At 57.9% G+C, this 113,605-nt stretch carries 110 protein-coding genes and 1 other RNA gene (1 of these 111 cut by a window edge); 71 read left to right on the top strand and 40 right to left on the bottom strand.

Going from position 1 to position 113,605, the window contains the following annotated elements:
• Together leuS and ACR0DH_RS16375 are read right to left on the bottom strand one after the other, a co-directional pair.
• Window positions 1–1,956, bottom strand: the 5' portion of a protein-coding gene (leuS, locus tag ACR0DH_RS16380; protein WP_480550858.1) for a leucine--tRNA ligase. The gene continues 597 nt to the left of window position 1, outside the view; only the first 1,956 of its 2,553 coding nucleotides appear in the window; the start codon lies at window positions 1,954–1,956; the stop codon falls past the left edge of the window.
• A gap of 72 nt (window positions 1,957–2,028) precedes the next feature.
• Window positions 2,029–2,517 (bottom strand): DUF3576 domain-containing protein, encoded by a 489-nt coding sequence (locus tag ACR0DH_RS16375; RefSeq protein WP_170533418.1) that lies wholly within the window; start codon window positions 2,515–2,517, stop codon window positions 2,029–2,031.
• 282 nt (window positions 2,518–2,799) lie between these two features.
• Here ACR0DH_RS16375 and ACR0DH_RS16370 point away from each other — a divergent pair, with 282 nt between their 5' ends.
• Window positions 2,800–3,768 (top strand): porin, encoded by a 969-nt coding sequence (locus ACR0DH_RS16370; RefSeq protein ID WP_480550697.1) that lies wholly within the window; start codon window positions 2,800–2,802, stop codon window positions 3,766–3,768.
• Between the two features lie 105 nt (window positions 3,769–3,873).
• Window positions 3,874–4,533, top strand: coding sequence for a YggS family pyridoxal phosphate-dependent enzyme (locus ACR0DH_RS16365; protein ID WP_480543115.1), 660 nt, complete (start codon window positions 3,874–3,876; stop codon window positions 4,531–4,533).
• Here ACR0DH_RS16365 and ACR0DH_RS16360 read toward each other — a convergent pair.
• Together ACR0DH_RS16360 and ribA are read right to left on the bottom strand one after the other, a co-directional pair.
• Window positions 4,517–5,017 (bottom strand): L,D-transpeptidase family protein, encoded by a 501-nt coding sequence (locus ACR0DH_RS16360; RefSeq protein WP_480550699.1) that lies wholly within the window; start codon window positions 5,015–5,017, stop codon window positions 4,517–4,519. The genes ACR0DH_RS16365 and ACR0DH_RS16360 overlap by 17 nt on opposite strands.
• Complete coding sequence (ribA, locus tag ACR0DH_RS16355; protein WP_480550701.1) at window positions 5,014–6,108, bottom strand: GTP cyclohydrolase II; 1,095 nt, start codon at window positions 6,106–6,108, stop codon at window positions 5,014–5,016. Before ribA ends, ACR0DH_RS16360 begins: the two co-directional genes overlap by 4 nt.
• Window positions 6,109–6,268: 160 nt before the next feature.
• Between ribA and ACR0DH_RS16350 the strand changes: the two genes are divergently transcribed.
• The 6 genes from ACR0DH_RS16350 to ACR0DH_RS16325 all read left to right on the top strand — a co-directional run bounded on the left by ACR0DH_RS16350 (window position 6,269) and on the right by ACR0DH_RS16325 (window position 10,569).
• A complete protein-coding gene (locus ACR0DH_RS16350; RefSeq protein WP_170533404.1) occupies window positions 6,269–6,955 on the top strand; it encodes a response regulator transcription factor in 687 nt (228 codons plus the stop codon).
• A 234-nt stretch (window positions 6,956–7,189) separates the two neighbouring features.
• A complete protein-coding gene (locus ACR0DH_RS16345) occupies window positions 7,190–7,804 on the top strand; it encodes a hypothetical protein (protein WP_480550703.1) in 615 nt (204 codons plus the stop codon).
• Window positions 7,805–7,935: 131 nt separating this feature from the next.
• Entirely contained in the window at window positions 7,936–8,724 is a 789-nt protein-coding gene (locus ACR0DH_RS16340) for an exodeoxyribonuclease III (protein WP_480550705.1), read from the top strand.
• A gap of 76 nt (window positions 8,725–8,800) precedes the next feature.
• Window positions 8,801–9,718, top strand: coding sequence for a thioredoxin (gene trxA / locus ACR0DH_RS16335; RefSeq protein ID WP_480550707.1), 918 nt, complete (start codon window positions 8,801–8,803; stop codon window positions 9,716–9,718).
• Between the two features lie 27 nt (window positions 9,719–9,745).
• A complete protein-coding gene (locus tag ACR0DH_RS16330) occupies window positions 9,746–10,387 on the top strand; it encodes an LON peptidase substrate-binding domain-containing protein (protein ID WP_480550709.1) in 642 nt (213 codons plus the stop codon).
• Window positions 10,384–10,569, top strand: a complete 186-nt coding sequence (locus tag ACR0DH_RS16325; RefSeq protein WP_170533390.1) for a Trm112 family protein — start codon at window positions 10,384–10,386, stop codon at window positions 10,567–10,569. The genes ACR0DH_RS16330 and ACR0DH_RS16325 overlap by 4 nt, the downstream gene beginning before the upstream one ends.
• On the opposite strand, the gene ACR0DH_RS16320 is transcribed toward ACR0DH_RS16325, so the two are convergent.
• On the bottom strand, window positions 10,566–11,828 hold the full coding sequence (locus tag ACR0DH_RS16320) for an FAD-dependent monooxygenase (protein WP_480550711.1): 1,263 nt from the start codon (window positions 11,826–11,828) through the stop codon (window positions 10,566–10,568). The two genes, ACR0DH_RS16325 and ACR0DH_RS16320, sit on opposite strands and share 4 nt — an antisense overlap.
• 51 nt (window positions 11,829–11,879) lie before the next feature.
• On the opposite strand from ACR0DH_RS16320, the gene ACR0DH_RS16315 reads away from it, so the two are divergent.
• The 4 genes from ACR0DH_RS16315 to ACR0DH_RS16300 all read left to right on the top strand — a co-directional run bounded on the left by ACR0DH_RS16315 (window position 11,880) and on the right by ACR0DH_RS16300 (window position 18,016).
• On the top strand, window positions 11,880–13,208 hold the full coding sequence (locus ACR0DH_RS16315) for an amidase (protein ID WP_480550713.1): 1,329 nt from the start codon (window positions 11,880–11,882) through the stop codon (window positions 13,206–13,208).
• 108 nt (window positions 13,209–13,316) lie between these two features.
• Entirely contained in the window at window positions 13,317–14,498 is a 1,182-nt protein-coding gene (locus tag ACR0DH_RS16310) for an aminotransferase class I/II-fold pyridoxal phosphate-dependent enzyme (protein ID WP_480550715.1), read from the top strand.
• A gap of 14 nt (window positions 14,499–14,512) precedes the next feature.
• Window positions 14,513–17,404, top strand: coding sequence for a DNA translocase FtsK (locus ACR0DH_RS16305; RefSeq protein WP_480550717.1), 2,892 nt, complete (start codon window positions 14,513–14,515; stop codon window positions 17,402–17,404).
• Window positions 17,405–17,443: 39 nt separating this feature from the next.
• Window positions 17,444–18,016 carry a LolA family protein gene (locus ACR0DH_RS16300; RefSeq protein WP_480550719.1) on the top strand — a complete coding sequence of 191 codons (573 nt, stop codon included), beginning with the start codon at window positions 17,444–17,446 and terminating at the stop codon, window positions 18,014–18,016.
• 37 nt (window positions 18,017–18,053) lie between these two features.
• On the opposite strand, the gene ACR0DH_RS16295 is transcribed toward ACR0DH_RS16300, so the two are convergent.
• Window positions 18,054–18,635 (bottom strand): transglycosylase SLT domain-containing protein, encoded by a 582-nt coding sequence (locus ACR0DH_RS16295; RefSeq protein WP_480550721.1) that lies wholly within the window; start codon window positions 18,633–18,635, stop codon window positions 18,054–18,056.
• Between the two features lie 61 nt (window positions 18,636–18,696).
• Window positions 18,697–19,578 (bottom strand): AEC family transporter, encoded by an 882-nt coding sequence (locus tag ACR0DH_RS16290; protein WP_480550723.1) that lies wholly within the window; start codon window positions 19,576–19,578, stop codon window positions 18,697–18,699.
• A gap of 80 nt (window positions 19,579–19,658) precedes the next feature.
• On the opposite strand from ACR0DH_RS16290, the gene hspQ reads away from it, so the two are divergent.
• The gene (hspQ, locus tag ACR0DH_RS16285; RefSeq protein WP_170533369.1) at window positions 19,659–19,985 is read left to right on the top strand and encodes a heat shock protein HspQ; all 327 of its coding nucleotides are present in this window, start codon (window positions 19,659–19,661) and stop codon (window positions 19,983–19,985) included.
• Between the two features lie 34 nt (window positions 19,986–20,019).
• On the opposite strand, the gene ACR0DH_RS16280 is transcribed toward hspQ, so the two are convergent.
• The 3 genes from ACR0DH_RS16280 to ACR0DH_RS16270 all read right to left on the bottom strand — a co-directional run bounded on the left by ACR0DH_RS16280 (window position 20,020) and on the right by ACR0DH_RS16270 (window position 22,622).
• Window positions 20,020–21,597 carry a gamma-glutamyltransferase family protein gene (locus ACR0DH_RS16280; RefSeq protein WP_480550725.1) on the bottom strand — a complete coding sequence of 526 codons (1,578 nt, stop codon included), beginning with the start codon at window positions 21,595–21,597 and terminating at the stop codon, window positions 20,020–20,022.
• 217 nt (window positions 21,598–21,814) lie between these two features.
• Window positions 21,815–22,264: an ATP-binding protein gene (locus tag ACR0DH_RS16275; RefSeq protein WP_480550727.1), complete on the bottom strand. Its 450-nt coding sequence runs from the start codon at window positions 22,262–22,264 to the stop codon at window positions 21,815–21,817.
• A gap of 19 nt (window positions 22,265–22,283) precedes the next feature.
• Window positions 22,284–22,622, bottom strand: coding sequence for an STAS domain-containing protein (locus tag ACR0DH_RS16270; protein WP_170533359.1), 339 nt, complete (start codon window positions 22,620–22,622; stop codon window positions 22,284–22,286).
• A 103-nt stretch (window positions 22,623–22,725) separates the two neighbouring features.
• Here ACR0DH_RS16270 and ACR0DH_RS16265 point away from each other — a divergent pair, with 103 nt between their 5' ends.
• The 12 genes from ACR0DH_RS16265 (at window position 22,726) to rarD (ending at window position 35,770) form a co-directional block, all read left to right on the top strand.
• A complete protein-coding gene (locus ACR0DH_RS16265; protein ID WP_480550729.1) occupies window positions 22,726–23,898 on the top strand; it encodes an acetyl-CoA C-acyltransferase in 1,173 nt (390 codons plus the stop codon).
• A gap of 71 nt (window positions 23,899–23,969) precedes the next feature.
• On the top strand, window positions 23,970–24,422 hold the full coding sequence (locus ACR0DH_RS16260) for a GAF domain-containing protein (RefSeq protein ID WP_480550731.1): 453 nt from the start codon (window positions 23,970–23,972) through the stop codon (window positions 24,420–24,422).
• 125 nt (window positions 24,423–24,547) lie between these two features.
• Window positions 24,548–25,117, top strand: coding sequence for a helix-turn-helix domain-containing protein (locus ACR0DH_RS16255; protein WP_480550733.1), 570 nt, complete (start codon window positions 24,548–24,550; stop codon window positions 25,115–25,117).
• Window positions 25,117–25,740, top strand: a complete 624-nt coding sequence (locus ACR0DH_RS16250) for a LysE family translocator (protein WP_480550734.1) — start codon at window positions 25,117–25,119, stop codon at window positions 25,738–25,740. The genes ACR0DH_RS16255 and ACR0DH_RS16250 overlap by 1 nt, the downstream gene beginning before the upstream one ends.
• A 4-nt stretch (window positions 25,741–25,744) precedes the next feature.
• The gene (locus ACR0DH_RS16245) at window positions 25,745–26,125 is read left to right on the top strand and encodes a GFA family protein (RefSeq protein ID WP_480550736.1); all 381 of its coding nucleotides are present in this window, start codon (window positions 25,745–25,747) and stop codon (window positions 26,123–26,125) included.
• Between the two features lie 15 nt (window positions 26,126–26,140).
• On the top strand, window positions 26,141–28,588 hold the full coding sequence (locus ACR0DH_RS16240; protein WP_480550738.1) for a GcvT family protein: 2,448 nt from the start codon (window positions 26,141–26,143) through the stop codon (window positions 28,586–28,588).
• Between the two features lie 20 nt (window positions 28,589–28,608).
• Window positions 28,609–29,085 carry a cupin domain-containing protein gene (locus ACR0DH_RS16235; protein ID WP_480550740.1) on the top strand — a complete coding sequence of 159 codons (477 nt, stop codon included), beginning with the start codon at window positions 28,609–28,611 and terminating at the stop codon, window positions 29,083–29,085.
• A gap of 12 nt (window positions 29,086–29,097) precedes the next feature.
• Window positions 29,098–30,150: an alcohol dehydrogenase family protein gene (locus ACR0DH_RS16230; RefSeq protein ID WP_480550742.1), complete on the top strand. Its 1,053-nt coding sequence runs from the start codon at window positions 29,098–29,100 to the stop codon at window positions 30,148–30,150.
• Between the two features lie 12 nt (window positions 30,151–30,162).
• Complete coding sequence (locus ACR0DH_RS16225) at window positions 30,163–31,056, top strand: homocysteine S-methyltransferase family protein (RefSeq protein WP_480550744.1); 894 nt, start codon at window positions 30,163–30,165, stop codon at window positions 31,054–31,056.
• A gap of 17 nt (window positions 31,057–31,073) precedes the next feature.
• Window positions 31,074–32,057 (top strand): GlxA family transcriptional regulator, encoded by a 984-nt coding sequence (locus tag ACR0DH_RS16220; RefSeq protein ID WP_480550746.1) that lies wholly within the window; start codon window positions 31,074–31,076, stop codon window positions 32,055–32,057.
• 89 nt (window positions 32,058–32,146) lie between these two features.
• Window positions 32,147–34,600: a GcvT family protein gene (locus ACR0DH_RS16215; protein WP_480550748.1), complete on the top strand. Its 2,454-nt coding sequence runs from the start codon at window positions 32,147–32,149 to the stop codon at window positions 34,598–34,600.
• 264 nt (window positions 34,601–34,864) lie between these two features.
• The gene (rarD, locus tag ACR0DH_RS16210) at window positions 34,865–35,770 is read left to right on the top strand and encodes an EamA family transporter RarD (RefSeq protein ID WP_480550750.1); all 906 of its coding nucleotides are present in this window, start codon (window positions 34,865–34,867) and stop codon (window positions 35,768–35,770) included.
• Here rarD and ACR0DH_RS16205 read toward each other — a convergent pair.
• Window positions 35,761–36,471, bottom strand: a complete 711-nt coding sequence (locus ACR0DH_RS16205) for an SGNH/GDSL hydrolase family protein (RefSeq protein ID WP_480550752.1) — start codon at window positions 36,469–36,471, stop codon at window positions 35,761–35,763. The two genes, rarD and ACR0DH_RS16205, sit on opposite strands and share 10 nt — an antisense overlap.
• A 2-nt stretch (window positions 36,472–36,473) precedes the next feature.
• On the bottom strand, window positions 36,474–36,884 hold the full coding sequence (locus ACR0DH_RS16200; protein WP_480550754.1) for a nuclear transport factor 2 family protein: 411 nt from the start codon (window positions 36,882–36,884) through the stop codon (window positions 36,474–36,476).
• 97 nt (window positions 36,885–36,981) lie between these two features.
• Here ACR0DH_RS16200 and ACR0DH_RS16195 point away from each other — a divergent pair, with 97 nt between their 5' ends.
• Window positions 36,982–37,629 (top strand): RluA family pseudouridine synthase, encoded by a 648-nt coding sequence (locus tag ACR0DH_RS16195; RefSeq protein WP_480550756.1) that lies wholly within the window; start codon window positions 36,982–36,984, stop codon window positions 37,627–37,629.
• 2 nt (window positions 37,630–37,631) lie between these two features.
• Here ACR0DH_RS16195 and ACR0DH_RS16190 read toward each other — a convergent pair whose 3' ends face one another.
• Complete coding sequence (locus tag ACR0DH_RS16190; RefSeq protein WP_480550758.1) at window positions 37,632–37,823, bottom strand: hypothetical protein; 192 nt, start codon at window positions 37,821–37,823, stop codon at window positions 37,632–37,634.
• 104 nt (window positions 37,824–37,927) lie between these two features.
• Between ACR0DH_RS16190 and ACR0DH_RS16185 the strand changes: the two genes are divergently transcribed.
• The 3 genes from ACR0DH_RS16185 to ACR0DH_RS16175 all read left to right on the top strand — a co-directional run bounded on the left by ACR0DH_RS16185 (window position 37,928) and on the right by ACR0DH_RS16175 (window position 40,052).
• Window positions 37,928–38,623, top strand: coding sequence for a helix-turn-helix transcriptional regulator (locus ACR0DH_RS16185; protein WP_480550760.1), 696 nt, complete (start codon window positions 37,928–37,930; stop codon window positions 38,621–38,623).
• A 130-nt stretch (window positions 38,624–38,753) separates the two neighbouring features.
• Window positions 38,754–39,425: a YiaD family glycine zipper/OmpA-like lipoprotein gene (locus tag ACR0DH_RS16180; protein WP_480550762.1), complete on the top strand. Its 672-nt coding sequence runs from the start codon at window positions 38,754–38,756 to the stop codon at window positions 39,423–39,425.
• 87 nt (window positions 39,426–39,512) lie between these two features.
• Window positions 39,513–40,052, top strand: coding sequence for an NADPH-dependent FMN reductase (locus ACR0DH_RS16175; protein WP_480550764.1), 540 nt, complete (start codon window positions 39,513–39,515; stop codon window positions 40,050–40,052).
• Window positions 40,053–40,059: 7 nt separating this feature from the next.
• On the opposite strand, the gene ACR0DH_RS16170 is transcribed toward ACR0DH_RS16175, so the two are convergent.
• On the bottom strand, window positions 40,060–41,094 hold the full coding sequence (locus ACR0DH_RS16170; protein WP_480550766.1) for an NAD(P)/FAD-dependent oxidoreductase: 1,035 nt from the start codon (window positions 41,092–41,094) through the stop codon (window positions 40,060–40,062).
• Between the two features lie 55 nt (window positions 41,095–41,149).
• Here ACR0DH_RS16170 and mnmC2 point away from each other — a divergent pair, with 55 nt between their 5' ends.
• Together mnmC2 and ACR0DH_RS16160 are read left to right on the top strand one after the other, a co-directional pair.
• Window positions 41,150–41,815 (top strand): tRNA (5-methylaminomethyl-2-thiouridine)(34)-methyltransferase MnmC2, encoded by a 666-nt coding sequence (gene mnmC2, locus ACR0DH_RS16165; RefSeq protein WP_480550768.1) that lies wholly within the window; start codon window positions 41,150–41,152, stop codon window positions 41,813–41,815.
• Window positions 41,812–42,681, top strand: a complete 870-nt coding sequence (locus ACR0DH_RS16160; RefSeq protein WP_480550770.1) for a DMT family transporter — start codon at window positions 41,812–41,814, stop codon at window positions 42,679–42,681. Before mnmC2 ends, ACR0DH_RS16160 begins: the two co-directional genes overlap by 4 nt.
• On the opposite strand, the gene ACR0DH_RS16155 is transcribed toward ACR0DH_RS16160, so the two are convergent.
• Window positions 42,655–44,628: a lytic transglycosylase domain-containing protein gene (locus ACR0DH_RS16155; RefSeq protein WP_480550772.1), complete on the bottom strand. Its 1,974-nt coding sequence runs from the start codon at window positions 44,626–44,628 to the stop codon at window positions 42,655–42,657. The two genes, ACR0DH_RS16160 and ACR0DH_RS16155, sit on opposite strands and share 27 nt — an antisense overlap.
• Window positions 44,629–44,763: 135 nt before the next feature.
• Here ACR0DH_RS16155 and dapA point away from each other — a divergent pair, with 135 nt between their 5' ends.
• The gene (dapA, locus tag ACR0DH_RS16150) at window positions 44,764–45,636 is read left to right on the top strand and encodes a 4-hydroxy-tetrahydrodipicolinate synthase (RefSeq protein ID WP_480550774.1); all 873 of its coding nucleotides are present in this window, start codon (window positions 44,764–44,766) and stop codon (window positions 45,634–45,636) included.
• Window positions 45,637–45,781: 145 nt separating this feature from the next.
• On the opposite strand, the gene ACR0DH_RS16145 is transcribed toward dapA, so the two are convergent.
• The 6 genes from ACR0DH_RS16145 to pdxR all read right to left on the bottom strand — a co-directional run bounded on the left by ACR0DH_RS16145 (window position 45,782) and on the right by pdxR (window position 54,809).
• Window positions 45,782–46,669 carry a dimethyl sulfoxide reductase anchor subunit family protein gene (locus tag ACR0DH_RS16145; protein ID WP_480550776.1) on the bottom strand — a complete coding sequence of 296 codons (888 nt, stop codon included), beginning with the start codon at window positions 46,667–46,669 and terminating at the stop codon, window positions 45,782–45,784.
• A complete protein-coding gene (locus ACR0DH_RS16140) occupies window positions 46,669–47,418 on the bottom strand; it encodes a 4Fe-4S dicluster domain-containing protein (RefSeq protein ID WP_480543036.1) in 750 nt (249 codons plus the stop codon). Before ACR0DH_RS16140 ends, ACR0DH_RS16145 begins: the two co-directional genes overlap by 1 nt.
• Before the next feature lie 91 nt (window positions 47,419–47,509).
• Window positions 47,510–50,329: a molybdopterin oxidoreductase family protein gene (locus ACR0DH_RS16135; RefSeq protein ID WP_480550778.1), complete on the bottom strand. Its 2,820-nt coding sequence runs from the start codon at window positions 50,327–50,329 to the stop codon at window positions 47,510–47,512.
• An 89-nt stretch (window positions 50,330–50,418) separates the two neighbouring features.
• A complete protein-coding gene (gene pta / locus ACR0DH_RS16130) occupies window positions 50,419–51,426 on the bottom strand; it encodes a phosphate acetyltransferase (RefSeq protein WP_480550780.1) in 1,008 nt (335 codons plus the stop codon).
• Between the two features lie 27 nt (window positions 51,427–51,453).
• On the bottom strand, window positions 51,454–53,223 hold the full coding sequence (gene xsc, locus ACR0DH_RS16125) for a sulfoacetaldehyde acetyltransferase (protein ID WP_480550782.1): 1,770 nt from the start codon (window positions 53,221–53,223) through the stop codon (window positions 51,454–51,456).
• 125 nt (window positions 53,224–53,348) lie between these two features.
• Entirely contained in the window at window positions 53,349–54,809 is a 1,461-nt protein-coding gene (gene pdxR / locus ACR0DH_RS16120; protein WP_480550784.1) for a MocR-like pyridoxine biosynthesis transcription factor PdxR, read from the bottom strand.
• A 132-nt stretch (window positions 54,810–54,941) separates the two neighbouring features.
• On the opposite strand from pdxR, the gene ACR0DH_RS16115 reads away from it, so the two are divergent.
• Together ACR0DH_RS16115 and ACR0DH_RS16110 are read left to right on the top strand one after the other, a co-directional pair.
• Window positions 54,942–55,250, top strand: a complete 309-nt coding sequence (locus tag ACR0DH_RS16115) for an ArsR/SmtB family transcription factor (protein WP_480550786.1) — start codon at window positions 54,942–54,944, stop codon at window positions 55,248–55,250.
• The gene (locus ACR0DH_RS16110; protein ID WP_480550788.1) at window positions 55,243–56,274 is read left to right on the top strand and encodes a permease; all 1,032 of its coding nucleotides are present in this window, start codon (window positions 55,243–55,245) and stop codon (window positions 56,272–56,274) included. Before ACR0DH_RS16115 ends, ACR0DH_RS16110 begins: the two co-directional genes overlap by 8 nt.
• A gap of 47 nt (window positions 56,275–56,321) precedes the next feature.
• Here the strand turns inward: ACR0DH_RS16110 and ACR0DH_RS16105 are convergent, their stop codons facing one another.
• Window positions 56,322–56,711, bottom strand: coding sequence for a hypothetical protein (locus ACR0DH_RS16105; RefSeq protein ID WP_480550790.1), 390 nt, complete (start codon window positions 56,709–56,711; stop codon window positions 56,322–56,324).
• Between the two features lie 55 nt (window positions 56,712–56,766).
• Window positions 56,767–57,531 (bottom strand): DUF1013 domain-containing protein, encoded by a 765-nt coding sequence (locus ACR0DH_RS16100; protein WP_480550792.1) that lies wholly within the window; start codon window positions 57,529–57,531, stop codon window positions 56,767–56,769.
• 130 nt (window positions 57,532–57,661) lie between these two features.
• On the opposite strand from ACR0DH_RS16100, the gene ACR0DH_RS16095 reads away from it, so the two are divergent.
• Complete coding sequence (locus ACR0DH_RS16095) at window positions 57,662–58,303, top strand: ribonuclease T2 family protein (RefSeq protein ID WP_480550794.1); 642 nt, start codon at window positions 57,662–57,664, stop codon at window positions 58,301–58,303.
• Here the strand turns inward: ACR0DH_RS16095 and ACR0DH_RS16090 are convergent.
• The 6 genes from ACR0DH_RS16090 to ACR0DH_RS16065 form a co-directional block, all read right to left on the bottom strand.
• Window positions 58,300–58,788 (bottom strand): hypothetical protein, encoded by a 489-nt coding sequence (locus ACR0DH_RS16090; RefSeq protein WP_480550796.1) that lies wholly within the window; start codon window positions 58,786–58,788, stop codon window positions 58,300–58,302. The two genes, ACR0DH_RS16095 and ACR0DH_RS16090, sit on opposite strands and share 4 nt — an antisense overlap.
• A 108-nt stretch (window positions 58,789–58,896) precedes the next feature.
• On the bottom strand, window positions 58,897–59,283 hold the full coding sequence (locus ACR0DH_RS16085) for a thermonuclease family protein (protein WP_480550798.1): 387 nt from the start codon (window positions 59,281–59,283) through the stop codon (window positions 58,897–58,899).
• A gap of 279 nt (window positions 59,284–59,562) precedes the next feature.
• Window positions 59,563–60,156, bottom strand: a complete 594-nt coding sequence (recR, locus tag ACR0DH_RS16080; RefSeq protein WP_480550800.1) for a recombination mediator RecR — start codon at window positions 60,154–60,156, stop codon at window positions 59,563–59,565.
• 61 nt (window positions 60,157–60,217) lie between these two features.
• Complete coding sequence (locus tag ACR0DH_RS16075; protein WP_353009142.1) at window positions 60,218–60,562, bottom strand: YbaB/EbfC family nucleoid-associated protein; 345 nt, start codon at window positions 60,560–60,562, stop codon at window positions 60,218–60,220.
• Window positions 60,563–60,946, bottom strand: coding sequence for a hypothetical protein (locus ACR0DH_RS16070; RefSeq protein WP_480550802.1), 384 nt, complete (start codon window positions 60,944–60,946; stop codon window positions 60,563–60,565).
• Window positions 60,947–60,949: 3 nt separating this feature from the next.
• Window positions 60,950–62,713, bottom strand: a complete 1,764-nt coding sequence (locus ACR0DH_RS16065) for a DNA polymerase III subunit gamma/tau (protein ID WP_480550804.1) — start codon at window positions 62,711–62,713, stop codon at window positions 60,950–60,952.
• A 173-nt stretch (window positions 62,714–62,886) separates the two neighbouring features.
• On the opposite strand from ACR0DH_RS16065, the gene ACR0DH_RS16060 reads away from it, so the two are divergent.
• Complete coding sequence (locus ACR0DH_RS16060; RefSeq protein ID WP_480550806.1) at window positions 62,887–63,399, top strand: protein-tyrosine phosphatase family protein; 513 nt, start codon at window positions 62,887–62,889, stop codon at window positions 63,397–63,399.
• A 180-nt stretch (window positions 63,400–63,579) separates the two neighbouring features.
• Window positions 63,580–64,437: an alpha/beta hydrolase family protein gene (locus tag ACR0DH_RS16055; RefSeq protein ID WP_480550808.1), complete on the top strand. Its 858-nt coding sequence runs from the start codon at window positions 63,580–63,582 to the stop codon at window positions 64,435–64,437.
• Window positions 64,438–64,468: 31 nt separating this feature from the next.
• Here ACR0DH_RS16055 and rsgA read toward each other — a convergent pair whose 3' ends face one another.
• The 3 genes from rsgA to ACR0DH_RS16040 form a co-directional block, all read right to left on the bottom strand.
• Window positions 64,469–65,497, bottom strand: a complete 1,029-nt coding sequence (gene rsgA, locus ACR0DH_RS16050; protein WP_480550810.1) for a ribosome small subunit-dependent GTPase A — start codon at window positions 65,495–65,497, stop codon at window positions 64,469–64,471.
• A 159-nt stretch (window positions 65,498–65,656) separates the two neighbouring features.
• Window positions 65,657–65,755: signal recognition particle sRNA small type (gene ffs / locus ACR0DH_RS16045), an RNA gene on the bottom strand.
• Between the two features lie 39 nt (window positions 65,756–65,794).
• On the bottom strand, window positions 65,795–67,672 hold the full coding sequence (locus tag ACR0DH_RS16040; protein ID WP_480550812.1) for a bifunctional 2',3'-cyclic-nucleotide 2'-phosphodiesterase/3'-nucleotidase: 1,878 nt from the start codon (window positions 67,670–67,672) through the stop codon (window positions 65,795–65,797).
• Between the two features lie 180 nt (window positions 67,673–67,852).
• Here ACR0DH_RS16040 and nudC point away from each other — a divergent pair, with 180 nt between their 5' ends.
• Genes nudC through ACR0DH_RS16020 form a run of 4 tightly spaced genes read left to right on the top strand, consistent with a single transcriptional unit; the run spans window position 67,853 to window position 70,394 of the window.
• Window positions 67,853–68,836, top strand: a complete 984-nt coding sequence (gene nudC, locus ACR0DH_RS16035; RefSeq protein ID WP_480550814.1) for an NAD(+) diphosphatase — start codon at window positions 67,853–67,855, stop codon at window positions 68,834–68,836.
• 35 nt (window positions 68,837–68,871) lie between these two features.
• Window positions 68,872–69,339 (top strand): SRPBCC family protein, encoded by a 468-nt coding sequence (locus ACR0DH_RS16030; protein WP_480545472.1) that lies wholly within the window; start codon window positions 68,872–68,874, stop codon window positions 69,337–69,339.
• Window positions 69,340–69,372: 33 nt separating this feature from the next.
• On the top strand, window positions 69,373–69,846 hold the full coding sequence (locus ACR0DH_RS16025; protein ID WP_480550816.1) for an N-acetyltransferase family protein: 474 nt from the start codon (window positions 69,373–69,375) through the stop codon (window positions 69,844–69,846).
• A 5-nt stretch (window positions 69,847–69,851) separates the two neighbouring features.
• On the top strand, window positions 69,852–70,394 hold the full coding sequence (locus ACR0DH_RS16020) for a chloramphenicol phosphotransferase CPT family protein (RefSeq protein ID WP_480545468.1): 543 nt from the start codon (window positions 69,852–69,854) through the stop codon (window positions 70,392–70,394).
• 10 nt (window positions 70,395–70,404) lie between these two features.
• Here the strand turns inward: ACR0DH_RS16020 and ACR0DH_RS16015 are convergent, their stop codons facing one another.
• A complete protein-coding gene (locus tag ACR0DH_RS16015) occupies window positions 70,405–71,238 on the bottom strand; it encodes a prephenate dehydratase (protein WP_480550818.1) in 834 nt (277 codons plus the stop codon).
• 120 nt (window positions 71,239–71,358) lie between these two features.
• Between ACR0DH_RS16015 and ACR0DH_RS16010 the strand changes: the two genes are divergently transcribed.
• The 5 genes from ACR0DH_RS16010 (at window position 71,359) to ACR0DH_RS15990 (ending at window position 77,762) form a co-directional block, all read left to right on the top strand.
• Window positions 71,359–71,871, top strand: coding sequence for a c-type cytochrome (locus ACR0DH_RS16010; RefSeq protein ID WP_170534527.1), 513 nt, complete (start codon window positions 71,359–71,361; stop codon window positions 71,869–71,871).
• A gap of 174 nt (window positions 71,872–72,045) precedes the next feature.
• Window positions 72,046–73,989 carry an extracellular solute-binding protein gene (locus tag ACR0DH_RS16005; protein WP_480550820.1) on the top strand — a complete coding sequence of 648 codons (1,944 nt, stop codon included), beginning with the start codon at window positions 72,046–72,048 and terminating at the stop codon, window positions 73,987–73,989.
• Window positions 73,990–73,995: 6 nt separating this feature from the next.
• Window positions 73,996–75,081 (top strand): microcin C ABC transporter permease YejB, encoded by a 1,086-nt coding sequence (locus ACR0DH_RS16000; protein ID WP_480545462.1) that lies wholly within the window; start codon window positions 73,996–73,998, stop codon window positions 75,079–75,081.
• Window positions 75,082–76,188 (top strand): ABC transporter permease, encoded by a 1,107-nt coding sequence (locus ACR0DH_RS15995; protein WP_480550822.1) that lies wholly within the window; start codon window positions 75,082–75,084, stop codon window positions 76,186–76,188.
• Window positions 76,185–77,762, top strand: a complete 1,578-nt coding sequence (locus ACR0DH_RS15990; protein ID WP_480550824.1) for an ABC transporter ATP-binding protein — start codon at window positions 76,185–76,187, stop codon at window positions 77,760–77,762. Before ACR0DH_RS15995 ends, ACR0DH_RS15990 begins: the two co-directional genes overlap by 4 nt.
• A gap of 19 nt (window positions 77,763–77,781) precedes the next feature.
• Here ACR0DH_RS15990 and ACR0DH_RS15985 read toward each other — a convergent pair whose 3' ends face one another.
• Both ACR0DH_RS15985 and hemN read right to left on the bottom strand, forming a co-directional pair.
• Window positions 77,782–79,710, bottom strand: coding sequence for an elongation factor G (locus tag ACR0DH_RS15985; RefSeq protein ID WP_480550826.1), 1,929 nt, complete (start codon window positions 79,708–79,710; stop codon window positions 77,782–77,784).
• Window positions 79,711–79,920: 210 nt separating this feature from the next.
• Window positions 79,921–81,276, bottom strand: a complete 1,356-nt coding sequence (hemN, locus tag ACR0DH_RS15980) for an oxygen-independent coproporphyrinogen III oxidase (RefSeq protein WP_480550828.1) — start codon at window positions 81,274–81,276, stop codon at window positions 79,921–79,923.
• A gap of 61 nt (window positions 81,277–81,337) precedes the next feature.
• On the opposite strand from hemN, the gene fnrL reads away from it, so the two are divergent.
• Both fnrL and ACR0DH_RS15970 read left to right on the top strand, forming a co-directional pair.
• A complete protein-coding gene (gene fnrL, locus ACR0DH_RS15975) occupies window positions 81,338–82,081 on the top strand; it encodes a transcriptional regulator FnrL (protein WP_480550830.1) in 744 nt (247 codons plus the stop codon).
• 80 nt (window positions 82,082–82,161) lie between these two features.
• Window positions 82,162–82,392, top strand: coding sequence for a GlsB/YeaQ/YmgE family stress response membrane protein (locus tag ACR0DH_RS15970; RefSeq protein ID WP_480550860.1), 231 nt, complete (start codon window positions 82,162–82,164; stop codon window positions 82,390–82,392).
• 46 nt (window positions 82,393–82,438) lie between these two features.
• On the opposite strand, the gene ACR0DH_RS15965 is transcribed toward ACR0DH_RS15970, so the two are convergent.
• Window positions 82,439–83,278 (bottom strand): universal stress protein, encoded by an 840-nt coding sequence (locus ACR0DH_RS15965; RefSeq protein ID WP_480545448.1) that lies wholly within the window; start codon window positions 83,276–83,278, stop codon window positions 82,439–82,441.
• Between the two features lie 192 nt (window positions 83,279–83,470).
• Between ACR0DH_RS15965 and ccoN the strand changes: the two genes are divergently transcribed.
• From ccoN to ccoP, 4 genes are read left to right on the top strand one after another with little or no spacing between them, the layout of a single operon-like run.
• Window positions 83,471–85,078 (top strand): cytochrome-c oxidase, cbb3-type subunit I, encoded by a 1,608-nt coding sequence (gene ccoN, locus ACR0DH_RS15960; RefSeq protein WP_170533199.1) that lies wholly within the window; start codon window positions 83,471–83,473, stop codon window positions 85,076–85,078.
• Between the two features lie 14 nt (window positions 85,079–85,092).
• Window positions 85,093–85,821 carry a cytochrome-c oxidase, cbb3-type subunit II gene (ccoO, locus tag ACR0DH_RS15955; protein WP_480545445.1) on the top strand — a complete coding sequence of 243 codons (729 nt, stop codon included), beginning with the start codon at window positions 85,093–85,095 and terminating at the stop codon, window positions 85,819–85,821.
• Window positions 85,822–85,833: 12 nt separating this feature from the next.
• The gene (locus ACR0DH_RS15950) at window positions 85,834–86,040 is read left to right on the top strand and encodes a cbb3-type cytochrome c oxidase subunit 3 (RefSeq protein WP_480545444.1); all 207 of its coding nucleotides are present in this window, start codon (window positions 85,834–85,836) and stop codon (window positions 86,038–86,040) included.
• Complete coding sequence (gene ccoP / locus ACR0DH_RS15945) at window positions 86,037–86,900, top strand: cytochrome-c oxidase, cbb3-type subunit III (protein WP_480545442.1); 864 nt, start codon at window positions 86,037–86,039, stop codon at window positions 86,898–86,900. Before ACR0DH_RS15950 ends, ccoP begins: the two co-directional genes overlap by 4 nt.
• 150 nt (window positions 86,901–87,050) lie before the next feature.
• Here ccoP and ACR0DH_RS15940 read toward each other — a convergent pair whose 3' ends face one another.
• Complete coding sequence (locus ACR0DH_RS15940; RefSeq protein ID WP_480550832.1) at window positions 87,051–87,209, bottom strand: hypothetical protein; 159 nt, start codon at window positions 87,207–87,209, stop codon at window positions 87,051–87,053.
• A gap of 101 nt (window positions 87,210–87,310) precedes the next feature.
• Between ACR0DH_RS15940 and ACR0DH_RS15935 the strand changes: the two genes are divergently transcribed.
• The 10 genes from ACR0DH_RS15935 (at window position 87,311) to rplA (ending at window position 95,962) form a co-directional block, all read left to right on the top strand.
• Complete coding sequence (locus ACR0DH_RS15935; RefSeq protein WP_480550834.1) at window positions 87,311–88,189, top strand: LysR family transcriptional regulator; 879 nt, start codon at window positions 87,311–87,313, stop codon at window positions 88,187–88,189.
• A gap of 100 nt (window positions 88,190–88,289) precedes the next feature.
• Window positions 88,290–89,717 carry a cytochrome c oxidase accessory protein CcoG gene (gene ccoG / locus ACR0DH_RS15930; protein WP_480550836.1) on the top strand — a complete coding sequence of 476 codons (1,428 nt, stop codon included), beginning with the start codon at window positions 88,290–88,292 and terminating at the stop codon, window positions 89,715–89,717.
• Between the two features lie 2 nt (window positions 89,718–89,719).
• Window positions 89,720–90,178: a FixH family protein gene (locus ACR0DH_RS15925; protein ID WP_480550838.1), complete on the top strand. Its 459-nt coding sequence runs from the start codon at window positions 89,720–89,722 to the stop codon at window positions 90,176–90,178.
• Window positions 90,179–90,194: 16 nt separating this feature from the next.
• Entirely contained in the window at window positions 90,195–92,360 is a 2,166-nt protein-coding gene (locus tag ACR0DH_RS15920) for a heavy metal translocating P-type ATPase (protein WP_480550840.1), read from the top strand.
• A gap of 6 nt (window positions 92,361–92,366) precedes the next feature.
• Window positions 92,367–92,525: a cbb3-type cytochrome oxidase assembly protein CcoS gene (ccoS, locus tag ACR0DH_RS15915; protein ID WP_170533173.1), complete on the top strand. Its 159-nt coding sequence runs from the start codon at window positions 92,367–92,369 to the stop codon at window positions 92,523–92,525.
• A gap of 101 nt (window positions 92,526–92,626) precedes the next feature.
• Window positions 92,627–92,824: a preprotein translocase subunit SecE gene (gene secE, locus ACR0DH_RS15910; protein WP_170533170.1), complete on the top strand. Its 198-nt coding sequence runs from the start codon at window positions 92,627–92,629 to the stop codon at window positions 92,822–92,824.
• A 192-nt stretch (window positions 92,825–93,016) separates the two neighbouring features.
• Window positions 93,017–93,550 (top strand): transcription termination/antitermination protein NusG, encoded by a 534-nt coding sequence (gene nusG, locus ACR0DH_RS15905; RefSeq protein ID WP_170533167.1) that lies wholly within the window; start codon window positions 93,017–93,019, stop codon window positions 93,548–93,550.
• Window positions 93,551–93,980: 430 nt separating this feature from the next.
• Entirely contained in the window at window positions 93,981–94,574 is a 594-nt protein-coding gene (locus ACR0DH_RS15900) for a DUF2189 domain-containing protein (RefSeq protein ID WP_480550842.1), read from the top strand.
• A 238-nt stretch (window positions 94,575–94,812) separates the two neighbouring features.
• Window positions 94,813–95,262, top strand: coding sequence for a 50S ribosomal protein L11 (gene rplK, locus ACR0DH_RS15895; RefSeq protein WP_010440985.1), 450 nt, complete (start codon window positions 94,813–94,815; stop codon window positions 95,260–95,262).
• 1 nt (window position 95,263) lies between these two features.
• Window positions 95,264–95,962 (top strand): 50S ribosomal protein L1, encoded by a 699-nt coding sequence (gene rplA / locus ACR0DH_RS15890; RefSeq protein ID WP_480550844.1) that lies wholly within the window; start codon window positions 95,264–95,266, stop codon window positions 95,960–95,962.
• A gap of 65 nt (window positions 95,963–96,027) precedes the next feature.
• Here rplA and ACR0DH_RS15885 read toward each other — a convergent pair whose 3' ends face one another.
• Window positions 96,028–96,987, bottom strand: a complete 960-nt coding sequence (locus ACR0DH_RS15885) for a phosphotransferase family protein (protein WP_480550846.1) — start codon at window positions 96,985–96,987, stop codon at window positions 96,028–96,030.
• A gap of 411 nt (window positions 96,988–97,398) precedes the next feature.
• Between ACR0DH_RS15885 and rplJ the strand changes: the two genes are divergently transcribed.
• From rplJ to ACR0DH_RS15860, 5 genes are all read left to right on the top strand, one after another.
• On the top strand, window positions 97,399–97,917 hold the full coding sequence (gene rplJ, locus ACR0DH_RS15880) for a 50S ribosomal protein L10 (RefSeq protein ID WP_170533156.1): 519 nt from the start codon (window positions 97,399–97,401) through the stop codon (window positions 97,915–97,917).
• A gap of 79 nt (window positions 97,918–97,996) precedes the next feature.
• Complete coding sequence (gene rplL, locus ACR0DH_RS15875; RefSeq protein ID WP_353009219.1) at window positions 97,997–98,374, top strand: 50S ribosomal protein L7/L12; 378 nt, start codon at window positions 97,997–97,999, stop codon at window positions 98,372–98,374.
• A 250-nt stretch (window positions 98,375–98,624) separates the two neighbouring features.
• Window positions 98,625–102,761, top strand: a complete 4,137-nt coding sequence (gene rpoB, locus ACR0DH_RS15870) for a DNA-directed RNA polymerase subunit beta (protein WP_480550848.1) — start codon at window positions 98,625–98,627, stop codon at window positions 102,759–102,761.
• A 267-nt stretch (window positions 102,762–103,028) separates the two neighbouring features.
• Window positions 103,029–107,270 (top strand): DNA-directed RNA polymerase subunit beta', encoded by a 4,242-nt coding sequence (gene rpoC / locus ACR0DH_RS15865; RefSeq protein ID WP_480550850.1) that lies wholly within the window; start codon window positions 103,029–103,031, stop codon window positions 107,268–107,270.
• Window positions 107,271–107,599: 329 nt separating this feature from the next.
• Window positions 107,600–108,469: a DMT family transporter gene (locus tag ACR0DH_RS15860; protein WP_480550852.1), complete on the top strand. Its 870-nt coding sequence runs from the start codon at window positions 107,600–107,602 to the stop codon at window positions 108,467–108,469.
• Here ACR0DH_RS15860 and ACR0DH_RS15855 read toward each other — a convergent pair.
• Window positions 108,454–109,260 (bottom strand): putative rhamnosyl transferase, encoded by an 807-nt coding sequence (locus ACR0DH_RS15855; RefSeq protein ID WP_480550862.1) that lies wholly within the window; start codon window positions 109,258–109,260, stop codon window positions 108,454–108,456. The two genes, ACR0DH_RS15860 and ACR0DH_RS15855, sit on opposite strands and share 16 nt — an antisense overlap.
• A 14-nt stretch (window positions 109,261–109,274) precedes the next feature.
• Window positions 109,275–110,090: a putative rhamnosyl transferase gene (locus ACR0DH_RS15850; protein WP_480550854.1), complete on the bottom strand. Its 816-nt coding sequence runs from the start codon at window positions 110,088–110,090 to the stop codon at window positions 109,275–109,277.
• Between the two features lie 370 nt (window positions 110,091–110,460).
• Here ACR0DH_RS15850 and rpsL point away from each other — a divergent pair, with 370 nt between their 5' ends.
• The 4 genes from rpsL to ACR0DH_RS15830 all read left to right on the top strand — a co-directional run.
• On the top strand, window positions 110,461–110,832 hold the full coding sequence (gene rpsL, locus ACR0DH_RS15845; protein ID WP_005621086.1) for a 30S ribosomal protein S12: 372 nt from the start codon (window positions 110,461–110,463) through the stop codon (window positions 110,830–110,832).
• Between the two features lie 15 nt (window positions 110,833–110,847).
• Window positions 110,848–111,318, top strand: coding sequence for a 30S ribosomal protein S7 (gene rpsG, locus ACR0DH_RS15840; RefSeq protein ID WP_039529242.1), 471 nt, complete (start codon window positions 110,848–110,850; stop codon window positions 111,316–111,318).
• A gap of 18 nt (window positions 111,319–111,336) precedes the next feature.
• Window positions 111,337–113,454 (top strand): elongation factor G, encoded by a 2,118-nt coding sequence (gene fusA / locus ACR0DH_RS15835; protein ID WP_480545418.1) that lies wholly within the window; start codon window positions 111,337–111,339, stop codon window positions 113,452–113,454.
• Window positions 113,455–113,514: 60 nt separating this feature from the next.
• Window positions 113,515–113,605 (top strand): GTP-binding protein (locus ACR0DH_RS15830; RefSeq protein ID WP_215675807.1); only part of this gene is annotated, 91 nt, incomplete at its 3' end.

The following is a 113,605-nucleotide window of genomic DNA, read 5'->3' as shown; positions in this document are numbered from 1 at the left end:
ATCGGACAGAACAAACCAGCGCGCAGTGTCGGCGCCAAAGGCTGAAATAATGCTGACCGGGTCGACCACATTTTTCTTGGATTTCGACATTTTGGCCGAGGGGATGATCTCGACCTCGGTGCCGTCGGCCAGTTTACCGTCGGTCACGTCCTCGGGCAGGTGGTAGACCGGGCGGCCCTTGGCGTCGCGGGTCTGGTAAATTTCGTGCGTCACCATGCCTTGGGTGAACAGCGCATCGAACGGCTCGATAGCCTTTTTCGGCAGATGACCGGTGATCTGCATCGCCCGCGCAAAGAAACGGGAATAGAGCAGATGCAGAATCGCATGCTCAATCCCGCCAATATACTGGTCGACATTCATCCAGTACTCGGCCTCGGCCAAATCTGTGGGTGTTTCGGCATGCGGGGCTGTGAAACGGGCATAGTACCAGGACGAATCGACAAACGTGTCCATCGTGTCGGTTTCGCGCTTGGCTGGAGCGCCGCAGGCAGGGCAAGGGGTATCGCGCCAGTTGGGGTGGCGATCCAGCGGGTTGCCGGGGATAGAAAAGTCGATGGGTTTGCCGTTGCCATCATCATAAGGCAGTTCGATCGGCAGGTTCTCTTTCTTCTCGGGAACTGTGCCGCATTTCTCGCAATGAACCACGGGAATCGGGCAGCCCCAATAGCGTTGACGGCTGAGGCCCCAGTCGCGCAGACGGAATTTGACCTGCGCTTTGCCCAAATTCCGCTGTTCGAACCAGTCGATTGTTTTGTCGATCCCGTCCTGGCTGGTGGATTCGCCCAGACCGGCAAAGTGGTCGATATAAACGACTTTCTCGGATTTCTGGGGCACCAGCGCCTCGGTTTCGATCTCGGATTCATCACCTGGCATATGGAACGCAGGCACAACGGGAAGCTGGTACTTGCGGGCAAAATCCAAGTCACGCTGGTCGTGCGCTGGACAGGCGTAAACCGCGCCCGTGCCATAGTCCATCATGACAAAGTTGCCGATCCAAACCGGAAGTTCCTGATCCGGCCAGACGGGATGACGCACGGAGATACCGGTATCGATGCCCTTTTTCTCGGCCTTTTCCATGGCCGCTTCGGTGGTGTCCATCTTGCGACATTCGGCGATGAACTCAGCAGCTTCGGGGCTGTTTTCTGCCAGTTGGCGCGACAAAGGATGTTCCGGCGAGACTGCAATGAAACTTGCACCCCGCAGCGTATCCGGGCGGGTCGAGTAGCAGATGATGGGCTCACCGCCATCTGTGCGCTCAAACGGGATTTCGATGCCGCGCGACTTGCCGATCCAGTTTTCCTGCATAAGGCGGACCTTGGCGGGCCAGTTGTCGAGGGTATCCAGCGCCTCAAGCAATTCTTCGGAATAGTCACTGATCTTAAAGAACCACTGGGTCAGCTCTCGCCGTTCCACCAATGCGCCCGAACGCCAGCCGCGCCCGTTTTCCACCTGCTCATTGGCCAAAACGGTCATGTCGACCGGGTCCCAGTTCACCACTGCGTTCTTGCGATAGACCAGCCCGGCCTCAAGCATATCCAAGAACAAGGCCTGCTGCTGACCGTAGTATTCGGGGTCACAGGTGGCGAATTCTCGGGACCAGTCGATGGACAGGCCCAGAGGTTTCATCTGTCCGCGCATGTCGGCGATGTTGCTGTATGTCCAATCTTTCGGGTGACCGCCGATTGCCATTGCCGCGTTTTCTGCGGGCATTCCGAATGCGTCCCAACCCATTGGATGCAATACGTTATGGCCGGTTGCCAGCTTGTGCCGCGCGATCACGTCGCCCATCGTATAGTTACGCACATGACCCATGTGAATGCGCCCGGACGGATAAGGAAACATCTCAAGCACATAGTATTTCGGCTTGTCTGCCTTGCTGCTTGCCGTGAAGATCCCGGCCTTGTCCCAGGCCTCTTGCCATTTTGCTTCGATTTCGTTGGCCGAATAGCGCGACATCATGCGGTCCTTCGTGAATGAAAACGCCGGGTCAGAACCCGGCGTGGTATTAGAGTGTATTTCGTCGGGTTGCTAGAACTTACTGTCTGCAATGCGCAGCTGACGGGCGCGGGACAGGATCGCATCCTCAACCGCGCGCGCGGTCGCATCGCTAACAGGCGCGCCGCCGCTGCTTTGCAAGGCGACCGATAAAGACCGCGCAGCAAGGGCCGGGTCACTGATATGCACAGTCGCCCGATAGGAGCGTCCGCCGCCCGGAGGGGTGCCATACCCCGTTACGATCACGCCTGTGAAAGGATCGACCTCCTGAACTGGAAGAAAGCTAAGAACATCCAGCGAGGCGGACCAAAGATAACGATTCACATTGGTTGTCTGCTCGGCATTGCCGCGATCAAACACATCCCAGATTGACGTGCGTTCAGGGTCGTTCAATTCGCGCTCAGAAGACCGGCTGCTATCGGTGTTGCTATAAACGGGGTTTGGCGCGGCGCTTCGATTCGGGCCACAGGCCGAAACGGCGGCTATTGTTGCAATCAAACCCAAAATCGTAGGCACACGCATCGTAAGCAGGTCCTGTTTTCACTCGCTGTCATCGTCAGGGGATACTCCTAACTAAGGTCCCTGTGCGCAACAACCCTATTCTTTGGTATTTATTGAGTGTGCAGTTGGGCAGCAGGACGAGAAGATGACTGTGGCATCCTTGCACCAATATTTTGTCAATGACAGCGCGTTGTTTAGGCCAAGCTTGCGCAAAGGGGGCAAAAAGAGCGAAACGATGTCCGTGCTGAGACATGTGCTAGGCATGTGTCGAGTAGATAAATCTTTGAAACCGAGGGAAACAAGATGAAAAAAGTTCTCTTTGCAACGACGGCGCTGATCGCGACCGCAGGCGTTGCAGCAGCAGAAGTTAAGTTCGGCGGCTACGGTCGTTTCGGTATTGGATACCTGGAAGACCGTTCCACCGACGAAAACGTAAGCGACACCATCCTGGTCTCGCGCTTCCGTCTGAACATCGATGGCATCGTTGAAACCGACGGCGGCGTACGCTTCGAAGGTCGTGTTCGTGTGCAGGCTGACGAAGACTCCGACAACGGTGAAGCAAACGCAGCTGGCCTGAACGGCGCGCGCTTCTCGGTCATCTTCGGTGGTCTGCGTGTTGACGCGGGCAACGTTGCCGGCTCGTTCGACAACCTGGCAAACTACTACGGTAACGAGCCTGGTCTGGAAACATTCATCGGCCAGTACTCGGGCGTTGACTATGACTTCCTGGCCTACTCGTCGACTGGCGCGGGCGCAAACGCTGTGTTCTTCCAGTACGCAGTTGGTGACTTCGCGTTTGGCGCGTCGTACGACCAGAACGTTGGCAACGTTGGTGGCGACACCACCCTGAGCGGCATTGACCGTTGGGACCTGAGCGCGACCTACACCTTCAACAACATCACCGCAGCACTGGCCTACGGTCAGACCGATGCTCCGGCTGGTGGTGAGAAGAGCACCCTGACCGTTCTGACCCTGGGCGCAGAATTTGGTGACTTCTCGGGTACTCTGTTCGTCGCAGACGATGACGTTGCAAACGATGCTGAAAACGGCACTGCATGGGGCTTCTCGGCCGCATACAATGTTGGTGCGGCTCTGACCCTGACCGCCGCTTACGGTGACGGTTCGGCTGACGACGATACCCGCAACATCGGTATCGGCGCTATCTATGACCTGGGTGGCGGTGCATCGCTGCGCGGTGGTATCGGCGACATCAAAACTGGTGACGCGGACGGTCAGCTGCGTGCTGACTTCGGTGCCCAGTTCAACTTCTAAGTTGATCTGAACCACAAAGTTCTCAGGGCGGGTCTTCGGACCCGCCCTTTTCTTTTGTCGCCACATGGTGTTCTGTCGCCTCAGAAAGCAGATTCAAGGAACACCATGTCGCTGCAAGACATCACCACCCGCATCGCCAGTGCCGAATCCAAAGCCGGGCGCGATCCAGGGTCGGTCAAGCTGATCGCTGTTTCCAAGGTGCAGCCGAATGAGCGGGTGCAAGCCGTACTAGAGCAGGGCCATCGTTGCTTCGGTGAGAACCGAGTGCAGGAGGCAGCGGGTAAGTGGCTGATGTTCAAGGAACAATTCGAAGGAATTGATCTGCACCTTATCGGCCCGCTGCAAACCAACAAGGCGCGTCAGGCGATGGAGTTATGCAACGCCATCCATTCGGTTGATCGCCCGAAGCTGGCCAATACCTTGGCACGACTGGCGCAGGAGATCGGAAGCTGCCCCGCGCTTTTCATTCAAGTCAATACCGGTGAAGAAGAGCAAAAGGCAGGGATTTTGCCGCTAGAGGCGGATAGTTTTGTAGCCGAATGCCGTGCGCTTGATCTACCTATCCAAGGCCTGATGTGTATTCCGCCAATCGAAGAAGAACCCGCACTACATTTTTCTCTTCTTGCCAAAATCGCCAAGCGAAATGGTTTGACGGGCCTGTCGATGGGGATGAGCGGTGATTTTGAACAGGCCATCGCACTGGGTGCCACCCACATACGTGTTGGTTCGGCCATTTTTGGCGAGCGTGTCAAACCTCAGGGATGATCAAACGCATGCCGGGTATGATACGGCGGGCAATCCAGCGCAGGTGATCACGCCGAAAGGCAATGCATCCTTCCGTTGGATATCCGGGTCTGCGCCATTGATGAATAAAAATGGCTGACCCGGAACCCGGCACCGCATTTGGCCAGTTCCAGTCGGTGATCAAAACCAGATCATACAGCGGATCCGCGCGACGCAGTCTCTCATGACTAAACCCATATGGCGCGGTCACCAGAGAGTTATAGTCATCATCCGATACATCATCTGACCACAGATCCCACGGGCCAATGGGCTGGGCCCATCCGGCAGGCGGTGAGATGCGATCAGGGCGATAGAGCATTCCTACGATGCGATGTATTCCGGTTGGCGTCGCGCCGTCGCCTTCGCGCTTTGCGTTGCTGAGCCCTCCTTTTCCGATGGAACAGGGAAACACGCGTCCCATAAACCGGACCCCGCGCGGGGTCAGGACCAGATCACCAGGTGTCAAAGCAGATGCCCGGACTTCGCAGCCTTGGTGGCCAGATAGCCTCGGTTATGCGCAGTCTCACCGACCTTCAGCGGTACTCGCTCGGTTACAGCGATGCCGGTTTTTTCCATCATAGCGATCTTGGCGGGGTTGTTCGTCAACAGTCGAACCGAGCTGAAGCCCAGCGATTTCAGGATGTCCGAGCCCAGACGGAAATCCCGTTCATCATCCTCAAAGCCCAGCCGATGGTTGGCCTCAACCGTGTCAAACCCCTGATCCTGAAGGAAATAGGCGCGCATCTTGTTGGCCAGCCCAATCCCGCGACCTTCCTGATTCAGGTAAAGCAATACGCCCGCACCTTCATCCCCCATCTGCGCCAGAGCCCCGCGTAGCTGCGGGCCGCAATCGCACTTAAGGCTGCCCATCAGGTCACCGGTGAAACAGGCCGAATGCAGACGGGCGAGGACTGGCTTGCTGCGATCCGGGCGTCCAATTTCAACGGCGTAGTGTTCTTCGCCCCCGTCTTCAGGACGGAAAACATGCAACCGCCCGGCTTCGGACACCTCCATAGGCAGGCGCGCGGCAACGATTTCGTGCAACGCACTGCGTTCCGCCAAATGCGGCGCGGCGCGCGCGTGATCGATGCAAGTCAGCCCGCGCTCAGCCGCGAAGGATCGGCCGTTTTCTACAGAAACGACCACCGCAGCGGGCAACAGGCGCGCGGATTTGGTCAGCGCAATGGCGATGCGATGCAGATTGGCACTGCCCTGCCGCTCGGTCATCAGCGGGCCTTTCATGGGCGCGTTCAAATCGTCCGACGGGTCAGCAACGGCCTGCACCCAACTGATATCTGCGTCCGCAGGAACCAGAACCCGCGCAAGATCGCCGTCATAGGCCCGTGCCTTCAGCGTTTCGGCCCGTCGGCCGGTGATCGCAACAACAGGCGTGCCGCCAAGCTTGCGCAGATCGGCCAACCGTTGGGGGCTGAGCGTCTCGGTCGACGCGGCCAACACGCAAAACCCGCTATCATCGGTCAGTGCCACCGGCACGCCCATGCGCAAATCGGCCCGTGCGCGGGCCAGCAATTCGGTCATGTCAGGGCTGAGACTCATCGATGATACCTTACTACATCCGGCGAATTACTACCGGCTTCACCCAGAAAAGTGAAACATTTCCGCTGCGTCCGACACGAAGGCGTGAGACGATTGCAGCAAAGCTTGCTGATTGCATATTCCAAACGCAAGTGATGGAAAAGGCTTAGGAGGACCGCAGATGGCTCAGCTCAAGAAAATCCTGCTGGTGGATGACGACGAAGACCTGCGCGAAGCGCTTAGTGAGCAACTGGTGATGACAGAGGACTTTGACGTCTTCGAAGCATCGGATGGTGCATCAGCGATGGAGCGGGCCCGCGAAGCGATCTACGATCTGGTCATTCTGGATGTCGGCCTGCCTGATACAGATGGCCGAGAGCTGTGCCGCCTGATGCGCAAGCAAGGTGTTAAAAGCCCGATCCTGATGCTGACCGGCCATGACAGCGACGCCGACACTATCCTGGGCCTGGATGCCGGTGCCAATGACTATGTCTCGAAACCATTCAAGTTCCCGGTTCTGCTGGCGCGTATCCGCGCACAGCTGCGACAGCATGAGCAATCTGAGGACGCCGTATTTGTGCTGGGGCCGTATACGTTCAAACCGGCCATGAAAATGCTGATCACCGAGGAAGACCGGAAAATCCGTCTGACTGAGAAAGAGACGAACATCCTCAAGTTCCTGTACCGCTCGACCGATGGGGTTGTTGCCCGCGATGTGCTGCTGCATGAGGTCTGGGGTTATAACGCGGGTGTCACAACCCATACGCTGGAAACGCACATCTACCGCCTGCGTCAGAAAATCGAGCCCGATCCGTCCAATGCGCGCCTTTTGGTCACAGAATCGGGTGGATATCGATTAGTGTCTTGATCGCCTATGGATTGACTTGGATCAAAGTGATACTCTGTACTCATAATTAGGTTACTCCCATCCCGCACATGTCCGGGTTATGACATGTACCTCCCTGTTGGACTGCCGGGCCTGATGGCCCGGCTTTTTTTAGGCTAGGTTTGTGCGACGCCTGCTTTGAGCCCTGATCGACCGTTCCTTGATTGTATTCAGCTCGCTAGGTAACTCTTCTGTTTCAAATACGGGAGAAGTCACTTGATTAGTTCATTGAAGGCAAAAGCGAAGAAAGGTCTCGTAGAAGTCGAAGACATTACTCGATTGGCGAAGAATCCATCGCCTGAGAACGGCGTTTTGCTAAGAGAATTGACCATGCAGTACGGCTGGAAGCACCATCCGTGTTTTCCCGATGCCCCCTTGGCCACATGGTCAGAGATAGTTTCCACCTATTGCATCAGTGGATTTGACGGGATCATTTTGCTAGCTGATGTTAAAGTGATACGACCCCTTGTGTTCAGTTTCTTGGAAGATATTCCTTCGGATCAGGCGCTTACAACGCTCCTCAAGATTGCCGAACCTGAGATATCGTCGGTCGAAACTGACCTTGAGATGTCCGTCAAAACTGCAAGCGTGCTCAATGTGTTTGGATCGAGCAAATTTCGTTCTCAGAGCACTGCAATGGTGCGTGAGTTTCTGCATCGGGTATTGGTGGCGGTCAAGAACGAGGCCGACGTTGGCACAGTCATGTGCGCGCTTCGCTGGTACGGCGATGGGCAATCAATTGAATTGATCCGCTCCAAACCAACCATGTCAGACCGCTGGGAGAGCGCCCGTAGCGCAGCGATCCGAGCTATTAGGGAGCGAAACCGATAGGCCTTCGCAAATGCCAGCTTTGTCCGCATAGCTGTCATATATCGGCCTGAGGTTTTTGGCACGTTTTTCGATAGCACCCCATCCCACACCACGCTAACCTTCGCCCAATCGCGACAGAGGAATCCCAACCCATGCCCTTCACCCTTGCCACCTGGAACATCAACTCGGTCCGTTTGCGTGAGCCTATCGTGCTGAAATTGCTGCAGGAAGAGGCTCCGGATGTGCTGTGTTTGCAGGAATGCAAGTCCCCGGTCGAAAAGATCCCGACCGAAGGGTTTGCGGAACTGGGGTATACTCACATGGTTGCGCGCGGGCAGAAGGGCTATAACGGCGTCGCCATCCTGTCGCGTCTGCCGATGGAAGAGGTGGGCGACAAGGATTTCGCTGGTCTCGGCCACGCGCGCCATATCGCAGGGCGGTTGGAGAATGGCGTGACGATCCACAATTTCTATGTGCCGGCAGGCGGGGATGTGCCGGATCGCGAAGTGAATGAGAAGTTCGGGCAGAAGCTGGATTACCTCACCGACATGCGCGACTGGTTTCATGCGGAAAAGCCCGAGAAATCCATTCTGGTGGGCGATCTGAACATCGCCCCGCGCGAAGATGATGTCTGGTCGCACAAGCAACTGCTCAAGGTGGTCTCACACACTCCGATCGAGGTTGAGCAACTGGCGGAAACGCAGGATGCGGGCGGTTGGGTCGATATCACCCGGCAGGACATTCCCGAAGGGCAGCTCTATAGCTGGTGGTCCTATCGCGCCCGCGACTGGGATGCGGCGGACAAGGGGCGGCGGCTGGATCACGTTTGGGCGACGCCGGATATTTCGAACGCGGGCCATTCCAGCCGTGTCCTGCGCGAGGCGCGCGGATGGGAAAAGCCCAGCGATCACGCGCCCGTCTTTGCAAGTTTCGATCTGTAACCGGGAAACTCAGCCCTTGGTTTCTGCGCCAAGCGGTTGCATATAGGGCGCAAGTTCGAACGAAAGAGTATTTGCCATGGACCTTCTGAACCCGTCAGACAGCACCCCCGCCACCGATCTGATCAAGGATGGCTCTGAGGCCACGTTCATGGCCGATGTGGTCGAGGCGTCGCAGGACATCCCGGTGATCGTGGATTTCTGGGCGCCGTGGTGCGGCCCGTGCAAAACATTGGGGCCACTGCTGGAAGAGGCCGTAACCGCCGCCAAGGGTGCGGTGAAGATGGTCAAGATCAACGTGGACGAGGCGCAGATGATTGCGTCTCAGTTGCGGATTCAGTCGATCCCAACCGTTTACGCCTTCTTCAAGGGTCAGCCGGTTGACGGATTTCAGGGTGCGCTGCCGGGGTCCGAGATCAAGGCATTCGTGGACCGGGTGATCGAAGCCGCAGGCGGCGAAAGCCCCGGTGGCCAGTTGGAGGATGCGGTTCAGGCCGCCGAAGAAATGCTGGCCGAAGGGGCCGCCGTAGATGCGGCGCAGACCTTTGCCGCCATTCTGGGCGAAGACCCCAACCATGCAGCGGCCTACGGCGGGCTGGTGCGCGCGCATATCGCATCCGACGATCTGGAACAGGCCGAGGCGATCCTGAACGGTGCCCCCGCAGAAATCTCCAGCACGCCCGAATTGGAAGCGGCCCATGCACAGCTTGAGCTGGCGAAGCAGGCCGCAGACGCCGGGCCGGTGGCTGAACTGACGGCAACGGTCGAGGCTGAGCCTGACAACCATCAGGCGCGTTTCGATCTGGCGCAGGCTCTGCACGCCAATGGGGATGTCGAAGACGCCGTGGCACAATTGCTGGAACTGTTCCGTCGAGACCGTGAGTGGAATGAGGCGGCGGCCAAGACGCAGCTGTTCACGATCTTTGATGCGCTCAAGCCCAATGATCCGATTGTTCTGAACGGGCGGCGCAAGCTCAGCTCGATGATATTTGCCTAATTCCGGATCAGAGCTACACTCGGATACATGATGCATCCCGCTGACCTGCCGGAAACGGTATCCGTTTTTCCATTGCCCGGGGCGCTGTTGCTGCCCCGATCTCGCCTGCCGCTGCATATCTTTGAGCCGCGTTACCTGCAGATGCTGGACGATGCGCTGAAGACCAAGGAGCGGCTGATCGCAATGGTTCAGCCAAACCCGTCTTTGAATGATGAGAAAAAGCTGCATCGGATCGGATGCGCGGGGCGGGTTACCCAGTTTTCCGAAACAGAAGACGGGCGCTATCTGATCACCCTGACCGGGGTGTCCCGGTTCCGCATCAAATCAGAGCTTGATGGGTTCACACCTTATCGACGCTGCGAAGTGTCTTGGGAGGGGTTTGACCGCGATCTTGGGAAATCCGAGAAGGATGACGGGTTCGACCGAACCCGGTTCCTTAACTTGTTGGAACGGTTCTTCGACTCCCGTCAGTTGTCGACCGATTGGGATTCTCTCAAGGATGCGGATGATGAGCTTTTGGTGAATTCTCTGTCGATGCTGATGGATTTCGATCCGGAAGACAAACAAGCCCTGCTTGAGGCCCCGTGCCTGCGGACCCGACGCGAAACATTGGTGACACTGATTGAATTCGCCATGCGCGGCGGATCAAATGAGGAAACTTTGCAATGAGCGATACCGCGAACGCCTTTGACCGCCATATGCTTGAAGCGCTTGTTTGCCCTCAGACACAGACCACCTTGCACTATGATGCCGAAAAACAGGAACTCGTATCCAAAGCTGCCGGGATGGCCTTTCCGATCCGAAATGGCATTCCTGTGATGTTAGTCGATGAGGCGCGTCAGCTGGACTAAATCGCGCGACCCTGCAGAAGCTTCGGCAGATCTCCGGTCAGCCCAGCGGCTTCGCGTACGAAGCCGCGGCGTAATCCGGGCAACGAGCCAACGATCCCCATCCCGATATCCCGTCCAAGCCGAAGCAGCGAATTGTCGTTCGAAAACAGCCTGTTGAACACATCCGTCGCCATGGCGAGTGAGGCTGTATCGAACCGCCGCCATTCCTGATAACGCTGCAGCACCAGGGGCGAGCCGATCTCTTCACCCCGCCGTCCGGCCAGTGTCAGCACTTCGGCCAATGCACCCACGTCACGTAGACCGGCGTTCAGACCCTGCCCGGCAATCGGGTGCATCCCATGTGCGGCGTCTCCAACCAAAGCCAGATGATCGGCGATGAAAGAATTGGCGATGGTCAGGTTCAGCGGATAGGTGAATCGGTCGCCCTGCAGGCGGATATCGCCGAGGAAGTCGCCGAACCTTGGACGCAGCGCTTGTAGATACTCAGCCTCAGGTAAGGCATTGATTTGATGCGCGGTCTCTGTCCGTTCGCTCCAGACAATCGAACTGCGGTTGCCGGTTAGCGGTAGAATGGCCAGGGGGCCAGGCGGCATGAAGAACTGATGCGCGATGCCGTGATGCGGCAGCTCATGTTCAATTGCGCAAACCAATGCGGTTTGGCCATAGTCCCATCCGGTGCGCTTGATCCCGGCCCGCGCCGCCGTACCGCTGCGGCGACCGTCACAGCCGACCAGCAACTGCCCTTCGATCGTGGCGCCATCATCCAGTGTTAGAACGGCCCCGCCCACACCCGTTTCCTGCGCTACAACAGTCTTGCCGTTGATCGGGGTGATGCGCTCGTCCTCGGCCATTGCGTCCAGAAACGCGCGGCGCAGGTGGCGATCCTCGACCATGTAGCCCATCGGGCCCTCTTCGATTTCGGCATGGTCGAAATGCATGAAAAAGGGCGACGGGCCTGCACCCGCATGCCCATCGGTGACCTTGATTTCAAGCATTGGCTGAGCGTGTTCGGCGATACGATCCCATATCCCGATTGCGTCCAGCAACCGCTGAGACGCCAGCGCCAATGCATAAGACCGCCCGTCAAAAGCCGCATTCTTACGTGTCTTTTCGGCCAGTGCATCAATCACCGTAATCGAATGACCGGTCTGAGCCAGTGCCAGGGCCAAGGCGGGGCCATTTAGCCCTCCGCCAACGATCAGAATGTTCGAGCCTCGTGTCATGCCCTGCACTATGCGCGCCCTTTCGGGATTGTCCATGTGCGGTCCTGTCGCTACCGTCCGGTTCAGCCAAAAAGAAGGAGCGCGGTGATGCAGGAATGGTTGACGATGACAGCCTGTGATCTGGGTCGAGGTATTGGCATGGGGCAGATCGACCCGGTCGAGCTGACCGAAACCTACATAGCCGCCATTGACGCCCATCCGCATCGTGATCGTATCTATGCGCGCGTCACCCATGATCGCGCACGGGCCGAGGCGAAGGCTGCAAAGGACCGCGCCGCTTTGGGTTTGCGCCGGTCGCTGCTGGATGGCGTTCCGATCAGTTGGAAGGACCTGTTCGATACCGCCGGTATCGGGACCGAGGCTGGATCCGCCCTGTTGCAAGGCCGTGTGCCCGAAGCAGACGCCGTGGTTGTGCGCAACGCCACCGCGATGGGTGCGGTTTGTCTGGGCAAAACCCATATGAGTGAGCTTGCCTTTTCCGGGCTTGGTCTGAACCCGATCACCGGCACTCCGCCTTGCGTTGATGATGAAGAGGCTGTGCCGGGCGGCTCATCTTCGGGTGCAGCGGCCTCGGTGGCCTGGGGGTTGGCGGCCTGCGGGATCGGATCGGATACGGGCGGGTCTGTTCGCATTCCGTCGGCGTGGAACAATCTGGTGGGGCTGAAAACCACCGCCGGGCGGATCAGCCTGGAAGGGACTGTGCCATTGTGCTTGCGCTTCGACACTGTCGGTCCACTGACGCGGTCGGTCGAGGATGCAGTGCATATGCTGGCCTTGCTAGAGGGCGGCACGCCCGCCGATCTGCGCGGTGCGTCACTGGTTGGACGCCGCTTTGCTGATCTTCAAAACGTGGCCAAAGATGACCTGCGGGATGAACCGCGCAAAGCTTATGAGGGGGCGTTACAACGACTGACGGATGCCGGGGCCGAGATTGTTCCGCTTGAGGTCCCCGAGTTGAACGAGGCGATGGGCCTGTCGGGTGTGCTCTATACCACCGAAGCCTACGGCCTGTGGAAAGACGTGATCGAAGCCAACCCCGATGCGATGTATCCCGAAATCCTCGAACGATTCCGCATGGGACAGGCCCATTCTGGGCCGGATTACGTTGCAGCATGGTCCAAGCTGAAAGCCTGTCGGGCTGCATGGGATGCGGCCACTGCCGAATTCGATGCGGTCTTAGCCCCCACAGCGCCCATCCTGCCGCCCAATCTGGACCGGTTGATGAGCGACCACGACTACTACGTAACCGAGAATCTGCTGGCCCTTCGTAACACCCGCATCGGCAACCTGATGGGTCTGGCCGCCCTGACCCTGCCCACCGGAACACCGGGTTGCGGGGTGATGATGCTGGGCTACCCGGGGTCCGAAGAGGCCCTGCTGCGGCTGGGATCAGCCGCCGAATCTGCATTGGCCTGAATGCCACAATCCCCTGATTCGACGTCTCTTTGTCTGGACGGGGTGGGGTGTGATCTGTAATCTGTCAAAAAACGGGGCGAAAACGATCCCGATCTTGAGGCAGTAGTTATGAATTTTCCCGAGCGGTTTTCGAACCTACCGGAATATGCATTCCCGCGTCTGCGCACCCTGTTGGATCATCACCAGCCGGGCGGAGATGTCATTCATATGACCATCGGCGCGCCCATGCATGATTTTCCCGCCTGGGTGACAAATGTCATTACTGAGAACGCGGCAGGGTTTCAGGGTTATCCGCCGAATGAAGGTTCGCCTGAGCTGCGCGGCGCGATCGCCGACTGGATCGAGCGCCGCTACGGTGTCGCGATGAACCCCGACACGAATGTGATGGCCCTGAACGGCACGCGTGAGGGGTTGTATAATGCGGCCATGGCCCTGTGCCCCGAGCAGAAGAATGGGCAAAAGCCGGTCGTTCTGTGCCCGAACCCGTTTTATCAGGTCTACATGGTCGCCTCGATCTCGGTTGCGGCTGAGCCTGTCTTTGTGCCTGCGACTGCGGCTACAGGCCATCTGCCCGACTATGCCGGGCTGCCAGAGGATGTGCTGAACCGAACTGCGATAGCCTATATCTGTTCTCCGGCCAATCCGCAGGGGGCCGTCGCATCACGCGAATACTGGGCCGAACTGATTGCGTTAGCCGAGAAATACGATTTCCGCATCTTTGCGGATGAATGCTATTCCGAGATTTACCGGGATGAGGCACCCACTGGCGTTCTGACCGTCGCGCAAGAGAGAGGCGCTGATCCCGAACGGATCACCCTGTTCAACTCCTTGTCGAAACGTTCAAATCTGGCTGGTCTACGGTCCGGCCTGATCGCGGGTGGGCCGGAAACCATCAGGCGCGTCAAGCAGTTGCGCAACTATGCCGGTGCGCCGTTGTCTTTGCCCCTGCAAGCCGCTGCCGCGCGGGTTTGGGCGGATGAGGCGCATGTCGTCCAGAACCGCGCGCTCTATCAGGAAAAATACGCCCTTGCGGATGAGGTCTTTGCAAACGTACAAGGCTATATGCCGCCCGAGGCCGGGTTTTTCCTGTGGTTGCCGGTCGAAAACGGCGAAGAGACCGCATTGAAGTTGTGGCAAGAGACCGGAGTACGGGTCCTGCCGGGCGCATATCTTTCTCAGGGCGATCCGGGGCAAAACCCGGGCGAACACTTTATCCGGGCTGCCATGGTGGCCCCAAAAACAGAGTTGCAGCGCGGGCTGATCACGCTCCGCGACTGTATCTATTCGTGAGGTACGAGGGCAAAATGGCATCATTGAACGCGCGCAACCGCGATCCACTGCTGGACAGCACCACACAGGCCGCGATCGAGCGACGCAGCAAAGAACTGATCGGTATTGCGCTGATCCTGCTGGGTCTGGCTGCAGCGGCGATGATCTGGTCCTACACGCCAGAGGATCCGAACTGGATGGTCTCGACCGATGCGCCGGTGCAGAACTGGATGGGCCGGGTTGGTGCCTGGATTGCAGCGTTTTCCTTTATGGTTGTGGGCTGGGGCAGTTGGGGCTTTGCCCTTGCGTTGATCGTTTGGGGTGTGCGTTTTGCGGGTCATTTCGGTGAGGATCGCGCCATTGCCCGGCTGATCTTTGCACCTATCTGGATCGCAGTTCTGGCCGTCTATGCAGCAACTTTGGTGCCCGGAGAGGCGTGGCGCGCGACCCACAGCTATGGCCTGGGCGGCTTGGGCGGTGATACCGTGCTGGGCTTTATCTTGTTGATCCTCCCGATCTCGTCGGCTTTTGTTGTCAAACTGATGTCATTGGTGATGGCGCTTGGCATGCTTGCGCTGGGTGTCTTCGTCCTGGGCTTCACCAGAAGTGACGTACAGCGCGGTTTTAGGGCCTTCCTGCTGGGCTTGGTGGTGTCCTATGACATGCTGATGACCCTACTGGGTCGTGGAGCTTCGGCCACGGCGCAAGCGGCGCGGGATCGTCGCTTGCAGTGGAAAGAGCACCGAGCAGCGCGAGTTGAGCCTGTCTTGCAGGATGCGGTTGCTTTTGGTGATCCCGTCTTTGAAGAGCTGGAAGAGGAAGCGGACGAACCTGCCCCTAAAGCCGGCCTGCTGGCCCGTATGCCAGCCTTGATCCGCCGCCCTGATCCGATGCCTGAACCGGAATTGATCGAGGCGATGCCGGTCGAAGGTTTTGACGAAATGCCGGGCGAAGATCGTATCCGTTCGAAGATTTCGGCCGCGGTACGTAATCGCAAGGTGGCGACGGGTGAAGTAACACCCGAGCCTGATCCGAACTTGCCGCTGACCAAAGGCCGGGGCCGGGGACCTGATCCCCTGATCCTGAACACCGGTGCAGCTGCGGAGTTGCCGCCAGAACCACCCATGAGCTGGACCGACCTTCCACCCGAGCCGACGCTGAGCGCCGAGGCCACGACGGAGTGGCAAGCGCCGCTGCATCAGGACTTTGCGGCTGAGCCGGAACTTGAAGACGACGATACCGTGTTCGAAGATATGCACGTGTCTGAACTGCAGGCGCGTCCTGCGATGAAAATCCCGGTGGCTGAACCGCGCAAGCCGGTGGTTGCCCAGCCCGTGCGTCGCACACCGCAGCCATCACGCCGTGCACAGGCCGAGGCGCAGCCGACACTGTCCTTTGAAGAACGGCATTCGGATTTTGAACTGCCTCCGCTGGGCCTGCTGTCCAACCCATCCACCATTCAGCGCCACCACCTGAGCGACGAAGCGCTGGAGGAAAATGCGCGGATGCTGGAAAATGTGCTGGATGACTATGGCGTCAAAGGTGAGATCGTCAGCGTCCGTCCCGGCCCGGTGGTGACCATGTACGAATTGGAACCAGCGCCGGGCCTTAAAGCCAGCCGTGTGATTGGTCTGGCTGACGATATTGCGCGATCCATGTCCGCACTCTCGGCGCGGGTTTCGACCTTGCCGGGCCGCTCGGTGATCGGGATCGAACTGCCGAATGAAAACCGAGAAATGGTGGTGCTGCGCGAAATCCTGGCCAGCCGTGATTTTGGTGACGGTAACCATGCACTGCCACTGGCGTTGGGCAAGGATATTGGTGGTGAGTCTGTCGTGGCGAACCTTGCGAAGATGCCTCACCTGCTGATCGCGGGGACCACGGGTTCGGGTAAATCGGTGGCGATCAACACGATGATCCTGTCGCTGTTGTACAAGCTGAGCCCGGATGAATGCCGCCTGATCATGATCGACCCCAAGATGCTGGAACTGTCCGTATATGACGGTATCCCACATCTGCTGTCGCCCGTTGTGACCGATCCAAAAAAGGCGGTCGTGGCCCTGAAATGGGTCGTGGGCGAGATGGAGGATCGCTATCGCAAGATGTCCAAAATGGGCGTGCGTAACATCGCGGGCTACAACGGGCGCGTGAAGGATGCGCTGTCCAAGGGTGAGATGTTCTCGCGCACAGTCCAGACCGGGTTTGACGATGAAACCGGCGAACCGATGTTCGAGACTGAAGAGTTCGCGCCCGAGGCGATGCCCTATATCGTCGTCATCGTTGATGAGATGGCTGACCTGATGATGGTGGCAGGCAAAGAGATCGAGGCCTGCATCCAACGTCTGGCGCAGATGGCGCGGGCCTCAGGCATTCACCTGATCATGGCCACGCAGCGTCCCTCGGTCGATGTGATCACCGGCACGATCAAGGCAAACTTCCCAACCCGGATTTCGTTCCAGGTAACTTCGAAGGTCGATAGCCGCACCATTCTGGGCGAGATGGGCGCCGAGCAACTGCTGGGGCAGGGTGACATGCTCTATATGGCGGGTGGCGCCAAGATCACCCGCTGCCATGGCCCGTTTGTCTCGGACGAAGAGGTTGAGGAAATCGTCAACCACCTGAAACAGTTTGGTCCCCCGGATTATATGAGCGGCGTCGTCGATGGACCGGCCGAAGAAAAGGCTGATAACATCGACGCCGTTTTGGGGCTGAACACTGGTGGTAACACCAATGGCGAAGATGCGCTGTACGACCAAGCGGTGGCGATTGTGATCAAGGATCGCAAATGCTCGACCTCATACATCCAGCGGAAACTTGCCATCGGTTACAACAAAGCCGCGCGGCTGGTTGAGCAGATGGAGGACGAAGGCGTTGTTTCGGCGGCAAATCATGTCGGTAAGCGGGAAATCCTCGTCCCCGAGCAGTAGGATATTTAATAACAAGGGCAAAAGGCTTATCTGAACCTTATGAAACAGATTGCTTTTGCCCTTGCACTGACATTGGCCGCGCCCGCGGCTTGGGCGGCCGACAAATTGCCATTGTCAGAGATTTCGAACTATCTGAACCAGATGAAAACGGTTCAGACGAGCTTTACTCAGGTCAATGACGATGGCTCGCTGAGCACCGGCCAGCTTTGGATTCAAAGACCGGGCAAGATGCGGTTCGAATATGATCCTCCGGACAGCGCTGTTGTGCTGGCACGAACCGGCAGCGTTCTGATCTTCGATCCCAAATCGAACCAACCACCCGAGCAATATCCGCTGAAGCGCACACCCTTGTCCTTGGTTCTGGCGCGCAACGTCAACCTAGGGCAGGCCAATATGGTGGTTGGGCACGAGTTTGACGGCACTGCAACGGTCGTCACGGCGCAGGATCCCAAGAACCCAGACTCAGGCCGGATCGAGCTGATGTTTACCGACAATCCCGTCGAGCTCCGGAAATGGGTGATCCACGACAATGCAGGCACCCAGACCACGGTGCTGCTGGGCCCGCTGAGCGAAGGTGGCACCTTCGATCAAAACCTCTTTTCAGACAAATAGCGAATAAGGGTCAGCAAAACCGCTGACCCCATCACGCTTAGTATCGGCAGTTTGCCAGCTGTGACTGATACATATCGGCGCGCGCATCCACGTCGCTGGCAACGCCAAGCAACCAGGATTTGCGATTGTAACTGCCACGCGCATACCCTGTATGCCCTTCGTGATAGGCTAGGTACTGGTTACGCGTGTCGGAGGGGTGGATGCCATTCCGCTCGTAGCTTTTGTTCATGTACCAACCGATAAAGTCCGATGCATCGCCGATCCGATCCCGCTTGGCGCGGCGCTTGCCGGTTTCACGCTGGTATTGCTCCCACGTGCCATCCAGGGCTTGACCATAGCCATAGGCGCTGCTTTGACGGCCCATCGGGATCACGCCCAGAACATAGCGGTGTGGCGTACGCGCATCGTGACGATACCGGCTTTCCTGATAGATGGTGGCCATCTGCACGTGAACGGGAACGCCCCATTTACGCTCGGTTTTTTGGAAGGCCCGGATATAGTCGGGCTTTTCGCGCGCAATACTGCACGCGTCATTCAATCTGCTGGGCGGTTGCTTGGAACCACCCCCACAGGATGCCAAAAGCAGCACCCCAAGGAGTACGAAAAGAATTCTGCTCATGTGCCTCATGCCTTTTTTCTGGCATTCTAGCGCAGATTGAGCGTGGATGGAATCACAATCGCTAGAGCACAAGTGCCAAAACAAGTGGCAGTGTTGCAACGGACACCAGTGTTGACACCATAACCATCCCGGCCACCGCATCTGCATCCGCTTCAAACCGTTCGGCTAACAGATAAGATGTGACCGCGACCGGAGTACACATCTGCAGGACCAAAACACCAAAGGCGATCGCTTCAAGATCGAATGCAACAGCAACAAACCAACCCAGCGCAAAGCAAACAGCGACTTTCAGAAGGGACAGCCAGACTGCGCGACCCAGACTACGCGTGGTGAGCCGGGCAATAGCGACACCAACAGTGACAAGCATCAACGGCACAGCCATTTGCCCCAGCAAATCCAACGTGTTGGTCAGAAACAGTGGGGTTTCCCACCCGCGCCACAAAAACAGCGCACCCAGAAGTGTCGCCCAGACCATGGGTTGTCGGATTACCTGACCATGCGCGCCCTTTCCGGCGACCAGATAGATGCCGTAGGTGAAGGAAAATAATGCCGTCACCGACAGGAAAATCACGGCATATCCCAGACCTGCCTGACCAAAGGCGAAGATGCATAAGGGCAGCCCCAGGTTGCCGGTATTGCCAAAAATCAGCGGTGACAGATAGGTGCGCTGGTCCAGTTTCAGCGCCCGCACGAGGACCCAGAAGACAGCTGCCAGTACAAGGTTGGCGACGATCGTGGCGATCGTAAAGCGCGACAGGTCACCCCCCGGGATTTCGGTTTGCATCAGGGCGACAAAGATCAGGCTGGGGACCGCCAATGTCATCGCAAATCGGGTGACAAATTGCAGCCGATATTCGAACCCCAGCTTGACCCAGGCGAAGCCGATCCCGGCCAGAATGAAGACCGGCGCAACTATTTCGAACACTGTCAGTAGAAGGTTCACAGACTGTTTCCCCGAATTTCAGATCAATGATTGGCTTTTCCGCCCGGAAAGAGGTAGTAACTTCTTTGGGGGCTGAAACAATGCTAAAGACACACGCCAAATACGGCCTGGGACAGGTTGTTCGACACAAAAAACATCCCTTCCGAGGGGTGATTTTTGACGTTGATCCAGAGTTTTCGAACACCGAGGAATGGTACGAAGCCATCCCCGAAGACAGTCGGCCGATCAAGGATCAGCCGTTCTATCATCTGCTGGCCGAGAATGATCAATCTTTCTATGTCGCTTATGTTTCAGAACAAAATCTGATCGAGGATCAGTCGGGCGAGCCGGTCGAGCATCCGGATATCCCCAATATGTTTGGCCCTTTCGAAGATGGGTCCTACCCGCTGCACTTTCATCTGAACTGAACCTTTGGGCCCGAGGGGCCAAAGGTGACTGTGTCTAGTACCCGAGTGCACAGCCATCCTTACGCGGATCGCTGCCGCCTTCCAACACACCATCCTCACGGATCCGAATGGCCTGAGCCCCGCCAAGCGGAGTTTCTGGAATCGTGACAGTGTGGCCAATATCTGCCAATTGTTGAGCGACCTTATCTGGGAAGCCACGTTCCAGTTTCAGAACTCCGCCATCGGCAAAAGCACGGGGGGCATCGATGCTGGTTTGTATCCCAAGATTGAAATCTGTCAGGTTCGATACAAACCGGGCGTGGCCTGTTGGCTGATAAGCCCCGCCCATCACACCAAACGGCATCATGATGCGCCCGTTCTCGGTCAGCATGCCCGGTATGATTGTATGCATCGGACGTTTCCCGCCGCCCAATTCGTTGGGATGACCGCGTTCCAGCGTAAAGCCCGCTCCACGGTTTTGCATTAGAATACCGTATTTTTCCGAAGCAATCCCCGAGCCGAAACTGTGAAAGATTGAATAGATCAGCGACACCGCCATCCGGTCCCGATCAACAACGGTGATATAGACCGTGTCTTTGTGAATGGCTTCGGTCAGCGGAGTTGGCGACCCCATCGCGCGTTTGGGATCGATAAGCGCGGCGAGGCGTTCGGCCACGTCTGGGTCGAGGAATTGTTCCGCGCGCGCGGTGTGGTCCGGATCGGCGATGAAACGGTTGCGGGCATCATAGGCCAGTTTAGTGGCCTCCGCTTCGATATGAACCCGATCTGCGCCAAATGGATCCATGCGCGCCAAATCGAAGTGTTTCAGGATGTTCAGCAGCAGGATCGCCGTAGCGCCTTGTCCGTTCGGTGGATGTTCAACCAGATCAATGCCGCCGTAGCTGCCGCTCATCGGGTCTGTTGGCGTGCAGTCGGTGCGTTCAAAATCATCGGCAGTGTGGACACCACCGAGTTGAGACAGGGCAGCAAGCATATCCTGTGCAATTTCACCTGTGTAAAAGGCCTCGCGCCCGTTTTTGGCGATGCGGCGCAACACCTCGGCCTGACCGGGGGACCGGAAAACCTGACCAATCTTGGGCGCCTGTCCGTCGATTAGATAGTTCTGTTTGGCGGCCCCTTGCAAGGTTGCCGCCCCGCTTTGCCAGTCAAAGGCGACGCGCGGTGCAACCGGAACACCCAGTTCGGCATAGTGGATTGCGGGTTGCAGAATTGCGTCCAGACCAAGCCGCCCTTCGGTTTCAGACAGATGGCAAAACGCGTCGACCGCGCCGGGAATTGTTACCGCATCGGCGCTGGTCAGGGGGATCGCGGTCAGCGACCGGGCGCGCAGCGCTTCGGCATATGCTTTAGCCGGGGCTCGGCCCGACCCGTTCAGTGCGCGAACCTTGTTCTCACCCGCCCGATTGAACAGGACAAAGCAATCGCCGCCCAGCCCGGTCATTTGTGGTTCGCAAATGCCCAGCAGCACCGCCCCGGCGATGGCCGCATCCATCGCGTTACCGCCTTGCGCAAGAATATCCAGCGCGGCCTTTGCCGCCAGAGGATGCGATGTTGCGCACATTCCCTCGGTTGCCAGAACCTCGGAACGTCCAGGCAGGTGCAAATCGCGCATAACATCTCTCCTCTTCCTTGCCGTGGCGAAGGTAAAGTGAGGGGAGGGATTGTCCAGTGATTTCAAGGGGAGGGAGGTTCCTCGGCGCCGTTCACTGGGTGGGGGCTGTGACACTTGGCGCCGAGGGAAGCTATCTGAGCTACGAGTCACTGTATGATGGTTGTTTGCGGCGCCACAATGGTTCGAAAAAGGCGTTATTGTGGCGTTATGTCTGTGGTTAAGGCTGGTGTTCGAAGTCGAACCTTAGGGACAGGCGATTGCATCCCTGGTGTCGCTCATAGCAGATATCACTGGTCAGTTGATTGATTAAAAACCAACCAAACCCGCCTTCGGGCAAATCCTGTAGGTCCGTTTCGACCGAGGCTGGGGTCCCGTCAGGCAATTGATACCCGGGCATCGGGTTCCCGGTGTCCGAGATCAAAATGTCCAATCGGTCGCGTTCCAGCCGACAGGTGACCTGCACCTTAGCGGGCGCTATCCCCTCATAGGCATGTTCAACGACGTTATTGATTGCCTCGGCCAAGGCAATCTTAACATCATCTGCCATATGATCGGGCAACCCCTGCTGCGATAACCCGGCGCTGAGCTGTGCAATCCCGGCGCTGGCTTCCAACTCTGTGGCGGGAAAGCTGAGCTCCAGGCAGGTTTCGTTCCGTATCGGCGTCACGCAGTCCACTCCTGCCAGATCAGTCCAACGTCTCTGCCAAGGCATCGTCCAGAGTGGTGAACAGTTTGAACACTGTGTCCATGCGCGTCAGGCGAAAGACCTTTTCGACAACCGGTTGCAGGCCTGACAAATCCAGCCTGCGCCCGTCCCCAAGCTGTTTCATCGAGGCAACGATGGCACCCAGTCCGCTCGAGTCGATGAATTCGACCCCTGCCAGATCTAGTATGACGCGGTCGCATTCCGTTTCGGTTTCGCGCCGCATATCCTCCTTAAACTGGATGGCCATAGCAGCATCAATTCTGTCAGATTCAACTGTTATGACCTGAGTGGCCCCGGTCGTTTTGCTGGTCAGACCCATTGTGACCGCCCTCTTCTCTAAAACTAAGTCGTAGAAATACGCTAGACGGCAAATCTTACCATTCGGTATTCAGGGGGCGGAAATCGAACAAAGGAAAGCCGGGATGAAAGATGTTGTGATCGCAGGGGCCGCTCGTACCCCGATGGGTGGGTTTCAGGGCATTTTTGATGGCGTCTCGGCGGCGGAGCTTGGTGGAACGGCGATCCAGGCGGCTCTTGCGCAGACAGGTACCCAGACGGTGGATGAGGTTCTGATGGGTTGTGTTCTTCCCGCGGGTCAGGGGCAGGCCCCCGCGCGTCAGGCCGGGTTTGCAGCTGGTTTGGGCGAAGACGTGCCCGCAACAACGCTGAACAAGATGTGCGGGTCAGGTATGAAAGCTGCCATGATGGCCTTTGATCAGATCGCGCTGGGCCATGCGGACCTGATGGTCGCGGGCGGAATGGAGAGCATGACAAACGCACCTTATCTGCTGCCCAAAATGCGGGGGGGCGCGCGCATCGGGCATGGGCAGGTTATCGATCACATGTTTCTTGATGGCCTGGAGGACGCCTATGACAAAGGCCGCCTGATGGGCACCTTTGCCGAAGACTGTGCCGGGGCCTATCAATTCACGCGCGAGGCGCAGGACGAATACGCCCTGCAATCTTTGTCTAACGCATTGGCTGCACAGGAAAACGGCGCCTTCGACGAAGAGATCACGCCCGTATCCGTGCGCACCCGCAAGGGTGAGGTAACCCAGTCCACGGATGAGCAGCCTAAATCCGCCCGGCCTGAGAAAATCCCGACCCTTAAACCTGCCTTCCGCAAAGATGGCACAGTCACTGCGGCCAACGCTTCCTCAATCTCGGATGGTGCGGCCGCGTTGGTACTGGCGTCTGCCGCCCAGGCCGAAGCGCAATCTCTGACTGTCCGAGCGCGGATCCTGGGCCACGCCAGTCATGCGCAAGCGCCGGGTCTATTCACGACGGCTCCGGTTCCCGCAGCGCGGAAACTGCTGGATCGGATCGGTTGGTCAACCGAGGATGTTGATCTATGGGAAGTGAATGAAGCCTTTGCCGTCGTCCCCATGGCTTTCATGCATGAAATGGGATTGCCACGTGAGAAGGTGAATGTGAATGGCGGCGCCTGCGCGCTAGGTCATCCCATTGGCGCATCGGGCGCGCGGATTATGGTTACGTTGCTGAACGCGCTGAAAAAACGGAACCTCAAACGCGGTATCGCAGCGATTTGTATCGGCGGCGGGGAAGGCACAGCTATCGCCATCGAACGCGTTTGACCCTTCATCTTTTTCCAAATACTTCGGGGGTACGGGAGCTGGTCCCCGTTTCCCTTACCTGAAAGCGCGTCATGACCGTCGACTACGATACCCTTGCCAAAACCATCGCGTCCCTGACAGAAGGCGAAACAGATCAGGTCTCCCTGATGGCCACCATTGCCTGCGAGGTGCATCATTCCGATGATCGTTTCGACTGGACCGGGTTCTACCGCGTGACCGAGCCCGGCCTGTTGAAGATCGGTCCCTATCAAGGCGGCCATGGCTGTCTGGTCATCCCGTTCGAGCGCGGTGTTTGCGGGGCCGCCGCGCGCACAGGCCAAGTGCAACTGGTGCCGGATGTGGACTCGTTTCCCGGCCATATCGCCTGTGCCTCGTCCACCCGTTCCGAGCTGGTTCTGCCTGTGCGCGACGCCACGGGTGCTGTGATCGCGGTGTTCGACATAGACAGTGATCAGCCAGACGCATTTGATCAAACCGACGCAGATCACCTTGCATCGATCTTGACCCAGACGTTCGGCGGCTAACTCTAACGCGCGCTTATCCATACATTAACACGGTCTAAATGCTCGTGAAAAAACTCTTGGAAATTTCACAGAACTGCGCCATCGTGAAAAACGAGATGTAAATTTCACGAGATTCGGAGCGCCCTTTGAACAGTCAGGCCCCGCAAAGCGCCACACTCGGAGCGGACCTGCGCGCCTTGCGCAAGGCGCGGGGATTAACCTTGTCCGAGATTGCCGAGCGTCTTAACCGCTCCGTCGGGTGGCTCAGCCAGGTTGAGCGAGACATGTCCGACCCGTCGATCTCGGACCTGCGTCAGATCGCAGAATGTCTGGGTGTTCCGATGTCGATGTTGTTTGCGCATTCGTCGGTACCCGCGGAAGAGCAAGGTTATGTGGTCCGTGCCGGTTCACGCCGACCTATGGGTTCGGGCGAGGAAGGGTTGATTGAAGAGCTGCTGTCGCCCGATCTGACAGACGATTTCGAAATGGTCCATTCCACCTTTGAGCCCCGATCAAGAATGCAAAAGCCTGCCAATCGACCGACGCAGGAAGTTGGATATATGATCTCGGGCCGGCTGGACCTGATCATCGGCGCGCGTCAATACACCGTCGAACCGGGTGACAGTTTTCGGATCAAGCATGAACCCTATCAATGGGCGAACCCCTATGATGAGCCTGCCGTGGCCATCTGGGTGATCGCCCCGCCGGTGTATTGATGAGTTTTGAGGCCTGGACCATATTCGCCCTGTTCTGGGTGGTGTTTGTGACGACGCCGGGGCCGAACGCGGTCAATTGCATCTCGAACGGGATGAGCGTGTCATTTCCCAAGGCCATGTTGGGGGTTCTTGCGATCCTGACACAGGCAAGCGCGTTTCTTCTTCTGTCGGCGCTGGGTGTGACCGCGCTGATTGCTGCCTCTCCGACCGGGTTCTTCATCGCCAAACTGATCGGGGCCGGTTTTCTGATCTGGCTCGGGATACGCGGCTGGATGAACGCAGCAAAACCTGCGCCAGCCAGTGAAAGACCCGCAAGCCATGTATACCTGCACGCGTTGGCCGTAGCGACGATCAATCCTAAAAGCGTGGCCGGATACCTTGCCGCCTTTTCGCAATTCGTGCAGCTCGACGTGCCGGTCTGGCAGCAAATGGGGGTGATCATGCCCACCGCGCTGGTGATCACCGCGCTTAGCTATACAGGCTTCACATTGTTGGGCGCGATGATGGGCAAAGCGGCGTTGGGGGCGGTGTTCAATGTCTGGGTGCGCCGTGTGATGGCAACCTGTTTCATCATCTATGGCGTCATGCTGGGGGCCAGTTCGACGCCCGTAACAAGGGGGTAAAACCATGTATTCCGGATCTTGCCTTTGCGGTTCTGTTGTCTTTGAGATTGACGGGGAATTGTCGCCACCCTCGGCCTGCCATTGCGGCCAGTGCCGCAAGCAATCCGGGCATGTCTGGGCCTCGACCTGGACGCATGAGGACAATCTGAGTTTCACCGCGCGCGACACGCTAAAGTGGTTCGAAGCTTCTGATACCGCCCGTCGCGGGTTCTGCAATGCATGCGGGTCGTTTCTCTTCTGGCAGCACAATGACGAGGACACGATTTCGATTTCCATGGGGGCCTTTGACGGGCCCACCGGGTTGCACCTCGCCCGCCACATCTTCGTGGCTGACAAGGGCGACTACTACGACATTACGGACGATCTGCCTCAAGAGGCACAGTAACAGGGACTGAATGAAATGAGTGATTTTCCGACAAAAGCCCGCGTGGTTATCATCGGCGGCGGCGTGGTGGGGGCCTCGTCCCTGTATCATCTTGCCAAGAAAGGCTGGACTGATTGCGTTCTGCTGGAAAAAAACGAACTGACCGCGGGTTCGACCTGGCATGCCGCTGGCAACGTGCCGACCTTCTCGACCTCGTGGGCGATTATGAACATGCAGCGGTATTCGACCGAGCTTTATGCGCGGCTGGGGGATGAGGTTGACTATCCGATGAACTATCACCAGTCGGGTTCGATCCGTCTGGCGCACAGCAAAGAGCGGATGCAGGAATTCGAACGCGCCTTGGCGATGGGCCGGTATCAGGGCATTCCGATGGAAATGTGGACCCCGGAAGAGGCCAAGGAGCGCTACCCGTTCTTGGAAACGCATGATCTTGAAGGCGTTTTGTATGACCCAACAGATGGCGATATCGACCCCGCCCAGCTGACACAGGCGCTGGCCAAAGGTGCTCGTGACATGGGCCAGAAGATCATCCGCTTCTGCCCGGCGACAGGTGTGACCCAACACGACGATGGCACCTGGACGGTGCACACAGATCAGGGCGATATTTCTTGTGACTATGTCGTGAATGCTGCTGGTTACTACGCACAGCGCGTGGGTGAATGGTTCAAACCTTTTGGTGGTCGGACCGTTCCAGCAATGGTCATGAGCCATCAGTACCTGCTGACCGATGAGATTCCTGAAATCGAAGAATGGTCCAAGGAAAATGGCGGCAAGCTGCCACTGCTACGGGATGTGGACGTATCCTACTACCTGCGGCAGGAGAAGCACGGCTTCAACCTCGGCCCGTATGAGCCCAACTGTAAGGGCCACTGGATGACCGAAGATGACCCGATGCCCGAGGATTTCAGCTTCCAGCTCTGGAACGACGATCTGGACCGGATCGAAGACATTGTCACCGATGCGATGGAGCGGGTGCCGCTGATGGCGACCTCGGGCGTTGGCCGCGTTATCAATGGCCCGATCCCCTACGCGCCGGACGGTCTGCCGTTGATCGGTCCAATGCCAGGTGTGAAAAATGCGTTTGAGGCGCATACCTTTACCTTCGGCATCGCGCAGGGTGGCGGGGCCGGCAAGGTGCTGGCGGAATGGATCGTCGATGGCGCCACCGAATGGGATATGTGGGCCGTCGATCCGCGCCGTTACACAGATTATACCGATCAGGACTATTGCAATCAGAAGGGGCTGGAGGTGTATGGCAACGAATACGCGATGCACTTCCCCCATCACGAATGGCCTGCCGCACGCGATAAGAAACTATCGCCGGTGCATGACAAAGTCATCGCGCAAGGCGGTGTCATGGGGGCTTATAACGGCTGGGAACGCGCCAACTGGTTCGCGCAACCGGGCGACGATACCTCGCTTGAGGCCACGCATACCTGGGGTCGTTCGGGTCCGTGGGAACAGCGGATCAAGGAAGAATGCGAGGCTGTGCGCGACCATTGTGGCGTGCTGGACCTGCCGGGTTTCTCGCGCTTCATGGTCAAGGGCGAGGGAGCTGCTGAGGCGCTGCGCGGCCTTGTCACCGGTGGTCTGCCCAAGATCGGACGTATTAACCTGGTCTACATCGCAGATGCACGCGGTCGCATCCTGACCGAGATGTCCTGTGTCCGTCTGGGTGAGGATGAGTTCGTGATGATCACTGCCGCGACCGCGCAATGGCATGACCGGGATATCCTGTTCAGCGCGATGCCCTCGACTGTCTCGATTGAAGACGTCACCACAACCCGCGACACGCTGATCGTCACAGGGCCCAAGTCGCGTGAGATACTGGCGGGGATGACCGACGCCGATCTGACCAGCGGCTGGCTGACCCATCAAAGCGCCACGGTGGCCGGGCACCCTGCCCATCTGATCCGTGTGTCCTTCGCAGGAGAGTTGGGTTGGGAGGTCCATGCCCTGAACGCGGATATGCCAGCCATCTATGACGCGATCCTTGACGCCGGGGCCAAGCCGTTTGGGATGTACGCCCTGAACTCCTTGCGCATCGAGAAAGGATACCGCGCTTGGAAGGGCGATCTGAGCACCGACTATTCACTGCTTGAAGGCGGGCTGGAGCGTTTCGTGAAGCTGGACAAGCCGCAGGATTTCCCCGGCAAGGCTGCGATCCTGAACGAAAAGCAGCAAGGGGTGAAGAAATCCTTTGTGACGCTGACCGTTGAAGCCGGTGATTGCGATGCGCCTTACATGTCCTGCATCTGGCAAGGTGATCAGATCGTGGGTGAGACGACCTCGAGCGCATGGGGCTACCGCGTCGGAAAGTCCATCGCGCTGGGCATGGTCAAAACCGACGCCGCGAACCCTGGAACCGAGCTTCAGGTGGAAATCTACGGCCAGAAATACCGCGCTGTGGTAGAAGAGGACCAACCGCTCTGGGATCCGGCGAACGAGCGGCTGCGCGCCTGATCGTTAAGAAGGAGACCCATATGAGCAAGCGCTATTCAGTTCTGGGGCCTGGTGACGGCCCCAACTATGACTGGGAAAACGACCACACGTTTGTGAAAGTGTCCGGTCAGGATACGAATGGCGCTTATACTCTTATGGAGGACAATCTGAAGGCCAGCTTTGCGCTTGGCCTTCATCGACACGAAACCCACGCTGAAACGTTCTATTTTCTGGATGGTGAGGTTGATTTTTACATCGATGGCGATTGGCATCGCTGCGGGGCAGGGACAACGATGCACGTGCCCCCCGGTGTGCCGCATGCGTGCCGAACAGCGGGCAATGCACCCGCAAAGATGCTGATGATCTACCAACCTTCGGGCTTTGATGATTTCCTGGCTGAGATGGCGAATATGAGTGAGGCTGACTTTGCCGATGAAGCGAAGATGGCAGCACTCAATGCCCGCTACGACATTGTCCCGATGGGCCCCGTTCCTCCCCATCCAGACGACGCAGATTGAGCGACGATCCCTATGACCATACCAACCAAAATGTCCGGCGTTTATCTGACCCACCATGGTGGGCCCGAGGCGCTGGAATGGCGCGAGGATATTCCAGTGCCAACACCCGGACCGGGGCAGGTTCTGGTGCGCGTTGCAGCTGCCGGGGTCAATAACACGGATATCAACACACGGGTCGGCTGGTACTCTTCGGATGTAACCGGCGCTACGGATGACGTCGATCAGGATGTCGAAGCCGGGGGCTGGGGCGGTGCGTTACAATTTCCTCGGATTCAGGGGGGTGATCTGTGCGGCATTGTCGAAGCTGTTGGTTCCGATGTGGGGTTCAAACCCGGGCAGCGTGTGACCTGCCCGATCAACCTGCCACGTCCGCGCCCCGGTCACCCGCACGGGTTTATCGCGCTGGGGTCCGAGATTGATGGGGCCTTTGCGCAATATTGTCTGGTGGAGGCGGATGATCTTTATGACGTCTCCGCTTCGCCCCTGTCAGATATCGAGATCGCGGCCATACCTTGCGCCTTTGGGACCGCTGAGAATCTGCTGACCCGCGCGGGTGTCACCGCTGGTCACAAGGTCCTGATCACCGGCGCATCGGGTGGCGTAGGTCTGGCCGCTGTGCAACTGGCCCATCTGCGGGGCGCGCAGGTCTGGGGCGTTACCGGGGAAGTCAAAGCCGAGGTGGTGAAATCTCAGGGCGCAGTCGGAACCTTTGACCGCGATGCGCCTCTGCCTACCGATATGTTCGATGTTGTGATCGACGTGGTTGGTGGCCCGGCATGGGCAAATCTAATCCTAGCGCTGAAACCCGGCGGCCACTACGCTGTCTCCGGCGCAATTGCAGGCCCGATTGTACAGGCAGACCTGCGCGATATCTATCTGCGCGACATCACCATCCATGGCTGCACGCATCAATCGCCCGAGGTCTTTGGCCGCTTGGTCGAACTGATGAATGTTGGTCACATCAAACCGTTGATCTCCCAAACATATCCCTTAAAGGATATCGCCAAGGCGCAAGAGGCGTTTCAGTCCAAAGCGCTGCCGGGGAAACTGGTGCTGATCCCGTAAGGAAGGTTTGGTATGGCGGAGATTACTTTGTTGGATGGCTCAATCGGGCAAGAGCTGGTGAAGCGCAGCGGCAAGCGCCCGACGCCCTTGTGGTCAACGCGGGTGATGATCGATCATCCCGAACTGGTCCGTGAGGTACATGCCGAATACTTTGCCCGCGGCGCAACCGTTGCCACGACCAACACCTATGCTGTTCACCGCTCGCGCCTGGTGCGTGAAGGGATCGAGGATCAGCTGCCGTTGTTGATTCAAACCGCTGTGACCCAGGCTAAGGCCGCGCGGCCGGACGGGGTTGGGCGGGTCGCTGGATCGTTGGGGCCTCTGCTGGCGTCATACCGACCCGACCTGATGCCCAACCCGGACGACGCAGCCCAAAAGTTCGGTGAACTGGTCGCGTTGATGGCGGATGACGTGGATCTGTTCCTGCATGAAACCGTGTCCTCGGTACTTGAGGCCGAAGGAGCCCTGCGCGGGACGGCCAACTGTGGCAAGCCTGTCTGGCTGGCCGTGTCAGTGATGGATGAGGACGGAACACGCCTGCGCTCAGGCGAGCCGCTGCGCGATATCGCCCCACTGGTCGCCGAACATCACCCCGACGCCGTTCTGATCAACTGCTCGCGACCCGAGGCAGTCCCGGCGGCGTTGGAAGTCCTGTCCGGTATGGGCCTGCCATTCGGGGCCTATGCCAATGGTTTTACCCATATCGCAGATGGGTTCCTGAAAGACGCCCCGACTGTTGATGCGCTGGAACAGCGCCATGATCTGGGCCCCGAGGCCTATGCCGATCATGCCATGGCTTGGGTCAATCAAGGCGCAACGATTGTCGGCGGATGCTGTGAGATCGGCCCGGACCATATCGAAGCACTGGCACAGCGCCTTAAATCTGCCGGTCATAAGATCGTCTGAGAAATGTGCGGGGCTGAATGACAGAAACACCCGTTTCAGCCGCAGCCGGTCAAGGCGGTGACCTTGTCCATTTCGACATACTGGTTGCGCCGGGTTATGTGCTGCTGGAACTGGCCTCTTTGGTGGATGTGCTGCGCATCGCAAACCGGGTCTGCCCGTCGCCCCGATTTTCGTTCAGCTACCGATCTCTGCGCGGCGGACCGATTGCCAGCAGCAGTGATGCAACGGTTGAGACCAAAGCCGTCAAGCCGAACCCGACAGCGGCGTATCTTTTTGTCATAGGCAATACCAACCCGGATCAACCGGATCTGTCGCTGGGCCGTGTCGTTTCGGACTATACCTTTCGCAGCGCGCAGGTGTTCCTGTTGGCCGAAGCCGCCAGCCGTTACATTGACGAACAGGGCACAGCCGATTTGGCAACGCATTGGGAAAACGCATCTTTTCTGCGTGAACGTGGTGCAGGGTTTGAGGCTAGACTGTCGATCGCAACCGAACGTGGCGCGGTGGTGACCTGCGCCGGTATGGGGGCGACGACCGATATCGCGCTGGCGGTGATCGGGCGCCACATCTCGGGCGCTGTGCAAATGACGGTTGCCGATATAATGCTGCACGAAAACATCCGCGATTTTTCGTCCTTGCAGCCGTTTTCTGGTGCCAAGACCACGGCGACCGGGGACCTCAAGCTGGATCAATGTATCAAGCTGATGCAGGCAAACATCGAAGAACCGCTGCCCATTCATGAGATCGTAGACCTGCTGGGCTTGTCGAACCGGTCGCTGGAACGGAAATTCAAAGCCTTCTTCGGCACCACGCCCAATGGGTTTTACCGCGAAATGCGGCTGGCCAAGGCGAACAACCTGTTGCTGAACACAACCATGAGTGTGCGTGAGATCGGCCTTGCCTGTGGATTCCCAAACGGGTTCTCATCGGTCTATCGAAGCTTCTTCGGGGTCACGCCTTTCGCGATGCGGCGGCAAAAGAGGCAAATCGCGCATAGGTGATTTTTGTGGTTCCGCTGACGTTTTTGATAGGTTTTCTGTCGATCTTCCATGCGATGCAGGGGAAAACCTGACAAAGCGGAGTCTGCACTATGATTGATCTGCCCAGCAAAGCCCAAGTGGTCATCATCGGTGGCGGTGTCATCGGATGCTCGGTTGCCTATCATCTGACCAAGAAGGGCTGGAAAGATGTTGTCTTGCTGGAACGCAAACAGCTGACCAGCGGCACCACATGGCACGCGGCGGGTCTGATTGCGCAGCTGCGCGCGACCGCCAACATGACCAAGCTGGCGAAATATAGTCAGGAGCTTTACGGCGCGCTAGAGGAAGAAACCGGCGTTGCCACCGGGTTCAAGCGGGTCGGTTCCATCACCGTGGCCCTGACCGAAGAACGCAAGGAAGAGATTTACCGTCAGGCCGCCATGGCCCGCGCCTTTGGGGTTGAGGTCGAAGAAATCGCGAACGAGCGCGTGCATGAGATGTATCCGCACCTGAACCTCGATGGTGTCAAAGGTGCGGTTTACCTGCCACTCGACGGGCAGGGCGATCCTGCGAATATCGCCCTGGCATTGGCCAAGGGCGCGCGGCAGCGCGGCGGCGTCGTCAAAGAACGGGTGAAGGTCACTGATATCGTCAAGCAAGGCCGCACGGTCACCGGTGTGGACTGGGTTGCCGATGATGGCGGCGCCTCGGGCCATATCGAATGTGATATGGTGGTGAACTGCGCGGGTATGTGGGGCCACGAAGTTGGCCGGATGGCAGGTGTGAACGTCCCGCTGCACGCGTGCGAGCATTTCTACATCGTCTCGGAACCCATCGAAGGTCTGACCCCGCTGCCGGTTTTGCGCGTGCCGGATGAATGCGCGTATTACAAGGAAGATGCGGGCAAGATGATGCTGGGTGCGTTTGAACCCAACGCCAAACCCTGGGCCATGGGCGGCATTCCAGACAGCTTTGAGTTCGACCAACTGCCTGAGGATTTCGATCACTTTGAACCGATCCTCGAAGCGGCCTGTGAACGCATGCCGATGTTGGCCGAAGCGGGCATACATACCTTCTTTAACGGGCCGGAAAGCTTTACGCCCGATGACGCTTATCATCTGGGTCTCGCGCCCGAGATGGACAATGTCTGGGTTGCCGCCGGTTTCAACTCGATCGGTATCCAGTCCGCCGGTGGTGCGGGCATGGCGTTGGCCGAATGGATGGACAGTGGTGAAAAGCCGTTTGATCTGGGTGACGTGGATATCAGCCGGATGCAGCCGTTTCAGGGCAACAAACAGTACCTGTATGAGCGTTCGAAAGAAACGCTAGGCCTGCTTTACGCCGACCACTACCCCTATCGCCAAAAGGCCACCGCGCGCGGTGTGCGCCGGACGCCGTTCCATCATCAACTGAAGGAACAAGGGGCCGTTTTCGGCGAATTGGCGGGTTGGGAACGCGCCAATTGGTTTGCCAATGACGGGCAGGAACGCGAATATCAATACAGCTGGAAACGTCAAAATTGGTTCGAAAACTCTGCCGCCGAACACCGGGCCGTGCGCGAAAATGTCGGCATGTATGACATGTCTTCCTTCGGCAAAATTCGCGTTGAAGGGCCGGATGCCGAAAAGTTCATGAACTATATCGGCGGCGGCGATTACGCGGTCGCCAATGGCAAGATCGTCTACACCCAGTTCCTGAACCGAGCGGGTGGGATCGAGGCCGACGTGACAGTTACCCGCCTAACCGAGACCGCCTATCTTGTTGTCACCCCAGCGGCGACCCGCCTGGCTGATCAGACCTGGATGATGCGCCATGCGGGTAATTTCAACGTGGTCATCACGGATGTCACCGCGGGCGAAGGCGTGCTGGCCGTGATGGGCCCGAACGCGCGCGCGCTCCTGGAGAAAGTTTCGCCGGCGGATTTCACGAACGCGACCAACCCTTTTGGTACCGCGCAGGACATCGAAATCGGCATGGGCCTGGCCCGTGCCCATCGCGTGACCTATGTGGGTGAGCTTGGTTGGGAGATCTATGTCTCCTCAGACATGGCCGGCCATGTGTTCGAAACGCTACATGACGCCGGTCAGGATATGGGGCTGCAGCTTTGCGGCATGCACATGATGGACAGCTGCCGGATTGAAAAAGGTTTCCGCCATTTCGGGCATGATATCACCTGCGAAGATCATGTGGTTGATGCGGGGCTAGGTTTTGCCGTCAAGGTTGACAAGGGCTGTGATTTCATTGGCCGCGAGGCCGTGATCACACGCAAAGAAAATGGGCCCCAAAGCCGTCTGGTACAGTTCAAACTGACCGATCCCGAACCGCTCCTATTTCATAATGAACCGATTGTGCGGGATGGCGAATATGTCGGCTATCTGAGCTCGGGCAACTACGGCCATACATTGGGCGGTGCCATCGGCATGGGTTATGTTCCTTGTGAAGGTGAGAAAGCAGCCGATGTTTTGGCCTCGACCTACGAGATCGATGTCTGTGGCGTTAAGGTTAAAGCCGAAGCGTCCTTGAAACCAATGTATGATTCCAAATCCGAGCGCGTCAAAGTCTGAGACGGATCAGCGGGCTCTGCCCCCGGCGCCCTTCGGGCACTTCCCCCCGAGGTATTTCGGGCCAGATGAAGCACGGGATCCTGAATTCATCTGGCTAAAGACATCTCGGAGCGCGAGGCAGAGCCTCGCAGAATTTGAACTGAATTGTGCATAGGGCCAGACATTGACCCATCACTATTCGTTATGTTGGGCTTCACCGATTTCGGAGTTTTCAACCACTTGGGAATTGCCGTACACCGGTCCGGTATCAACCGGAGATTTGCTGTGTCACGCGCACCCTCTTCACCTCAGAATGTAGATACCCCAAAGGGGTTGGTGCTTGCGGTTACAGCCTATGTTCTTTGGGGTTTCCTGCCGCTTTATATGAAAGCGATGGATCATATTGGTCCGGTCGAAGTGGTTGCGCATCGTGTGATTTGGTCGGTGCCGGTTGCGGGCCTGTTGTTGATCCTTCTGGGGCGTACGGGGGATCTGAAAGCAGCCCTTGGCAATCCTAAGATGCTGGGGATGGCGGCGGTCACGGCTGCGCTGATTTCAGTGAACTGGGCGATTTACGTTTGGGCGATTTCAACCGGGCATGCGCTGGACGCCGCGCTGGGGTACTACATCAATCCTTTGTTCAGCATCGCTCTGGGCGCGATATTGCTGCGCGAGCCGCTGAACCGAACGCAGCTTGTTGCGGTTGGTCTGGCCGCGCTGGGTGTTCTGGTTTTGGTGTTCGAGGCCGGGCGGTTGCCTTGGGCCGCACTGGGTTTGATGGTCAGCTGGGGCTTTTATGCCTTTTTCAAACGCTCTCTGCCCATTGGTCCCAATCAGGGGTTTCTGCTCGAAGTGCTTATCCTGCTGATCCCAGCACTGGCTTATGTGACATTGCTGGGCGTGCAAGGCACTGGCCATTTCGGAGTTGTTGCGTCTGACACTTTGCTCTTGTCTTGTGCAGGTATTGTGACCGCAGTGCCTCTGTTGGTCTACGCCAACGGGGCCAAGCTGGTGCGATTATCGACAATGGGTATTCTACAATACATCGCGCCCACAATGATTTTCGTCACTGCGATCACATTGTTCGGAGAGCAGATTGATCGTGGCCGGATGATTGCGTTTCCGTTGATCTGGGCGGCACTGATTGTCTATTCGATTCCGATGATCAGACAGGCGCGACGTCAGGTTTGAAGCAAAAGTTTCGCTGCTCTTTCAGCCCAGATCGCATAGGTCTTGGGGCTGGGATGATAGCCGTCTGGCGCGACCAGGGCTTGATCGTCAGGTAGATCCAGTTTCAGATGCCTGAGTTCTGGATACGCAGCTGCCACTCGTTGCAAACCCTGGTCCAGTCGCGCGGATTGCTGGCCCAGAACCCATGCCAGAGGCTGCGGCAGAGCAGGAAACCGGTTCATTTGGGGGACGGCTGTAACCACGACTCGACATGCGCCAAACTTCTGCGTCAGCAGGGTCGCCAATTGGGTCTGGCGTTCGAAGAAACGTTTTAGTGTAACACCACGGGTCACATCATTCACCCCCAGTGCAGTGACAACAGCGTCATATGTGCCGCCTAGCTGCGACAGCCTGTTCAGGGTGTCCTGAGTTGTATGCCCGGTGGTGGCCTCTAGCCGCCATTCGACCGCGTGACGCTTGGACAGGTGATGCAGCAAATGGCCGGAAAGGGCCTGATCTTGCCTGCCTGCGCCGACGCCTGCGGCAGAACTGTCACCCGTGATCAACAGGCGCAGCCGGGGCCCACGACCGATTTGCCCCTGGCGCGGGCCAGCGGGTTCCGGCAGCATTTGAACCCTGCGACGCACCGCCAGACCCTGTAGTGCAAGAACCGGGGCCAATGGCACGCGGACGATCTGATCGGAGGCAATTGGGACCGGCATTGTCAGCTGAGTGCGGATTTGAAGTCCAGAAAGCGCGGATCGCGTGAGACGCGGGCCATCATCGCCTCGCGCAGGGCGCCGATGGTTTTGTAGGGGCGCATGACAACCTCGAATTCCTGTATCAGGCCGTCATCGTTCAGCGTGATCAGATCCACGCCAACGGCGTCCAGATCACCGACCTTGCACTGAAACTCTAAAGCCCAGTCGCAGCCGCTGCCCATGATCCGGCGATAGCGAAAGTCGGAAAATACCTGCCCCACGTGGCCCAGGACAGCCGCTACAGGCTCTCGTCCTGTCCATGTGCTGAAATAGGTCGGGGGCATAAAGCGGACATCTTCAGCCAAAAGCGGGCGGATCTGCGCCTCGTCCCCTTTGGCGACAACTTGTTGCATGTGGTCGATTGTTGGATGCATGGCCTCTCTCCCTTGCTGGGTCCAAGGGTTCACGAACACCGTGTGGCACGCAAGGACGACGTTGCGGTAGCGTGCGCCCTGCGTTAGGCAGGCGCGCATGACCGAGGCCTATGATCCCCCAAATACACCGCTGGATGTGCTGCATGAAGATGCGCAGTTGATCGTCGTCAACAAACCTTCGGGGCTGCTGTCGGTTCCGGGCAAGGGTGATCATCTGGCGGATTGTTTGTTGACCCGTGTGCAGGCTGCGTTTCCGCAGGCCTTACTGGTGCATCGGCTGGATCGGGATACCTCGGGCGTCATGGTGTTCGCCCAGACCCCTCATGCGCAACGGCATCTGAGCATGCAGTTCGAAAAACGTCAGACGCGAAAAACTTATGTTGCGCGCGTTTGGGGTCGGGTCAAAGACAAGACCGGAACCGTTGATCTGCCGCTGATCGTCGACTGGCCCAACCGCCCGCGTCAGATGGTATGTCATGAAACCGGCAAACCGGCGGTGACCGACTGGCGTGTCGTTAAACACGAGGGTGAGAGTACCCGTATGCGCCTGTTTCCCAAGACCGGGCGGTCACACCAGCTGCGAGTTCATATGCTGGCGCTGGGTCACCCGATTTTGGGTGACCCGTTTTATGCCGAAGGCCCTGCGCGCGATTTCCCGCGCCTGATGTTGCATTCCGAGGAACTGCGTCTGAAAAACCCCGAAGGCGGGGTTTCCATGAAATTCAGGGCGCCGGCGGATTTCTGAATTCACGCGATGCTGGTCCACAGCGTCTTCAGATTGCCAAGCGAAAAGCGGCGCGCGCGTTTTTTTGTGTTGGCTTGGCAAGGCTGTCTTGCCTGCGCAAGTTCGCGTTCAATCTCAAAGGCGCGCAGCGTGTGGTCTTGTGACCAGCGGCCAAGTTTCAGGGTCATCATGACGTGGTTGTCGAGATAGGGCATGCCATCACTCCTTTTTCGGGACTGTTCCAGCTTCGCCCATCACTCCTGACACCCCCTTGTCAGTGGGGCGTGCTAATGTGTCAGTAGCGTTGAGGGAGAAAAACATGCGCCGTTCGACCCGGTTGTTCGAAATCATCCAGATATTGCGTGCTGCCGACGCGCCGGTGACGGCTGAGGCATTGGCGGCCAAGCTCGAAGTATCGGCGCGCACGGTTTACCGGGACATCGCGGCACTGCAGGCGCAGCGCACCCCCATCGAAGGAGAGGCGGGGATCGGGTATCTTATGCGCCGGGGGTACGATTTGCCGCCGCTGAATTTCGATGCGGAGGAGGTTGAGGCCCTTTGGGTGGGGCTGTCGCTTTTGGCGCGCACCGGAGACAGCGAGTTGCAGGAAGCTGCCCGCCGTATCTGCCGCAAGATCGACGCGCTGCACGACACGCCCAGACGCTGGCTGCGGGTCTCGACCTGGGGAACGCCGCCGGATGATCCGGCCAAAGGCTGCGTGCCTGTTGCCAGCTATCGAGAGGCCATTCGCAGCGAACAGAAAATCCGCATTACTTATGTGAATGGGGCAGAGGAACGCACCATTCGCATCGTCCGCCCCGTCGCGTTGATCTACCATATCGAATGCACGATGCTGGCAGCATGGTGCGAGCTGCGAAGTGGGTTTCGCCATTTTCGAACGGACCGTATCTGGGCCAGTGAAAGCATAAACGAGAGCTTTTGCGGGCAGGGCGAATCCCTGCGTACTCTCTGGCAGGAACAGACCCGTTGGGACAGCCATGTCGAAACCGCTTGATCGGTGCGGTTGGGCAGGTATTCGCCGACTTCACCGCATTGTTGCTTGAGCCTTTACCTAGTCCCCATGATATAACGGGTTGAACGAGGCAAACCCGAACAAACCGGGGGCCGGAGCAGAAGGTGATATCATGACGATTTCCAAGTTTTTTGTGGCAACCGGGCTGGGCTCGGCCCTGGCGCTTGCAGCATGTACTGATCCGGGTACGTTGAATCTGCCCAGTGATCCCAATCAGAATACCAAGCAGGGCGCGCTGATTGGTGGATTGGTCGGAGCGGGTGTTGGCGCGATTGCCAATGACTCGGACCCGTTACTGGGCGCGTTGGCGGGCGGCGCAATTGGTGCGGCGGGTGGCGGCCTGATCGGCAATCAGCTTGACCGTCAGGCAGCCGAACTGCGCCAGCAGCTGGCCAACGATGGCATCACAATTGTGAATGCCGGGGATCGCCTGATCGTAACCGTGCCAAACGACATTACCTTTGACACTGACAGCGCCACTGTGCGCCCGGCCTTGCGCTCGGACCTGGTGAAGGTCGGTCAGAACCTTGTGAACTACCCGAACTCGAATGTGCAGATCATCGGCCATACCGATAGCGATGGCGATGCCGCGTACAATCAGGGCCTCTCGGTCCGTCGTGCGAATGCGGTCGCGGACATTCTGCAAGCCAACGGCGTCGGCTTCAACCGCATCACAACCATCGGACAGGGCGAAAACAATCCAATTGCGTCGAACCTGACACCGGCGGGCAAAGCGCAGAACCGTCGGGTTGAGATCGTGATCGTTCCCAGCGGAAACGCCTGATCGCGCAGGGCCTGTGCACGGAATGGGGTTTGGATCGCGCCTGTCCCGGTCTAACTATGGGGAAACAACGAAACGGAGTTTCCCCTGATGTCCAAACCGATCCTACTGGGCCTGTCTGGGTCCCTGCGCCAAAGCGCGACCAACCGCAAATTGCTGCGTGAGGCTGCTCGGCTTTTTGATCCCGCCGAGTTTGTCGAGGCCGACCTGAACCTGCCGCTTTATGATGGCGATCTGGAGGAAGTCGAAGGCATTCCTGCCGTTGTTCAGACCCTGCGGGCTCAGATCGAGCAAGCAGATGCGGTGATCATCTCGACCCCGGAATACAACAAGGGTCCCTCCGGTGTTCTGAAAAATGCGCTGGACTGGGTCAGCCGGACCGAAGGCAACCCATGGGCCGACAAGCCTGTTGCGGTTATGTCGGCCGCTGCGGGTCGTGCAGGGGGTGAACGGGCCCAGATGATCCTGCGGGCCTATATGGTACCGTTCCAGCCGCTGATTTTGCAGGGTCCGGAAATCCACCTGGCCAACAGTTCGAACGAGTTTGATGACCAGGGCAGGTTGACCAGTGCGCGCTATGAGCAGACGCTGGGGACATTGATGCAGAAGCTGCGGAACCTGAGCGCATAGAGTCGGGTCAAAGCGAGGCTTCGGGCCGGAAATCATCCGGGATCGTATCCCGCCCATCCAGCATAAGATCGGCCATGACTTCGGCAATTCTCGGGGCCATGCCAAAACCGATCTTGAATCCGCCATTGGCGATGAACTGACCTGTGTGCAGGGGGTGTTCGCCCAGCATCGGCGCGCGGCTTTTGCTGCGCGGACGGACACCGGCCCACCGCTCGATCACTTCGGCCCCGTGCAGCAGCGGAACCGCCTGCATCGCACGCTCGATCACATCGTCCAGCGCGCTGTCGATGCTGGCGGGATCGTCATAGTCGCGTTCCGAGGTCGAGCCGATGGCCAGCGTCCCGTCGGCATGGGGAACGATATGGATCGCATCTGCAAACAGTTGCGGTACCGCGCCCGCATCAAACCGCAATAGCGCCGCCTGACCTTTCACGCCATTGCCGACAGTTTTGCCGTAGGCTTCGTTTAGCTCTTTCAGACCGGCCAGTCCGGTGGCGTGTACAACCCGACCTGCATCGGGTGCGTCAGTGACCAACTTTACCCCCATAACCGCCAAAGCCGCGACCAGCGCGGCGCAAGCGCGGCGCGGGTGCATGCGGGCGGTTAGCGTGTCATGAATGACATAGCCGGTCGGGCTGGGCGGGCACCATGATCCGGCCTCGGCCACCTCGATTACCCGCCATTCGGCACGGCCTTGCCACAGCTCTTGCGCGGTGTGTTCACGCGCGCGCGCCAGATCGAGGCTGCGCGGGTCGGCAATCGGCTGGATGCGACCTAAACGCCCGTACCCGGCAGAGACACCGCCGACGGCCTCGACCTGAGCCCAGAACGGTTCGGCCATGATCAGGCTGTCGAACTGAAAGGCCTTCTTGGCGTTCCAGTTTTCAGGCACATGCGGGGCCAAAGCGCCGACCAGACCGCCGCTGGAGCCAGCGCCCGGCCCAAAGGGGTCGATGATGCGCACCTTCGCGCCGCGCTGCGCGCAGGTCCAGGCGATCGACAAGCCGAAAATCCCGGCGCCTTTGACGGTAACATCGACCATTGCCAAACTCCTTTTCCTTGTTCAGTGTCGCGCCGCTTAGCTACAGGATTCCCCGATGGCAGACCAGCGCGCCGAGGTCACGTGGACCGAGGATCAGATACCCGTCTCGGATCGCTTCGACGACCCTTACTACTCGTTGCAAAACGGGGTTGAGGAGACGCGGCATGTTTTTCTTGAGGGCAACGACCTGACTGCGCGATTTGCCCCCGGTTTTCACATTGCAGAGCTGGGCTTCGGCACCGGGCTGAATATGCTCACCGCGTGGTCTGCATGGGAACAGGTTGGCCAAACGACCCCGCTGCAGTTCACCAGCTTCGAAGCCTTTCCAATGGATACGGCGGATATCCGGCGCGCTTTGGCTGCATTCCCTGAATTGGCGCCATGGGTGGATCGATTTCTGGAGAAGTGGACAGGGAAACAGTGCGTTCTCGATACGCTGGCGCTAACTGTCATCGAAGGCGACGCACGCCAGACATTACAGAATTGGCAGGGGCAGGCAGATGCTTGGTTCCTGGACGGGTTCTCACCCGCCAAGAACCCCCAGCTTTGGGGTGCAGACCTGATGCAGCAGGTCGCAGATCACACGGTTCAAGGGGGTACGGCGGCCACCTATACCGCCGCCGGTTTCGTGCGGCGCGGATTGGAAGAGGCGGGATTCCAAGTGACCAGAACCCCCGGCTATGGCCGCAAACGTCATATGACACGGGCGGTCAAAGCATGACACAGCAGAACAATACGCGCGCGGGCGTTGCGTTGATGATTGGCGCGACAATCGTCTTTGCCTTGCAGGACGGAATCTCTCGTCATCTGGCCGAGTCCTATAATACGTACATGGTCGTGATGATCCGCTACTGGTTCTTTGCGGCCTTCGTGATCGCCTTGGCTGCGCGCGCGCCCGGCGGGTTGAGGGCAACGACCCGGACCAACCAACTCGGATTGCAGATCTTTCGGGGCGTCTTGCTGGCGGCTGAAATCTGCGTTGCCGTATTCAGCTTTACGATTCTGGGTCTGATCGACAGCATGGCTGTCTTTATCTGCTATCCGCTGCTCGTTGCGGCACTGAGCGGCCCGGTGTTGGGTGAAAGGGTCGGATGGCGTAGGTGGACGGCGATTGGTGTGGGCTGTGTTGGTGTTTTGATCATCCTACAGCCGGGGGTCGGAGTCTTTAATCCTTGGGCCATCATTCCGTTGATCTCAGCCCTGATGTTCGCGCTTTACGGCTTGCTGACCCGCTATGCCGCGCGTCAGGACAGTACGGCCACCAGCTTTTTCTGGACCGGTGTATCCGGTGCGGTCGCCATGACGCTTGTTGGCATGTGGTTCTGGGAACCCATGGCGCAAGGCGATTGGGGTTGGATGGCGGTGTTGTGCGTCAGCGGGGCGCTTGGGCATTGGCTGCTGATCAAGTGCTATGAGATGGCCGAGGCCAGCGCCGTTCAACCCTTTGCCTATTTCCACCTGGTCTGGAGCGCGATCCTGGGCATTTCGGTCTTTGGTGAAGTGCTGCGCCCCGAGGTGGTTGTCGGGGCGGCGGTTGTTGTGGCCGCGGGCCTTTTCACCCTATGGCGCGAACGCAGCCAGGGTTGAGCCCGTCAACTCTTGCGAAAAGGGGATTGGCAGGGCTGGTTGGCCCAGACGCGCGCGGTAAACCGGAAGGCTTTCTGCCACGCGCATCACATAGTTGCGGGTTTCGCTAAAAGGGATGGTCTCGATCCAATCGACCACATCAACCTGCCCCCGGCGTGGGTCGCCATAGCGTTCCATCCAAGAAATTGGCCGCCGTGGCCCGGCATTGTACCCGGCCGCCATCATGACTACGTTGCCGTTGAAATCAGCTGCCAGCCCTGACAGGTAGTTGGCCCCGAGCTTGGCGTTATACTGCCAGTCTGAGGTCAAGCGTCCGGTCTGATGACCGCTGAGGATACCTAGCTCCTGCGCCACCAGTTTCGCCGTGGCTGGCATCACCTGCATCAGACCGCGCGCGCCTGCACCGCTGATCACAACCGGATCAAACTCGCTTTCGCGTCGTGCGATCGCCAGTGTCATTTCCTTCGCCATGGGCAGGCCCATATCGGCCACAGGGTGCACCGGATAGTAGGCCGCAGGCAGAACGGTTCCGGTGGTGGCTGCCCGTTTGGCAATCATGACCGCCAGATGCGGTTCGTTCAGCTCGATCGCCAGATCGCCCAACTGAGCGGCCTGAACCGGATCAAGGCCTTCGACCAGGTGCGTCAGAAACCGCTCGGACAGATTATCCTCGCCTGCTTTCAACAACAGCAGCCCGGCTTCCAGAACACTGGAATTGGTGAAATCCGCCTGCCGCCAATGCGGCGCACGGCGGGGTGTGGCCAATTCAGGATCAAACGGGCGTCCGATCTGTTCAGCCGCCAGCAACCCGTAAAACGAGGTCTGATTGTCCGCCCCGATGGCGTAAGCCTCATAAGCCTTTTCTGCCTCACCCTGCGCCGCATAAGCGCGGCCCAGCCAATATCCCCCGCGACCTTTCGAGATCGGGGATTGCACGGCGTCCGAGAAATTCTGGAAATGACGCACAGCAGTGGCTGGATCGTTCAACCTGCGTAGGGCCAGAAAACCTGACAGCCATTCCAGATCAGCATAGGCATAGCCCATTTCGGGCGTCATATGATGGGTTGAGGCAACCTTGTAGGCCCGCGCCGGTCGGCCTTGCCGCATCTCCAGCCGTGCCAACCTGCGCCGTCCTTCGGCCCATTTGTCAGGCTCGCCTAAGGCCTCCGGGCTGGTCGACCGGGCCAGCATCAGATCAACGGCGCTGTCGTCCAGTTCTTTTCTGTCGCGCCAGACGAAACGGTCAAAGGCAAGACCCGGGGCATCCGCGACCGACTTTGGCACTGCCGCCACCTTTGTATCGACGCCAGGTAGACGCTTTTGCAACGCAATCCGTGCTTCGGCCAGTTTGCGATCATCCGCGCCCACCAGTGGTAACATCTGGGATGCACTCACCAGATGGCCATCCCATAACATCCGGTCCAACCGCGCTGCGTGATGGGGTTTCAGCAACTTGCCAAAATTCTCGACGTAATCTTTCTGCAACCCCGTGCCCATGGGCATGGTGCGCCAGGCTGTGACGATATCCGCCTGTGCCTCACCCTGTTGTCCTTTTGCCATCAGGGCGACGGCGTAATTCAACGCACCCTCCGCCGTTTGCGGCGGCACATCTGTGTAGAACTTCAGCACGCGATCGGGGTCTGCGCCGGTAAAAGACGGCTCGCTTTTGCGGCGCAGCCAGGCCAGGCCGGGCCAGTCCGGACGGCGATCCAGAAACACCAGCACATCGCCCGAGCTGCCAAAGCCCTGCCGCAGCCATTCCCACACGATGATATCGCGCGAAACCGATCCGCGCTGCCCAGACACGCGCAGTGCCTCGTTCCAGTCACCCTTGCGCATCTCGCTTAACCCGGCACGCAAATCGGCAGCAGCATCCGCCTGCGCGGGTTGTGGCGTTAAAGCGGAATACAGAATCACGGCCATCATCAGGCCCAGAACGCGTGTCATGCCTTGCATTTCCCAACCAACCAAGGATAGAGCCTGTGAGGATAAACCTTGCATCGCCGGGATCAACTCACAAAGCCTAAATCGTGATGGCCCGCGGTGTAAAAAACACGGAAACTGCACCTTAAGGAGCGTGTCATGTTCAAAGGCTCTATGCCCGCCCTCGTCACCCCGTTCACAAACGGCGCGTTGGACTTGGATACGCTCAAACACCTTGTCGAATGGCAGATCGAATCCGGCTCTACCGGGCTGGTCCCCGTGGGCACCACCGGGGAAAGCCCGACCCTCAGCCATGATGAACATGAGACAGTCGTGGAAGAAGTGGTCAAAGCCGCCGCAGGTCGTGTGCCGGTGATTGCCGGTGCGGGTTCGAACAACACGGTTGAAGCAGTGCGCTTTGTGCAATTCGCTAAGAAAGTCGGCGCGGATGCCGCACTTGTTGTGACGCCCTACTACAACAAGCCGACTCAGCGTGGCCTGTTTGAACATTTTGCCGCGTTGCACGACTGTGCCGACATTCCGATCATCATCTACAACATCCCTGGTCGCTCGATCATCGACATGACGCCCGCCACGATGGGTGAACTGGCCAAACTGCCACGTATTGTTGGGGTAAAAGACGCCACTGGCGATCTGGCGCGGGTCAGCCAACAGCGTGCAAGCTGCGGTGCCGACTTTTGCCAACTGTCTGGGGAAGATGCGACGGCTTTAGGCTTCAACGCCCATGGCGGTATCGGGTGCATCTCGGTCACGGCCAATGTGGCCCCGAAACTCTGCGCTGAATTCCAACAGGCGACATTGTCAGGCGACTACGCAACAGCATTGGCCTATCAGGATCGGTTGATGCCCTTGCACGAGGCTCTTTTTATCGAGCCCGGCCTTGTGGGTGCCAAATACGCGCTTAGCAAATTGGCCCGCTGCAGCGCTGAGGTGCGCCTGCCGCTGACCAGCTTGGAAGACAGCACCAAAGCCGCCATTGATGCGGCCATGGCCCATGCGGGTCTGATCTGAGCCTAAACAAATCCAAGCAAAAAGGGCGGCCTCGATCCCCGAGCGCCGCCTTTTCCATTTCAGCCCGGATCCAGACTTCATCTGGCCAGAAATATCCCGGGGGGTGAATTGAGCCGTAGGCTCAAGAGGGGGGCTGGCCCCCTACCTATCGCTTGCCATAATACAATCCGACCACATGCTCGGCTTGGGCAAAGAACAACCAGCGCGACGTGGCTACGCCCGCCATATGTGAGATCACGGCCAGCAGCGCAAAAAGATGCTTTAATGCCAAACCTCCGACCGGTAGAACAAGCAGAAGCAGAGGTAAGACAAAACCAAGCGCAAACGCGATCATCCGAAGTTTCTGCGCATGCTTTCGCCCCACCACATGGACGAATTCCCGCAGCAGGTAGTTGGTGCCTGTATGCGGTGGCTCAAACGCACGCACGGTTCCGCGCGTACCCAATCCGGTTGCGGTGCCCAGATCGGTTCCGGAGTTTGCGAGCGCGCTGTCACCTTGATGCCAGTACAGAATCTGGACCAACGCAGCGATCAACAGCAATGCTATGGCGATAGACGTCTGGCCAGCCAGCAGCGCCCCCCCGGCCAGGCTGAAGCTCAGGAACATCGCCGGTGTTAGCTTCAAGTTCCAGCGTGGGATCGTCTTGAGCTGCGTATAGATCATTGATGTCGTAAACACCGTCGCAAGCGAAAACAGCGCGCCCAGCAACCCGAGTGCACCCCAACGCTGCCCAAGAAACACAGCCCCGATGGCATAGAACCCCATAACGATCAGGGCGATAACCGCGCACCAGCCCTCCCGGCTAAGCCAGCTTGAGCGCCATTGCGTGAAGGCTTTCATCGCGCGTTCCGGGTGGCCAAGGTGAAAGGTCGACGCCATCAGGCCGCCGACGGCCAAAGCATAAGCGATCGCAAAGAACACAAACGCAACCCAGCCCGTGACTTCGGGCAGGCCGAGGCCCAGAAAGACAAGCAGACCAAAGCCCAGACCTGACAAGGTGGTAAAGATGATGACGGAAGGGGCCGGATGCATCAGAGCTTCTCCAGTGTTTTGTCGAGCCAGCCGAGGAACCCCTTGGGCTCTTCCGCGATGGGGGCCAGGAGCGGGGCGAGAATATCGATCTGCTCCTCGATCTGATCTTTGGGTCGGGGTGGCAGGTATTTGTTAACCGGTTTGGTGCCCATTTCTGGCATCAGGTCCATGCCGTCTCGCTCGGCCACCAGTTTGCTGACATCGCTGTCCGGATCGCCGAGGTCGCCGAAATGGCGGGCACCGGCCGGGCAGGTGCGCACACATGAAGGCACGCGGTCTACCTCGGGCAGGTTTTCGTTGTAGATGCGATCAACGCAGAGGGTGCATTTCTTCATCACCCCTTCGGCCATGTCCATCTCGCGCGCGCCATAAGGGCAGGACCAGGCGCACAAGCCGCAGCCGATGCAATCGCTTTCATTGACCAATACGATCCCGTCTTCGACTCGCTTATAGCTCGCTCCGGTGGGGCAGACGGTGACGCAGGGTGCGTCCTCGCAATGCAGGCAGGATTTTGGGAAATGGATCAGCTGAGCTGTACCTTGTTCCGGTTGCACCTCGTAAGAATGCACACGATTCAGGAAGGTGCCGGACGGGTCGGCCCCATAGGCGTCCTGATCCGACAGGGGCGCGCCGTAATTTTCGGTGTTCCAACCTTTGCAGGAAATCACGCAGGCGTGGCAGCCCACACAGGTATCCAGGTCGATGACCAGACCCATCTTGCGTTCGGTGGATTTGGGGAGCTGGGTCATGCCTGCCTTGCCTCCGCTTTGGTAGTGAGGGTGGGCTGGGGTTCTGCACCAGACCCCGGGATATTTTTAGCCAGATGAAGAATGGATCGGGTCATTTTCCAACCTTCCATGCGATATCCTTTGGACCGGTGCCAACCGGGGATTGAATCGAGGCGAATTCGGGTTGGCTTTCTGAGTCTGATGGTGGGTCGGCCTTTTCGATTTTGACCTTGAGGTCGAACCAGGCGGCCTGTCCTGTTACAGGGTCAGAGTTGGCCCATCGCATACCGTCTCCCTTTGGCGGCAGGAGTTCGTGGATCAGGTGGTTCAACAGAAAGCCTTTGGTGGCTTCGGGGGCGTCGTCCTGTAGGGCCCAGGCGCCCTTGCGTTTGCCGATGGCGTTCCAGGTCCAGATTGTGTTGTCGTTGAGCGCGGCCATCTCCATGACTGGCACCGTGATTTCCCCGTGTGGAGAGCTGACTTTGGCCCAGTCGCCATCCTGCAGCCCGTGTTCGCGCATCAGTTTGGTTGGGACGTAAAGCGGGTTGCGCCCGTGGAGCTGGCGCAGCCAGGCGTTTTGAGTGCCCCAGCTGTGATACATCGCCATTGGGCGTTGGGTCAGGGCGTTGATGGTGTAGCCTTCGTTACCCTGTTGATCAGTTTCATACCAGATCGGCAGCGGGTCCATCTTGTCTTTGATCCGCTCGCGTAGGTGATCCGGCGGCTGGCGGTCGCCGTGCCCTTCAGCGGCAAGTTGGAACTTGCGCATTGGTTCAGAATACAATTGGAACAAGTAAGGTTGTGGGCTGTCATAAAGGCCCATGCCCACGGCCCAGTCCTGATAGGCCGCGTTCCATGGTTTGTAGTAATCGGCCCCTTCGGGGATATGAGCCACGTAGAAACCACCGTTTTCGATATAGCGGTTCAGCTGGTCGGGATTGACTTCTCCACGTCCTTCCTTGTCGCCATCTTCGCCCCGGAATCCCGCCAATGGGCCGATGCCGGGCTTGCGCTGGTGATTTACGATATAGTCTGCGTAGTCTTTCCACTTGGGCGTGCCGTCTTCATTGGTAAAGCCCGGCAGGCTCATCCGGTTGGCCAGTTCGATCAGTACGGATTGGAAGCCGCGCACATCGCGGTCAGGCTCGATCACCGGCCAGCGGATCGCATCGGCAGCGGCGTCCGCTTCGCAGATTGGACGATCCAGCAGAGAGATACAATCGTGCCGTTCCAGATAGGTTGTGTCAGGCAGGATCAGGTCGGCATAGGCCACCATTTCCGAAGAATAGGCATCGGAATAGATGATGTTCGGGATGACATATTTGCCGTCTTCTGTCTTGGCCGTGAGCATCTCCATCACACCTTTGGTGTTCATGGAGGAGTTCCACGACATATTCGCCATGTACATGAACAGCGTGTCGATCTTGTAGGGATCACCCGCGGCGGCATTTGAGATTACCATATGCATCAGCCCGTGGGCCGACATCGGATTTTCCCAGGTAAAGGCCTTGTCGATACGCTGGGGAGTGCCGCACTCGTCAAGCAGTAGGTCTTCGGGACCACGCGGGAAGCCCAGATGCGGGCCTTCCAGCGGGCGGCCCGGGCGACGGTCGCCATGCGGGGTTGGATGCGCCTCAACCGGTTTGGGGTAGGGCGGTTTGAAACGAAAGCCGCCGGGGACCTCGACCGTGCCCAGCAGAATTTGCAGCACATGCAGGGCGCGACAGGTCTGGAACCCGTTTGCATGGGCGGAAATTCCGCGCATGGCGTGGAAGCTGACGGGCCGACCTGTCATCTTGGAATGCGCTTCACCCCGGAAGTCGGTCCATTCATGATCCAGCTCGATCGCCTCATCAAAGGCAACGCGGGCAATCTCGGCGGCAATGGCGCGGATGCGTTTGGCTGGGATGCCACAACGGTCGGCCACGGCCTCGGGGGCGTGATCGTCGCTGAGGTATTTTTCAGCCATCAGATGGAAGACCGGGCGGTGCGTGACGCCGTCTTTGTCGTAGGTCGCCGACAGGTCCGGGCGCACGCCGGGTTTGTCAAAGGCGGTTGGCTTGCCGGTCACGCGGTCGATTACCAGCGGTTTGCCATCGGCATTGCGTAGGAACAGGCCCTTCTCTGGACCCTCGGTGGCATTCACCAGAACGGGCGCGTTGGTGTACCGGCTCAGATAGTCCAGATCGATCTTACCAGCCTTCATCAGCACGTGTATCAGCGACAGGATGAACAGACCGTCTGTGCCGGGCGTGATCCCGACCCAGTCGTCAGCCACCGCGTTATAGCCGGACCGGATCGGGTTCACCCCGATCACCCGCGCGCCGCGGGCCTTGATCTTGCCGATGCCCATCTTGATCGGGTTGCTGTCATGATCCTCGGCCACGCCAAACAGCATGAACAGCTTGGTGTGGTTCCAATCGGGCTGGCCAAACTCCCAGAAGGCGCCACCCATTGTGTAGATTCCACCAGCGGCCATATTGACCGAGCAGAAGCCACCATGGGCCGCATAGTTGGGTGTGCCGAAATTCTGTGCCCAGAAGCTGGTGAAGCTCTGGCTCTGGTCGCGGCCGGTGAAGAAGGCCAGTTTCTGTGGGGCCGTTTCGTGCAGTTCGTTCAGCCAACCTACGGCAGTGCTGATCGCCTCGTCCCATTCGATCTCGCGGAACTCACCCGAGCCGCGCGGACCAACCCGGCGCAAAGGCTTGCGCAGGCGCGATGGGGCGTTGACTTGCATGATCCCGGCCGAGCCTTTGGCACAGAGCACGCCTTTGTTCACCGGATGATCGCGGTTGCCTTCTATGTAAGCAACCTTGCCGTCCTTCATGTGCACGTTGATGCCGCATCGGCAAGCGCACATGTAACAGGTGGTCTTGCGGATCACGTCCGATACTTTTGGTGATGTCTCAAGGATCGGCTGCTGATGGGTCATTGGCGGGTCCTGTTGGTTGGCTCAGGAGGACTTTGTCACTTTCCTCATGCTTTGAGAATATTGTTCTGCGAACGATGTTTTGTCTGGGTCTATGTTCTGTTTGCCTGTAGCACGGTCACGGCGATCATCTGTGTTACATCTTCGGCGCTGCAGCCGCGGGACAGGTCATTGGCGGGTTTTGCTAACCCTTGCAAGACCGGGCCAATCGCGCTGTAGCCGCCCAGCCTTTGGGTGATCTTGTAGCTGATATTGCCCGCGTCGAGATTGGGGAAGATCATCACATTGGCCTGACCTGCCACAGATGATCCGGGGGATTTGCGATCCGCGACCGATGGCACAAAGGCTGCGTCGAATTGCAGCTCTCCATCAACGTCCAAGTCAGGAGCAGCACGGCGCAGTATGTCCGTACCCGCAACCACCTTATCGACATCCGAATGTCGGGCGCTGCCTTTGGTCGAAAAGCTGAGCATCGCAACCTTGGGGTCAACCTGCAGCAAGGTGCGTGCTGATGCAGCCGAGGCGATTGCGATTTTGCTCAGCTCGTCCGAGGTTGGATTAATGAGCAGCGCACAATCTGAATAAATCATTGCGCGCGCACCGGGTTGCGCGTTCTCAGGTGGGTACATCAAAAAGAAAGACGACACCATTCCGGCGTCAGGGGCCATGCCGATTACATGAATGGCCGCGCGGACGATGTCTCCGGTTGTGTGAACAGCACCGCCAACCGTACCGTTGGCCCGGCCAGTGCGTACCAGCATCGCCGCATAGACAGAGGGGGTTTTGACAGCCGCCTGCGCCTTCGTAAGGTCGACACCTTTGTGCTGGCGCAGCTCAAGATAGGTTTGGGCAAACTCCTCGGACAAGTCCGAGGTTGCAGGGTCGTGAACCGCGATACCGGTTGACGGAGCAGCGCCGTGGTCTTGCAACGCGGCTTCAACGTCGGCCCTAGGTCCAACCAGAATGATATCGGCCAGATCGGCCTGATGGGCGGCCAGCGCCCCCGCAACAACGCGGGGATCACTGCCTTCGCAGAGGGAAATCACAGGTCGGGTCGCCGGGACGTTCTGACGCAAAAGCTCGATGGGCGTTAGGGTCATACGTTCCGGCTCCGATCCGTGTCTGGCTTACTGTGCAGCCATGTCGCTGGCATCGATACCGGCAACTGCAACAGGCTTCTTCATCGCGTCGCGGCGGAAGGGCTCACCCAGTTCCTGGTTGATCATGGCTTCGATCAGGGTTGTGATGCCGTTCTTCTGATCCTCGATGGCCTGGTTCAGGGCGGCGGTCAGTTCGTCCTGCGTGCGGGCGACCACACCTTTCAGACCACAGGCCTGTGCAATACCGGCGTAAGACACTTGCGTGTCCAGTTCTGTGCCGACGAAGTTGTCGTCAAACCATAGGGTCGAATTCCGCTTTTCCGCACCCCACTGGTAGTTGCGGAAAACGATCTGAGTTACGGCGGGCCATTCCGAGCGGCCGATGGCCGTAAGTTCGTTCACCGCGATGCCAAAGGCACCGTCACCGGCAAAGCCAACAACGGGCACATCCGGTTGACCGATCTTAGCGCCGACGATGGCGGGCAGACCGTAACCACAGGGGCCGAACAGACCCGGTGCCAAATACTTGCGACCCTCGTCGAAATCTGGATAGGCATTGCCGATGGCGCAGTTGTTACCGATGTCGGAAGAGATGATTGCTTCGCGCGGAAGGGCCTGCTGGATCGCACGCCACGCCATGCGGGGGCTCATCCAATCCGGCTTTGCAGCACGGGCGCGCTCGTTCCAGGTGGTGCCTGGATCGTCATCTTCGTGATCCATGCTGGACAGTTGTTGCGCCCAAGTGGATTTCTTCTGGGCGATGTTCGCCTTGCGCGCGTCGCGGCCTTCGTCACCGGCGGTGTCGGACAGTTGCGCCAGTATCCCCTTGGCCACTTTGGCTGCATCACCCACGATGCCGACGCTGACTTTCTTGGTCAGGCCGATGCGGTCCGGGTTGATGTCGACCTGAATGATCTTGGCGTTTGCTGGCCAGTATTCCATGCCGTAACCGGGCAGGGTCGAGAACGGGTTCAAGCGTGTACCAAGGGCCAGAACAACGTCTGCGTCCTTGATCAGCTCCATCCCGGCCTTTGAGCCGTTATAGCCCAGCGGACCCGCAAACAGAGGGTGCTTGCCGGGGAAGGCGTCATTGTGCTGGTAGCCGACGCAAACCGGCGCATCCAGACGCTCGGCTAGTACCATCGACGCATCGATACCACCCTCGGACAGAACAACACCTGCGCCGTTCAGGATGACCGGGTTCTTGGCGTTCGACAGAATCTCAGCCGCTTTCGCCACCGAGTTTTCACCACCCGGGCTGCGTTCGAATTCGATAGGCTCGGGGATTTCGATATCCACGACCTGTGTCCAGAAGTCGCGCGGAATGTTCAACTGCGCCGGACCAGACAGACGCTTGGCCTGGCTGATGACTCGGGTCAGAACTTCGGCAACGCGGGACGGATCACGAACTTCTTCCTGATAGGCGACCATATCTTCGAACAGTTTCATCTGCTCGACTTCCTGGAAACCACCCTGACCGATGGTCTTGTTTGCCGCCTGAGGGGTGACCAGCAGAAGCGGGGTATGGTTCCAATAGGCGGTTTTGACGGCGGTGACGAAGTTGGTGATACCGGGGCCGTTCTGGGCGATCATCATCGACATCTTACCAGTGGCGCGGGTGTAGCCATCGGCCATCATACCGGCGCTGCCTTCATGGGCGCAGTCCCAGAACATGATCCCGGCTTTGGGGAACAAATCCGAGATCGGCATCATGGCCGAGCCGATGATCCCAAACGCATGTTCGATCCCATGCATCTGCAGGACCTTAACAAAAGCTTCTTCTGTGGTCATTTTCATGTGACTGATCTCCGGGCAGGTGAGGAATGGCCGGGCACGCTACCCCGCCGTTGCTATTGGTTTTGACCCATTGGGCAGGGTGGCGTTAGGTCCAGAACGCGGCGCGGATTAGGTCCAGTCGGCGATCAGCTGGTCCGGATCGCATCGGCGATCAGCTTTACCCCAGGCTCGATCCGATCTTGGGGAATGGAAGAATACCCGAGCCGGTAATAGTTCTGTGGCTGCTCTGGCCCCGAGAAGAAGGGCAGGCCGGGTTCGATATGTACGCTTTCTCCCTGCAGCTTTTGCGCAAGCCGGGTGGCGTCGACATTCTCTGGTGCTGACATCCACAGGGATGATCCGCCCATTATGCCCCGCCCGGCGACGGTCAAACCGTGGTGTTCGACGGCCTTGTCGAGCGTTTCCCGCCGATCTGCCAGTGCTTTGGACATGCGCCTGATCTGAGCGTCGTAGTGGCCCAGCGACAGGAAATAAGCCGCCGTCCGCTGGATATGTCCCGGCGGATGACGCAACACCATGGATCGCAGGGCGCGTGCTTCACGAATGAAGGGCTCGGACCCGACCATGTACCCCAATCGCAATCCGGGAAAGAGAGATTTCGAGAAGCTGCCCACATAGATTACGCGCCCATCCCGATCCATCGACTTCAGTGCCGGAGAGGGCGCGCCCAGAAAAGCCATCTCGAACTCGTAGTCATCTTCAACCACCATGGCGTCCAATTCGCGCGCGCGTTCCAGCAGTTTGTGCCGGCGCGCAATGGGCATGGTCGCGGTGGTCGGGCTTTGATGGCTGGGGGTTGTGAAGATCACATCGGTGTTTTCGGGCAACTGATCTGGGGGCAGGCCGTCCCGGTCGACGGGAAGGGCCGTAATATCGCAATCCCAATGGTCTAGCAGGTTGCGCAGCGAGTAATAGCATGGGTCTTCGATCACTGCGGTGCGATGGTGGGTAAGCAGCACGCGTGAGGCCAGCCATAGCGCGTTCTGCGCGCCCATGGTGATCAGAATCTCTTCGGGCCGGGCAGCAATGCCACGGCGGGGCAGGGTATGGCGGGCAATGAATTCCACCAGCAGCGGATCATCCTGATCCACGTAATCGGCGGTTAACGAGGCGAAGTCCTTATGCCCAAGCGCGCGAACAGCACAGAGCCGCCAGTTGGCATGATCGAATAAGGTTCGGTCGGCCTGCCCGTAAATGAATGGATAGCGGTAGTCGCGCCAATCAGCGGGCTTGGACAACAAATCCCCGCCTGAAAACCGACGGGCCAAGGCGCTGTTCCAATCAATGGTTTCTTCGTTGCGCTGAACAGGCGAATATTTTGGCGGTACCGGCGCATTCTCGGACACGTAGTATCCGGATCGGCCTTTCGCAGTCAGGTAGTCATTAGCCAGCAGTTCAGTATAGGCCAGCGTCACGGTGATGCGGCTGACACCCAGATGTGCGGCCAGTTTCCGGGACGATGGCAGTTTCTCTCCGACATGGAACCGACCTGACAGAATGCCTTCGGCGATCATCTGTTGGATCTGTGCTTGCAGGGTGCCTTGTCCATTGAGCTCTAGGAAGAATGTGTCGATCGAGATGGCCATAGGCGCTTATAGGCTGGACCTAAGGATAGGGCAATCTGGACTTACTTTATTTGCTGAAATTTCTGGCAATGGATTGACGGGCAGCTCGAATCAAACTAAATAACTAGAAAAATAGTTTAATGGAGAAGTCAGATGTGGGAAACCGCAGCAGCAGGATTCTCGGCCATGGGCTCCGAGGCCCGGCTACAGGTTCTGAAAACACTCGTCCGTGCGGGTGAGACTGGTTTGACGGTTGGTGAAATCCAGTCGCGTACCGGGATTGCACCATCGACGCTGGCCCATCACCTACGGTTTCTGGCTGCCGGTGGCGTGGTCGAGCAGGAAAAGATCGGACGCAGTACGATCAACCGCGCCTGCTTTGATGAGTTGAGAAATCTGGCAGAATTCATTCTCAGTGAATGCTGCGTGGATGAGGTAGGAAAGGCCGCAAACGATGGCTGAGTTAACACAAAATCCGAAACTGTCATCTAAGGCCGTGTTTGACCTGATCAAAACGCCTTGGGCACTGATCGTCGCCATATTGGCATTGGTGGCGATTCTGGACCCAGGTAACTGGGGCGAGGTTGTGACCTTTGCGGCCAAAGCGCTTGCACATACTGGTCAATACATCCTGTTCGCCGTTTTATTGCTCTCGTATCTCAAGGCTACAGGGGCCGAAGTTATGGTGGCGCGCGCCTTTGAAGGGCGCGAAACACGCATGATCTTTCTGGCGGCCCTGTTCGGTGGTCTCGCGCCGTTTTGTTCCTGCGAGGTTATTCCGTTCATTGCTGGTCTGTTGGCTTTGGGTGCCCCTTTGTCGGCAGTGATGGCGTTCTGGCTCAGCTCGCCGCTGATCGATCCGCCGACATTGCTGATTACGGCAAGCGCATTGGGTTGGCCCTTTGCCATTGGCAAGGCGGTGGCAGCCGTAGCGCTGGGCCTGTTCGGCGGTTTTGCCGTCCGCTTTCTGATGCGCAGCGGCGCGTTTTCCCAGCCGTTGCGGGAATACAAACCGGCGGGATGCTGCGGCTGCGGGCCCAAGATGGACGACAAGCCGGTCTGGAAGTTCTGGCAGGAACCCGAACGACGTCAGCGTTTCCGCGCCGAGTTTCTGCACAATGGTATCTTCCTGCTGAAATGGCTGGCGCTTGCCTACGTGCTTGAGGCGCTGCTGGTTAGCTACGTGCCTGCAGACCTGATTGCCCGCGTTGTTGGTGGCGAAGGTGTGCTGCCCATTGTGATCGCGGCACTGGTTGGCATGCCTGCTTACCTAAACTCTTATGTTGCACCGCCGCTTTTGGCGGGTTTGATGGAGCAAGGTATGACTGCAGGCGCTGCGATGTCGTTCATGGTCGCGGGTGCTGTGAGCTCGATCCCTGCGATGGCGGCGGTCTGGTCACTGGTGAAACCGCGTGTTTTTGCCACCTATCTGAGCCTCGGTGTTGGCGGTGCAATCGTCGCCGGGATCGTGTTCCAGGCCCTCTAAAGGGAACCGCCCGGCACAATGGCCGGGCGGTTTCAATTCCATTCAAGTCAGCTTGCGTCGCAGAACTTTGGCAGTTTGAAACGGTATCTGGGCTCTCCGCTGTCCACATAGATGCGTTTTTCGATACAGGCGCTGGTGCCAACCGTCTGAGAGATCGGGGCCTCGGTCGACGTGATCGAGGCCGCGGTACCATCCGGCAGCCGAACCGATGCAATCACGCCATTCCTGAGGTCACCATTGATCGCGGTGGCGGACAGGACCGGGACAGTCATGAACGAATGATGCTCGTGCTCGCCATCTCCGCCCAACAAGAACAGCGTGGATACGATTGCGAGCATCCCAACGCCCGCAGCCAGACCCAGGCCCCATGTCCTGAGGAACGCATAAATCGAAACGGCGTGGTGTGGGCCAAAAATGGCGGAAAGTACGCTAAGCATAAGGCTTCCGTTGGAAAGAAGGCCCCGGCCTGTTTAGACCGAGGCGGCCAACACATCAGGGGCGCTGATCGTCTTCTTCTTCTTCGTCCCCGCTGCCTTTGGGCAGGTTGAAGAAGCTGTCAGCATCCACGATCGGATCGCTGTCTTCCTTCTCGTCTTCCGGTTCGTCTGACAGAGAGAAGGTCTCCAGCCCCTCAATCGCCGTCGGGATTTTCGGCGCAGCGTCCATCTCAAGCGACTGCTCGGTCGAAACCAGCTTGCGACGTTCATCATCGCTCATGACGCCACCTTCGGCGGCCTTCTTCGCGGCGGCCTTTTGCACCACGGCATCCAGTTCGGACTGTTTGCACAGGCCCAGAGCAACCGGGTCGATAGGCTGCATGTTGGAGATATTCCAATGCGTGCGCTCGCGGATCGACTGGATGGTCGGCTTGGTGGTGCCAACCAGCTTGGCAATCTGTCCATCAGTAAGTTCGGGGTGGAACTTGACCAGCCACAGGATCGAGTTCGGACGGTCCTGACGCTTGGACAGCGGGGTGTAGCGCGGGCCGCGGCGCTTTTCCTCGCCCGTGGCCGAGGGGTTGAACTTGAGCTTCAGCTTGTGCAGCGGGTTGTTCTGCGCCGTGTCGATCTCTTCTTGGGTCAACTGGTTGTTGGCAATCGGGTCGAAGCCTTTCACGCCAGTGGCCACATCACCATCTGCGATGCCCTGTACTTCCAACTCGTGCATCCCTACGAAATCCGCGATCTGCTTGAAGCTGATCGTGGTGTTGTCCACCAGCCATACGGCGGTGGCCTTGGCCATAAGCGGTTTTGCCATCAGCCCGTCTCCTATACATACATCTGTCCCGTCGCCGGAATTCGGCGGCCCCGGGATTTTGGGGCAGGTTTCCGTTGTCGGGGAACTTGGCCCGTATATAGTCGCGCCAGTGCAAGAAGGGAAGAGGCGAATGCGCCAAGGGATTCTGGGCTTTGTTTTCGCGCTGCTGGGTGGTCTGGCTGCGCAGGCCGAGGGCGAGAAGGCGGGCGAATTTGACTACTATGTCCTCTCGCTCAGCTGGTCGCCCAACTGGTGCGCCCGCGAAGGGGACGCGCGCGGCTCGGATCAATGCGATGCGCGGCATGACCACGGCTGGATCTTGCACGGGCTCTGGCCGCAATTTCATCAAGGCTGGCCGTCTTATTGCCGCACGCCCGAGGCCCCGCCGTCGCGCAGCATGACCCGCGCGATGGAGGATATTCAGGGCAGTTCCGGCTTGGCCTGGCATCAGTGGAAAAAACACGGCACCTGTTCGGGCTTGTCGGCATCCGACTACTACGCTTTGTCACGCGAGGCCTATGGCCGTGTTGAACGCCCCGGTGTTTTTCGGCAACTGGACGCAACCGTGAAACTGCCTGCCGCAGTGGTCGAAGAGGCGTTTCTGAAGGCCAATCCCAAGCTTAAGCGCGACATGATCACGGTGACCTGCAAACAGGGGTACATCGAAGAGGTTCGCTTGTGCCTGTCCCGCGATCTGAACCCGGCCCCCTGCGGACGAGACGTGATACGAGATTGCAAGGCGACCGACGCGTTGTTTGATCCGATTCGCTAAAGCTCTTTGTTTTGGCACTCGCGCGCATATTCAAGCGCTTTGGCTGTGCCTGTCAGATCAATCGCCATGACCGGCTGACCCTCGGGGTTGAACACCGTCATCGTCTTGTTCTGGGCAATCGCTGTCACGAAGTCGCGGTCCGTGAAGAACACCGTCGCGCCTGGAACCCGATCTTGCTTGAACCCGATGGCGGTGGCGTCAAAGCTTTTGCCGTCCAACTCGAACCGGATCGGATAGCTTTGACCCGGTTCGATGTTGCCCCACGCCTTGTTGAACACAGTGAAATACCCGCGATTGTCCAGCGCGTCATATCCCAGCCGCACGACCGAGAGGTCCTGATACACGGTCTGGATCAGGCACCCATCGCCGAGCGCCGGGTCCATCATGATGTTCCAGCCTTCGACGAAGCCCTTGTCGATGAGGTCTTGTGCTAGGGCGGCGGTGGTGGTGAAAGCGGCGAAGGTGAGCGCGAGAAGGCGGGTCATGTTAGCTCCGAAATTCATAGGTAGTCCTTTCCTAATCTGAATCGGTCCTGCAAAAAGAAATTCCGGCAATTGGAATGCTTCAACATCCAATGGTCGATTTACTTGATATCAGCTCTGCTTGCTTCGTGGTTTCACTTCGGAATTGAAGGCTCTCATGTGACCTTTCTGCCGTGCAGCGGCGCGCCAGAGTTTCTTCCGCGCATCTTGGGGTTCGAGGTGGGTGTATGCACCGCCAGAGAACTTGGGCCAATCCAACGCCAACCCCTTTCTGACCAGCTCGGCGGCGACATCAGTTCCGTCAGGCAGAAGGCACTTGGCGACAACTCGGTCGAATGAAACTTCTTCCTTGATGATGGCGGTAACCACCTTACCCTTGCACATTGCTATTAAGGCGAATTTGGATTTCTTGCCCCAAGGGTGCTCTAGCTCCGGAGCATCTATGCCGGCAATCCTGATTTTCGTTCCACTTATTATGATCGTATCACCGTCGATCACGTGACATTTTCCCTTAAGAGTTGCGGTCGTAGGAAATTTCGACGGTTTGGACGGTTTAGAAACTCGTCTAGAGTTGTGTTTTGCCGCTGTCGGTGCCGTGTGTCGAAAAGGCACTACGTTGGTCTTTCGGTTTGAAGGTCCGAACAAAAAGCGCAGTAACGATCTCAGCATCTAAACCCTGATCTCAGAATAGATATTGCAATGCCACATATGCTAAATGACGAATGCTTCGTGTGTAAACCGCTAGTTCTCAATCCGAACATAATGCTCGTACAGCATTTAGAGCTCCTTCCGCGCCCGCAACGCGGCTGTAATCGTCCCGTCATCCAGATAGTCCAGCTCACCTCCAATCGGCACGCCCTGCGCCAGTGAGGTTAGGCGAACCTGACCCTCCAACTGATCCGCAATGTAGTGAGCGGTGGTTTGGCCGTCGACTGTGGCGTTCAGGGCCAGAATGACCTCGGTGACCTCTTCGGCTACAACGCGGTCTTTCAACCTCGGAATGCGCAATTCGTCCGGACCAACACCGTCCAGAGCAGACAATGTACCGCCTAGAACATGGTAGCGGCCTTTGAAGACTCCGGCGCGCTCCATCGCCCAGAGGTCCGAGACATCTTCGACCACGCAAAGCTCTCCGGTCGCGCGGGCCTCGTCATAGCAGATGTCACAGATATCGGTGGTGCCGACATTGCCGCAGTTCAGGCATTCGCGGGCGGTGGCAGCGACCTGTTGCATCGTGTCCGCCAAGGGCGTCAGCAACAGGGCGCGTTTGCGGATCAGGTGCAGCACAGCGCGACGGGCCGAACGCGGGCCGAGGCCCGGCAGCTTGGCCATCAGGTCGATCAGATTGTCGATGTCGCTGTTTGAGCTCACGGCCTGTCCTGTCTGGCGCCGGAGGAGGCCTCTGGCGAGTGTATTTGCGAAATGACCGAGATCAGAACGGCAGTTTGATGTCAGCGGGCAGGCCCATGCTTTCGGTCAACTTGGCCATTTCCGCCTGAGAGCGTTCGGTGGCTTTGGTCTGGGCGTCCTTGATGGCGGCCAGAATCAGGTCTTCGACCACTTCCTTGTCGTCGCCGTTGAAGATCGACGGATCGATATCCAACCCCTTGAGTTCGCCCTTGGCCGTGGCTGTTGCCTTGACAAGCCCGGCACCGGATTCACCAACCACCATGATGGTGTTCAGTTCTTCCTGCATATCAGTCATCTTGGTCTGCAGGTCCTGAGCTGATTTCATCATCTTGGCCATATCGCCCAGGCCGCCTAGTCCTTTGAGCATTCAGAGTCTCCTTAAGTGTGATCGCCTCAGGCGAATATAAGCAGTATAAAGTGCCATCCCAGCACATAGCGCAATTGCCAAGCCAATGAACAGGGTGGAATGGCCGACGCATCCTAGGTCCGCTGCCGTGCGACGCGGATCATACATCATATCGTCGACAAAAATATGAGTCGCCCAGATCATCCAGCCGATAGATGTCGCTAACGCGATCCAGAGATTTCCACGCCAGATTGCCAATACCGATAAGGCTAGCAAGACGAATGAAATCGGATTTGAGGCAAGCGCGGCTGCTTCGACCCATTCGCTAACCGTTTCGCCATTCCAAGATGGGTTATAGATTTCGCAAGCTTCTTGGTAGACCGCATCGATGTGTGCATAGTGCACCTATCAATCCTCCTCGAACGGGTCCCATTCGTCTTCCACCTCTGGCAGCGCTTCGGTTTCGACCTGAGCGGCGCGTTGTTCGGGGGTCTCGATCTTGGTGATCGTGGCTTTAGGGAACTGCGCAAGTACGGCCTGAACTAGAGGGTGTTCAGAGGCTTCTTCCTTAAGCGCAAGCTCGGCCTTGTCGCGAATTTCGGCTATAGTCGGCGCGTCGCCATCCGATACGATTGACACGGCCCAGCGGTTGCCCGTCCAGCGTTGCAAGGCCGAGCCAAGTCGCGGGGCCAGATCGGTCGGGGCCTGCGATGCAGGTGTGAACTCAATCCGACCAGGTTGGTACGAAACCAGGCGAACACCGTTTTCGACTTCGACCAGCAGTTTGACATCGCGGTTGGTCCGGATCAGTTCGACCACATGGTCAAAGGTTGGATACCGGGCAAGTGCCGCCTGCACATCCTGCGCCAGCGCCGCGACGGGCGCGCCGCCGGAACTGCGCGGTGTGGGCTGGTGGCCTGCGGTCATCGGACCGCGTGGTTCCACAGGGGCTGCGCCATTATTGTGGGTAGGTGCGCCCCCTCCTGGTCCACCCATGGGTGGAGGCGGTGCATCTTGAAGACGTTTGATCAACTCTTCCGGGCTGGGCAGATCGGCCACATGGGTCAAGCGGATCACAGCCATTTCGGCTGCCATCATCGCGTTTGGCGCAGCGGAGACCTCCTCAAGTGCTTTCAACAGCATCTGCCACATGCGGGTCAGCACGCGCATGGGTAGGGCTTCAGCCATTTGCTGGCCGCGCGCGCGTTCGTCAGGCGATACGGTTGGGTCCTCTGCTGCGTCCGGCGTGATTTTCACGACCGAGACCCAGTGGGTGATCTCAGCCAGATCGCGCAGCACGGCTAGCGGATCGGCGCCTTCGGCATATTGCGCGCTGAGTTCAGTCAGCGCGCCGGCGGCATCGCCCCGCAGGATCATGTCCATTAGGTCCAGAACCCGGCCACGATCCGCCAAGCCCAGCATCGCGCGCACTTGATCTGCCGTCGTCTCTCCGGCCCCGTGTGAGATCGCCTGATCCAGCAATGAGGTCGCGTCGCGGGCAGATCCCTCAGCAGCACGGGTGATCAGGGCCAACGCGTCCTCGGCAATCTCAGCACTTTCAGCCGAGGCGATCTTGCGAAGCAAGCCGATCATATCCTCGGGCTCGATCCGGCGTAGGTCGAAGCGCTGGCAGCGAGACAGAACCGTGACTGGAACTTTGCGAATCTCTGTGGTCGCAAAGATGAACTTCACATGGGCGGGTGGTTCCTCCAGCGTTTTGAGCAGCGCGTTGAAGGCGCTGGTCGAGAGCATGTGAACCTCGTCGATGATGTAAATCTTGTAACGGGCTGAGGCGGCGCGATAGCGGACACTGTCGATGATCTCGCGGATATCATTGACGCCCGTGCGGCTAGCGGCGTCCATCTCCATCACGTCGACATGACGACCTTCCATGATCGCAGTGCAGTGTTCGCAGACGCCGCAGGGTTCGGTGGTCGGGCCGCCATTGCCGTCCGCACCGATGCAGTTCATGCCTTTGGCGATGATCCGCGCCGTGGTGGTTTTACCCGTCCCACGAATGCCGGTCATGACAAAGGCTTGCGCGATCCGGTCAGCCTCGAACGCGTTTTTCAGAGTGCGTACCATTGCATCCTGACCCACCAGATCCGCAAAGGTTTCCGGGCGATATTTGCGGGCGAGAACCTGATAGGCGGGGCTGTCTGTTTCGGTCATGTCTGCTCTGGCGGATTCGGGACGTCGCCACAGCGTAGTGGCCGCCGCTGCTCGCGTCCACAGCAGGGTTCAGGAAATTTGGTTTGGAGCGAATCGGGATATGCGTAAACTGGGGTTTCAAATTTAAACAAACATTACTTTTGAACGGGCGCGGATTTGGGAGGAGGACTTTGATGTCTCAACTGGTGGTCTATGCCCTGCAGGTCGGGGGTGGCACGCTTGCGCTGACGTCGCTGCCGGGTCGTGGGGGCGACTATGCCGATGATCTGGACACGATATCAGATTGGAAACCCGGGCTTGTGATCTCGATGACGACGGAAGTTGAGATGCTTCAGGACGGGGCCCAAAGTTTTGGCAGTGACATTCAGGGGCGCGCCAGTCGGTGGGTACATCTGCCGGTTGAAGATTATGGAGTTCCTTCGTCCCAAATCGAGGATGAATGGGTTGCCGTCAGCGCGGCGGCGCGACATGCGCTGTCTGGGGGTGGCCGGGTACTGGTTCACTGCCGGGGTGGGTGCGGGCGATCAGGAATGGTTGTTCTGCGGCTGATGATCGAATGCGGTGAGCGTTTTGATCAGGCGTTGGCCCGATTGCGGGCGCTGCGTCCGTGCGCAGTGGAGACCGACGAGCAGATGAGATGGGCCACACGCGCGACCACCGACGTACTCGAACTGCGTTCGGGGTGATCGGTTACGTCTCTAAGGGTCTTGGGCAGGGGCGCTTGCGGTATCGTTGCAACTCTAGGCAGATGCATGGTGTTGCGCAGGTGGACGTTTGGTCAAGCAACCCTCGGGTTGACTCGAACAAGGTTTGCTGTGCTTTCTAAATCGGTAAACTGATCGGTTCAGAAATCACCCGAAGACGCGATGTTAGATACGCACGAGGCAGCGAAGGTTGAAGACTTTCGGTTTCTATCCGGATCCGCGATGCTGTCGGCGCGCTTGTATTGTCCCTTAGTCAAACCCGAAACAGTTGTTGTATTGAACGGTGCAACGGGCGTCCCACGCGACTATTATCAACACTTCGCAAGATGGCTGGCTGCAGAGCGCGGCATCGCCTGCTTGACCTATGACTACAACGATTTTGGCCATTCACGCACGGGGCGTTTGAAAGATTCAAAGGTCACGATGGCCGACTGGGCGTTAATCGATATGCCAGCGGCGCGGGCCGAGATGCGGCGGCGTTTTCCTGATGCCAACCAGTGGACAATTGGTCATTCGGTTGGCGGGATGTTGGGGCCGGTGCAGCCGGATATCGATACGATAGACCGCATGATCTGTGTCTGCTCAGGGCTGGTCACCTTGTCGGATCATCCTTGGCCTTACAAAGGACTGGCCTGGATGTTCTGGCATGGGCATGTGCCGTTGCTGGTCAAAGCGCTGGGGTATCTGCCGGGCAAGGCAATCGGGTTTGGGGCTGATCTGCCGGGTCCTGTCTACTGGCAATGGCGTAGGTGGTGCACTGCGCCGCACAACTATCTACCCGAGATGGGGCAAAACCTGCCACAAGCGCGCTGGGCGGAATCGGGTGTCTCGGTGGATCTGTTTACCAGCGATGATGATCAGACAGTTCCGCCTGAGGCGGTCTGGCGACTGGCCGATCTTTATGGCTCCAAGGCGCGACGCCATGTGTTGTCTGCACGTGATTTCGGGGTCAAGGAGATCGGTCATATCGGCGCGTTTGCGCGGCGTAACGCGGCCGTTTGGCCCCGGTTGATTGAGTAGGGGCGTCGATTGCGCGACGCTCTTGTTTTGCTCACCGACCTTTCAGGTGCTTTTGATCCTTCATGACCGACCGGACCATCTTTCCGAAGGCTTTATCGCGTGCGCGGGATTGGGCGATGGTTTCTGAATTCCTCTGATCCTCGCGCCGTAGCTTACGCCATCGGTCCAGCCGCGAAGGATCAAGCGTGCCATCGGTAATCGCAGCCTGCACGGTACATCCCGGTTCCTGATCATGCCGACAATCCGAGAACCGGCACCCTTGCGCAAGATCCAGAATGTCCGAGAAAACCTCGTCCACACCCTCTTGCGCATCGAGCAAACGCAACGCGCGCATGCCTGGGGTATCGATCAGCCAGCCTTTGTTCCGCATCAGATGCAGGGCACGGGCGGTTGTGGTATGACGTCCATGGGCGTCATCCTCGCGAATGCTTGCCGTTGCCTCTGCCTGACCCGTCATCCCATTGGCCAGCGTGGTTTTTCCAACGCCGGACGAGCCTACCAGAGCAGCCGTTTGTCCGGTGGGGCACCAGCTGAGGATTTTTTCTATATCCTCAGGGTCAAGCGCGTTGACGGTCAGAATGGTCAGGAACGGCCCAAGTTTTTGTGCCTGACGCTGAACTGCGTCGGGATCAGCACACAGGTCCGCTTTGGTCAGCACGATGACCGGATAGCACCCGGCCTGATTGGCAAGGGCCAAGTAACGCTCCAGCCGGGGCAGGTTGAAATCCGCATTGCAAGAGCTGACGATGAACAGCACATCCACATTTGCGGCGATCAGTTGCGCTTCGGCCCCAGTGCCAGCGGCACGCCGTTGCAGCAGGCTGCGCCGGTCGAGCAGGTGCTGAATGCGCTGATCCTGATCAGCAAGCACCCAGTCGCCCACTGCAAAGTCGCCGGTCGGACGACCGAGTGACACAAGTGGCGTTTCCCCCGCCGATGAAAGCCCGATCAGACGATCGCGGTGCACCGCGGAGATGCGATAGGGGGTAAGATTAGGGTAATCCACGCTTTGCGCGGCAAAATGAGAGGACCATCCAAGGTCCGAAAGTGTATGAGACATTGATCTGCCTATGTTCAGAAACAGCATAGCAACCAGATGGCAGACGCGCATCCGGCGGCGATGTGTTCAGGCAGTTGCGTAGATTGCGATCAGAACCGCGCTGCCTGAAGGGTTTTTGCTACACTCATAAAAGCCCTCCTGCGGCTTGTTGGTTGCTATTAGTGAGAGGTTGGACATCGACCCAAGCGGGGCTCGTTGTGGCTGCTTCCTTCCGGACCTGACCAGGTTGGCGAGGCGCTCGCCCGCGCCAACCTCTCAGGGCTTGATATAGGCAAACCCGGTGCAGATGGCAACCCGTCAGAGAGTTAACTGAATGCGTTCAAAACCTGTGGGATCAGGGGTCAGAACTTGTGGTTCAAATATGTTTAATTCCGCCAAATACTTTAGCGCGCCGGGCCCGGTGGTCAGGATCGCCTGCGCGCCGTCTTGGGGGGCAAGCGCAAAAGGATAGGGTGTCTGTGCCAGCGGATCGGCGGGCAGATCGCCGATCAAATAGTCGCGCAGGACCCTTTTGATATCCAATGGCGGTAAGTTGATGGCCTGCGCCTGATCGACGAATGGAAAATACCCACCTCCGCTGGCGCGATAGTTGTTCAGCGCCACGATGACCTCCTGCTCGGGCTGCAGATCAGACCCGTTAAAGCGCAGCTGGCGTATGCGCCGATAGTCTTGGCCCAGCAATTGCCCTTGGCGGTCAAACCGCGCAGGTTGTGACAGATCGATCTGATAGCTCAGCCCAAACAGCACATCAAAATTATGCCCTGCGCGGCTTGGATCAATCAGCTCGCATGCGGCATCGAATTGCAACTGATGAAAAACGCCAGCCGACATCTCAAGCCAGTCGAGAACCTGTGCACCGGTGACTCTGACGGCGCGCAGCTCATTGGGGAAAATATGCAGGTCGGCGATGTGGCGCAGGCAAACCTCACCTGCAGGAACGTCGGTATAGAAGCGAGGGCCAGATCGACCACCACACTTGTAAGGAGAGACGGCCGATAGCATTGGTAGATCTGCCAGTGCCGAGCCCGCTAGATATGGCCTGAGGCCTGCCGCCTGGGCCATTGCAACAAGTACAAGCCCCTGATCCGGGGCGCAAAAGCTGAAATAGCTGTGCAAGGGCTGCGAGATTCGGGTCACCGGTTCTGCCATCTCAGCGCGGGTTTTGGAATGGATTGGTGCAAAAAGCGTGACCAGTTCGGGGTTTTCCGGCACCTCGGTATCATCTGATGCCGTACTCACCGCATGCAGTTTTGCACTTTGCGCGATAACCGCCCAGCCCGTATCGGCTGAATGCGCCATATGCAGATCAATCTGCCCCAGATGTGAGCCTGCGGATCCGGCCATGACCACGGGTTTGCCATGGATCAACCCGGCGTCATGATCCACTTGGGGCATATTGCTATGGCTTGGACCGGGCAGCGTGAAATGCGTATGCCCTGCGATCAGGGCATCTATGCCCGTAAGACCTGCGAGCGCGATCACCGTATTCTCAGACCCGGGGGCTTCGTCTTCCTGCTCGATCCCTGAATGCGCCAATGCGATGATCAGATCGCATCCCGCCGATTTCAGGCTCTGCACCGCGCGTTTGGCCGTGTCGAGAATACCTTCGGCGGCGACCATTCCACTTAAGTGATGCGCTTCCCACTGGGTTGTCTGTGGCGGCAGAACAGAAAAAACTCCAATACGCAGCGGGATATCTTGCCCGTTCCATGAAACGGTACGGTCAAAGATCGTGTGGTCTTGCCAGCGTGTTTGGATGCCTTTGTTTGGGTGCAGATTGCTGCACAGTACCGGGCAGGGCGCGTCGGCAAGAATACGGTCTAGCGCGTCCAGTCCAAAGCCAAAGTCATGGTTGCCCAGACCTATCGCATCGTACTGCAAAGCGGCAAAGCCCTGCATCATCGGGTGGGTGTCGTGGTCTTGCACCGCCTGGTCACCAAGCGGTGTGCCCTGAAGCGCATCCCCATTGTCGAACAGCAGGACAACTGCATCACCTGCGGATTCACGCGCAGATTCGATTAGGCTGGCGGTTCGCGTTAACCCGACCGAAGCATCGGGCTGATCGGAGTAATAATCGAAACCGGTCAGATTCATGTGCAGATCGGTGGTCGCGAGAATACGAATTTTCACGTCTGCGCTTTCAGTCTGACCTGTACAAACTGGTCTTGTTTTCACTCTGAACTACTACTTTTGGGCGATAATATTATTCAAAATCAACATTTAGTAGATTTAATGCACATATATTTAGGCGTATCAACCACTGCATTGTCGCAGGGACAGGGGGGTGCCGAGAAATGGCATTGCAACATTCTGGTTGCCGTGGCAGCCCTGTCAGCAAAGCCCAAGGGACAATGAATGAAAAACGCAGAACTGGTGACCTTTGGTGGCTCGGGTCTGGATCGAGCCGCCGAGCTGCGATCTGACGCAGAACGGCTGCAACACGCGCAAGATGAAACAAAGGCGCGCTGCGTCCTGCTGTGGCGCGGAAAACTGCTGGTGCAGGGTGAGGCCCTGGATCAGCTTATCAGGCTTCCGATGTCACACCCCGTGATTCAAAACGGACCGGGCGGGATTGTCGCTGTCCCGATCTTTTTGGGTTTGGAAGAAGGGCGCGCCCCGATCTTTGCCTTTGACATCTCGGGCTGGACAGCCGAGGGCCAAGATCTGACTGGCCTTGATACTTTTGTTGATCGGTCGGAACAGCAACACCCCGACTTGCCCATGGGCACTGCGTTTGCTGAGCTACGCCGGATCATGACCCGGCTTTCAACCCGCGATGCCGAGCTGGCAGCAACCGCCAAGGCCGTTATTGGCTGGCACAAGACGCACAAGTTCTGCGCCCAATGCGGTGCGCCATCCCAGATCGCGCAGGCTGGGTGGCAACGCAGCTGCCCGTCTTGCGGGGCCCAGCATTTCCCACGCACCGACCCGGTTGTCATCATGCTAATCACCCATGGCGATGCGGTTCTGATGGGCCGGTCGCCCGGCTGGCCCGAAGGAATGTATTCGCTACTCGCGGGGTTTGTGGAGCCGGGCGAAACTCTGGAAGCCGCAGTGCGCCGCGAGGTGATGGAAGAAGCAGGTGTGCCGGTGGGCGCCGTCTCGTACCTGTCCAGCCAGCCGTGGCCATTTCCGTCATCGCTGATGTTTGGCTGCGCGGGTCAAGCACTATCGCGTGACATCAAGATTGACCCGGTTGAAATCGAAGACGCGCTTTGGGTCACCAAAACCGAAATGATGCAGGCCTTTGCCGGAGATCATCCCAAGCTGTTGCCCGCCCGGAAAGGTGCAATTGCGCATTTCCTTTTGAGAAACTGGCTTGCAGATACATTAGACTGACGGAAAACTATACAAAAAGCGTAGCAAAGGCCGAAATGCAGTTTTCAGCACGTGAAGATATTGAAGCCCCGATAAACTCGGTATTTGAGATGGTCGCCGATTTCGACCGGTTCGAGCGGATGGCGATGCGTCGCGGCGTAGACGTGCGGCGCGTGACGCAGGACGTCCCGCCTGCGGCGGGCACCACCTGGGACACCGAATTCAAACTGCGGGGCAAAGCACGCCAGATGACCGTTGTCATGACCGATTGTGAACGCCCGGCGCAGATGCGGTTCGAGGCCAACAGCAAGGGGATGGCAGGTGTCACGACGATTGATCTGCTTGCGCTGTCGCAGCGTCGGACTCGGTTGAGCGTGGATATGTCACTAAGCGCAAAATCCCTGCCCGCCCGGTTGCTGTTGCAATCAATGAAGCTGGGGCAAGCGCGGTTCCGCAAGCAATTTCAACTGCGGCTGGCTGAATTCGCGCGCGAGCTGGAGCAACGTTACAAGCACGGCTCATGATGTTGGTTGCTGCGGGCAGTTAGGGGCAGGGATTTGAGCGAAATCTTGTACAGACCTGCGCGAGAAGGTGACGCAGAGGGTATCGCAAGCGTCTTGCAGGACATCTTTGAGGCGGGAAAGCGCAAGGCGCCAGTAACAGCCGAGTTTGTTCTGGGTCACTATGTCACCCATCCTGACAGTGTTCGCTGCACGGTTGCCGTTGATCAAAGCGGGCAAATCGTTGGGTTTCAGTCGCTGAGATATGCGGCCAAAGACAACCCATATGATGTCGCGGTGGGTTGGGGCATCATAGGCACTCACATCCGGCCATCAGCCGCGCGACGCGGCATCGGGCGCGGATTGTTTGCCCAGACGTTGAACGCTGCCCGCGATTTCGGGCTGACATCAATCGACGCAACGATTGGTGCGGATAATCAAGACGGCCTTGCCTATTATGACGCGATGGGGTTCCGAACCTATCGACAGCTCGATGCTGGGGTGTCAAAAGCCTATACTCTGTTAGTCTGACACGCATGTCCCATATCATTGTCCTTCATGGTGCATCGAGCAGTGGCAAGAGCACAATCGCGCGCGCGCTTCAGAAGAAGATAGAACTGCCGTTCTGGCATATCTCGATTGACCATCTTCGGGATGCCGGGGTGCTGCCTTTGGATCGGTATCGCGCAGCAGAGTTTGATTGGCCCTCGGATCGGGCCGCATTCTTTGATGGGTTCCACAGGTCGGTGGCCGCTTATGCGGATGCGGGCAATCATCTGATCCTAGAGCATATCTTGGATACACCGGGTTGGGTCGAACAGCTGCAGTCCCTGTTCAGAGCTCATGATGTGCTGTTTGTCGCGGTCCACTGCCCATTGCCGGTGCTGACCGAGCGTGAGCGTCGACGAGGGGACCGCCCATTGGGCAGCGCCGCGCAGGATCAAGCCACGATCCACAACGGCAGGCGATACGATCTTGAGGTCACGTCGACCGATGGAACCGATCTATGCGTTGATGCCATACTCGCCACATGGTGCAGCGGTGAACGCCGGTCCGAGTTCTCGGACGCCAAAAACTAACTAAGAGTTGTTAGCCCCTGGGCCGGGCGGCTGGGTAGACCCCCAGAATCTCGACATTGGTCGTGAAGTGCTGCAGCTCATCCATCGCCAGTTGAACATTCCGGTCGTCCGGATGCCCCATGATATCGGCGTAGAACTGAGTCGCCGTGAACGAGCCATCAACCATATAGCTTTCCAGCTTGGTCATGTTGATCCCATTGGTCGCAAACCCGCCCATGGCCTTATAAAGAGCAGCGGGAATGTTGCGAACCTGAAAGACGAAACTGGTGATCATCTCATGGTCACCACGGCGGGAAGTATCAGCCTTAGGCGACATGACCAGAAACCGGGTTGTGTTGTCACCGTGGTCCTCGATATGGCGCGCCAGTACGTCCAGGCCATAGATTTCGGCCGCCAGTTCACTGGCCAATGCGGCCGAATGCGGATCGTTAGCCTCAGAGATTTCACGTGCGGCGCGGGCGTTGTCGGGGCTGACTCGGCCACGAATACCATGTTCGCGCAGGAAAGTGGCGCATTGAGGCAGCAAAACCAGATGGGAATGTGCCTCGGTCACATCTTCCAGTCTGGCGCCGGGGACACCAAGCAGATTGATGTGAACGCGCACATAAGCTTCGTCAATGATGTGCAGGCCGCTATGGGGCAAAAGCCGGTGAATGTCAGCCACGCGCCCATAGGTGGTGTTTTCGACCGGTAGCATAGCCAGATCGGCCTGGCCCGAGCGAACCGATTCGATCACATCCTCAAAGGTGCGACAGGGCAGCGCCTCCATCTCCGGCCGCGCATTGCGGCAGGCCTCGTGACTATAGGCACCGGGTTCCCCTTGAAAAGCAATGCGATTGGTCATTTGGTCGATTCCGTGCAACAAGTTCTTGAATTGGGCGTTTAGTCGCGGTGTCTATACCTTGCCTCTCGTCAGGGGAAGCCTTAGACACCTGCGCAGACAGCTGAAATGGACACGCGATCAATGTTCGACACGATGACAGTTACCAAGGCCTCAGCAGGCCTGTTCGGCACTTTCCTGGTGCTTCTCCTGGCCAAATGGGGTGCGGATATCCTGTATTCGCCCGGTGGTCATGGCGAGGCGGAAGCCGCTTACATTATCGAAACCGAAAGTGCGGGCGAAAGCGCGAATGGCGAAGAAGTGGTCTTTGAGGACCTGCTGGCCGCCGCTGATCCCGAAAAGGGCGCACGTGTCTTCCGGAAGTGTACTGCGTGTCACAAGCTGGAAGACGGGGCAAATGGCACGGGCCCGTATCTGTACGCAATTGTTGACCGTCCTGTTGCAACGGCCAAAGGGTTCACCGGCTATTCGGCGGCGATGCAGGCACATGGCGGTAACTGGACGCCAGAAGCCCTGGATGCCTTCCTTGAGCGCCCAAGCGCCTATATCTCGGGTACATCCATGAGCTTTGCTGGTCTCAGAAAGCCAGAAGAACGCGCCGATCTGATTGCCTATCTGCAAACCATCGGCAATTGATCCTTAACAGATCAAAAACTCGTGAAAGCCGCTGCATTTTGCAGCGGCTTTAATTTTTGCGTGAGGATTACTTCACAATACGCTTATGCATTCTAAACTTGAAACTGAGTGTTCTAGACCTTTAGCTAGGCTTAGACGCATTAAGACGTTGACAGGTTTGTAGGAGAGGTGGGGATGACACGCAAAAGCACGACACCAACGCAGGCGCGTATGAACAGGCGCACCGCGCTGCAGCTACTGGGCGGTACGGCTGTTGCTGCAACCGCCCCCGGGCTCGGCGGCGCATTGGCCGCTGGTACTGATGCGGAGACTATCATTCGGGCGCATGGCTATTCTTTCTTTGGTGATCTCAAATATCCACCGGACTTCAAACATTTTGATTATGTGAACCCGGATGCGCCTGTTGGCGGGCATATATCGGTTTCAACGCGTGGTACATTCGACGGGATGAACCGCTTCAACTGGCAAGGCAAAGCTGGGCGGTATTCGGGGCTGATTGCGGAAAGCATGTTTGGCGAAAGCCCATTTGGATCAGCGACACCTGCAGACTCCATCACAGAAGCTTACGGGTTGTTGGCCGAAGCCGTCGAATACCCAGACACTAAGGAATGGTGCATATTCTATATGCGTCCTGAAGCCCGGTTTGCAGATGGCACTCCGCTGACCGCTCATGACGCAGCGTTTACGCATGACCTGTTTCTGGAACAAGGCATCCGCAGCTATGCCCGCGCGGTGAAGCAGCGGATCGAAGGTTATGAGATCATCGATGACCACACGATCAAATACAATTTTGTAGACGGAATTTCGCGCCGCTCCTTGATTTCTCAGGTTGGCGGGACGCCTGTGTTTTCAAAAGCCTGGTACGAAAAAACGGGCGAACGGTTAGATAAGCAGAGCTTGCAAACCCCGATGGGCAGCGGGCCTTACGTGGTCGATGATTTTGAGCTGAACCGCTATATCGTCTATCGACGCAACCCCGACTATTGGGGTTGGGATCTGCCGATCAATGTTGGCCGTCATAACTTTGAGACCGTTCGGGTCGAATACTTCGCAGATGATGCTGCCGAATTTGAGGCGTTCAAGGCGGGTGTCTACACCTTCCGGGCTGAAGGCAGCACCAAGAAATGGGCAACGGGATATGATTTTCCGGCTGTCCAAAACGGCTATGTGAAACGCGAAGAAATACCGGTCATGTCGCCTCCATCCCCGTCGGGCTTTATCTTCAATATGACGCGGGCACCCTTTGACGACATTAAAGTGCGTGAGGCTTTGGGGCTTGCCTTCAACTTTGAATGGACGTCCGAATCCCTGCAATATGGTCTTACAGAACAGCGCCATTCCTTCGCAGAAAACTCGGAAGTGGCTGCCGAGGGGGTTCCGACGGGTCTTGAGAAAACCTTCCTCGAGTCCTTTGGCGATTTGGTTCCCGAAGAGGTTCTGACACAAGAAGCGGTGCGTGCGCACAGTTCAAACCCATCGCGTACCGTGGATCGTAGGAACAAACGCACTGCCTTAAAGCTGCTCTCCGAAGCGGGCTGGACTGTAAATGGTGCAGGCAAGCTGCAGGATGCCGATGGCAATCCGATGTCTATCCAGATCATGCTGAATGCGTCCTCTTCGGACACGGCAGAGGCTATCGTGACCACCTATGCATCAAGCCTGGAAAGCTTTGGTGTTTCGGTCACGGTTGAAAAGATCGACAGTGCCCAGTGGATTCAGCGGTACTATGATAAAGACTTCGACATGATCTTTTTCCGCAATCAGCCGTTCTTGGAAGCAGGTACCGGTCTCAAACAGGCGTATGGATCAGAAACCGCCGTCGTATCGTCATACAATCCGCAATCTTTGCAAAGCCCGCTGGTTGACGCGATCATTGATGCAGCTCTGGATACCAAATCGCGCGAGGAAGAGATTGCATCGCTAAAAGCTCTGGATCGTGTCCTTAGATACCTGCGAATTCAGGTACCTTCCGGATTTGTTTCAGATACCTGGGTCGCCTATTACGACATGTATGAGCATCCCGAGGTGCTGCCTCCGCTGGCTGTGGGTCAGTTTGATTTCTGGTGGTTCAATGAAGAGAAATACCAGAAACTAAAATCTGCCGGCGCGGTGAGGTAACAGGCTTTGGGCGCATATATACTACGCCGGCTTTTGCTGGTCATTCCAACGTTGCTTGGCATCATGATCGTGAATTTCACACTGGTGCAATTTGTGCCAGGTGGCCCGATCGAGCAAATTCTGGCCCAGATGCAGGGCGAGGGTGATGTATTCGCCGGTTTTGCCGGGGGCGAGAACGTTCAGACCGAAGAAACGTTTGGTTCAGACAGCGAGTACATTGGCGCCCGTGGATTGCCGAAGGAATTTATCGAAGAACTGGAAAAGGAGTTCGGTTTCGACAAACCGCCGCTAGAGCGGTTTTTGAACATGATGGGGAACTACCTGACGCTGGATTTTGGTGAGAGTTATTTCCGGTCGATCAGCGTGATCGATCTGGTGCTCGAAAAGATGCCCGTGTCGATCTCTCTGGGCCTTTGGTCCACCCTGATCGCCTATCTGGTCTCCATTCCCTTAGGCATTCGCAAGGCCGTTAAGGATGGATCGACCTTCGACACCTGGACCAGCGGCACCATTATCGTTGCTTATGCCATCCCCGGTTTCCTGTTCGCCATCCTGCTTCTGGTTCTGTTTGCCGGTGGATCTTATTGGCAAATCTTCCCGCTGCGCGGGCTGACTTCGGACAATTGGGAGAGCTTGAGCCTGCTTGGCAAAATCGCTGACTACTTCTGGCACATCGCCTTGCCGATCATTGCACTGACCATTTCCGCCTTTGCGACGCTGACGCTGCTGACCAAGAACTCGTTTCTGGATGAGATCAAGAAGCAATATGTCATGACAGCCCGCGCGAAAGGGTTGAGCGAAAAACGGGTTCTCTATGGCCACGTGTTCCGCAATGCCATGCTGATCGTGATCGCTGGTTTTCCAGCTGTTTTCATTGGTGTGTTCTTCGGTGGATCGATCATCATCGAGACGATCTTCTCGTTAGACGGGCTTGGGCGCCTCGGGTTCGAAGCTGCCGTGGCGCGGGACTATCCGGTGATATTCGGGACGCTCTTTATCTTCGGCCTGATGGGTCTGGTGGTTGGGATCATCAGCGATCTGATGTATGTCCTTGTCGATCCGCGCATCGACTTTGAAAAGCGGGAGGGGTAAATGGCGCTTTCCCCTCTGAACCAGCGCCGCTGGCGTAATTTTCGGCGCAATGGCCGGGCATTCTGGTCGCTGATCACCTTCTCAATCTTGTTCGGATTGTCCCTATTTGCCGAGTTCATCGCCAACGACAAACCCATTCTGGTGCAATACCGCGGCGAGTTCTATACGCCGATCTTCAACTTTTACCCAGAAACCGAGTTTGGCGGTGACTTCCAAACCGAAGCGATTTATCGCGACCCCGAAGTGCAATGCCTGATCGACAGTGGTGGTATGGACGCCTGTTTCGACGACCCCGAAGGCATTATCGAACAGATCGACGCCGGAACCTATCAGGCCGATGGGTTCGAACGCGGCTGGGCCATCTGGCCTCTGATCCCGTATTCCTACAACACCAGCGTCGACCGCTCCGGTGCGGCCCCGTTGCCGCCCAACGGGCAGAACCTGCTGGGCACAGATGACACGAAACGCGATGTGCTGGCGCGGGTCATCTATGGCTTCCGCCTGTCGATCCTGTTTACCCTGCTGGTGACAGGCGCGGCCAGCCTGATCGGCATATTTGCCGGGGCCATTCAGGGGTTCTTTGGCGGTTGGCTTGATCTGATTTTCCAGAGGATTATCGAGATATGGTCGGCGACGCCGTCGCTCTATGTCATCATCATCATGTTCGCCATCTTGGGGCGAAGTTTCTGGTTGCTGGTGGCATTGATGATCCTGTTCGGTTGGACAGGGCTTGTGGGTGTTGTTCGGGCCGAGTTCCTACGGGCGCGCAATCTGGAATATGTCCGTGCCGCGCGCGCGCTGGGCGTGGGAAACATGACCATCATGTTCCGCCACATGTTGCCCAATGCGATGGTCGCAACCCTGACTTTCATGCCGTTCATCGTGACCGGCACCATCGGCGGGCTGGCCTCGCTCGATTTCCTCGGCTTCGGCCTGCCATCTTCGGCCCCGTCGCTGGGTGAGCTGACTTTGCAGGCCAAGCAAAACCTTCAGGCCCCTTGGCTGGCCTTCACGGCGTTCTTCACCTTTGCCATCATGCTATCGCTGCTTGTCTTCATTTTCGAAGGTGTCCGTGATGCGTTTGATCCCAGAAAGACCTTCTCATGAGCCTTTTGGATGTGAACAACCTGAGGGTCTCGTTCCGGCAGGACGGGCAGGTCTCGACAGCGGTCAAAGGTGTTTCCTTCACCGTGGACCGTGGCGAAACCGTTGCGTTGGTCGGGGAATCGGGATCGGGTAAATCCGTGACAGCCTTGTCGACAGTGTCCCTGCTGGGGGACAGCGCGATTGTGGAAGGGTCCGTGCGGTATGATGGGCAAGAAATGATTGGCGCGTCCGAGGACAAGCTGATGGAGGTTCGTGGAAACGACATCAGCTTCATCTTTCAGGAGCCGATGACGTCGCTGAATCCGTTGCACACCATCCAGAAACAGATGGCCGAATCCCTGGCGTTGCATCAGGGGCTAACAGGCGATGCAGCGCGCGCTCGGATTGTCGAGTTGCTGACCAAGGTTGGCATCCGCGATCCCGAGGAACGGCTGGACAGCTATCCGCACCAATTGTCAGGCGGGCAGCGTCAGCGTGTGATGATTGCGATGGCCTTGGCCAATAAGCCGGACATCCTGATCGCGGATGAGCCCACGACCGCGCTGGACGTGACCATTCAAGCACAGATACTGGAACTGTTGGCTGAGCTTCAGAAATCCGAGAATATGGGGATGCTGTTTATCACCCATGACCTTGGCATCGTGCGGCGGATCGCTGATCGCGTCTGCGTGATGAAAGACGGAGAGATCGTCGAAACCGGGATCACGGCTGAGATTTTCGACAACCCGCAACACCCCTATACGCGCAAGCTGTTGGAGGCTGAGCCTTCGGGCCAGCCTGATCCTGTGGCCGCCGGTGCCGAAGAGGTTGCACGGACGGATCATCTGAAAGTCTGGTTCCCGATCCAGCGTGGTTTCCTGAAACGAACTGTAGGTCACGTGAAGGCCGTCAATGACGCAACGCTGAGTGTCAGAGCTGGCGAGACATTAGGGATTGTCGGTGAAAGTGGTTCGGGCAAGACCACGCTTGCATTGGCTATCATGCGATTGATCGCATCTGAAGGCGGTATCACGTTCCGCGATCAGGACGTCCGCCGCTGGTCCACGCGCGAGCTGCGACGGTTGCGCAAGGACATGCAGATCGTGTTCCAGGACCCGTTTGGCAGTCTGAGCCCGCGTATGACCTGTATGCAGATCATCGCCGAGGGGTTGGCCATTCACAAGGTCGACCCGCATCGTGCCCCGCGCGAACTGGTGGCCGAGGTGATGACCGAAGTGGGTCTGGACCCGGCCTCGATGGATCGCTATCCGCATGAGTTTTCGGGCGGACAACGTCAGCGGATCGCGATTGCACGTGCCATGGTGTTGCGGCCGAAACTGCTGGTACTGGATGAACCGACCAGCGCGCTGGATATGACGGTGCAGGTGCAGATCGTCGACCTGCTGCGCGATTTGCAGCGAAAATACGGGCTGGCCTATCTGTTCATCAGTCATGATCTAAAGGTCGTTCGGGCGATGTCGCATAACGTGATCGTCATGCGCAACGGCGACGTGATCGAGATGGGCGCAGCGGAAGACCTGTTTGAGAACGCTCAAACAGACTATACGCGCGAGCTGATCGCAGCGGCGGGCTGACGCCCGCCTTGCGCAGTTGTCATGCGTTGACTTTTTCGTGTGAGGCCGTAGTTGGGACCGGTCCGCGCAACTCCTCATAGTGATCGAAGTTCAGGTTTACCCAGCCGGTGCCACGCGTGGCGCTGGCCAGGGTTCGATGCAGCTCATCCTGCGCGACGGCCGGAAGTTGGGCGTTGAAGATTTCCCAACCCGACGCATTCGGGTTGCCTTCAAACCCCAGAACCTGCCCCTGCAGCGAACTGATCGTGGGGACCAGATCACCTACAAAATCAGATGGCAGGTGAATCTCGGCATTCAGAATGGGCTGCAGCACAACTGGCTTGGCTTGCGGCAGGGCCTCACGTACGGCATTCTTGCCAGCCGTTCGGAAGGCATAGTCCGAGCTGTCTACGTTGTGGTGTTTCCCATCGCTTAGGGTGACTTTGACATCCACCACAGGGAAGCCTTCGGGCCCCTGAACCAATGCGTCCTGTGCCCCGTGTTCAACCGACGGGATGTAGTTCTTGGGAACGGCTCCTCCCTTGACGACCTCTTCAAACTTAAACCCCGAGCCGCGGGGTAATGGCGAAACCGAGATGACGACATCGGCGAACTGTCCTGCCCCGCCCGATTGCTTGCGGTGACGATGCCGGTGCTCAATGGGTGCCCGGATGGTCTCGCGATAAGCGGTTTCAACCGCGTCGGTCTCGATCTCAATCCCGAAATCTTCGGCCAGCTTGGCGGTCACGCGCCGCATATGTTGCGGTCCTTGCGAACCCAGAACAGCATGCCCGCTGAGTTCATCCTGTTCCATCTGAAGCCCTGGATCGATCTCGACCAATCGGCTCAGGGCGTTTGACAGGCGCACATCGTCCCGCTCATGCGCGGGCGAGATGACCTGACGATGCGCAACCGGGTGCGATGCGGCCCAATCGGGCAGCGGTGTGGCGGCGCGGCTGTCATAGATGAAGCCGGGGTTGAGGTGATCGGACTTTACCGCGAGGCCGATCTGTCCGGCCTCAAGGGCACCAATCTGTGTTTTTGCATCCAACGTGGTCAGGTTGCCAACGGTTTCGCCACCTAAGGCTTCATGCGCTTTGACCCCATCACCCAGGCCGCGCAGCACTGTGATCTTACCGATATGCTTCTTCACATCAGCAAACCCAGCAATGGCCCGTGCATTGTCGGCCGCCTCATCCCGCCCAGCGGCGATATCAAACTCCGGGGCCTCGTGCCTTAGGGCTTTCATGAGCCGGGTCAGGCCGTTGCCATGGCTCGCGGCCCCCAGGCAGGCTGGGATTAGTTGGTGGTTCTGTAAGACTTGCGCGGCCAGTTCGTAAACCTCGGCACTTGGGGGCTGCTTGTCTTCGATCAATTGTTCTAGCAGGTGATCATCAAAATCCGACAAGGTTTCCAATAGCTCGGTGCGCGCCTCTTGTTCGCGATCCTCAACCGATTGCGGCAGCTCGATCAGGGCCGAGGGTTGGCCATCCTGATATTTCCACGCCCGCTCTGAAATCAGATCAACCGCGCCAATGATCGTGCCCCCATCCCGGATCGGCACCTGTCGCAATGCGATGTGATGAGAGCAATAGGTCTGCAGCGCGGCGATGATGTCGCGGATGCGGCCATTTGGGTTATCCATTCGATTGATGAACAGGAAGCAGGGGATACCGGCCTCTTCGACCAAGCGCAGATAGGGCGCGCATAAGACCGCAGCGTCCGGGTCGGGCGGCACAACTACAACTGCGGCGTCCGAGATGGCCATGGCCGGGCCGACATAGGCCAACGCATCGCCACCGCCATCGACGTCAACCGCGCACCAGGGCTCGTCCAAATAAGAAAAACCGTGCAAATGCACGGTTCCGCAGATGTCGAATGTTGTGGGGCGCCCGTCGAGGCGGCTTATGGCCTCGACCAGAGTGGATTTGCCCGATTGGCTGGGGCCTAGAACCGTGAAAACGCGCATAAGTGCTGTCCCTCTTTCAGGTTGCAGAGTGGCTGCACGAAAGGGGGTGCCTCACGCTGGGGTGTCGGCACGGGTTGTCTGCGAATGGGCCTGCCTCGGGCTGTGGGCACATATTGTGGCCCACGCCTTGAGTGTGCGGAATCCATATGCCGTGCGTCAAGTCCCCTGTTTCGGATCGCTTGCCCGGGGGTTGCCGCGCAACTGACGATGCTAGATCGCGGAGCTGTGCCCGGCTTTGCTTAGGTCATAAGCGTCGAAACTTCGCGCAATCATCCGGGTTAACGCGCGAGCCTCGGGCGGGATGAACAACCCATTTTCGGTAATGCGCAGCAAACCGTCGAAGGCCGCATTTGCGGAATCGTACATACCGCCCAGATCTTCGACCGATACTTCGAAGTTACGTAGGATTTCGGCTGTGTTGATCTGGAAATCGCACATCAGTGCTTCGATCAGCCGGGCGCGCAGCGCGTCCTGATCCTTGAACAAATGTCCGCGCGAAGTCGAAAACCTCCCATCGCGAATTGCTTTGGTATGCGCCGATGTCGCCGGGTTGTTCTGTGCGTAACCCTGCGGGAAACGCGAAATCGAGCTTGCGCCGACGCCAATCAGAACTTCGGCCTGGTCGTCAGTATAACCTTGAAAGTTCCGTTTCAGCCGCCCTGCATTCAACGCCTTGGTCAGGCCGTCTTCTTGCGTCGCGAAATGGTCGATGCCGATCTCAGCGTAGTTGTCCCACATGAACAGGCGGCGGGCTGTGTCGTACAAATCCAACCGTTGTTCTGGCGTTGGCAGCGTCTCGGACGGAATAAGTTGCTGTCGTTTCGCCATCCAAGGGACATGGGCGTAGCCGTATAGCGCCACCCGGTCCGGATTAAGCGACAGAAGCTTTTGAACGCTTTCGGTCATGCGCGCCTTGGTCTGGTGGGGCAGGCCATACAGAATATCGGCGTTCAAACTGGTGATACCGCGTGTACGGATCAAATCGACCGCATCACGGGTGGTGTCATAGCTTTGGATGCGGCCAATGGTCTTTTGAATCTCGTCGTCGAAATCCTGAACACCGATTGAGGCCCGGTTCATGCCCGCCTCGGCCAGCGCATCCAGCCGTGCTTCGTCAACCTCGTTCGGGTCGATCTCTACTGAGAACTCGGCATCGGGGCCCAGTGGAACAATGCTAAAGATATGCCGGGACAAATCGCGCATTAGATCGGCGTTCAATAGTGTCGGCGTGCCACCGCCCCAATGTAGGTGCGACAAAACCACACCGTCGGGCAGGCGCGCTGCCAGCAAATCGAGCTCGGCTTTCAGCACATCCACGTAAGCGATCACCGGGTTATCGGTTTGTGTCCCCTGCGTGCGGCATGCGCAGAACCAGCAAAGCCTGCGACAGAAGGGGACATGGATGTACAGCGAGATCGCGCTTCCAGGCCTGATTGCCGAGACCCAGTCGCCAAAACGATCCGCCCCCACATCATTGCTGAAATGGGGGGCGGTGGGATAGCTGGTGTAGCGCGGCACCTTCGCGTCAAAAAGTCCAAGCCGAGCCAATTGTGATTTCTGTATCATAGCGATACCCTAGGCAGATAGACGACTTGGCTGCTTTGACCGAGATCAAGTGGGAACGCGCATGACAGCAAAACTACAGTTCGATCACGCCAACTGTGAAAGTTGCCCTATCCGCCATCGCGCTGTGTGTGCGCGCTGTGATGCGGATGAACTCGAAACACTCGATAGCATCAAGTACTACCGTAGCTTCGAAGCAGGTCAGACGATCATTTGGTCGGGTGATCAGATGAATTTTGTCGGCTCGATCGTGTCGGGTATCGCTTCGCTGACCCAAACAATGGAGGACGGCCGGACCCAGATGGTGGGCCTTTTGCTGCCCAGCGATTTTGTCGGTCGCCCCGGACGCGACGCAGCGGCCTATGATGTGCAGGCCACCACGGATGTGGTCATGTGTTGTTTTCGCAAGAAACCCTTCGAAGACATGATGAATGTAACGCCACATATTGCACATCGTCTGCTTCAAATGACCTTGGACGAGTTGGATGCGGCCCGCGAGTGGATGTTGGTTTTGGGGCGCAAGACCGCACGGGAAAAGATTGCCAGCCTGTTGTCGATCATTGCCCGACGCGATGCATCGGTCAGCCAAAAGGGGCTGTCTGGTCCGTTTGTTTTCGATCTCCCGCTTACACGCGAAGCCATGGCGGATTACCTTGGTTTGACGTTAGAGACCGTCAGTCGACAGATTTCGGCGCTTAAGAAGGACGGGGTGATCTTGCTGGAAGGCAAACGCCATGTGACTGTGCCGGATATGGATCGGCTGTTGGAAGAGGCCGGAGATGACTCGGATGGCGGGTTTCTGGTCTGAGTGTCTGACTAGCTAGCGGGCTCAAACGACGGCGCGCTAGTGTTAAGGAGAACACCGTGGAATTCAGCAGTGTATTGGCCATGGTTGCAATCGGCGCAATCGCAGGCTGGTTGTCAGGCAAAATCATGGAAGGCCGTGGCTTTGGCCTGTTCGGGAACATCATCGTCGGCATAGTCGGCGCTTTTGTTGCAGGTCTGATATTCCCGGCGCTGGGCTTTTCCGTAGGAGGCGGCGTGTTTTCGTCGATCTTCGCTGCCACAATTGGCGCAGTGATATTGTTGTTCCTGATCGGTTTGGTACGGCGCGGATGATCAACGAAGCTGCCCAGACAGGCAGCCTCCACAGTGCAAACCCTGTTTAGTGGGCCAGAAAAACCGGCACCACAGACTGCTCGAGCATATTGCGCGTTGCCCCGCCCAATATCGCCTCGCGAAAACGCGAATGGCCATAGGCCCCCATCACAATCATGTCCGATTCCGTGTCGGTCGCGTGCCGGTTCAGAATGTCGGAGACGCGGGTCATGGTTTTGCTGAGTACCTCGATTTCACATTTCACGCCGTGCCGTGCCAGCATCTGCGATAAGCCGCCACCTGGATCTGACCGGTCGGGCCCGTGGCGGGGCGGGTCGATTACTACGATGCGCGCCAATTCAGCTTGTATTAGGAACGGCAAGGCGCGTCGAACGGCGTGCATTGCTTCGACACTTTCGTTCCAGGCAATCATGATGTTCTGGGGTGCAGCAACTGGGTTGTCCTTGCCCGGGACAACCAGAACCGGGGCGTGACCTTCGAACATAGCAGCCTCGATGATGGGCTCTGCTTCGGCGCCACACTCCTCCCCATAGGGTTGAGACAGCACGACCAGGTCTGAGAACCGGGCGCGGTGCGCGACGTGGCGGCCAATATCGGCAATCTGGGCAACGCCACTTTCGGCTGACCAGCGCGCTGATGTCTTTTTCAGATAGTCCTTTGCAAACGCCAGAACTTCATCGGCATCCGCATTGGCCCGGCTGAGCGTTTCCTGAAGGATCAACGCGTTTGCGCCGGCGTAATAATAGCCGGTTTGGCTGCGATCGACACCCAGGCACAGGGCCTCGGCATGACCATCCTGCGCCTCGGCCAGAACGGCGGTCTGGGCAAGTGCAGGCTGGGCCAACTTTGTTTCAGTCATGATGGTGAGAATAGATTTGTAAGCCATGTCGACCTCATCTTCCGAGCGCGGGTTCGTTATAGGTAGGTGCCCATTCACCTATTATGCGTGTCACAGAAAACGGCGGGTTGTCTTGACTCAGATCAAAGCAGTCGGGACCATCATTCGACAATACATCAAGCAGTCAAAAAGGTTCTGCGCGGCATGTAAATCGCGCAGAGCAGGGTAAAGGGACGCAATATGTCGAATTACATCAAGCTGATCGTGCTTGGCCTTCTGGTGGTGTTTGCTGCCATAGGGTCAAATTACGCACGGGATTTGGCGTATCAGGTGCATGCGATTCTGGTGATGGTCATCGCCGCGGGATTGTTTATCTGGACGCTTCGAAACACGGATGAGCCAGATATTCTAGTAGATCGCTCGGGCGAATACATGGATGACGTGATCCGCTATGGCGTGATCGCAACAGCCTTCTGGGGTGTTGTTGGGTTCCTTGCAGGAACCTTTATTGCGTTCCAGCTGGCCTTTCCAACGCTCAACTTTGAATGGGCGCAGGGCTATCTGAACTTTGGTCGTCTGCGTCCGCTGCACACTTCGGCAGTGATTTTTGCATTTGGCGGCAACGCGTTGATCGCGACGTCATTCTACGTGGTGCAACGCACCAGTGCTGCGCGTCTGTGGGGTGGCAACCTCGCATGGTTCGTATTCTGGGGCTATCAGCTGTTCATAGTGCTGGCCGCAACTGGCTATGTTCTGGGTGGTACGCAATCCAAGGAATATGCCGAGCCTGAGTGGTATGTGGACCTGTGGCTGACCATCGTCTGGGTGGCTTACCTAGCCGTGTATCTGGGCACGATCATCAAGCGGAAAGAGCCGCATATCTATGTGGCCAACTGGTTCTACTTGGCCTTTATTGTGACCGTTGCGATGCTGCACTTGGTCAACAACATGACCATCCCGGTCAGCATCTGGGGTTCGAAATCGGTTATCGTCTGGTCCGGCGTGCAGGATGCCATGATACAGTGGTGGTATGGCCACAACGCTGTGGGCTTCTTCCTGACTGCGGGCTTCCTGGGCATGATGTACTACTTCATTCCGAAACAGGCCGAACGTCCCGTATTCTCGTACAAGCTGTCGATTATCCACTTCTGGGCGCTGATCTTCCTGTATATCTGGGCCGGTCCGCACCACCTGCACTATACCGCGCTTCCCGACTGGGCCTCGACGCTGGGCATGGTGTTCTCGATCGTGCTGTGGATGCCGTCCTGGGGTGGTATGATCAACGGTCTGATGACCCTGTCGGGCGCGTGGGACAAGCTGCGCACCGATCCGATCATCCGCATGATGGTCATCTCGGTCGGCTTCTATGGAATGTCCACCTTTGAGGGTCCGATGATGTCGATCCGTGCGGTGAACAGCCTTAGCCACTACACTGACTGGACCATTGGTCATGTTCATTCGGGCGCGCTGGGCTGGAACGGCATGATCACCTTTGGCGCGCTGTACTTCCTGGTGCCTGTCCTGTGGAAGCGTGAGCGTCTGTATTCGCTGCAGATGGTCAGCTGGCACTTCTGGCTCGCCACCATCGGCATCGTGCTCTACGCCGCGTCGATGTGGGTCACCGGTATCATGGAAGGCCTGATGTGGCGCGAAGTGGATGCCAACGGTTTCCTGGTGAACTCGTTCGCCGACACCGTGGCCGCCAAGTTCCCGATGTATGTGGTACGTGGCTTGGGTGGGGTCCTGTTCCTCGCTGGCTCACTGATCATGTGCTACAACCTGTGGATGACTGTGCGGAAAGCGCCGGCCCGTGAGGCCAACCTGACCGTCGCAGTCCCGGCTGAATAAAGGAGGCCGGAGCAATGGCAATTCTTGACAAACATAAGATCCTCGAGACCAACGCGACCCTCCTGCTGATCTTTAGCTTCCTGGTCGTAACCATCGGTGGCATCGTTCAGATCACCCCGCTGTTCTATCTTGAGAACACCATTGAAAAGGTGGAGGGTATGCGCCCTTACACCCCGCTCGAGATGGCAGGGCGTGAGATCTACATCCGCGAAGGCTGCTATGTCTGCCACAGCCAGATGATCCGCCCCATGCGGGACGAGGTCGAACGCTATGGCCATTACTCGCTGGCGGCCGAGTCGATGTATGACCATCCGTTCCAGTGGGGGTCGAAACGCACCGGGCCTGATCTGGCCCGCGTGGGTGGCCGCTACTCGGATGACTGGCACGTGCGCCATCTGCGCGATGCACAGTCGGTGGTGCCGGAATCGGTGATGCCGAAATACGGTTTCCTTGAAAACCGCAAGATCGACGGTGAATACATTGGTGACATCATGGCGGTGAACGCTGTTGTTGGAACACCCTACACCGAAGAGATGTTGGAGAACGCAGTGGCGGACTTCCGCGCTCAGGCCGATCCGGACAGCGATTTTGACGGGTTGCTGGAGCGTTATGGCGACAAGGTCAACGTGCGCAACTTCGATGGTCAGCCCGAACTGACCGAGGCTGATGCGCTGATCGCTTATCTGCAGATGCTGGGCACGCTGGTCGATTTCTCGACCTTCACCCCCGCAGCAAACCGATAGCAGGAGGGTAGGATGGAAGAATACACACTGCTACGGCAATTCGCGGATAGCTGGATGCTATTGCTGCTCTTTGCCTTCTTCGTTGGCATCGTGGTCTGGGTTTTCCGGCCCGGCGCCAGCAAGGAATACAAGGACACCGCAAACATTCCCTTCCGGCACGCCGATGCACCTGCACCGCAGCAAGACGAACCCGCCACATCCAAGGAGGCGCGGCAATGAACAAGACACCTGATAAACAGCCGGGTGATCCAAATACAACCGGCCATACCTGGGATGGCATCGAAGAGTTTGACAACCCGATGCCGCGCTGGTGGCTGTGGACCTTCTATGCCACGATCATCTGGGGTGTGATCTACACGATCATGTACCCAGCATGGCCGCTGGTTCAATCCGCCACCGCAGGCGTCATGGGTTGGTCATCCCGTGAAGAGGTGCAGAAGGAACTGGTTGCGTTTGAAGAGGCCAATGCGCCCTGGAACGTGAAGCTGGTGGAAACCCCGCTCGAGGATATCTCGAAAGATGCCGAGTTGCAGCAATATGCCGTCAACGCAGGCAGCGCGGTGTTCCGTACCTGGTGCGCACAGTGTCATGGTTCGGGTGCGCAGGGTGCAACCGGCTTCCCCAACCTGCTGGATGACGCATGGCTGTGGGGTGGAACGTTGGAAGACATCGAAACCACGGTCAGCTACGGCATCCGTAGTGAGGAAAGCGATGACACCCGCTGGTCCGAAATGCCGGCCTTTGGTGAGCTTCTTGAAAAAGAGGAAATCACCCAAGTGGTTCAATACGTCATGTCTCTGACCAACGCGCAAACCGATGATGCGGCGGCGCAAGCTGGCAAGGTTGTGTTCGAAGACAATTGCTCGGCCTGTCATGGTGAGAATGGCCAGGGGGATGTCTTCCAAGGTGCCCCGAACCTGACCGATGCGATCTGGCTTTATGGCGGAAGTGAGGAGGCCTTGACCGAAACGGTGACATATAGCCGATTTGGCGTGATGCCGCCGTGGGATACCCGCCTGACCGAAGCTCAGATCCGTGCGGTTACGGCCTATGTCCACCAGCTGGGTGGCGGTCAGTAAGCATACAAGAATACCTGCAGGCAGTGCGCTGCCTGCAGGTTCAGGCGCCGGCTGCTCGATCTGTTCGCGCGTTTCCTGAGCGGCCGGTGCCTGTATATTGTGAACAAGGCTGCACTCGGCAGCGGTTCGCTCACCTTATCTTTGCACGTATCAAAGATTGCCCAGATCCACATCGCGTGGGTTCTTGATCCACCAGTGACTTTCTGGCAGCCAGCGACGTTTGCGGTCGCCTTGCTTTGTTACGTTTTGGATACGCGGCGTGTCTATTCGGGTCGCAGTCATAAAGGAACGGGCAAGAACATTCAGCATGGTTTCTCTCCTGTGCAGAAGCATTTCTGACAATAGAGATTGACCTTTGACGCGCTGAATGCCACTCAATTACCATTCCAACATGTAAGTACGGATTACATATGGATTGGCTTTCTCTTCCTCCGATGGCCTCACTCAGGGCTTTTGCTGCCTTTGCTGAAAGGCGGAATGTGAGCGATGCCGGTGCCGCGTTGAACGTCAGTCATGCGGCAATCAGCCAACAGCTTCGCGCGCTTGAAAAACACCTTGGTGTTGCGCTTTTAGATCGCAGTGGGAAGGCGTTGACCCTGACTGCTGAAGGCGAGCATCTGGCCCGCGCCTTGCAGCTTGGGTTTGGATCAATCGGTGCCGTTGTAGAAGATCTGATGCGGTCGGGCGAGGCGCGCCCGGTTCATGTGTCTTTGACACCTTCATTCGCCGCATCGTGGTTGATGCCACGCTTGCCCGCGTTTCAGGCCGAGTACCCTGATATCAACTTGGCCATCGACCCCTCGCCACATCTCGTCACCCTTGCGCCCGGCGGGGTTGATGTCGCAATCCGGTACGGCGCTGGAGGGTGGCCAGGAGTAGATGTTGAGATGTTGCTAAAAACACCTTTTGTCGTCGTGGCGGCGCCTGCTTTGTTAGGGGGCAAAGCCAATTGGACGCCGGAAGAGCTGAGCCAGTTGCCCTGGTTGGAGGAACTTGGCACCACTGAGGCCAGCAATTGGCTGGCCAAACGGGGTGTCGATCATCCCCCGTTGGCGGGTCGTTTGTCTTTGCCAGGAAATCTGCTGTTGGATGGGCTTCGCGCCGGGCAAGGAGTGACGGCCACAGTGCGACATTTCGTCGAACAGGATATCCGCGCCGGACGCCTGGTTGAGCTCTATGCCGAGCCAGAAAGCAGTGGATACCATGTTTTAACGGCAAAAACACCGCTTAGACCGGCTGTTAAAACCTTTGTTCGTTGGTTGAAGCGACAAGCTGGCACAGCTCAATAAAAGATGATTGCTCGATGCGCGTTTTGACCCATGTCAAAGTTTGCACCGACGTGATCTGAGAAAACACGTGAGCCAAAGTGCCAATTCTTGGAGCCAGCCAGTGAGCGATTCCGACCCCGCCCCCAGCTTATATGCCGCACGAGAACCTATCTTTCCGCGGCGCGTATCCGGACCATTCCGCAACCTGAAATGGATCATCCTGATCGTGACCTTGGGGATTTACTATCTAACCCCGTGGATCCGGTGGGATCGTGGCCCCAGTTTGCCGGATCAGGCGGTGCTGCTGGATTTGGCCAACCGGCGTTTCTATTTCTTCTGGATCGAGATCTGGCCGCATGAGTTCTATTTTGTCGCGGGCCTGCTGATCATGGCTGGGCTTGGACTGTTCCTGTTCACGTCGGCCTTGGGTCGAGTCTGGTGCGGTTATGCCTGCCCGCAAACCGTGTGGACCGACCTGTTCATCCTGGTCGAACGCTGGATCGAGGGGGATCGGAACGCGCGTTTGCGCCTGCAACGACAAGAGAAGCTGGATTTCCGCAAAGCACGCCTGCGCCTGACCAAATGGGTGTCTTGGTTCCTGATCGGCCTGCTGACAGGCGGCGCCTGGGTGTTCTACTTTGCCGATGCGCCAACTCTGCTGCGCGATCTGGTGACCGGCAATGCGCACCCGGTGGCTTACACAACCGTGTTGATCCTGACCGGCACGACCTTCCTGTTCGGCGGCTTCGCGCGCGAACAGATTTGTATCTATGCCTGCCCCTGGCCTCGCATTCAGGCGGCAATGATGGACGAGGATACTCTGGTCGTTGGCTACCGAGAATGGCGCGGTGAGCCGCGCGGCAAAGGCAAACGCACCGCCGACTCCGAGTTGGGCGATTGCATCGATTGCATGGCCTGTGTGAATGTCTGCCCCGTTGGCATCGATATCCGCGACGGCCAGCAACTTGAGTGCATCACCTGCGCGCTTTGCATCGATGCCTGCGACGACATGATGGCTAAGATCGGCAAGCCGCGTGGTTTGATCGACTATATGGCACTGAGCGATGAACCCAGCGAACGCGAAGGCCATCCGCCCAAGAGCGTTTGGAAACATATCCTACGGCCGCGCACCATCATGTACACGTCACTTTGGTCTGCTGTCGGCTTCGCCTTGCTGTTCGCGCTGTTCATCCGGTCCGATATTGATCTGACCGTCGCTCCTGTCCGCAACCCGACCTTTGTGACATTGTCTGATGGCACCATTCGCAACACCTATGATGTGCGCTTGCGCAACAAACATGGCGAGGATCGGTTGTTCAGCCTGTCACTTGCTGGCGACCCAAGCATGCGGATGGAGATTGAGGGCACAAACCTGCATACTGTAAATGTGACGGCGGATACGGCACAGCTGGTTCGGGTTTATATCGTGGCTTCGGGTGACACCGGCCCCGCTGGTGCGGACACAACGCCCGTTCGGATTTGGGTCGAGGACATCACCAATGGCGAGCGTGCTTACAAAGACACCACGTTCAATGGACGAGGAAATTGATCATGACAGAACGCAAGTTTACGGGAAAACATGCACTGGCCATATTTGTGGGTGCCTTCACAGTCATCATCTCAGTCAACCTGCTGTTGGCCTATAGCGCGGTGAAAACCTTTCCGGGGTTGGAGGTAAAGAACTCCTACGTCGCCAGCCAGAACTTCAACGAACGTCTGCAGGAACAGCGAGCCTTGGGGTGGGACGTACGGGCCGAAACCAAGGGCGGGCTGTTAATTCTGCATATCACCGATGCGACCGGCGCGCCGGTTCAGGTGGCTGAATTGCAGGCGGTTGTAGGGCGCGCGACCCATGTGAAGGATGACTTCTCGCCTGAGTTTACCTTTGATGGCATCGCCTACGCGACACCAGCTGCTTTGGGTAAGGGGAACTGGAATATCCGGCTGGTGGCCCGTGATCATGCGGGGGCTGAGTTTGCACAGCGCGTGCCGCTTCATGTGAAAGGCTGATGGTGTGACGGCGCAAATGCCCTCTGGTACGGCGGCGTGTCCCGGCTGCATCGCAACCCCGGCAGAACCGGCGCGCCCGATCCCCGAGGATGTACAGATTGCGCTGTCTTTGCCGAGTATTCACTGTTCGGCCTGTATCGCGAATGTCGAGCGTGCACTGAATGCACATCCCGGGGTCGAGGATGCGCGCGTGAACCTGACCCTCAAACGCGCGATGATCAAAGCTGCGCCCGAGACGCGGGCCGCGGACCTGATCCCGGTTCTGGAACGCGCCGGGTATGAAGCGCATGAGCTGGACTCCGGTGCCCTGTCTGCAACCAGCGCGGATAAGGCGGGTCGGGATCTGTTGATGCGACTGGCGGTGGCTGGCTTTGCTTCGATGAATGTCATGCTGCTGTCCGTGTCGGTCTGGTCAGGTGCCGCCGATGCGACGCGCGACATGTTCCACTGGATTTCTGCTGCCATCGCCTTGCCAGCTATTGCCTTTTCGGCACAGCCCTTCTTTGCCAATGCTTGGAGCGCCTTGCGTGTTCGACGCCTGAACATGGATGTGCCGATCGTGCTGGCGATCCTGCTGGCCCTTGCGACATCGCTTTGGGAAACGGCGCTGAGCGGGAAACATGCTTATTTTGATGCTGCGCTCACGCTGACATTCTTCCTGTTGGCCGGACGGTATCTGGACTACCGAACTCGGGCGGCGGCGCGCTCGGCAGCTGAGGAGTTGACCGCGCTTGAGGTGCCCCGCGCCATTCGCGTCATCGATGGGGCCGAGGAAGAAGTTGCCGTTTCCAATTTGAACGTGGGTGATCTGATCCTGGTTCGCCCCGGTGGGCGTATGCCGGTGGATGGCCAGATCGTCTCGGGTCAATCCGAATTGGATAGGTCGTTGTTGACCGGTGAAACCTTGCCTGTCTTTGCCGAAGCCGGCCAAACCGTCAGCGCGGGCGAGGTCAACCTGACCGGCCCGCTGACCATTCAAGCCACCGCTGTGGGAGAAGACACTTCACTCCACCGTATGGCCGATCTGGTTGCGATCGCAGAATCCGGTCGGTCTCGATACACGTCGTTGGCCGATAAGGCTGCCAAGCTTTATGCGCCGGGGGTTCACATCCTTTCAGCGCTCAGCTTTTTGGGGTGGTACATCTATTCCGGCGATCTGCGCACCGCATTGAACATTGCTGCGGCGGTGCTGATTATCACTTGCCCCTGCGCCTTAGGGCTGGCTGTGCCAGCGGTGACGACAGCCGCCTCAGGCCGGTTGTTCCGCAAGGGGATGCTGATCAAACATGCCACCGCATTGGAACGTCTGGCCGAGGTGGACACGGTGGTGTTCGACAAGACCGGCACGCTGACATCGGGGGCACCCGAGTTGACCAATCTGGGTGACCATTCCCGCACTGATCTGGAAATTGCATTGGCACTGGCCGAGGCATCGGCCCACCCGTTGTCGGTTGCGTTGACACAGGCAGCGCGGGCTGCCGGGGTCAAATCCGCCAGGGTTCGGGATATTGTTGAGGTGCCGGGTTACGGCACCGAAGGGCAATATCGCGGTCAGCGGGTTCGCCTCGGCCGGGCGGCTTGGGTGGGGGCTGAGCAAGGGTCCGAGACTTCAGCGTGGCTGTCGGTCGGATCAAATCCCCCCAAGGCTTTCAACTTCTCAGACACGCTACGGCCCGGAGCGGCAGAGGCGGTCAAAGCATTTGCGAGGACTGGAAAGCAGATCATGCTGATCTCGGGCGATTCCAAAGGTGCTGTTGAGGCCTTGGCCAACAAGCTGGGCATCCAAAACTGGATCGCCGAGGCGCTGCCGCAAGACAAGGCCCAGCGTATTCAGGAACTCAGTGATCAGGGTCGGCATGTGCTGATGGTCGGTGATGGCTTGAACGACACGGCCGCGCTGGCTGCGGCGCATGTCTCGATCTCTCCGGCTTCGGCGTTGGATGCCGCACGCGTCGCGTCAGACATCGTTTTGCTGGGCACCGATCTGTCGCCCATCGCGGACGCTTGCGATACCGCCGTCAAAGCCACCAAACGGATTCGCGAGAACTTCCGCATCGCCACCGTCTATAATGTTATCGCAGTCCCGCTGGCCGTTGCTGGTTTGGCGACGCCACTGATAGCGGCCTTGGCGATGTCGACCTCGTCCATTACCGTATCCCTGAACGCCCTGCGGCTGAGGTAACCTCGAATGGAAGTGCTCGCCTATCTGATCCCGATTTCCCTTTTTCTGGGCGGCGTTGGCTTAGTTGCGTTTGTTTACACGGTCCGTTCGAACCAGTACGAGGATCCCGAGGGCGACGCCCGCCGGATTCTCAGCGAGGAATGGGACGATAAGCCCAAGCCGTAACCGCGTCGCATCGACCAAGCAGAGTTGATCCGAACCGCCCTTGAAATTGCCGCAATGCCCAGCTATGTCCGGCCTATCCGCTAGCAGAGAGACCAAGCCACATGGCCACCACCAACCCGATCCAGTTCATTCAGCAAGTCCGTGCCGAAGTTTCCAAGGTCGTCTGGCCGACCCGGCGTGAGGTGCTGTTGACCACGGTTATGGTGTTCATCATGGCCGCCCTGACCGCTGCCTTCTTTGCGCTGGTCGATCTGGGCATTCGCGGGGGTCTTCAGCTGGTGCTGGGCGCGTTCAGCTAAGGCAGTTTGGGCGGGTGGAAACACCACTGCCCCCTTGCACAGCACGGCGTGTCAGAGTAGGTGACATGACTATTCGGAATGGGCGTGCGGCGAATCAGGTTGCGCGCCGCTTTTTATTCCGGGTCACGCAATTGAATTTCAACGCGGGGCGCGCGGCTTGCCGCCTCGGAGCTAAACAAGGACGACAGGTTCATGGCGAAACGGTGGTACTCGGTCAGCGTTCTTTCGAATTTCGAAAAGAAGATCGCAGAGCAGATCCGCACGTCGGTGGCTGAACAGGGCCTTGAAGACGATATCGACGAAGTGCTGGTGCCCACCGAAGAGGTGATCGAAGTGCGTCGGGGCAAGAAAGTCACGACCGAGCGTCGGTTCATGCCGGGCTATGTTCTGGTGCATATGGAAATGTCCGATCAGGGCTATCACCTGATCAACTCGATCAACCGCGTCACCGGCTTCCTCGGTCCTCAAGGCCGCCCGATGCCGATGCGCGACGCCGAGGTGAACCAGATCCTCAACCGCGTTCAGGAGGGTGAAGAAGCGCCCAAGCTGATGATCACCTTCGAGGTGGGCGAGAAGGTCAAAGTCAACGACGGCCCGTTCGAGGATTTCGACGGTATGGTCGAAGGCGTGGACGACGAGGCGCAGAAGCTGAAAGTGTCTGTTTCGATCTTTGGCCGCGAAACCCCGGTCGAGCTGGACTTCACGCAGGTTACGAAGCAAAGTTAACGTCTCTTTTGGGTTCGATTCCCCGAGCTGAGCTAGACCACCAAGTCATTCAATAGCAGCAAGGCAATTCTGGCTGCTATATACTCTTCTTGTGCCAGAGGCTCATCTGCTGCTAACTTGTTGTCAAGCAAAAGACATCTGTCTCGCCGCCTGGCTAGCTGGATAGGCAGACCATTCAGACACTACGGTTTGGGAGGAGTTTGTTATGGCACCCAGTGCCAACGGTTCCACATCACCGAAAAATCCGACACCGCAACAAGAGGACGTGCCCGAGGTCAATCGTCTAACAAAGGATGATATTACCGCTTCGCTCAGAGCGGGGTTTTCTGACTTTCTCGCGCGCCCCCTCATGAGCGGTTTCTTTGGCCTTTTCTATGCGGTTTTCGGAATCCTATTTGTTTGGTGTCTGGTCTGGCTTGGTAAGATTTGGATGATTATTCCCGCAGCCATAGGCTTCCCGCTGGTCGCGCCGTTCGCTGCAGCTGGGCTCTATGAGATGTCCCGACGGCTGGAGAAGGGAGAGGAATTCAGCTGGTCTGACATCCTCAAAACCATGGCCAATCAGCGCAATCGTGAAATGGGCTGGATGGCATTTGTTACGTTGTTCATTTTCTGGGTCTGGACCTACCAGATCAGGCTTTGGCTAGCGATCATTCTGCAAAATGCATCATTCTCTGACTTTGAAGGGTTTATAAATTCGGTATTCTTCACGCCACAGGGTTGGACTTTCCTTGCAATTGGCACTTGCGTCGGAGCCTTTCTGTCAGCCGTTTTGTTCTCGGTTACCGTCGTCGCGATGCCGATGCTGCTCGACCGCGAAACAAATTTTGTTTCCGCGATGCTTACGTCCATTCGCGTTGTCACCGAGAACTCCGTTGTCATGTTAGGCTGGGCAGCGATCATTTCGATTACCATGTTGTTGTCTTTGGTTCCGGCATTTCTGGGTCTTATCTTTACTCTGCCGATCCTTGGCCATACCACGTGGCATCTCTATAAGCGGGCTGTGTCACCATCTGAGATATGAGATCCTTCGCAATAGGCAAAGAAACCCACCTGAGCAAAACTTGCCTTTAGGTTTGATCAAGTGGGGAGAATTCAGGATGCCACCCACTTGCCAACCCATACATTCCCCTATAAACGCCGCCTCTATCGTCTTCGGGCGAGATTCTCTCGTGGGAGGTTGCTGGGATCGCGATCCCGGGCCGGACCACGCAACATAAACCGGGTGGGACGCGTCCCACCTACGTTGAAAGGAAAACCAAATGGCCAAGAAGCTTGCTGGTACAATGAAACTGCAGGTTCCTGCAGGTCAGGCGAACCCGTCGCCGCCAGTTGGTCCGGCGCTGGGTCAGCGCGGCATCAACATCATGGAATTCTGCAAGGCATTTAACGCCAAGACCGCAGACATGGAGCCCGGCGCTCCGTGCCCGACCGTGATCACCTATTATCAGGACAAGTCCTTCACCATGGACATCAAGACGCCGCCCGCGTCTTACTACCTGAAAAAAGCGGCTGGTCTGAAGCCGGTTGGCAAGCGGAACCGTCCTCGCGGCGCGGAAAACCCCGGTCGTGAGACCGTGGCAACCGTGACCTCGAAGCAGGTTCGCGAAATCGCCGAAGCCAAAATGAAAGATCTGAACGCCAACGACGTCGAAGGCGCAATGCAGATCATCCTGGGCTCGGCCCGCTCTATGGGCATCGAGGTGAAGTAAGATGGCAAAACTCGGTAAACGTACCCGCGCTGCGCGCGAAGCTGTCGCTGGCAAGGAAAACCTGTCGGTTGAAGAAGCTGTTTCCCTGGTCAAAGGCAACGCGACCTCGAAATTCGACGAGACCATCGAGATCGCTCTTAACCTGGGCGTCGATACCCGTCACGCGGACCAGATGGTTCGCGGCGTCGTCGGTCTGCCGAACGGCACCGGCAAAGCGATGCGTGTTGCGGTATTTGCGCGTGGCCCCAAGGCTGACGAAGCAAAAGAAGCTGGCGCAGATATCGTTGGCGCAGAAGACCTGATGGAAACCATCCAGGGCGGCACCATCGAATTCGATCGTTGCATTGCAACCCCTGACATGATGCCCATCGTTGGCCGTCTGGGTAAAGTTCTGGGCCCTCGCAACCTGATGCCAAACCCCAAAGTTGGCACCGTGACCATGGACGTGAAAGCGGCCGTGGAAGCAGCCAAAGGTGGTGAAGTTCAGTTCAAAGCGGAAAAAGGCGGCGTTGTGCACGCCGGTGTTGGCAAAGCGTCGTTTGACGAAGCCAAGCTGGTCGAAAACGTCCGTGCCTTCATCTCGGCTGTGGCTAAGGCCAAGCCGTCGGGCGCTAAAGGTACTTACATGAAGAAAATCGCGCTGAGCTCGACCATGGGCCCCGGCGTGACACTGGATGTGGTAGCTGCATCGGGCGAATAAGCCCTCGGCATCTAGCCATCAGTAATAAGACCCGGGTGGTGCGAACTGCCCGGGTTTTTTGTCTGCTACAGGAATATCTGTTTCAGGCGCGCTTCTAACAGGTCGCGCTTGCGCTCTTCAAACTGGCTGCAAATGAAGTCTGGCCGCCAGAGGCGTAGCCAGTCCTTAAGTAGGCGGCCACGCAGGCAGCAATCCAGGATCTCGATATCGATTGGGTGGCGGTAGAGTTTGAAAAACATCTGTTTGTTGGTCTTGAGCATACCGCTCCGGTCGATCTCCTGCTGAGTGGCGCTGCGAAAGATGTCGGCTTTCACAAAATCGACGATGTCGTAGACGGCCAGCTTGTCGCGCGCTTCGGTGAAGTCGAGGCCGATGGTGGTGCCCTGACCCATGATCAGATTGAGCCCGTGGAAATCCCCGTGCGAAAACACCCGCAGATCGGGCCGGTTTCGCAGCCGTGCGGCCTCGGCCAAAAACGTGTCCACCATGGGTTGGCTGATCGGAGTGATATGATCCGGGACCAAGGTCGACAATTCGCGGATGTTGTCGGTCATCCAGCGGGGTCGGAACGCGTATTGAACTGGCTTCTGCAGGCTGTGAAGATGATGCAGCCAGGCACCGGCCCGGCGATAGACCTGCGCAACCTGTTTGTCATCGTCGCTGTTATAGATCACATCGACAGCGGTGGGTCGGTCTACATACTCAGTCACCATGTAAGCGCCGCCGGGGGCCAAAAAGACAGGCCGCACGACGCGACCGGATTCGTGCCCTTTGAAATGGCTGAAAACCCGACCTAGTGTTTCGAACTCTCTGCTCAGACGCCCCGATTCAGGTGAGACCGTATCAATCTTTAGTGCAAAGTCCTGACCCGGTGTTTCCACCTTCATTACTAGCCGGGACCCCGGAAACCCGTGCGAGCGATAGACGCATTCCAAGCCGGTGATGCGGTCGTTTAGTTGGTGTCGAGCAAACTCACTGGCGAAGCCCGATGCCATGTCGTATTCGGAAATCGTGAGTGTCGGCATCGTCTGGCGTTTATGTGCTGTTTGTCTGAGCGTGTTCGGCGCGTCCGACAAGACAAGAGCGTCAGTCCTGTGTCAATGGTTCGAGCGTAGGTGGCAGAGGCTAACGATAGGCGCGATTGATTGCGCGGACGTGCAATTTACCTCTTGGAAACTGGGCGCGTCTGCCCTAAGTAGACCTGCGGAACAAAGCGTGCGATTCGTCGTGCGCTTTCTTTCGTTTCGTCCAAGACGGTGGGTGGTGTCATCTGATCCCTTAATTTCCTGCCTGAGACGGGTAAGACCAAAGAATTCTGAGGGTCCCACCCTCGGGCGCATTTTGGCCAATCCCGTAACAACGGACCTGAACGCCGGGGGATTGCCCGCGGCAAATATGAGCCGGGGTGAGGCATCGCCCCTAACTTGGAGAGAACTGTGGATAGAGCCCAGAAAGAGAAAGTGGTCGAGGAACTCGGCCAAATCTTCGAAAGCTCTGGCGTCGTAGTGGTTGCCCATTACGCCGGTCTGACAGTTGCCGAGATGCAGGACCTTCGCGCACGTGCTCGTGACGCGGGTGGTTCCGTGCGTGTTGCCAAGAACAGGCTCGCCAAAATCGCCCTTGAGGGTAAGCCGTGTGAAAACATGGCCGACCTGCTGACAGGGATGACCGTTCTGACCTATTCCGAGGACCCTGTGGCAGCTGCCAAAGTGGCCGAGGACTACGCCAAAGAGAACCAAAAGTTCGAAATTCTTGGCGGTGCAATGGGTGAGAACGCTCTGGACCGGGCTGGTGTTACAGCCGTGTCGAAAATGCCGTCGCGTGAAGAGCTTATTGCTACGATCGCTGGTATGCTTGGCGCGCCTGCTTCGAACATCGCCGGTGCAATTGGCGCACCTGCAAGCAACATCGCAAGCATCCTTTCCACCATCGAAGAGAAGGCGGAAGCTGCGTAAGCGGTTGGCACTGAATGATCTGCGTAGGGAAAACTCCCTGACGTTGGAACACACACTGTAAACGGAAAGAGCTGATACAATGGCTGATCTGAAAGCACTCGCAGAAAGCATCGTGGGTCTGACCCTGCTGGAAGCACAAGAACTGAAAACCATCCTCAAAGACGAGTACGGCATCGAGCCCGCAGCTGGCGGCGCCGTCATGGTCGCAGGCGCAGCTGGCGATGCCGGCGGTGCAGCTGAGGAAGAAAAAACCGAATTCGACGTCGTTCTGAAGAACGCCGGCGCTTCGAAAATCAACGTGATCAAAGAAGTTCGCGGCATCACCGGTCTGGGCCTGAAAGAAGCCAAAGAGCTGGTCGAAGCTGGCGGCAAGATCAAAGAAGGCGTGGACAAAGCCGAAGCCGAAGAGATCAAGGGCAAGCTGGAAGCAGCTGGCGCCGAGGTCGAACTGGCCTAAGTCAGTCCGTTGGCACATCGCTGATGTGCCTGGAAATTTGGCTGGGTCCGGAGAAATCCGGGTCCAGCCGAACCTGTCTTAGAAAGGGCCTCAGGATATGGGGCGTTTTCTAAGACACGGTTTTCGGATCGGGAGGCCGCCTTCGGGACGGTGGCCACGAATTGATCCGGACGTGTTGTCTCGATTGTGCAAGATGCCGGGGCCCGACGGTGTCTTTGCCCGCTGAGAACATCGAAAGGTGACATCTGACATGGCTCAAACGTTCCTTGGCCAGAAACGTCTTCGTAAATATTACGGCAAAATCCGCGAAGTTTTGGAAATGCCGAACCTCATTGAGGTGCAGAAATCTTCTTATGATCTTTTCCTGCGCTCCGGCGATGCTGAACAGCCCACAGACGGCGAAGGCATCAAGGGCGTGTTCCAGTCGGTTTTCCCGATCAAGGATTTCAACGAAACCTCCGTTCTGGAGTTCGTGAAGTATGATCTGGAAAAACCCAAATATGACGTCGAAGAGTGCATGCAGCGTGACATGACCTACAGCGCGCCGCTGAAGGTCACACTGCGTCTGATCGTTTTCGATGTCGACGAGGACACTGGCGCGAAATCGGTCAAAGACATCAAGGAACAGGACGTGTTCATGGGCGATATGCCCCTGATGACGCCGAACGGGACGTTCATCGTGAACGGCACCGAGCGTGTGATCGTGTCTCAGATGCACCGTTCGCCCGGTGTGTTCTTTGATCACGACAAAGGTAAAACCCATTCCTCGGGCAAGTTGTTGTTTGCCTGCCGCATCATCCCGTATCGCGGCAGCTGGCTGGACTTTGAGTTCGACGCCAAAGACATCGTGTTCGCCCGTATCGACCGTCGCCGCAAACTGCCTGTGACAACCCTGCTCTATGCGCTGGGTCTGGATCAGGAAGCGATCATGGATGCTTACTACAACACCGTGTCCTACAAGCTGGACAAGAAGAAAGGCTGGGTCACGCCATTCTTCCCCGAGCGCGTACGCGGTACCCGCCCAACCTATGATCTGGTCGACGCGAAATCCGGTGAAGTGATTGCCGAAGCAGGCAAGAAAGTCACCCCGCGCGCGGTCAAGAAACTGATCGACGAAGGCAGCGTCACCAACCTGTTGGTGCCCTTCGACAACATCGTCGGCAAGTATGTCGCCAAGGACATCATCAACGAAGAAACCGGTGCGATCTATGTCGAAGCCGGTGATGAGCTGACGCTGGAATATGACAAAGACGGCGATCTGATCGGCGGCACCGCGAAAGAGCTTATCGACGCGGGCGTCACTGACATTCCGGTTCTGGACATCGACAACGTCAATGTTGGCCCCTACATGCGCAACACCATGGCTCAGGACAAGAACATGAGCCGCGAAACCGCGCTCATGGACATCTACCGCGTCATGCGTCCGGGTGAGCCGCCCACCGTCGAAGCTGCGTCGGCTCTGTTCGACACCCTGTTCTTCGACAGCGAGCGGTATGACCTGTCCGCCGTTGGCCGCGTGAAAATGAACATGCGTCTGGCTCTGGACGCGCCGGACACCCTGCGCACCTTGCGCCGCGAAGATATCGTGGCCTGCATCAAAGCGTTGGTCGAACTGCGTGACGGCAAAGGCGACGTGGACGATATCGACCACCTCGGCAACCGTCGTGTGCGTTCGGTTGGCGAACTGATGGAAAACCAGTACCGTGTTGGCCTGTTGCGCATGGAGCGCGCGATCAAAGAGCGTATGTCGTCGGTCGAGATCGACACCGTCATGCCTCAGGACCTGATCAACGCGAAACCGGCTGCAGCTGCTGTTCGCGAATTCTTCGGCTCGTCGCAGCTGTCGCAGTTCATGGACCAGACCAACCCGCTGTCGGAAGTTACCCACAAACGCCGTCTCTCGGCGCTTGGCCCCGGTGGTCTGACGCGCGAGCGTGCGGGCTTTGAAGTGCGCGACGTACACCCGACCCACTATGGCCGGATGTGCCCGATTGAAACACCGGAAGGTCCGAACATCGGTCTGATCAACTCGCTGGCCACCTTTGCCCGCGTGAACAAGTATGGCTTCATCGAAACACCGTACCGCGTTGTTAAAGACGCCGAGGTGACGGATGAGGTTCACTACATGTCCGCGACCGAGGAAATGCGTCACACCGTGGCGCAGGCGAACGCGACGCTGGATGCGGATGGCAAGTTCATCAACGATCTGGTTTCGACCCGTCAGGCTGGTGATTACACGCTTGCCCCGCGCGAGAATGTGGATCTGATCGACGTGTCGCCGAAACAGCTGGTATCAGTAGCTGCATCGCTGATCCCGTTCCTTGAAAATGACGACGCTAACCGAGCTCTGATGGGCTCGAACATGCAACGTCAGGCGGTTCCGCTGCTGCGGGCCGAGGCACCGCTGGTCGGTACCGGGATCGAGGAAAAGGTTGCGATCGACTCGGGTGCTGCGATTCAGGCGAAACGCGCCGGTATCATCGACCAGGTCGATGCCCAGCGTATCGTTATCCGCGCGACCGAGGATCTGGAACTGGGCGACGCGGGCGTTGACATCTACCGTCTGCGCAAATTCCAGCGTTCGAACCAGAACACCTGCATCAACCAGCGTCCGCTGATCAAGGTGGGTGACACCGTCCAGAAGGGCGAGGTCATTGCCGATGGTCCGTCGACCGATATGGGTGAGCTGGCCCTTGGTAAGAACGTGGTCGTCGCGTTCATGCCGTGGAACGGTTACAACTACGAAGACTCGATCCTGATCAGCGAACGTATCGCGCGTGATGACGTCTTTACTTCGGTCCATATCGAGGAATTCGAAGTCGCCGCCCGTGACACCAAGCTGGGCCCGGAAGAGATCACCCGCGACATCCCGAACGTCGGTGAAGAAGCGCTGCGTAACCTCGACGAGGCGGGCATCGTTTACATCGGTGCGGATGTTGAGCCGGGCGATATTCTGGTCGGCAAGATTACTCCGAAGGGCGAAAGCCCGATGACCCCGGAAGAAAAGCTGCTGCGCGCCATCTTTGGTGAAAAAGCATCTGACGTGCGCGACACCTCGCTGCGCGTGAAGCCGGGCGATTACGGTACGGTCGTTGAGGTCCGCGTCTTCAACCGTCACGGCGTCGAGAAAGACGAACGTGCGCTGCAGATCGAGCGTGAGGAAGTTGAACGTCTGGCCCGTGACCGGGACGACGAGCTGGCAATCCTTGACCGCAACATCTATGCGCGTCTACAGGGCCTGATCCTGGGTAAAACCGCTGTGAAAGGCCCGAAAGGCGTCAAGGCAGGGTCGGTGATCACCGAGGACCTGCTGGAAACCCTGACCCGTGGACAGTGGTGGCAGCTGGCGCTGGAAGGTGAGCAGGACGCACAGATCGTCGAAGCTCTGAACGAGCAGTACGAAGTGCAAAAGCGTGCTCTGGACGCCCGTTTTGAAGACAAGGTCGAAAAGGTCCGCCGTGGCGACGACCTGCCGCCGGGTGTGATGAAGATGGTCAAAGTCTTCATCGCCGTGAAGCGCAAGCTGCAGCCGGGCGACAAGATGGCCGGTCGTCACGGGAACAAAGGTGTGATCTCCAAGGTTGTTCCGATGGAAGACATGCCGTTCCTGGCCGATGGTACTCCGGTCGACTTCTGTCTGAACCCGCTGGGTGTGCCTTCGCGTATGAACGTTGGTCAGATCCTTGAAACCCATATGGGTTGGGCCGCGCGCGGTCTGGGTCTGAACATCGATGACGCTCTGGGTGAATACCGCCGCTCTGGCGACCTGACCCCGGTGCGCGAAGCGATGAAGCTGGCTTACGGTGAGAATGTCTACGAAGAAGGCATCACCGGTCTGGACGAGGATGGCCTGATCGAGGCTGCGGGCAACGTGACCCGCGGTGTTCCGATCGCAACCCCGGTCTTCGACGGCGCCAAAGAGGCGGACGTCAACGACGCGCTGGTGCGTGCGGGCTTCTCGGAAAGCGGTCAGTCGGTTCTGTTCGACGGTCGTACCGGTGAGCAATTCGCGCGTCCGGTGACCGTGGGCATCAAGTACCTGCTGAAACTGCACCACCTTGTGGACGACAAAATCCACGCGCGTTCGACCGGGCCGTACAGCCTGGTGACCCAGCAGCCGCTGGGCGGTAAGGCGCAGTTCGGTGGTCAGCGCTTTGGTGAGATGGAAGTCTGGGCTCTGGAAGCTTACGGCGCCGCCTACACCCTGCAGGAGATGCTGACGGTGAAATCGGATGACGTCGCCGGTCGGACCAAGGTCTATGAGTCGATCGTCAAGGGCGAGGATAACTTTGAAGCGGGCGTACCGGAATCGTTCAACGTTCTGGTGAAAGAAGTCCGTGGCCTCGGCCTGAATATGGAACTCCTGGATGCGGAGGTTGAGGAGTGAGCGAGGTCGTAAATGTTTTGGACGGCAGTCGGAGCATTGGTTTTGTTGGTGGCATCTTTTGTCACCTTCTTCCACGGCATGTACCGACAGTTTCGTCTAAGGCAGGAATTATGCATCGACCCAATGAGGATCTCGACATGGACAGCGGAATATTGGCGGAGGTCTCTACTCCTCGGTATTCCGTATCTTCTGATCTTCCTTGTGATCGCGATGTGCGCCCTTCTCCTTTTCTTCTGATGACTGCAAACAGTCAGATTGGATTGTAAAATGAATCAGGAAATCACCAACAACCCGTTCAACCCGCTGACGCCCCCGAAGGTCTTCGACGAGATCAAGGTCTCGCTGGCGTCGCCCGAGCGGATTCTGTCTTGGTCCTATGGCGAGATCAAGAAACCCGAAACCATCAACTACCGGACGTTCAAGCCCGAACGTGACGGTCTGTTCTGCGCTCGTATCTTTGGCCCGATCAAAGATTACGAATGTCTGTGCGGTAAATATAAGCGGATGAAGTATCGCGGCGTTGTCTGCGAAAAGTGTGGCGTGGAAGTCACCCTGCAGAAAGTCCGCCGTGAGCGTATGGGCCATATCGAACTGGCCGCACCCGTTGCGCATATCTGGTTCCTGAAATCGCTGCCGTCCCGGATCGGTCTGATGCTGGACATGACGCTGCGCGATCTGGAACGCGTTCTGTACTTTGAAAACTATGTCGTCATCGAGCCGGGTCTGACCGACCTGACCTATGGCCAGATGCTGACCGAAGAAGAGTACATGGACGCTCAGGATGCCTATGGCATGGACGCGTTCACCGCGAATATCGGTGCCGAAGCCATCCGTGAGATGCTTGCCCAGATCGATCTGGAAGCCGAAGCCGAGCAGCTGCGCGCTGATCTGGCCGAAGCAACCGGCGAGCTGAAGCCCAAGAAGATCATCAAGCGTCTGAAGGTTGTTGAATCCTTCCTCGAGTCGGGCAACCGGCCCGAATGGATGGTGATGACCGTGATCCCGGTCATTCCGCCGGAACTGCGTCCGCTGGTTCCGCTGGATGGTGGCCGTTTCGCGACCTCGGATCTGAACGATCTGTATCGCCGCGTCATCAACCGGAACAACCGTCTGAAGCGTCTGATCGAGCTGCGCGCGCCTGACATCATCGTCCGCAACGAAAAGCGGATGCTGCAGGAATCCGTGGATGCTCTGTTCGACAACGGCCGTCGTGGCCGCGTGATCACCGGCGCTAACAAGCGCCCGCTTAAATCGCTGTCGGACATGCTGAAAGGGAAACAGGGTCGCTTCCGTCAGAACCTTCTGGGTAAGCGCGTCGACTTCTCGGGCCGTTCGGTCATTGTGACTGGTCCGGAACTCAAGCTGCACCAGTGTGGCTTGCCCAAGAAGATGGCGCTGGAGCTGTTCAAGCCGTTCATCTATTCGCGCCTTGAAGCCAAGGGTTTGTCTTCGACCGTGAAACAGGCGAAGAAACTGGTCGAAAAAGAGCGTCCCGAAGTGTGGGATATCCTCGACGAGGTGATCCGCGAACATCCTGTCATGCTGAACCGTGCGCCGACGCTGCACCGTCTTGGCATTCAGGCGTTCGAACCGGTTCTGATCGAAGGTAAAGCCATCCAGTTGCACCCGCTGGTTTGTTCGGCCTTTAACGCCGACTTCGACGGGGACCAGATGGCCGTTCACGTCCCGCTGAGCCTTGAGGCCCAGCTGGAAGCCCGTGTTCTGATGATGTCGACGAACAACGTTCTGTCGCCTGCAAACGGCGCGCCGATCATCGTTCCGTCGCAGGATATGATCCTGGGTCTCTACTATGTGACCCTGGAACGCGAAGGTATGCCGGGCGAAGGCAAGGTGTTCGGGTCTATCGACGAAGTTCAGCACGCGCTGGATTCCGGCGAAGTGCATCTGCACTCGAAAATCACCGCGCGGATCACGCAGATCGACGACGAAGGCAACGAAGTTCAGAAGCGTTATGAAACCACTCCGGGCCGTCTGCGTCTGGGTGCGTTGCTGCCACTGAACAACAAAGCACCGTTCGATCTGGTCAACCGCCTGCTGCGGAAGAAAGAAGTGCAGCAGGTGATCGACACCGTCTACCGCTACTGCGGTCAGAAAGAGTCGGTCATTTTCTGTGACCAGATCATGTCGATGGGCTTCAAAGAAGCGTTCAAGGCGGGCATTTCGTTCGGCAAGGACGACATGGTCATTCCGGACGACAAGTGGGGCATCGTTGATGACACCCGCGGTCAGGTGAAGGACTTTGAACAGCAGTACATGGACGGCCTGATCACTCAGGGCGAAAAGTACAATAAAGTTGTTGATGCCTGGTCGAAGTGTAACGACCGCGTCACTGATGCGATGATGAGCACGATCTCGTCGTCGGATCGGGCAGAGGACGGGTCTGAGCAGGAACCGAACTCGGTCTACATGATGGCCCACTCCGGCGCGCGTGGCTCGGTCACTCAGATGAAACAGCTGGGCGGTATGCGCGGCCTGATGGCCAAGCCGAACGGTGACATCATTGAGACGCCGATCATCTCGAACTTTAAAGAGGGTCTGACCGTTCTTGAGTACTTCAACTCGACCCACGGTGCCCGTAAGGGTCTGTCGGATACCGCTCTGAAAACGGCGAACTCGGGTTACCTGACCCGTCGTCTGGTGGACGTGGCACAAGACTGTATCGTTCGTGAGATCGACTGTGGCACCGAGCGTGCGATCACTGCCGAAGCAGCCGTGAACGACGGTGAGGTTGTCGCCTCGCTGGCTGAGCGGGTGCTGGGTCGTGTCGCGGCTGATGATGTTCTGCGTCCGGGCACCGATGAGGTGATCGTGGCTGCAGGTCAGCTGATCGACGAACGTATGGCGGACACCATCGACGAAGCCGGTGTTGCGTCGATGCGCATCCGCTCGCCTCTGACCTGTGAGTCCGAGGAAGGCGTCTGTGCCACCTGCTACGGTCGTGACCTTGCACGCGGTACCATGGTGAACACGGGTGAAGCTGTCGGCATCATCGCCGCCCAGTCCATCGGTGAACCCGGTACACAGCTGACCATGCGGACCTTCCACATCGGCGGTGTTGCACAAGGTGGTCAGCAGTCGTTCCAGGAAGCCAGCCAGGACGGCGTCGTGTCCTTCGAGAACCCGCAGATTCTGGTCAACGCGGCAGGCGAAAGTCTGGTCATGGGTCGGAACATGAAGCTGGTGATCAAGGACGAACATGGCGAAGAGCGTGCCAGCCATAAGCTGGGTTATGGCTCCAAGCTGTTCGTCAAGGACGGCACCAAGGTTGCCCGTGGCGACAAACTGTTCGAATGGGACCCGTACACCCTGCCGATTATCGCCGAGAAAGCCGGTACCGCGAAATATGTCGATCTTGTTTCGGGCCTTGCGGTCCGCGACGAGACCGACGACGCAACCGGCATGACCCAGAAGATCGTGATCGACTGGCGTGCGGCCCCCAAAGGCAGCGACCTCAAGCCCGAGATCATTCTGGTCGGTGAAGATGGCGAGCCGGTCCGCAACGATGCGGGCAACCCGGTTCACTATCCGATGTCGGTGGATGCGATCCTGTCGGTCGAAGACGGTCAAACCGTCGAAGCCGGTGACGTTGTCGCGCGTATCCCGCGTGAAGGTGCCAAGACCAAGGACATCACCGGTGGTCTGCCGCGTGTGGCCGAACTGTTCGAAGCGCGTCGTCCGAAAGATCACGCGATCATCGCAGAAGCCGATGGTTACGTGCGCTTTGGCCGCGACTACAAGAACAAGCGCCGCATCAGCATCGAACCGGCGGACGAGTCCATGGAGACCATCGAGTACATGGTGCCCAAGGGCAAGCACATCCCGGTCGCCGAAGGGGACTTCATCCAGAAGGGTGAATACCTGATGGACGGCAACCCGGCTCCGCATGACATCCTGTCCATCATGGGTGTCGAAGCGCTGGCGGATTACATGATTGACGAGGTGCAGGACGTCTATCGTTTGCAGGGCGTGAAGATCAACGACAAGCACATCGAGGTCATCGTGCGCCAGATGCTGCAGAAGTGGGAGATCCTGGATTCAGGCGACACCACCCTGCTGAAAGGCGAGCATGTGGACAAGCAGGAGTTCGACGCGGCCAACGAGAAGACCATCGCCCGCGGTGGTCGTCCGGCACAGGGCGAGCCGATCCTTCTGGGGATCACCAAAGCCTCGCTGCAAACGCGTTCGTTCATCTCGGCGGCGTCGTTCCAGGAAACCACCCGCGTGCTGACCGAAGCGTCCGTGCAGGGCAAGAAGGACAAGCTGGTTGGCCTGAAAGAGAACGTCATCGTCGGTCGTCTGATCCCCGCCGGTACAGGTGGGGCAACTCAGGCCGTCCGTCAGGTTGCGCAATCGCGCGACAATGTCGTGATCGAAGCCCGCCGGGAAGAGGCCGAAGCCGCCGCTGCCCTGGCAGCTCCGACCTTCGACGACGACATGGTGGGCGACGAGCTAGACGTTCTGGTGGAAACCCCGGAAAGCCGCGAGTAAGGCTTGCAGTTTATGAATAGGAAGGGCCCCGCAATTTCGCGGGGCCTTTTTTGTTTTCATGCGATGAGCGCTCGGCATTCTGCAGGTTTAAGGTGGCAATACAGCAAAGATATCGAAAACAAATTGTTCAATGCCAGTGCTCGCTCGTGTAGCCCTTGGCCCAAAGCACTAGTCTTCGAAATTAGGAATGCCTTCTCAAAGACTGGCTTGGAGACCTTCCAGACATCCATGAACCGGACCTGAGTATCTTCCAAGGTATTGCTGGGAATTGACATTTTCATGGGCTGCTGAGCCAATGGCGGGATTGAATCGAGACTGGATAGTTTTTCATGACCCCGAACCTGAAAGGCGCGCTGCTGATGATGGGCAGCATGATGGCCTTTACCATCAATGACACGCTGGTGAAGGTCGCCTTGCAGGATCTGCCGCTGTTTCAGTTGATTGCCTTACGTGGATTGTTGGCGACGTCGCTTGTCTATCTGTTGGCCCGGCATCTGGGCGCGTTTCATCTACGATTTCCACGGCATGACAGATGGTTGATTGCCCTGCGCTGTGTGGCGGAGCTGTCAGCAACCTTCTTCTTTTTGACTGCGTTGAAACATATGCCTTTGGCGAATGTGACGGCGGTTTTGCAGGTCTTGCCCCTCACGGTAACGCTTGGGGCCGCGTTGTTCTTTCACGAAGCAATCGGCTGGCGGCGCATGGTGGCGATTGCGATGGGGTTTGCCGGGATGCTGCTGATCGTTCGGCCCGGCCCCGAGGGGTTTGACCTTTACGCGATCTATGCGTTGGTTGCGGTGCTTTCGGTCACTGCGCGAGACCTAATTACGCGCCGAATGTCGGCCGAGGTGCCTTCGATGGTCGTTACGCTTGCGACGTCATTCTCGATCACGGCGACGGCCGCGATTGTATCGATCTTTGAAGGATGGGTGCCGGTCTCTGTCGCCACGGGTGGATTGGTTGTTTCGGCTTCAATTTTCGTTCTGGTTGCCTATTTGTGCAGTGTCATGGTGATGCGGGTCGGTGAGGTCGGATTCGTCGCGCCGTTTCGTTATACCGGTTTACTGTGGGCGCTTGGGTTGGGCTGGCTGGTCTTTGGGGACTGGCCGGATGCGATTACCATGATGGGTGCGATGCTTGTGGTTGGCTCGGGCCTGTTTACGCTGTTTCGGACGCGTGCGCGTCAGCCCGAGGTGTGAACGCGCCGCACGGTCTGTATGTCGATGGCAAAGCGGGTGCGAAACTCTGCTTCGTGGGCCGTGTCCAAAGGTTTCAATTCGATCTGCGCATTGCGTGTGGCAGGTGAATCGTTGAACCCGTTCAGGCTGCGCACCCACATTGGAGCGTCCGGATAGCTGACGACCGACATGATGCGACCCAGCCGGTTATGGGTATAGCTCATGATGGTGGCAGAGCTTCCACCGCGCACATACATACCCAAGCCAGCAGTGACCAGAGGCCGATGCACCATTGCGGCCTGCACGCCATCCGCACTCATGCGCGCAAGATACCCGCAATTGAAGTCGATCCCCACAGTCTCATGAGTTTGCATCAAACCGGCGCTATCCTGCGCGGCTTGACGCAGACGCTCCACAAAATCCACAGAGACGGCATCGTCATCATCATGGCGAAATTGCAGGCAAGGTTGGTCTGGATCGGCGCGGGCGTCGTTCAGAATCTCTTTCATCAAACGCCGGTGCCGGGCAGGGGGTTTTTGTATGATCCGCACTTGCGACATCCCGGCTGTCAGATCACGCAGGCGATCATGGGCTGGCTTGGGCAGGCACTCCCCGATCAGGATCAGCAGTTGAAACGCCTGATCCGTTTGGTTGCGGAAACAGGGCAGGGTCGAGGCTTCGAACAAACGAAACCTCTCTTCCAGACGTGCAGGAGCATAGAGGTAGCGCCGCCGGTCCTCGGTTGTTTCATGCTGGACCTGAAAACCACCAATGGCGGGGTAGGAAAACCGGCACAGGCCAATGACTGGCATGGAGGTCGGGCTCGTCATGCCGCACCATGCACCTTGCGCACGACCTCCTGATCGATGGCGTAGCGGGCGATAAACTCACCCTCCATCTCGGGGGTCAGGGGTTGCAGGTCGACCTTGTTCTTACGGGCGTGAGGAGAGTCGTTATACCCATGCAGCGTCCGCACCCACATCGGCGCGTCCCCGTATGAGATCACGGGCATCGACCGCCCGATCTTGTTATGGGTATAGCTGATGATGGCTTTGTCGCAGCCGCCAGCAACATACATACCCAGTCCGACGCCCAATTGATTGATAAAAACACGTGCAGCCTGAATGCCATCTGCATCACAACGCGCCAGAAACCCGTGGCAAAAATCCACGGCAACGGTTGAATGACTCTCGATCAGGCCGCGACCTTCTTGAATGGCGATGCGTAGGCGTTCGACCAGATCAACGGATACGGCATCGTCATCATCATGCCGGAACTGAATGCAGGGCTGATCCGGGTCGGTGCGGGCCTCGTTCAGGACATCACGCATCACTTGGCGTGTCTTCAACCCGCTGTCGGCAGGTTTTGAAACGATCCGAACCTGTTTCACATCCGCCGTCAGATCATTCAGTCGTTCGCGGGCCTGTTTCGGAAGACAGTCGCCTGTCACGACCAGAAGCTCAAAATCTTCATCCGTCTGTTCACGGAAACACGGCAGGGTTGAGGATTCGAACAGGCGGAACCGTTCTTCCAACCGGTTGGGGTTATACAGATGATGCCGCCGCTCGTCGATCGTTTCATGTTCGATCTGAAAGCTGCCCAAAGCCGGAAACGAGAAACGGCACAGTCCGATGACCTGCATTGAGAACCTGTTCTTTTCGCTCTTCCGGCTACTATGACGTTGCTTTAGACCCGCGGCAACCTAAAGACATTTGCGCGCGAACCGGGGGCGGATCACGCTGTGAATGCCGGGCTGTTGACACTCGGGCCGACTCCCCCTATTACGCGCGACATCTCGGTAACGGGGGCCGCCCCATAACCGATTTCAGTAATGAACTGGTCAAGACCCGGACAATTTTGCAGTTCGCGTCCTCTGATAACCAACCGCGACGTTCACCTCGGAATGGGAACGCTCGCGGGTTTTGCGCTTGTGGACGCATGAGTGCAGCGAATTTAACCGCACGCAACCCGCGTGCATGTCATGTGTGTTGCAAAACGGGGAAGAAACCGGAATGCCAACTATTCAACAGCTGATCCGCAAACCGCGGCAGCCCAAAGTAAAACGCTCGAAGTCCATGCACCTGGAGCAGTGCCCGCAGAAACGCGGCGTCTGCACACGTGTATATACAACCACACCGAAGAAGCCGAACTCGGCTATGCGTAAGGTTGCCAAGGTGCGCCTGACCAACGGGTTCGAGGTCATCTCGTACATCCCCGGTGAAAGCCACAACCTGCAGGAACACTCGGTTGTTCTGATCCGTGGCGGCCGTGTAAAAGACCTTCCCGGTGTACGTTATCACATCCTGCGCGGTGTTCTGGATACTCAGGGCGTCAAAGACCGTAAGCAACGTCGTTCGAAATACGGCGCGAAGCGTCCCAAGTAAGAAGGAGAGGCTGATATGTCACGTCGTCACGCCGCCGAAAAACGCGAAGTCCTGCCTGACGCCAAATTTGGCGACAAGGTACTGACCAAATTCATGAACAACCTGATGATCGACGGCAAGAAGTCGGTCGCAGAGCGCATCGTTTACAACGCGTTTGACCGCGTTGAGAACAAGATCAAGCGCGCTCCTGTCGAAGTGTTCCACGAAGCGCTCGACAACATCAAACCTTCGGTCGAGGTTCGCTCGCGCCGGGTTGGTGGTGCAACCTATCAGGTTCCGGTCGAAGTGCGCCCCGAGCGCCGCGAAGCACTGGCCATCCGTTGGCTGATCACTGCTGCGCGTGGCCGCAACGAAAACACCATGGAAGAACGCCTCGCCGGCGAACTGCTGGACGCTGTACAGTCCCGCGGTACCGCCGTGAAGAAGCGCGAAGACACCCACAAGATGGCCGAGGCGAACAAAGCCTTCAGCCACTACCGTTGGTAATTCAGAGGCTTATCAAAAATGGCACGCGAATATCCGCTAGAACTATACCGTAACTTCGGTATCATGGCGCACATCGACGCAGGTAAGACCACCTGCTCGGAGCGTATCCTGTATTACACTGGTAAATCCCACAACATCGGTGAGGTGCACGATGGTGCAGCCACCATGGACTGGATGGAGCAGGAGCAGGAACGCGGCATCACCATCACTTCGGCTGCGACCACCACCTTCTGGGAACGCACCGAAGACGGTCAGACCGCCGATACCCCCAAGCACCGCCTGAACATCATCGACACCCCCGGCCACGTTGACTTCACCATCGAAGTTGAGCGTTCGCTGGCGGTTCTCGACGGTGCCGTCTGCGTTCTGGACGCAAACGCCGGTGTTGAACCCCAGACCGAAACCGTGTGGCGTCAGGCTGATCGCTACAAGGTTCCGCGTATGGTTTTCGTCAACAAGATGGACAAGATCGGCGCAGACTTCTTCAACTGCGTTCGCATGATCGAAGACCGCACCGGCGCACGCGCTGTTCCGGTTGGTATTCCGATCGGCGCCGAGTCCGAGTTGGAAGGCCTGATCGACCTGGTCACCATGGAAGAGTGGCTGTGGCAGGGCGAAGATCTGGGCGCAAGCTGGATCAAAGCTCCGATCCGCGACAGCCTGAAAGACATGGCTGACGAATGGCGTGGCAAGATGATCGAAGCGGCCGTCGAAATGGACGACGACGCGATGATGGAATACCTGGAAGGCAATGAGCCCGACGTTGAGACCCTGCGCGCCCTGCTGCGCAAAGGTACTCTGGACATCGCGTTCGTTCCGGTTCTGGGTGGTTCGGCGTTCAAGAACAAAGGCGTTCAGCCGCTGCTCAACGCTGTGATCGACTATCTGCCCAGCCCGCTGGACGTTGTTGATTACATGGGCTTTAAGCCTGGCGACGAGGAAGAAGTTCGTGACATCGCACGTCGTGCCGATGACGCAATGGCGTTCTCGGGCCTGGCGTTCAAAATCATGAACGACCCCTTTGTTGGCTCGCTGACCTTCACCCGGATCTACTCAGGCACCATGAACAAGGGTGACTCGATCCTGAACTCGACCAAAGGCAAGAAAGAGCGCATCGGTCGTATGATGATGATGCACTCGAACAACCGGGAAGAGATCGAAGAAGCGTTTGCAGGCGACATCATCGCGCTGGCGGGTCTGAAAGACACCACCACCGGTGACACCCTGTGTGATGCGAAAGAGCCTGTGGTTCTGGAAACCATGACCTTCCCCGATCCGGTGATCGAGATCGCGGTTGAACCCAAAACCAAGGGCGACCAAGAGAAAATGTCCCAGGGTCTGGCCCGTCTGGCCGCCGAAGACCCGTCCTTCCGTGTGGAAACCGACCTGGAATCGGGTCAGACCATCATGAAGGGTATGGGCGAGCTTCACCTGGACATCCTGGTTGACCGTCTGAAGCGCGAGTTCAAGGTTGAAGCGAACATCGGTGCACCGCAGGTGGCCTATCGCGAAACCATCTCGATGCCGGTCGAGCACACCTACACCCACAAGAAACAGTCGGGTGGTTCGGGTCAATTCGGCGAAGTTAAGCTGGAAATCCAGCCGACCGAGCCGGGCGAAGGGTATTCGTTCGAAAGCCGCATCGTTGGTGGTGCCGTTCCGAAGGAATACATCCCAGGTGTTGAAAAAGGCATCAACTCGGTCATGGATAGCGGCCCGCTGGCTGGCTTCCCTGTGATCGACTTCAAGGTTGCCCTGCTGGACGGTAAGTTCCACGACGTTGACTCGAGCGTTCTGGCGTTCGAAATCGCGGCCCGTATGTGTATGCGTGAAGGCATGCGCAAAGCTGGCGCGAAACTGCTGGAACCGATCATGAAGGTCGAAGTGATCACCCCGGAAGAATACACCGGCGGTATCATCGGCGATCTGACCTCGCGTCGTGGCCAGGTGTCTGGTCAGGAACCGCGCGGCAACGCGATCGCGATCGACGCGTTCGTTCCGCTGGCGAACATGTTCGGCTACATCAACACTCTGCGTTCGATGTCGTCGGGCCGTGCCCAGTTCACCATGCAGTTCGACCACTACGATCCGGTTCCGCAGAACATCTCGGACGAGATCCAGGCGAAATACGCATAAGCGAAGATTTGAGGGAGCTCCGGTCAGGGGCTCCCTTCATTACCGAAAAAGGAGGCCATCATGGCAAAGGAAAAGTTTGAGCGTACAAAACCGCACGTCAACATCGGCACGATTGGCCACGTTGACCACGGCAAGACCACGCTGACCGCAG

The sequence above is a fragment of the Ruegeria sp. I1 genome (genome assembly GCF_056532675.1).
This window is presented reverse-complemented; position numbering and strand designations above follow the sequence as displayed.

Excerpts from the sequence above, each read along its gene's own strand:
- ACR0DH_RS15990 (WP_480550824.1), top strand. The coding sequence starts at position 76,185 with ATGAGCCTTTTGGATGTGAACAACCTGAGGGTCTCGTTCCGGCAGGAC.
- nusG (WP_170533167.1), top strand. The coding sequence starts at position 93,017 with ATGGCGAAACGGTGGTACTCGGTCAGCGTTCTTTCGAATTTCGAAAAG.
- ACR0DH_RS16325 (WP_170533390.1), top strand. The coding sequence starts at position 10,384 with ATGAGCGATACCGCGAACGCCTTTGACCGCCATATGCTTGAAGCGCTT.
- ACR0DH_RS15935 (WP_480550834.1), top strand. The coding sequence starts at position 87,311 with ATGGATTGGCTTTCTCTTCCTCCGATGGCCTCACTCAGGGCTTTTGCT.
- ACR0DH_RS16095 (WP_480550794.1), top strand. The coding sequence starts at position 57,662 with ATGCGCCAAGGGATTCTGGGCTTTGTTTTCGCGCTGCTGGGTGGTCTG.
- secE (WP_170533170.1), top strand. The coding sequence starts at position 92,627 with ATGGCCACCACCAACCCGATCCAGTTCATTCAGCAAGTCCGTGCCGAA.
- rplA (WP_480550844.1), top strand. The coding sequence starts at position 95,264 with ATGGCAAAACTCGGTAAACGTACCCGCGCTGCGCGCGAAGCTGTCGCT.
- ACR0DH_RS16250 (WP_480550734.1), top strand. The coding sequence starts at position 25,117 with ATGAGTTTTGAGGCCTGGACCATATTCGCCCTGTTCTGGGTGGTGTTT.
- ACR0DH_RS16030 (WP_480545472.1), top strand. The coding sequence starts at position 68,872 with ATGCAGTTTTCAGCACGTGAAGATATTGAAGCCCCGATAAACTCGGTA.
- ACR0DH_RS16230 (WP_480550742.1), top strand. The coding sequence starts at position 29,098 with ATGACCATACCAACCAAAATGTCCGGCGTTTATCTGACCCACCATGGT.
- trxA (WP_480550707.1), top strand. The coding sequence starts at position 8,801 with ATGGACCTTCTGAACCCGTCAGACAGCACCCCCGCCACCGATCTGATC.
- hemN (WP_480550828.1), bottom strand. The coding sequence starts at position 81,276 with ATGATACAGAAATCACAATTGGCTCGGCTTGGACTTTTTGACGCGAAG.
- rpoB (WP_480550848.1), top strand. The coding sequence starts at position 98,625 with ATGGCTCAAACGTTCCTTGGCCAGAAACGTCTTCGTAAATATTACGGC.
- ACR0DH_RS16215 (WP_480550748.1), top strand. The coding sequence starts at position 32,147 with ATGATTGATCTGCCCAGCAAAGCCCAAGTGGTCATCATCGGTGGCGGT.
- ACR0DH_RS16315 (WP_480550713.1), top strand. The coding sequence starts at position 11,880 with ATGCAGGAATGGTTGACGATGACAGCCTGTGATCTGGGTCGAGGTATT.
- ACR0DH_RS16140 (WP_480543036.1), bottom strand. The coding sequence starts at position 47,418 with ATGACCCAGCTCCCCAAATCCACCGAACGCAAGATGGGTCTGGTCATC.
- ACR0DH_RS16240 (WP_480550738.1), top strand. The coding sequence starts at position 26,141 with ATGAGTGATTTTCCGACAAAAGCCCGCGTGGTTATCATCGGCGGCGGC.
- rpsL (WP_005621086.1), top strand. The coding sequence starts at position 110,461 with ATGCCAACTATTCAACAGCTGATCCGCAAACCGCGGCAGCCCAAAGTA.
- rpsG (WP_039529242.1), top strand. The coding sequence starts at position 110,848 with ATGTCACGTCGTCACGCCGCCGAAAAACGCGAAGTCCTGCCTGACGCC.
- ACR0DH_RS16220 (WP_480550746.1), top strand. The coding sequence starts at position 31,074 with ATGACAGAAACACCCGTTTCAGCCGCAGCCGGTCAAGGCGGTGACCTT.
- ACR0DH_RS16310 (WP_480550715.1), top strand. The coding sequence starts at position 13,317 with ATGAATTTTCCCGAGCGGTTTTCGAACCTACCGGAATATGCATTCCCG.
- hspQ (WP_170533369.1), top strand. The coding sequence starts at position 19,659 with ATGCTAAAGACACACGCCAAATACGGCCTGGGACAGGTTGTTCGACAC.
- ACR0DH_RS16260 (WP_480550731.1), top strand. The coding sequence starts at position 23,970 with ATGACCGTCGACTACGATACCCTTGCCAAAACCATCGCGTCCCTGACA.
- mnmC2 (WP_480550768.1), top strand. The coding sequence starts at position 41,150 with ATGGCAGACCAGCGCGCCGAGGTCACGTGGACCGAGGATCAGATACCC.
- ACR0DH_RS15920 (WP_480550840.1), top strand. The coding sequence starts at position 90,195 with ATGCCCTCTGGTACGGCGGCGTGTCCCGGCTGCATCGCAACCCCGGCA.
- ACR0DH_RS16185 (WP_480550760.1), top strand. The coding sequence starts at position 37,928 with ATGCGCCGTTCGACCCGGTTGTTCGAAATCATCCAGATATTGCGTGCT.
- ACR0DH_RS16160 (WP_480550770.1), top strand. The coding sequence starts at position 41,812 with ATGACACAGCAGAACAATACGCGCGCGGGCGTTGCGTTGATGATTGGC.
- ACR0DH_RS16265 (WP_480550729.1), top strand. The coding sequence starts at position 22,726 with ATGAAAGATGTTGTGATCGCAGGGGCCGCTCGTACCCCGATGGGTGGG.
- ACR0DH_RS15925 (WP_480550838.1), top strand. The coding sequence starts at position 89,720 with ATGACAGAACGCAAGTTTACGGGAAAACATGCACTGGCCATATTTGTG.
- ACR0DH_RS15850 (WP_480550854.1), bottom strand. The coding sequence starts at position 110,090 with ATGCAGGTCATCGGACTGTGCCGTTTCTCGTTTCCGGCTTTGGGCAGC.
- ACR0DH_RS16195 (WP_480550756.1), top strand. The coding sequence starts at position 36,982 with ATGACCGAGGCCTATGATCCCCCAAATACACCGCTGGATGTGCTGCAT.
- ACR0DH_RS16155 (WP_480550772.1), bottom strand. The coding sequence starts at position 44,628 with ATGACACGCGTTCTGGGCCTGATGATGGCCGTGATTCTGTATTCCGCT.
- ACR0DH_RS15950 (WP_480545444.1), top strand. The coding sequence starts at position 85,834 with ATGGAAGAATACACACTGCTACGGCAATTCGCGGATAGCTGGATGCTA.
- ACR0DH_RS16175 (WP_480550764.1), top strand. The coding sequence starts at position 39,513 with ATGTCCAAACCGATCCTACTGGGCCTGTCTGGGTCCCTGCGCCAAAGC.
- ACR0DH_RS16365 (WP_480543115.1), top strand. The coding sequence starts at position 3,874 with ATGTCGCTGCAAGACATCACCACCCGCATCGCCAGTGCCGAATCCAAA.
- pdxR (WP_480550784.1), bottom strand. The coding sequence starts at position 54,809 with ATGGCCATCTCGATCGACACATTCTTCCTAGAGCTCAATGGACAAGGC.
- ACR0DH_RS15970 (WP_480550860.1), top strand. The coding sequence starts at position 82,162 with ATGGTTGCAATCGGCGCAATCGCAGGCTGGTTGTCAGGCAAAATCATG.
- ACR0DH_RS16015 (WP_480550818.1), bottom strand. The coding sequence starts at position 71,238 with ATGACCAATCGCATTGCTTTTCAAGGGGAACCCGGTGCCTATAGTCAC.
- ACR0DH_RS16200 (WP_480550754.1), bottom strand. The coding sequence starts at position 36,884 with ATGCATCCAACAATCGACCACATGCAACAAGTTGTCGCCAAAGGGGAC.
- ribA (WP_480550701.1), bottom strand. The coding sequence starts at position 6,108 with ATGAGTCTCAGCCCTGACATGACCGAATTGCTGGCCCGCGCACGGGCC.
- ACR0DH_RS16060 (WP_480550806.1), top strand. The coding sequence starts at position 62,887 with ATGTCTCAACTGGTGGTCTATGCCCTGCAGGTCGGGGGTGGCACGCTT.
- ACR0DH_RS15985 (WP_480550826.1), bottom strand. The coding sequence starts at position 79,710 with ATGCGCGTTTTCACGGTTCTAGGCCCCAGCCAATCGGGCAAATCCACT.
- ACR0DH_RS15885 (WP_480550846.1), bottom strand. The coding sequence starts at position 96,987 with ATGCCGACACTCACGATTTCCGAATACGACATGGCATCGGGCTTCGCC.
- ACR0DH_RS16370 (WP_480550697.1), top strand. The coding sequence starts at position 2,800 with ATGAAAAAAGTTCTCTTTGCAACGACGGCGCTGATCGCGACCGCAGGC.
- rpoC (WP_480550850.1), top strand. The coding sequence starts at position 103,029 with ATGAATCAGGAAATCACCAACAACCCGTTCAACCCGCTGACGCCCCCG.
- ACR0DH_RS16295 (WP_480550721.1), bottom strand. The coding sequence starts at position 18,635 with ATGAGCAGAATTCTTTTCGTACTCCTTGGGGTGCTGCTTTTGGCATCC.
- ccoS (WP_170533173.1), top strand. The coding sequence starts at position 92,367 with ATGGAAGTGCTCGCCTATCTGATCCCGATTTCCCTTTTTCTGGGCGGC.
- ACR0DH_RS16280 (WP_480550725.1), bottom strand. The coding sequence starts at position 21,597 with ATGCGCGATTTGCACCTGCCTGGACGTTCCGAGGTTCTGGCAACCGAG.
- ACR0DH_RS16235 (WP_480550740.1), top strand. The coding sequence starts at position 28,609 with ATGAGCAAGCGCTATTCAGTTCTGGGGCCTGGTGACGGCCCCAACTAT.
- rsgA (WP_480550810.1), bottom strand. The coding sequence starts at position 65,497 with ATGTCTCATACACTTTCGGACCTTGGATGGTCCTCTCATTTTGCCGCG.
- ACR0DH_RS16115 (WP_480550786.1), top strand. The coding sequence starts at position 54,942 with ATGTGGGAAACCGCAGCAGCAGGATTCTCGGCCATGGGCTCCGAGGCC.
- ccoO (WP_480545445.1), top strand. The coding sequence starts at position 85,093 with ATGGCAATTCTTGACAAACATAAGATCCTCGAGACCAACGCGACCCTC.
- dapA (WP_480550774.1), top strand. The coding sequence starts at position 44,764 with ATGTTCAAAGGCTCTATGCCCGCCCTCGTCACCCCGTTCACAAACGGC.
- ACR0DH_RS15900 (WP_480550842.1), top strand. The coding sequence starts at position 93,981 with ATGATTATTCCCGCAGCCATAGGCTTCCCGCTGGTCGCGCCGTTCGCT.
- ACR0DH_RS15995 (WP_480550822.1), top strand. The coding sequence starts at position 75,082 with ATGGCGCTTTCCCCTCTGAACCAGCGCCGCTGGCGTAATTTTCGGCGC.
- ACR0DH_RS16010 (WP_170534527.1), top strand. The coding sequence starts at position 71,359 with ATGTTCGACACGATGACAGTTACCAAGGCCTCAGCAGGCCTGTTCGGC.
- ACR0DH_RS16330 (WP_480550709.1), top strand. The coding sequence starts at position 9,746 with ATGATGCATCCCGCTGACCTGCCGGAAACGGTATCCGTTTTTCCATTG.
- ACR0DH_RS16270 (WP_170533359.1), bottom strand. The coding sequence starts at position 22,622 with ATGGGTCTGACCAGCAAAACGACCGGGGCCACTCAGGTCATAACAGTT.
- ACR0DH_RS16170 (WP_480550766.1), bottom strand. The coding sequence starts at position 41,094 with ATGGTCGATGTTACCGTCAAAGGCGCCGGGATTTTCGGCTTGTCGATC.
- ACR0DH_RS16245 (WP_480550736.1), top strand. The coding sequence starts at position 25,745 with ATGTATTCCGGATCTTGCCTTTGCGGTTCTGTTGTCTTTGAGATTGAC.
- ACR0DH_RS16090 (WP_480550796.1), bottom strand. The coding sequence starts at position 58,788 with ATGACCCGCCTTCTCGCGCTCACCTTCGCCGCTTTCACCACCACCGCC.
- ccoP (WP_480545442.1), top strand. The coding sequence starts at position 86,037 with ATGAACAAGACACCTGATAAACAGCCGGGTGATCCAAATACAACCGGC.
- ACR0DH_RS15940 (WP_480550832.1), bottom strand. The coding sequence starts at position 87,209 with ATGCTGAATGTTCTTGCCCGTTCCTTTATGACTGCGACCCGAATAGAC.
- ACR0DH_RS16340 (WP_480550705.1), top strand. The coding sequence starts at position 7,936 with ATGCCCTTCACCCTTGCCACCTGGAACATCAACTCGGTCCGTTTGCGT.
- ACR0DH_RS15855 (WP_480550862.1), bottom strand. The coding sequence starts at position 109,260 with ATGCCAGTCATTGGCCTGTGCCGGTTTTCCTACCCCGCCATTGGTGGT.
- ACR0DH_RS16100 (WP_480550792.1), bottom strand. The coding sequence starts at position 57,531 with ATGGCAAAACCGCTTATGGCCAAGGCCACCGCCGTATGGCTGGTGGAC.
- ACR0DH_RS15860 (WP_480550852.1), top strand. The coding sequence starts at position 107,600 with ATGACCCCGAACCTGAAAGGCGCGCTGCTGATGATGGGCAGCATGATG.
- ccoN (WP_170533199.1), top strand. The coding sequence starts at position 83,471 with ATGTCGAATTACATCAAGCTGATCGTGCTTGGCCTTCTGGTGGTGTTT.
- ACR0DH_RS16055 (WP_480550808.1), top strand. The coding sequence starts at position 63,580 with ATGTTAGATACGCACGAGGCAGCGAAGGTTGAAGACTTTCGGTTTCTA.
- rplL (WP_353009219.1), top strand. The coding sequence starts at position 97,997 with ATGGCTGATCTGAAAGCACTCGCAGAAAGCATCGTGGGTCTGACCCTG.
- fusA (WP_480545418.1), top strand. The coding sequence starts at position 111,337 with ATGGCACGCGAATATCCGCTAGAACTATACCGTAACTTCGGTATCATG.
- ACR0DH_RS16300 (WP_480550719.1), top strand. The coding sequence starts at position 17,444 with ATGAAACAGATTGCTTTTGCCCTTGCACTGACATTGGCCGCGCCCGCG.
- xsc (WP_480550782.1), bottom strand. The coding sequence starts at position 53,223 with ATGAAAATGACCACAGAAGAAGCTTTTGTTAAGGTCCTGCAGATGCAT.
- ACR0DH_RS16350 (WP_170533404.1), top strand. The coding sequence starts at position 6,269 with ATGGCTCAGCTCAAGAAAATCCTGCTGGTGGATGACGACGAAGACCTG.
- ACR0DH_RS16110 (WP_480550788.1), top strand. The coding sequence starts at position 55,243 with ATGGCTGAGTTAACACAAAATCCGAAACTGTCATCTAAGGCCGTGTTT.
- ACR0DH_RS16180 (WP_480550762.1), top strand. The coding sequence starts at position 38,754 with ATGACGATTTCCAAGTTTTTTGTGGCAACCGGGCTGGGCTCGGCCCTG.
- ACR0DH_RS16225 (WP_480550744.1), top strand. The coding sequence starts at position 30,163 with ATGGCGGAGATTACTTTGTTGGATGGCTCAATCGGGCAAGAGCTGGTG.
- pta (WP_480550780.1), bottom strand. The coding sequence starts at position 51,426 with ATGACCCTAACGCCCATCGAGCTTTTGCGTCAGAACGTCCCGGCGACC.
- ACR0DH_RS15965 (WP_480545448.1), bottom strand. The coding sequence starts at position 83,278 with ATGGCTTACAAATCTATTCTCACCATCATGACTGAAACAAAGTTGGCC.
- ACR0DH_RS16020 (WP_480545468.1), top strand. The coding sequence starts at position 69,852 with ATGTCCCATATCATTGTCCTTCATGGTGCATCGAGCAGTGGCAAGAGC.
- ACR0DH_RS16135 (WP_480550778.1), bottom strand. The coding sequence starts at position 50,329 with ATGACCCATCAGCAGCCGATCCTTGAGACATCACCAAAAGTATCGGAC.
- ACR0DH_RS16320 (WP_480550711.1), bottom strand. The coding sequence starts at position 11,828 with ATGGACAATCCCGAAAGGGCGCGCATAGTGCAGGGCATGACACGAGGC.
- ACR0DH_RS16065 (WP_480550804.1), bottom strand. The coding sequence starts at position 62,713 with ATGACCGAAACAGACAGCCCCGCCTATCAGGTTCTCGCCCGCAAATAT.
- fnrL (WP_480550830.1), top strand. The coding sequence starts at position 81,338 with ATGACAGCAAAACTACAGTTCGATCACGCCAACTGTGAAAGTTGCCCT.
- nudC (WP_480550814.1), top strand. The coding sequence starts at position 67,853 with ATGAAAAACGCAGAACTGGTGACCTTTGGTGGCTCGGGTCTGGATCGA.
- ACR0DH_RS16005 (WP_480550820.1), top strand. The coding sequence starts at position 72,046 with ATGACACGCAAAAGCACGACACCAACGCAGGCGCGTATGAACAGGCGC.
- ACR0DH_RS16205 (WP_480550752.1), bottom strand. The coding sequence starts at position 36,471 with ATGCCGGTCCCAATTGCCTCCGATCAGATCGTCCGCGTGCCATTGGCC.
- rplK (WP_010440985.1), top strand. The coding sequence starts at position 94,813 with ATGGCCAAGAAGCTTGCTGGTACAATGAAACTGCAGGTTCCTGCAGGT.
- ACR0DH_RS16075 (WP_353009142.1), bottom strand. The coding sequence starts at position 60,562 with ATGCTCAAAGGACTAGGCGGCCTGGGCGATATGGCCAAGATGATGAAA.
- ACR0DH_RS16375 (WP_170533418.1), bottom strand. The coding sequence starts at position 2,517 with ATGCGTGTGCCTACGATTTTGGGTTTGATTGCAACAATAGCCGCCGTT.
- ACR0DH_RS16105 (WP_480550790.1), bottom strand. The coding sequence starts at position 56,711 with ATGCTTAGCGTACTTTCCGCCATTTTTGGCCCACACCACGCCGTTTCG.
- ACR0DH_RS16190 (WP_480550758.1), bottom strand. The coding sequence starts at position 37,823 with ATGCCCTATCTCGACAACCACGTCATGATGACCCTGAAACTTGGCCGC.
- ACR0DH_RS16305 (WP_480550717.1), top strand. The coding sequence starts at position 14,513 with ATGGCATCATTGAACGCGCGCAACCGCGATCCACTGCTGGACAGCACC.
- ACR0DH_RS16145 (WP_480550776.1), bottom strand. The coding sequence starts at position 46,669 with ATGCATCCGGCCCCTTCCGTCATCATCTTTACCACCTTGTCAGGTCTG.